The following is a 115,343-nucleotide window of genomic DNA, read 5'->3' as shown; positions in this document are numbered from 1 at the left end:
TGCACGAATAAAAATGCGTTCGCTGTCATATTCTGGTGCTTCATCTGTAAAATCTGCTGTAATTTCAACATGGTCAAAACCTATCGTACGCAACCAAGTCATATACTGGTCAATAGAGAAGGTGCGTTGAATATGCTCTTCGTCAAAACGCTCATATAATTCACTCGCGATATCCCGAACATAAAAAGTCATTTGATGGATAACGGAATGCTCGTAATCTGCAGGTTCTGTATGCCATACATAGCTAATATCTCCATCATCATACGTAAACGGTCCATCTAAAAAGATCTCATTCATTTTAAATAAGGAGTGGACGTCAAAAAATAGCTGTCCCCCGTCTCGCAGAGCATGATAGATACGTTCTAATGTCGTATAGACAGCTTGCTCCTCTATCACATAATTAAGGGAGTCTATAGTAATTGTAACAACGTCCAATGCCTCAAAGCCGTCTAATTCATCCATAGACATACAATATAAAGGTGCATGATATCCTGCAGCAGTAAAACGTTCTGTAGCAATGGATAACATCTCTTCTGATAAATCTATACCGCTGACCTTATAGCCAGCCTGTGCAAATAACAAGCTAAGCACACCCGTTCCACAACCAATATCTAACAATGCTGGATATTGACTACTTGGTGCATGTTGTACAACCCAATCTACATAAAGATTATAAGGAATATCCTTTTGTAGCTCATCATAGACATGGGCAAAGCGTTCGTAACTACTCACTTAGGCCTCAGGCATGTCTAATTGTGGTGCATCGCCCCATAGACGCTCTAAATTATAATAAGCACGCTCATCCTTATGGAAAACATGTGCCACTACATCACCTAAGTCTACAAGTACCCAACGAGCTGCATCGAAGCCCTCGATACGGCGGATTTCATAGCCCTCTTTTTCCGCTATGTCCTGCAATTCACGCGCAATAGCTTGCACTTGGCGATCTGAGTTACCGTGAGCAATGATAAAATAATCCGCTAAAAGGGAAATTCCTTGCATATTTAAAACGACAATATCCTCACCATGTTTGTCGTCGATTGCTTTGTACGCTGCTTGTAATAAAGTTGAAGTCATCCTTCACTATCCTCTCTGTTCATCATATCGTTATAACATTCTATTGATAAAGGAAAAATTGGCTGCTTTGTGTCTATTAAAAATGCCAATGTATGGCGGACACAAGCACTCATGGCCTTATCCAAATTTTTTTGAGCTTTTTTGCGCAGACGATCGACACCTTCAAATCGGCGATTCGGTTCAATCATATCTGCTACAAAAATGATTTTTTCTAAACGACTCATACTAGCGCGTCCTGTTGTATGGAAACGAATCGCATTTAGTATCTCTTGATCAGTGATGCCAAACTCGCTTTCTGCTATATATGCACCAACCGGACCGTGTAGTAATTCACTGCCCCAGCCAATTAGTTTTGGATCTAATTTTTTTTCACGAACGATGTCCTCCATCCATTCAATGTCGGCATATTTAGCAATATCATGGAGGATTGCTGCTGTTTCAGCTTTTTTCGCATCCTCCCCATATTTTTGTGCTAAAGAAATTGCCGTTTCCATTACACCGATTGTATGGACATACCGTTTTTCAGGCATTCTTGGCTTAATCGCCGCTAAATACTGTTCGCGTTCCATATAGACCTTCCTTCCGTATGAACGTCTCTACCGCTTCTGGTAGCAAAAATGTCACCGTTCCTCCAGTAGCAAGGCGTTCACGAATCAGTGTGGACGATAAATCGATTTGAGGCACTTCCACCATACATACAGGGTAATCTGTCGTAGCCGTTGTTCCTGGACGCTTTACTCCAACAAATTGCACAAGTTTCACTAAATCATCGATACAATGCCATGTATGGAGCGAATCAATCATATCTCCTCCGATGATAAAGTGGAATTTCACATTTGGTTCTCTTCTACACAATGCTGAAAGTGTCTCATAGGAATAGGATACGCCACCCTTCTCAACCTCATACGACTCTACAGAAAAATGTGAAAATGGACGAATAGCCAGCTTCACCATTTCAAGTCGTTCAGCATTACTTGCATCGAAACGAGCATGCTTATGTGGTGGTATTGCATTAGGCATAAAACGAATTTCATCTAATTCTAGCGCATGAAAAACTTCATTTGCCATCATTAAATGCCCTATATGCGGAGGATTAAATGTTCCTCCCAGTAAACCGACCCTTTTCATCGTTTCACCTTATTTCGTTGCTTTTGGTAATACAATCTTTTTATGATTGCGTGATTCTTTATATAAAACAACTGTAAGACCGATTAATTGGACAAGCTCTGCATGTGCGCCTGTTGCAAGTGCTTCAGCAACTTCATGTTTATCTTCTTCACAGTTATCTAAAATACGTACTTTAATTAGTTCACGTACTTCTAATGCCTCACGAATTTGCTTTGTCATTTCGTCATTAACGCCGCCTTTTCCTACTTGGAAAATAGGTGTTAAATGATGTGCTTCCGCACGTAAAAAACGTTTCTGTTTACCTGTTAACATAAAAATTAGTTTCCTCCTAATTGTGCCTTAAGCTGCACAATCATTGAATTTGTATTTGGATACTTTCCTATCCAGTGCTCAAAAGCGATGGCTCCTTGATGTACAAACATCCCTAGACCTGTAACAATCGTTGCTCCCCTTTTTTCTGCTGCTTGTAAAAAAGGCGTCATTAATGGATTATACACAATATCTGCAACAATTGCTCCTTTCGAAAGCAAATCTAAAGAAAATGGCATGGAAAAATTGCCCGTGGCAAGGCCAGCCGATGTCATTTGCACAATAATGCTGAAATCAGCTAAAGTCTCTTCTGCTTCTTTTAATGAAATCGCACGACCTATTCCCATTTCATCAATAATAGCTTGAGCATTAGCCACTGTACGATTGGCAATGGACAAATGGCTATAGCCTTGCTGCTGCATAGCAAAAGCAATACCACGAGCAGCGCCTCCAGCACCAACAAGTAACACAGGCTTGTCTTTATGCGACGTACCAACGGCTTCTTCAAGTGAGCGAACAAAACCGATACCATCTGTATTATAGCCTTTCAGCTTTCCTTCCATTGTTCGTACGACTGTATTCACTGCACCCATTTTTTGGGCCAGCTCATCTAGCTCATCTAAATAGGGTATGATGGCTGTTTTATGGGGAATTGTAACGTTCCAACCACTTGCTCCTAATGTTTTCAAACCAGCCACTGCTGACTCTAATTGATCAGAAGGGACATGTAAAGGAATATATGTCGCATCTATCGACATGTCCTCGAACCAAGCATTATGCATGGCTGGTGATTTTGAGTGTTCAATTGGATCACCCATCACTGCAAACCACTTCTTCATTTTCTAGCCCTCTCTCTACTTTATCCTTCGATTTATATAAGGGAAGGACGAATTGAAACTTGTACACCTTTTGGTGCATAAGCTGCCACTACTACATTGGCATGTTGAACTGTAATCCAGCCCAGCCCAGAGAAAACAACATCTGTTTTGGCTTCTTTAATAGAAAACTCATGACGAACTAATGGCGGTAGTTGATCGATGAAATCTGCAGTTGGTGGTGCCAGAAGTTCTCCTTTATGTTCTGCGTACAACGTATCTGCCTTCTCTAGCTTTGTTCGATGAATTGGTAAATCGTTGGCTACATGAATTGTAAAGGCAGAGCGATCTCCCTGAATGAAATCAAATCGAGCTAAAGCCCCAATAAATAAAGTTTGTCCAGCATTTTGCTGATAAACTTTTGGTTTAATTTCTTTTTTCGGCATAATATATTTTAATTCACTGGAATCAATATGATGAGCCATTTGATGATGATTAATAATACCAGGTGTATCATATAATGCACTACCATCATCTAATGGAATTTCAATCATGTCTAATGTTGTGCCAGGGAAATGAGAAGTTGTAATGACTTCACCTTCACCTGTTGCCTGTTTAATAATACGATTAATGAACGTAGATTTCCCAACATTTGTACAACCAACAACATAAACATTTTGCCCTTTTCTGTACGCGTCGATAGCTTCCATTGCTTCAGCCATCCCCTTGCCTTTATGAGCACTTACTAACAGGACATCGACAGGCTGAAGTCCAAGAGCCTTTGCTTCTCGTTTAAGCCAGTTGATTACTTTTTTAGGTTTTACCGATTTTGGTAATAAATCTGCTTTATTGGCAATCAACAGGACTGGGTTATTTCCTACAAAGCGGTGAAGCCCCGGTAACCAGCTCCCATTGAAGTCAAAAATATCAACAATTTTTACGATTAAGCCTTGCTGTGTACCAAGACCATTTAAAATACGTAAAAAGTCATCATCTGTTAATGACACTGGTTGAATTTCATTGTAATTTTTCAAACGGAAGCAACGTTGGCAAATGACCACATCCTTCTCTAAAGATGATGGGGGTGCATACCCAACTGCTGTTTTATCTTCTGTTTGAATTGTTGTACCACAGCCAATACAATTTGGCATTTCAATCATTCTTGTTCCTCCCAAGTTATAATTCCTTTTCGTTTCAAATCATTAAACACGCGACGTTCAATGAAACGATTCAATTTTGTTACAAGCCCATCCGATTGGGCAACAGGTTTAACTAACACTGTATGCAGACCTAAGCGATTGGCACCCATCACATCTGTAAGCAGTTGATCTCCTACCATCACTACTTCATTTGGACGCAAACCTAGCTGAATTAGCGCATTATAAAAAGCATTTCGAAGTGGCTTTCTTGCCTTGTGAATATATGGGATACCTAATGGCTCAGCAAAATGTTTTACACGTGCCTCATTGTTATTCGACGCAATAATAACACGAATTCCTGATTCTTTCATAATGCGTAACCATATGATTAGCTCTTCAGTGGCATCTGGACGATCCCATTCAACCAGCGTATTATCCAAATCTGTAATGATTCCTCTAATACCTAATTCTTGTAACTTCTCTGGTGTAATTTCAAAAATATTCGTCACAAATTCGTTTGGTAATAAAAAATTATACAAAATAGCGACCCCTAATCTTAACGTATTATTCGACCATTATAGCATATTTGCAAAGGCTTCACCCATTCTAATTGGGCTTCCTTTAACAACATTATCCGTAAATTCAATCGCATCCTTTTCAAACAGCATCACAACGGTAGAACCAAATGAGAAATAACCAACTTCTTGCCCTTTACGCCATTTCGTTGTTGTATTAGTAAGCACAATTGAATTAACAAAGGTTGCGCCCACTTTTATAAATGCTACATGTTGCTTATTGTCTACTTTCAATTCCGTCACTAAACGATAATTATGAGAAATTGGTTTTTTACCGTATGTAAGACCAAGCTGATTCACAGGATAAGATTTCTGACCAAGTGTATATTGTCGTAATACTTCTCCATCAATTGGACTATGGATACGATGATAATCTGCAGGACTTAAATAAAATACGATATAATGTCCATCCGCATATTGTGCTGCTCGTTCTGTATTGCCGAGTAAATCCTGTAATGCATAGGGTTTACCCTTTACAAGAAATGTCATATCCCACTCAATGCGTCCAAAAGATTCCACTTTAGCATCTACTGGACTGGTAAAAATGGCTGGATCTTTTTCAATTGGCCGAGCATCTTCTAGCAGTTCTCTTGTAAAAAAATCATGTAAACATGAAAATTGTTGTTGTTTTTTTGAAACTTCTTCAAGGTTAATATCGTATAACTTCATGTAGCTTGGAATTATACGTTTACTCCACTTCGCTTTTGCAATTGTCTGCAAAAGATGGGAAGATTGCTTACCATTCGTTAGTTCTATCAAGCGTTGATATAGTTTTTCTTTCATTCAGTAAAACCCCTATCCATTAATTTAGACTGTCAATTTTTTCGCATTCGAAGTATAATGGTACAATATCTTAAGTGCAAAGGAGTGATCCCCCTTGTTTTTTTATCACAAGTTGGTGGATACCACGGTTAAGAAAATGAAATCGCACGCAGCTAACTTCATCACAATTAGTAATATGTCCTTTGGAGGCGCGGCTATTATGGCCACTTTACATGAATACTATAGCTATAGTGTCTTGTTTATCTTTATTGCAGCTCTTCTTGATCGCTACGATGGTAAGGTAGCGAGAGCGCTCGGACAAGTGTCAGAGCTAGGTAAACAATTAGATTCTATGAGTGATATTATATCATTTGGCGTGGCGCCTGCATTACTAATGTATGAAGTTGTTCTAGTTGATTTTGGTTTTGCCGGCATGATGATGGCCGTATTATTTATCGTCTGTGGTGCGATGCGTTTAGCTCGCTTCAATATTAGTGAAGCGAATGGTTATTTCACAGGTTTACCTATTACAGCTGCAGGTACGTTCTTAACTTTAACGTATTTCGCGGCCAATACGTTCCATCCGGCATTTTATCTTTTCCTTTTTCCCATTTTAGCTTTACTAATGATTAGTACATTTACGTTAAAAAAAGTGTAACAGCGCATTTGCTGTTGCACTTTTTTCATTTCCCACAGCTTTTAAACATATACTGTCGAAAAATGGGGAAAGGATGAAATCATTCAATGAGCGGAATTTTCACATCAATGTTGCAGTTATGGCTTGAGATCCCTGCGTTGCTTGGCTACTTAAAGGGGCAAACATTCCATAAACCCTTTTCAAAAGAAGAGGAAGCTGCTTGTATTGAACGATTTTTAGGTGGCGATGAGCAAGCGCGTCTTGATCTGATCGAACGTAATATGAGGCTTGTCGCGCACGTCGTTAAAAAATTCCATCCAAAACATGAACAACTCGATGATTACATTTCCATAGGAACAATCGGTCTAATGAAAGCAGTAGAGAGCTATACCCCTGACAAAAAAACACGACTCGCCACATATGCAGCTCGTTGTATTGAAAATGAAATTTTAATGCATCTACGGACACAAAAAAAGGTTCAGAAAGACGTTTCTTTGTTTGAGCCTATCGGGACTGATAAAGACGGAAATGCACTGCAAATTCGTGATTTACTTCAATGTGATGAAGAAAGTGCAACAGAGAAGTTGGAGCATAAAGAGCATGTAGCACAGTTATATCATTATTTGCATATGCTTGATGAACGCGAACTTGAAATTGTAACACTGCGATATGGCTTAAATCAACAGGATGCACTTACACAAAAGGAAATTGCTGCTCGATTAAATATTTCACGAAGCTATGTATCTCGCATTGAAAAACGAGCACTTATTAAACTCTACCAACTGTACAAACGAGACCAAAAGTCGGTTGAATAATTTATTGTAAAATGGACAATAGAAAAATTCAATGCTTCTTTGGCGGAAGATGTGCCTATTTCATGGCATAGAAAAAAGCCCCTTGCGACATGACTATGTCGCAAAGGAGCTTTTCCGTCATACATACTATTAATGTGCTGATTCTGATAGTTCTGCTGAAATCAGTGTGCCGATTAAAGTTGTTAAAATGACTACACCCGCTGTTAGAAATAACATCGTGAATGCCTCCCATTCTATTATGAAGAGATTGATTAGTCTAAAGTGTAGCATTTGTCCTTTATTCTAACTGTGATTTTTCTCACAGAAAAATCAGCACATTTTGACCATTTTGTGTAGTTTATAGTGAGGCAATGGCTTTTAATACTACTTGTGTCGAATGCTTTGCAGCAACTGGTAAAAACTCATCAAAGCTAATATTCGATTCTTTCCCAGCAATGTCTGATAGCGCACGAATGACAACAAAAGGTGTCGCAAATTGATAACACACTTGTGCAACCGCTGCTGCTTCCATTTCTACAGCCTTCATTTGAGGGAAATGACGACGAACAGCTTCTACGCGTTCAGGATCATTCATAAAAGCATCCCCAGAGCAAATTAATCCAATACCATACTGATGCTCTCCAACCGCCTTAACAGCCTCTTCAGCTACTTTCATCAATTGTTCATCTGATTTATAGGCTGCCGGCATACCAGCCATTTGTCCGATTTCATAGCCGAAAATAGTGACATCTACATCATGATGACGAACTTCATCGGAAATGACTACAGCGCCAACATCAAGAGCTTCATCATACCCACCTGCAGATCCTGTATTAATGACAACATCTGGCTTAAACTCATGTAAAAGTATTGTCGTAGACATGGCAGCATTCACCTTACCAATACCACTTTTTAATAACACGACTTCCTTACCCTCATAGGTTCCTGTTGTATATTCACTACCTGCGATGGTTGTACTTTGTGTATCGTTTAATGCTGCTCTTAGTAGCTCTACTTCCTCTTCCATTGCGCCAATTACTGCAATTTTCATGAACTGTTACTTCCCTTCTTTATCAACTCTATTAAAAATAATCAAAAGAGTGATTTTCGTCAATAGGCGCCTTCTAATGTGTTCAGTTGCTCTAGCTTCACAGGCAACCAGCCTTCATTGTCAACCCATTCCATGCTGACACGGTACATTTGAGATTTATCTTTACTTGAAACCGTTGCAATGGCTGAATTAGGACCACCATTATTTTGCATACGCCAGATGATCATATTGCTTTGGTCGATACCTGTCACAGTAGAAACTGTTGCTACTTTTTCAGCCCAGTCTACAGACGTATCGTCATATGAAGACACATGCTGGCCTGTTTGTGTTGTAGGTGTTGGCTGCCAGTTTTTATTCGTGATGACCTTGTCTACAATAGGATTATCTGAAGTCGATTCCTCAGGTGTCCCTTGCTCCTCTTGTGATGTCTCAGATTCCGCTTCTTCCTCTTCCTGTGAAGGTTTTTCTTCGTCGACAGCAAGATCTTTATCCTCTTCATTCGCAGGCTCTTTGTCCACTTCTTTTTCTTTATCACCGCTCTTTTCCTCTTGAGCTGGCTCATCTTTTACTGCTTGATCTGCATCATCTTGCCATTTAAACACATAGGTTGCTGTGATAATAATAAGTACGACCACAACGCCAATTAAAACATTCAATAGTTTATCTAGCTTTTTATTACGAGATGGCTGCAAATGACGACTACTTCGAGTTTGTCGTTCACTCATAATGTCTCCCCCTCTCTAGCAAATATTCTATCAAGTTCGACAGCACTTGCAAATAATTATACTCACTAAATTACTAGGAAGCCTGATAATCAAATAATGGTAAAAGCAGTTAGCCTTTCTTGGAAAGAATGGCCAACTGCTTGTACATGTTAACATTATTTAATAGAAATAATTTTCACTTTCATTTCGCCACCAGGTGTTTGAACAACTACTTCTTCGCCTTCTGCGCGGCCTAGTAGACCTTTAGCAATTGGTGATTCATTTGAGATACGGAATTCCATAGGATCTGCCTCTGCTGAACCAACAATTGTATAAGATTCTTCTTCTGTCGAAGGTTTACCATTAATAATTTCTACAAATGTAACCGTTTTCCCAAGTGATACTACACTGTTATCTGTCTCATCCTCAGAAATAATGACTGCGTTACGAATCATTGATTTTAATGTAGAAATACGACCTTCTAAAAAGGCTTGTTCTTCTTTTGCTGAATCATACTCAGCGTTTTCAGAAAGATCTCCAAAATCACGTGCTATTTTAATACGTTCAACGATTTCTTTACGTGTTTCAGTTTCTAATTTTACTAATTCTTCTTCTAATTTACGTTTCCCCTCAGCTGTCATAGGGTACTGTTTTTCATTTGCCAAAGTCCTTCACTCCTTGTTTCTTCAATATAAAAACATAAAACTCGACTAAATGCTTGGAAATTGCACTTAATCGAATTTTATTATTTTTAAACGTTTTCAAATTACGCTTTGACCTAATAGTATGCATACCTTTTTAAAATATGCATGAAAATATTGTCAATACCACTCTATCTTATTACAATACGTTGTCGGTTTCAAGAATAGTTTTAATTTTCGTGACCATTAAATCAATTGCTACCTCATTATCCCCACCTTCTGGAATAATGATATCAGCATAACGTTTTGTTGGTTCAATAAATAAATTATGCATAGGTCGAACCGCCGATAGATACTGCTCAATTACTGAATCTGTTGTACGTCCACGCTCTTTAATATCACGCATGATACGACGAATAATTCGTAAATCCGAGTCTGTATCCACAAATAACTTAATATCCATTAAATCACGTAAATCAGCATCCTCTAGCACTAGAATACCTTCTAGTATAATAACATCCACTGGCTCAACATGAATGACTTCTTGTGCTCTCGTATGCTGCACGTAATCGTAAACAGGTTTTTCAATTGGTTGACGCACTAAAAGTTTTTTTATGTGCTCAATTAATAAATCGTTATCAAAAGCTAACGGATGGTCATAGTTAGTTCCTAGGCGCTCTTCAAATGTTAAATGACTCTGATCTTTATAATAAAAGTCTTGTTCAATGACAACAACTGAATGATCGCGAAAAACATCATAAATAGCACGTGTCACACTCGTTTTCCCTGAGCATGAACCACCAGCGATTCCGATGACAACTGGACGCTTTACTGCCATTAGTTATTCTCCTTTCGCATCATGTTATGCGGCTTTAATGGTGTCTCACATTTAAATTTAACAATTTGTAATGGATGACGGGCTGCATCTAGGCTATTGCCATCCTCATCCCATATTTCTCCCATTGTCATTCGGAAGTTCTCGATTTCAGGTCCAAAGAACTCCACTTCATCACCTGGTTTAAAATAATTACGTTGCTGCATTGTGACAATTTTTGTCTCTGGATCATGATCTAAGATCAAACCAGCAAATTCATACGTTGTTTTACGACCATGCAAACCAAACATTTGCTCTTCGAAGCCAGGTGCATCATGGAAGAATGCTTCAGCTGTATCACGATTTGCACATTTATCTAGCTCTTCAAGCCATTCTCGTTTAATTTTAAAGTTATCTGGATCAGCACAATAGGCATCAATTACTCTACGATAAACTGAAACAACTGTCGCTACATAGTGAATGGACTTCATACGACCTTCAACTTTTAAAGAGTCGATGCCAAGCTCAATCATATGAGGAATTGCTTCGATTAATTTTAAATCTTTTGGACTCATAGCAAATGGTGCATGATTATCATCGAAAAGTGCTTTTTCTTCACCATCTTCTAATTCGTATAAATCATAGTCCCAACGACATGATTGGCAGCAACCACCACGGTTGGAATCACGCGCAGTCATATGATTGGACAGAACACAGCGACCAGAATAGGCAATACACATTGCACCATGAACAAAGGCCTCGATTTCAATATCAACCTTTTCCTTCATTAGCTTCATTTCTTCGCCGCCTACCTCACGTGCTAAAACGACACGATGTAAGCCTTCTTCTTTCCAGTACTGTACTGCCTTCCAGTTAGATAGCGATTGCTGTGTTGAAAGGTGAATTTCAAGCTTAGGTGCTGCTGTACGGCATGTTTCGATAATCAGCGGATCCGCTACGATAATACCTGTTACGCCTGCTGATTCAATATCCTTTAGGTAACGCTCTAAGCCATCCATATTTTCATTGTGGGCAAAAATGTTTGTTGTCACATAAATTTTTGCGCCGTATTTATTGGCAAACTCCACACCCTCACGCATTTCCTCAATCGAGAAGTTATCTGCATTGGAACGAAGACCAAACTCTCGTCCACCGATAAATACTGCATCTGCTCCATAATGAACAGCGACTTTTAATTTTTCTAAGCTACCTGCTGGGGCAAGTAGCTCTGGTTTTTTAGTAATGACACGTTTACCGTCGACAATCTCACGGATTTTGTCATTTTGTTCTAACGCTAATGCCATGTTATTGCCCCCTCCTAGTAAACTGTTTCCTTGAAGATAAAGCCTGTATCTAATGGTCTAATGGCTGGTTGAATATCTTCAATTTTTGCTAATAAAGTATCTTTTATCTCTTCATACGCTTCTTCGGATTCATCAAAATACGCATCAATAGCTTGACGATAGGCTTCTGTTACCGTTACGACATAGTCAGCCGTTTGTAGAACACCTTCAATTTTCAGAGCATCAATGCCACCTTCAAATAATTCGCCCAGCTCATCAATAATACACATATCATTTGGACTGAAAATATGTGTTCCATTCACATCTTCGTAAATTGGATATTTATTATTTCGCTCATCATCATGTAGGAACATATTGCGATTTTCTTGACGATTTTCAATAGCCATTACTTTATCTTGGTATAAAAAATAATGACCAAGTAAAGGACGTTTAGATTGGAACATACAAGTCATACCATGTACTTGTACCTCAATTTCCACCTCGGCATTTTCTTTAATTTCTAATACTTCATCAAGAGAAAGCTCACGTGCTAACACGGCACGAGTTGCACCACGTTTTCCCCAATAGTTCGCTGTAAACCAGTTTGTAGCAGTTGTCTCTGGGTTCCAATGTAATGGAATTGTAACGCCCTGCTCACGACGAATAATTAATACCGCTGGATCCCCGTAAATTAAACGATCCACTCCGATACGTTGCATTTCTTTTAAATAGTCAGCAAGTGCGTCTAGTTTCTCATTATGGAATAGTGCATTGACCGCAACATAAACCTTTTTACCTGCTGCGTGAATAAGCTTCGTTGCTTCTTCCACTTCAGCAACAGAGAACTCCCCTGCTAGACGTAGACCAAATTGTTGTTCACCAATGACAAAAGCATCTGCTCCAGCTTCTAATAGTGCTTTTATATGTTCTACTGATTGTGGTGTCACAAGCAATTCCGGTTTTTTCATAGTAGTCACCTCTTCAAGCATAGTAATAAACCGTCACCGACTGGTAAAAAAGCACTTGTATAATCCGGGTGCTTCATGATCCAATCTGTGAAGTTTTTTAAATTGCGAATCATTGTCCGCTTACGACGTGGAACATCCTTCAAATCTAAATCAGACAACCCATGCATGTACATATTATCGATATACAAAACTCCACCTGATTTTACTAAAGGGGCATATTTTTCAAAAAAGCGTTGGTATTGTCCCTTTGCGGCATCGATAAAAACAGCATCGAATGTCGTGTGAATGGCCTCATCGTCCACCTCTAAAGCATCACCTTCAATGACCGTAATTCGTTGTGATACGGTTGAACGTTCAATATAGGCTTTCGCCCTTGTTACACGCTCTACATCACGTTCAATTGTAACAATATGGACGTCAGGCAAAGCCTCCGCCATTCGAATAGCAGAATAACCAATTGCCGTGCCAATCTCTAAAATTTTTGACGGATTTTGAATACGTAACAGTTGATTTAATGCATCAATCCCTGCTAGTTGCATTATCGGTACATGATTCTCCTCCGCATATGCTTCCATTTCTAAAAGCAATTCATTACGTGGCTGTATAAATGATTGTATATATGCATCTGATAATTCCATTGTTTCACCCTCATTTAAAAAGCAACAAGCATTTTGCTGTTGTCTGTACTTCATCATTTATCAACAAAAAGAAAAAGACCAAACGTGATGTCTTGGTACTTTGCCATACAAAAATGAGCAATTGTTTAGATATGCAAACAATTGCCACCACGCATATTTGTCCCGCATAAATGAACGGATTGATCAAAAATCACACTTTATAATAGCATGAAAATAGAAGGAAAGCTATTTTTCTTTCCTTCTATCCATCTGTTTGCTATATGCTTTTTAAGCTTTACATAAGCTTACTCTTCTTTTTGTAAATATTTTGCTATTTTCTGTAAATGTTCATCATATGTTTTCGAGAAGTGGTTGACACCCTCTTTATCTGCTAAGAAATAGAAATAATCTGTTTGACTTGGGTTCAAGGTAGCCTCAATCGAAGTCTTACCAGCACCAGCTATTGGTCCAGGTGGTAGGCCTTTATTTTTGTAAGTATTATAGGCATTATCGACTTCTAAGTCCTCAAATAGAACACGATCTTTATGATCTCCAAGTGCATATAAAACAGTTGGGTCTGTTTGTAAAGGCATTCCTTCGTTAATACGATTATAGAAGACGCTTGCTATTGTCTCTCGATCTGTTTGAGCAGTAGCTTCCTCCTCCAATAATGAAGCAAACGTTAATAGTTGATGAACTGACATTTGTTTTTCTGCTAAAACATCATGATAGTTCTTAACCACATTATTTGTGGCTGCTATCATCTCTTCTACGATTGATTGTAAAGATGGTTTTTCTTCAAAGTAAGAATAGGTCGCTGGGTATAAATAGCCCTCTAAGTCATAGCGAATGTTATCTGCTAACACAGCATCTGTTACAAGCTCAGGATAGTTTGCCATCATTTGTTGCACAAATTCTTCACTTGTCACAAGATCCATAAATTCTTTTTGTGTGTATGGTGTTTTCTTTTCAATTACCTTACCAATTTGCTCAAGTGTTAAGCCTTCCGGAACAGTCATCGTAAAGACTGGCTTACGATATACTTTCCCTGTTTTCAAGCTTTCAATGAGTTCATCAAATGTCATTGCCTGTGTTAAATCATAATTTCCTGCCTGGAATTGAGATTCATTTTTAAATTTAGCATAGTATTTAAAAACACGTGCATCTTTAATGACACCTTTTTTCTCTAGTAATGTAGAAATGGAGGTTAAACTCGAACCTATTGGTACTTCTACTGCTATTGTTTTTGTTGCATTAGGATCAAGTGGTTTTAATGCACCCTTTACATAGTTGTACCCAAATAATCCAACTACACCTATTATAAGCACGAAAACAACGGCAATAATTGCAACGATTTTTCTCACAACTTTTACCTCAGATTTTCTTTCTTGCATTTTTGAAAACATTTCTTGTTTTTTAGAACCGTTATCCACGGGTTTCCCCCCTATCACTAAACATTATCATACTAGAAATCAACTTTCACGACAAACAGAAATCGACAATTCAGGAGAAATTACATATGTAAAAAATCTGCCAACAATCATTGTTAGCAGATTTTTGAGCTTAAAGAAATCGTTCAAACTATAAAGTATTTAATACTTCCTCAACAAATTCCCACTCTTCATCCGTCTCAATCGGCAACAATTCTTCAATTTGTCCATCGTTTCCAGCAATATATTGTGCAGCAAATATATCTCGTTCGTCAATAGGTTCATCCGTCGCTTGAACATATAAAACATACGATTTGCCAAATTGCTCAGATGAAAACGTATGAATAACCTCACAAACATGATCTGTCCCGTCTTCCTCTGTCACCGTAATAAGTTGTGGTTCATCTTCCTCAAACTCATCAAGAAGTGTTAACACCACTTCATTAATCATTTCCCACTCCGCATCTGTTTCAACAGGTTGTAAATTTATCATCTCACCACTATTGTCATCATAATCAAATGTCATCGCTGAAAGATCACCTGGGATTTCTTGACCACTCTCATCTAAAATTGAAAATAACACATAGGACTTGTCTTCTGCATCAAATGTAAAGACCACATGGCAGCGTTGTTCCTTCCCATCTTTTCCGATTATCATAAATTCTTGCGTTTCTTCATTCATTCGATTTCCTCCTTTTATGACAGTTTATTGTCATGTTATTGAGTATTTTTTGTTTTCTTAATTAAGCTAGTTACTTTTTAAATGCTTTCATCCTATATCTAGGTAGGATTGGACACCTTTTGAGCAGTTTCACTCTGCTTGCAAGCGGGGCCTGCCTATGTTTGAGCGCTTTCTACTCACTTCCGAGCGGCTACCACCTGTTTATGAGCGCTTACCATTCACTTCCGAGCGGCTTCAGCCTGTTTATGAGCACTTACCCTTCACTTCCGAGAGGCTTCAGCCTGTTTATGAGCGCTTTCTACTCACTTCCGAGCGGCTACCACCTGTTTATGAGCGCTTACCATTCACTTCCGAGCGGCTTCAGCCTGTTTATGAGCACTTACCCTTCACTTCCGAGAGGCTTCAGCCTGTTTATGAGCGCTTTCTACTCACTTGCGAGCGGCTACAACTAGTTTATGAGCGCTTACCATTCACTTCCGAGCGGCTACAACTAGTTTATGAGCGCTTACCCTTCACTTCCGAGCGGCTTCAGCCTGTTTATGAGCACTTACCCTTCACTTCCGAGCGGCTACAACTAGTTTATGAGCGCTTTCTACTCACTTGCGAGCGGCTCCTACCTGTTTATGAGCACTTTCTCCTCACTTGCGAGCGGCTACAACTAGTTTATGAGCGCTTACCATTCACTTCCGAGCGGCTACCACCTGTTTATGACCGCTTTCTACTCATTTGCGAGCGAGTCCTGCCAATACATGAGCGCTTATCCTCTATTCTTAAGCGAACCCTGCCAGTTTATAAGCAATCTCATTTATCATTAACAACCTTTCTACTCTCTAAACACAATCGGATTCACATATTTAAGGTTTTCCGCACCCCTATAAAATAGACCCCAATAAAAAAGGAACAAGGACTGCAAGTTGCGATCCTTGTTCCAAGCTTTAAGTAAGAAGATTAGTCTTCGTATTCATCCTCTAAAGCGTTTAAAACGTCCTCTACCATATCCCACTCTGCTTCAGTTTCAATTGGTGTTAATTCACCATCTTCACCATTTTCAGAAGGTACGAATGAAGATACGAAAATTTCAACTGAACCATCTTCATCTTCTTCTGCGCCTACCATTGAGTAAAATACGTATGATTTCCCAAACTCTGGAGATTCATGAACGTGAATCACTTCACAAAGCTGCTCATTTCCGTTCTCGTCAATCACTGTAATGTGTTGAACGTGTAATTCTTCTTCATGGTTATGCTCTTGTGCCATGTATTGTCACCTCATCAATTAATTTTTGCTATCTAAGTAGCCTTGTAAAATCATCACTGCTGCCATTTTATCAATGACCTGCTTACGCTTTTTGCGACTCACGTCCGCCTCGATTAACATACGTTCAGCAGCCATCGTTGTTAGACGTTCATCCCATAATTTGACCGGTAGTGAGAAATGTTCTTCTAATAGCTTTTTATAGTTCTCAGAAGCCTCCCCGCGCGGTCCAACCGTATTATTCATGTTTTTCGGAAAACCTACAACAAATTCTGTTATAGTGTATTCCTTTACTAGCTCGGCGATACGTTCAATGCCGAACTCACCATTCGCTTCATCAATTTTTACGGTTTCAATACCTTGGGCGGTCCAACCGAGTGCATCACTTACAGCAACGCCTACGGTTTTTGACCCAACGTCTAATCCCATAATTCTCATTTCTAGTCCTCGTTATTCTTTTTGATATAAAATTTAACAAGCTCTTCTAGAATTTCGTCACGCTCAAGCTTGCGAATTAAATTACGAGCATCCTGATGGCGAGGAATATACGCCGGATCACCAGAAAGTAAGTAACCAACAATCTGATTGATAGGATTATATCCCTTTTCCTCTAATGAAGAATGTACTTTCAACATTACCTGCTTGACTTCCTGTTCCATTGATTCTTCTGGAAAATTAAATTTCATCGTTTGATCAAATGAACTCATGACCAGCACCTCGCTTTCAGAAATAAGGAGATGTGCAAACAAGCTCATCTCCAATTTCTCTTTATTATAACATGTTTTGGTGAATTAATTAAATGGATTTAACATAATCATACACAGAAAGTAGTGCTTCATCAAGTTTTGAAGCATCTTTTGCACCTGCCATCGCCATATCTGGACGACCGCCACCTTTACCACCACATGCTTCTGCGACCATTTTCACAATATTCCCCGCATGGTAATTGCCACCAACTAATTCTTTGGAAACACCTGCACATAGCATTACTTTTTCGCCATCAACAGCCCCTAGTACGATAACTGCTTTTGGCATTTTCGCTTTCAGGTCATCCATCATTTGACGCAGTTGATTGTTATCCTTCGCTTCTACTTTTGTAGATAGAACCGTCACATCTCCAATTGTCTGTGCTGCATCAACAATAGCTCCTGCTTGAGCATTAGCGATTTTTTGCGATAAAGCTTCATTTTCACGTTGTAATTCTTTATAGTCAGCTTGTAATGCCTGAACTTTCGTTACGATATCTTTAGGGTTTGCTTTTAATAATGCAGCTGCTTCATTTAATAGAGCCTCTTCTTCTTTAACCGCTTCATAAGCAACTTTACCTGTAACAGCTTCAATACGGCGAGTCCCTGCACCAATACCACCTTCTGAAACAATTTTGAAGAAGCCGATTTCAGAAGAACGTTTTACATGAATACCACCACATAGCTCAATAGAATAATCTCCGATTGAAACTACACGAACAACATCACCATATTTTTCACCGAACAATGCCATTGCACCCATTGCTTTCGCTTCATCTATAGCTTTTTCTTCAATAATGACCTCTATATCATCCCACACTTTTTCATTTACAATACGTTCGATTTGTTGTAACTCTTCTTTTGTAACTTGACCAAAGTGTGAGAAGTCAAAACGTAAACGGTCAGGACCTACATAAGAACCAGCTTGGTTAACATGGTCGCCTAACACATCTTTTAATGCACGTTGCATAATATGTGTTGCTGTATGGTTTTTAATAATTAAATTACGGTCATCACGATTTACTACTGCTTGCACTGCATCTTCTACATGCATTTCACCAGATTCAACTACTACAGTATGAAGCGGTTGCCCATTTGGTGCTTTTTGAACATCTTTAACTACAGCAGTAAAGCTATCATTTGAAATTGTACCGCTGTCGGCAATTTGACCGCCCATTTCAGCATAGAAAGGTGTTTTTGCTAAAATGACTAATGCTTCTTGACCTTCTGAAGCTACTTTGGAAACTTGGCCATTGACGATCATTGCAGCAATTTCAGTATTAGCTGTTAACGTATCATAGCCAACAAATTCACTTGCAACTGTTAAGTTTGCTAATACCTCATTTTGTACTTGCATGGAATCAACATCTTGACGTGCTGCACGAGCGCGCTCACGTTGCTCTTCCATCGCCGCCTCGAAGCCATCATGATCTACTTTCATGCCTACTTCCTCTGCGTATTCCTCTGTTAATTCGATAGGGAAGCCATAAGTATCATATAAACGGAAAGCATCTGCACCTGGAATATAATCATGGCCTGCTGCTTTTTGTGATTCAACTACTTCATTAAAGATAGCAAGACCTCCATCTAATGTTTCATGGAAACGAAGTTCTTCATTTTTAATAACGCGTTGAATAAATTCACATTTTTCCGTTACCTCTGGATAGAAGTCTTCCATAATTTTACCCACAGTTGGCACTAATTCAAACATAAATGGTTTTTCAATACCAATTTGTTTTGCATAACGAACAGCACGACGTAATAAGCGACGAAGTACATAGCCACGGCCTTCGTTTGAAGGAAGTGCTCCATCACCAATTGCGAATGCTACTGTACGAATATGGTCTGCAATCACTTTAAATGGTGTATTAATATCTTCCTCTGAGCCGAAAATTTCATTTAAGTCTACTTCGGACGGACGTTTATATTGACGGTTAGCAAATTCCTCGATTTTTTCAATAATTGGCATAAATAAATCTGTATCAAAGTTCGTTGGTACATTTTGAACAACGGATACAATACGCTCTAAGCCCATACCTGTATCAATATTTTGTTTTGGTAGTGGCGTGTAAGTGCCATCAGGATTATGGTTAAATTGAGAAAACACAAGGTTCCAAATTTCAAGATAACGTTCATTCTCCCCACCTGGGTACATCTCAGGGTCATTTTCATCTGAGCCGTATTCTACGCCACGATCATAAAAAATCTCTGAGTTCGGACCAGATGGACCTTCTCCGATATCCCAGAAGTTCCCTTCTAAACGAATTAAACGTTCTTCTGGAATACCAATTTCTTGATGCCACACATCATAAGCTTCTTGATCTTCAGGGTGAATTGTAATCGATAATAATTCTGGATCAAAGCCCATCCACTTCTTATCTGTTAAAAACTCCCATGCATAATGAATAGCCTCTTTTTTGAAGTAGTCACCAATAGAGAAGTTTCCAAGCATTTCAAAGAACGTATGGTGACGAGCCGTTTTCCCAACATTCTCAATATCATTTGTACGTATTGATTTTTGTGCGTTTGTAATACGTGGATTATCAGGAATGACACGACCATCAAAATACGGTTTAAGTGTCGCAACACCAGAGTTAATCCAAAGTAATGATGGATCATTTATTGGCACAAGAGGTGCTGATGGCTCATGATGATGCCCCTTTTCTTTAAAAAATTCCAAATACATTCGGCGAATATCTACTGCTTTCATTGGATAAATTCCTCCTATTTTTTATATTGTAAAATCACGATATGAATCCTGCAATCTACATGAATTACACCTTTAAGGTTCTACCGAAGAAAATAAAAAAAGCCCTCATCCCCAAAAAAGGGACGAGGACTTGTCATTTGTCTCGCGGTACCACCCTAGTTGTAAGTAAACGCTCTTACTTACCTCTTTAGCACTTGTAACGTCAGTGAACGGCAGGGATTAGCTGCACTCTGGAGTAGCTTTCGGCATTTGCTGTTGTGAGGATTTTTTCAGCCTAGAAATCCCTTTCTTTTCACACACAAATACGTACTGTCTCCATCATCGTTTTTACTTTTTCTATCGAAAATTATAAAAAAAAATTATTGTGCTGTCAATTAGTACTAGTATAACAAACGATAGCTATGCAATCATTTTTTTGAAATAGACCCACATGCCCCATGTAAATAACACTAAGAAGGCACTGATCGTAATTGTTGTAATCGGCGAGTCTTGATAAGGTAAAGGTACATTCATACCAAAAAAGCTAGTAATCACAGAAAGTGGTAACATAATTGTCGAGATCACCGTTAATAAGTTTAGTTTTTCAATAGATTTCCCACTAATAATTGAAAAATACGTATCTAGCGTACTGTTGACTAAATCACGATAGGTCTCCGTAGAATCAACAAGACGTTCTAAATGGTCATTTAAATCTTTATAGAATGGAATATTATCTTCTTGAATGTCAAATTTCCATTGACCATTCATAGTTGAAAAAATTCTTCTTTGCGGCATAATAGCTTGGCGAATTAAAATAATGTTCCGCTTCAGCGCAAGAAATTCCTCGGTAACGACTTTTGGTTGATAATCATAAATTTCTTCTTCCAGTTCATCAATGCGTGCTCGGATGCGCTCTAATACCGGAAAATACTCATCTGTAATTCCATCAATAATCGTATGCAGTAAAAAATCAGTGCCTTTTTCCATATACGTTGAACTATTGAAGCAAACCTTTTCCATATGACCAAGCCATTGTAATTTCTGTTTATGAACAGTGACTACATAATTTGGCCCCATAAAAATATTTAACTCAACAGTTGTAATTTCATTGTTACTTTTTTCATTGTAGATAGGCGCATGGAAAACAAAAAATTTATAATCACCATAGTTATCCATTTTAGGACGTGATCCTTCATGTAAGCAATCTTCCACTGCTAGTGGATGAAAGCCAAAGACATCTGCTATATTATTTAATTCATTATATTGATAAGCATATAAATCCACCCATAATAAATCTCCGTTAGGAATAGGAAGTTGTATATCAAGCATATTGAAATCATGTTGCACTGTCTTACTATTGCTTTCATAATAGTGAATTTTAATCATTATACTTCACCTCGTGTTTTGTTATGAGAAAGTAACAAAAGGTAATCAAACTTACCTTTTGTCTGCGTCGGTGATCAGAAATTGACGACTTTTTAATTGTTGCTGTTTACCTAAATAGTACTTATTCGGCTCAGGACTACTATCCATTTCTCATCACCTTCCTTTCATAACAAAAACACGCCTTCTACGAATGAAGGCGTGTTGAATACACATATCAAAAAATAGCAATAAAAAACATTGCATGCTTGTTACCTTCAAACGTTGAGTTTTAGCACTATGCGGCATAGGATTATGTCCAGCTACGTTAAAAAACACCTTATTTCGATGATTTCTGTTGACCCATTGGCGTCTCTCGACATTTTTGGGTAGTAGCGTATCTCCAGCATAGGAGCCTCACCTAACGAAGGGAGTTTATTCTTTTATTCCTACAAATCATAGCGGATACAATCACAACTGTCAAACAATTAATCAATCACTCTTCAAGAAATCTTCCACTCTCTGAACGAAATGCTCCCGATGATAAGACTGATAGAGCAGGCTAGTTAAACGTACAGGGTCACCAAAGAAAAAGCGTTCATAAAGTGTTTGTCTTGTGCCAAAACTACTCATCGTTAAATCCCAAGCCAAACGGAACTTTTTTACTCGCTCTTCGCCTGTATCTCGGATTGATTGTAAGTAGTGATCAAGATCACCGTCATCTGTTGCAAATGCTTTTGCACTTGGTATAGACATTAAACCGCTTGCCCCAAGTAGCTGGACAATATCTGTGAAGGTTGGATACACTTTCGGGAAAATTTGAATCGCGACCTGTAGCGTGGATAGGTCAGGTCGTATAAAGCCAAACAAATCTCTCTGTGCCTCTATTTCTGATTTTAATTGTAATGCTTTCATCGTTTCTAAAGCCACAATGACATCCACCACTTTTTGATGTACATGTTGGTATTCTCCAATATTAATTGTATCCACAATTGATTGTATGACCCCTAGGATAAACTCCGTCTTGGCAATTTGACGAGACAGTACTTGATGCAAGCCATAGGCCTGGAATCCACTCACATTCATAAATTGATTAGCAACGTCGACATTTTCATAGTAAAAAACACGATCCCATGGGACAACTACATCATCAAATACAACGATCGCATCCATTTCTTCAAAACGAGCACTCAAAGGGTGATCAAAAGTAGAATGTCCGCCTACAAAAGATTGTCGACATAAAAACTTTAAGCCCTTCGTATTACTCGGTATAGAAAAGCCGAAACCTTTTCCTTCATCATAGCCATTTGTAGATAAAACGAGCAATTCATCTGTTATACCACCCTGTGTTGCTAATAATCTTGCCCCTTTAATGACTAAACCTTCACTTGTCTTCTCGGTAATTTTTGCCGCAATCGTAATATCTTCATTTTCATGGTAGTAGCGCTGACGATTCACTTGTGGTTCGATAAAGGTATGTGTCATCGTTATATCATTTTCACGAGCATACTCATAAAACTTTAGTAAATGCTCAGGAAAACAGTTTGGTTTATCTTTTAAAAAATCTGATGCAGAAGCTAGGGCCATTAACGTCGTATTCATATAATCAGGACTTCTTCCTAAAAAACCGTTAGATGCTAAGGCCCATTCCCTTGCAGCTTGGCGTCTTTTCACAAGATCTTCTGGGGTCAAAACCTGAAGAAATGACATGCCGACTCTCTCTTTACTAGTTGGCGATTCGTATGTCATTTTTTCAAGAAGTGCCCTTTGATGTTGTATATCAAAAAGTTTCGCTTGACTTTGCATAACCCCTTTAAAGGCAGGATGTTCTGACACCTTTCCTGTCACAACTTCTCCATCAATCGAAATATACGTTTTCAAAGCATCAATGCGCTCAATATACTGCTGCCCTGTCATTATTGCCATACTGTCACCCCTATACATTTCCTATGTTTTTGTACTTATCTAGTATATGAAATGTCCAAAAATTAGGTGACGACACAGCTAAGTAGAAAAAACCCGATTAGATACTGTCAGTCTAATCGGGTACATGTTCTTATTGATCGAGGTAACTACTTTAGTCATCCAAAAAATCATACGGAGAGATATCCTCCATACCAATCATCGGATGAATATAAGGTGCTGTTTCTGCCGTTAGCTTTTGTTCATTGGATAGCTCTTTACTCTCTTCTTCTTCCACTGAGACTGCCTCGACTTCAATAATCTCATCATTCAGATCCATTGGGTTGAGTCTAGCTCGTAAGGAAGTGAATCGCTGTAGATCGTCCGTACGCTGTAAGCCATCTGCCAGCACATCAGGTTCGCCACAAAGTATCAAGAAATTTTTTGCACGTGTAATGCCTGTGTATAAAAGGTTACGACGCAACATTTTTGAATATCCTCTGACAACAGGCATAATAACGGTTTGAAACTCAGAGCCTTGTGATTTATGGATTGAACAACAATAGGCTAATGTCAATTGATTTAAATCACTACGTTGATAGGTTACTTCAATACCATCGAAGGAAACGACTAGTAAATCTTGCTTTTCTATTGTTTCCTTCGCCTTAATAATACTTATGACTTCCCCCATATCACCATTAAAAACATTACTTTCAGGTTGATTGACTAGCTGCAGGACTTTATCCTTTATCCGATAGGTGACATCACCGAAGACAAGCTCTTTTCGAGTACCCGTATCATTTGGATTGATGAGCTCTTGTATCATTTTGTTTAAATTATCAATGCCAGCAGGTCCTTTATACATGGGGGCTAGCACTTGAATATTACGAATTTCTTGACCTTTTGCCACCGCACTTTTTACAACTTGCGTAACGACATTCGCAACCTGATCAGCTGAAGCCTTAATAAATGAACGATCTGATGTTTTGGCTGTAAGATCATTGGGAATGGTTCCTTTTTTTATTTGATGGGCAAGTTCAATAATCGTAGAACCTTCAGCTTGCCGGTAGACATCAGTTAATTCAACCGTCGGCAATTGCTTGGATGCTAATAAATCCTTTAACACCTGTCCTGGACCTACGGGTGGAAGCTGATCCTGGTCACCAACAAAGACAACCTGAACATCTTCATGTAATGCTTTTAATAACTGATGAGCAAGCCATGTATCCACCATGGACATTTCGTCCACAATAATCAGCTTGCCAGTCACCTCACGCTCTGTCTCTTCTTCTTTTTCTTGCCCTGTAAAGCCAAGTAGTCGATGAATAGTCATTGCAGGAAGTTCAGTCGATTCAGCTAATCGTTTAGCAGCACGTCCAGTTGGTGCACAAAGAATGATTGGAAAAGGCTCCTCTTTTTGCGCATATTCTTTTGGGTTTAATGATAAGCCATGCAGCTTTGCATATACTTCAACGACTCCACGGACAACAGTCGTTTTCCCAGTCCCAGGGCCGCCCGTTAAAATCATGACCGCTGAATTTAAGGCTTGCTCAATAGCATTGGCCTGTGTTTCGGCATAGGTAACATTAAGTAACTCCTCTGTTTCACCAATAGCTTTACGAATTTCATCTTTACTAAAATGCTCCGCCTTATTATTTCGTTCAATGAGCGAAACAATTTTCGATGCAATGCCTACCTCAGAAAAATAAAGTGATGGTAAATATAACCGAGTTTCTTCACCACAAATTTTTCCCTCTTCACGCAGTTCGATACACGCTTTAGAAATGTCTTCAAATGGGATCTCCTGTCGTTGGCTTTGTTCAAGCATATCCTTAACGAGGGGCAAAACATGTTCAGCATCAAGATATACATGTCCATCCGATAATGCAGCCGTATTTAAAACATGGAAAATCGCTGCTTTGACACGATCAGGATGTTTGCCAGTAATGCCTAATTTCGCACCTAATTCGTCAGCTCGAAAGAAACCAACCCCCTCAACATCTTCAATCAAACGGTATGGATTTTCTGTTAATAATTCAATTGTTTCAGTTCGATAGGTTTGATAAATTTTCATCCCGAGCTGTGGTCCAAAGCCCCACTCATTTAACTGAATCATCACTCGTTCTAAGCCTAAGTTTTGCTCAATGGTGCGATGAATCACTTCTTTTTTTTCAGTAGATAGCCGTGGTACAGCATCGAGCGCGCTAGGATCTTCCAAAATAACACGGAGTGCATTAGCTCCTAATTTTTCAACAATCGTTTCAGCCGTTTTTTTCCCAATTCCTACGAATAAATCACTGGATAAGTAATGTATAATGCCTTGTTCGGTTGCAGGTACCTCTTTTGTAAAAGTCTCAATTTGAAATTGAGCTCCATATTTAGGATGTTGCTTTAGAATCCCTGTAAAACGATATTGCTCATCCATTTGTAGCGGTGGAAAATAACCAACAATGATAATCTCTTTATCTTCATATTGTAAGTTTGTCTCTTGAATTTTCACACGTACAATCGAATACATATTTTGTGCATTATGAAAAATGGAGACGATTGGACGTCCGAGTATAAAAAATTTATTGAGCTCGAATAAATCTAAATGATCTGTCATGTTCGGATCGTCCTTTCTTAATTGTTTTCAATCTTTTTATTTTACCATAGCCTAGGAAAAATATCGTAGAGAAAAATGTTTTCCTCTCTTTATTTTTACATTATTTTGACAAATGACAATTCTCCGCCTTTTACTATCGTTCCATGCTATGATGAATATGAATTAGTAGCACGGAAGGATTGTGAAGTCATTGGAATTTAGACCTTGCATCGATTTACATGAAGGCAAAGTAAAACAAATTGTCGGGAGCACTCTAGGGTATACGGATCAAGCCGTCGTAGAAAATTATATTTCTAATCATGATGCTAGCTACTTTGCTCAACTGTTTGCAAAAGATCAGTTAACGGGTGGTCACGTCATCATGCTTGGTTCAGGAAATGAAGAAGCCGCTTTAGCTGCTTTAGCTGCCTACCCCCAAGGCTTACAAATTGGCGGTGGCATTACAGCTGAAAATGCACAAAAATTTATAGATGCAGGGGCTTCACATGTCATTGTCACATCCTATATTTTTCATGATGGTCAGCTAGATTTAGTACGTTTAAAACATTTAAACCAATTAATTGGTAAAGAACGTCTCGTCATTGACCTCAGTTGTAAGATGCGTGATGGAAAGTGGTTTGTCGTAACAGATAAATGGACCAGATTTAGTCATTTCGAAGTCAATGCAACGTCCATAGCCTATATTGAGCAGTTTTGTGATGAACTTTTAATTCACGCTGTTGATGTGGAAGGGAAAAAAGGCGGAATGCAAGAAAGTTTGGTACAGGATTTAGCTGCTTGGACTTCCATCCCAACCACTTACGCTGGCGGTGTTCGTTCAGTTGAAGACTTAGAAAAATTTAACCTATTAGCCAACGGAAAACTGCATGTGACCATCGGAAGTGCCCTCTCTCTTTTTGGCGGAGATTTACCATATACAGATGTAGTGAAATATTGTAAAAAGGACGGGATTTTGTGAAGCTAATTTATAAGGATTTTGTTTTCCCTTTTCAAGAAACGAATTTAGAACGTATCATTGACGGAAAATATTTCAAGGTTAATAAAAAAGACGATTCTCTTGCGATTCACGTACAACTGGATAACGAGCAAATGTTACTAGAGTTTTCAAAATCATTAAAGGCTACATGTGGCTTCTTACGTGATCAAGAAACCGAACCTTATATTGGAACCTATATAGATTTACAAGTTTTTGTAGATGAGTTTAATAAGCGTTATAACTTAAATGCTGAAATTATTAGTTAAAATAAAGGGGCAACTCATTCCCCTTTGTTTAATCCCCACTTCTCATCCTATTAATCCATTCTTGTCTTTCTGAAACCTTTTATTTGTAATGGGAGTTCTATATTGTATAGCATATAAGCGTATTGGAGTATCATCGCCTACTACATTAAAAGCTACATAAACGAACCATCGCACAAATAATAAGTATTTTACTAAGAGAAAGGATTTATGAGGTATGAAAACCGAATTTGAAGTAAACTCTTTAAAGTCATTTCAAACTGAACTCACACGCTTCTTTTTAGCCTATAAATTTGCCCTACAAGAAGTGGAGACGAAAATTAATATCTTACAAGAAGAATTTAAGTTAATACACGAATATAATCCAATTGAGCATATATCGACACGTGTAAAAACACCAAAAAGTATTTTAGCGAAGATGATGAAAAAAGAGCTTCCTCCTTCAATGGAAGCCGTTCGTGAAAACATCCGTGATATAGCAGGGGCTCGGATCACCTGTTCTTTTGTAGAGGATATTTACAAGGTAAGCGCCATGTTACAGGCGCAGCATGACATAGAGGTTGTAGAGGTAAAAGATTATATTGCCCATCCAAAAGAAAATGGTTACCAAAGCTTACATCTCATTATTAAAATCCCGATCTTTATGTCAGACCATATGGAAAAGGTTTATACAGAAATCCAAATTCGTACAATAGCAATGGATTTCTGGGCAAGCTTGGAACATAAAATTTATTATAAATATAACAAAGAAGTACCCGAGCATATACGAATTGAATTAAAAGAAGCCGCCCTACAAGCAGCTGAGTTAGATCGAAAAATGGAACGGTTAAATAAAGAAATCAATATTTTAAAAGAAAATGAGACTGAGCCTTCATTGTTAGATAGTACCCCTATCTCTCATTTAGCTAACTATTTAGCAGAATTTCCTAGCAAAAATAAAGAATAAGATGATAAAAATCCACTTGGTGTTCTGCGAGAAAAATAAATCATGTTCCTTCCCGCAGAAGGTCAAGTGGATTTTCCAATTAAACTATGCTTTGGACTTTGTTGCTACAAAGAAAGAGAAAATCAGGGTACAAACTGCAAAAATAAGGGTAGCTATATATACATAGCTTACACCATTTGCAATAGTTTCCTTTAAAAAGCTAATTTCTTCTAGACTAAAGCCACCTTTTGCAAATTCCCCATTTAATTGAATTTCACCTTTGCCCAATGAAGCCATTTTTTCACTCGTTGCAAGGTTAAAAATCATCCCAAATAGAGCTGCGCCCATTGCTTGACTAAATGTATTGGTAAATGAGTTCAAACCTATAGATATACCAAGTTGCTTTGGATTGGCAACCTTTTGGATTGAAATCATTAACATCGGCATAATAAAGCCCATACCCAATCCAATTAAGGAAGAACCAAAATAGGCACTGAAATCACTGGAGCCTTCAGATAATCTTGCAAGCAATAGTGTACCTATAACAAGCAAAATCGTTCCCATTTGAATAATGCGCTTATTCGTTAAACGTCCAATTAAATAACCAGCCAAAATGGAATTCACCGTCCAGAAAACTGACATCGGTGTTAATATTAAGCCTGCTTGTGTTGCATTTTTTCCAAGAACACTTTGTGCAAATATCGGTATATAAACTGTTACACCAATGACAATAGACATTGCGCTTAATGTTAAGGCATTAATGACCATGAGTCGACCATTTTTAAACAGTGTTAATGGAATAATGGGTTCTTCAGCTCGTAGCTCTACCCAAATAAAAACACCTAAGAATATAGCTGCGATTCCATACATAAGAATTGATTGACTTGATAACCAAGCCTGCGTTTTGCTGTTTTCAATTATGACAAATAACAACGCCACCATACCAATAGTAAATAACATAGCACCGAGGTAATCAATTTTACGCTTTACGGCCTCAAGCTGTTCCTTATAATGTTTAGCTATTAAATAAATAGAAGCTAAGCCGAATGGGATGTTAATGAAAAAGATAAAATGCCATGACACTTGGTCAACGATAAAGCCACCAAATAAAGGACCAACCACGCCAGACACGCCCCATACCATACTTAAATAGCTTTGTCCTTTGGCACGTTCTTTCTCAGATTTAAACAGCTCTCCAACCATCGTTAATGTGATTGGTAAAATGGAACCTGCACCAATCCCTTGGATCGCACGAAACACAATTAATTGCTCCATCGATTGTGCTAAGCCACATAGCATGGAACCCGTTAAAAAAATAATGATTCCGATAATAATCATCCGTTTGCGACCAAATAAATCGGCTAGCTTTCCAAAGATAATGGCGGCAATTGCAGAAGCCAGTAAATAAGCGGAATATATCCAGCTTATTAAGTCAACTCCTAATAAATCAGCGGTAATACTTGGAATGGCTGTACTAACAATGGTACCTTCAATGGCAGCAAGTGCTGTTACAAGTAATAGTGCAGTAAATACTTTATTCATTTTGTCACCTTTTCCTTTCCTGCATGACATACATTACCAAGTTTGAACTGAAAAGAAAAGAGGAAGGGATTATTTTTATGTAATAGATTGACGGTAACACCACCGATTGAGATAAAATACAAAAGCAGCAAGTTGTCAATTCGGCTCTTGCTGCTTAGCATGTATTAGTTAAATCGTTGTGCAATCATATCGTAAATATAACGTGCTTGATCATATTCAGGCTCTAATGTAAATGCTTGTTTCAAATGATACATCGCATCTTCTGTTTGTTCTGTGGACACGGCATACAGTACACCTAAATTATAGTGTGCATCTGCATTATTCCAATCCTGCTCAATTAAAAGATCCAGTTCCTTCTTCCCTTCCTCAAACATTTCTAACGCACATAGCACAATGGCATAGGCTAATCGAATCTGTGTATCTTCGGGAGCAAGCTCCACGGCACGTTGTAAATAAGGCAATGCCAATTTTGAATTTTCCATGCGTTCAAAACATTTGCCCATCATATAATAGACATCCGCGCCTTCAATATGATGCTTTAATGCTTGCTCATAAAGCTTCACTGCTTCATTATAGCGTTCTGCATTGTAATATAGATTGGCTAAACCATAATAAGCTGTAGCCGCTGTTTCATCCACAGTAATGGCCTTCTGAAAGAAACGCTCAGCACGTTCTGTATCTTCGAGCACCGCTAATAGATTCCCAAAATTCACATATCCAATAGCATTTTCTGGCTCTGCTTCAATTGCTTTTGTAAATAATTGTGCAGCATCCTCATAACGTTTTTCTTGAAATGCTTGAATGCCTTGTTCATTAAAATTCATTCGTTCTTCACCTCTTATGTAGCGAAAGACTGCTTCTATGAAGCCAAGAGGCAGTAAAAGCAGTCTTAACGCAAACTATCCAACATATGTTAGTTTTTCATTACCTTTAAAGACTTCGTCAATTGTTCCGCCACCCATACATTCTTCTCCATCATAAAGAACAACTGCTTGTCCAGGAGTGATAGCACGAACAGGCTCAGCAAAAATAATATGAGCACGGCCATCTGGTAAAACTTCAACTTCTACTGGAGTATCAGTTTGACGGTAACGGAATTTTGCTGTACATGAAAATTTCCCAGGCAATTTTTTTGTCGAAGTATAATTCATTTTCACAGCAGTTAAAGATGTAGAGTATGAATACTCGTTGTCAAATCCTTGTCCTACAAGTAGAACATTTCGCTCTAAATCTTTTCCTAATACAAACCATGGCTCACCATCTCCACCAATACCAAGACCATGTCGTTGACCAAGTGTATAGTACATTAAACCATCATGCTGTCCCATCACAACGCCATCCATCGTTTCCATTTTGCCAGGTTGAGCTGGTAAATATTGACTTAAAAATTCTTTGAAATTACGTTCTCCGATAAAGCAAATGCCCGTTGAATCTTTTTTCTTTGCAGTTGCTAATCCTGCTTCTTCTGCAATTTTACGCACTTCTTTTTTCTCAATATCACCAATAGGGAACATGACGTGAGATAATTGCTCCTGTGATAGTTGGTTTAAAAAGTATGTTTGATCCTTATTGTCATCAACACCGCGTAACATTTTGACTTCCCCGTCATCACTGCGGTCAATACGTGCATAGTGACCTGTTGCTAAGTAATCAGCGCCAAGGTTCATGGCATGCTCTAAAAATGCTTTAAATTTAATCTCTTTATTACACATTACATCAGGGTTCGGAGTACGTCCTGCTTTATATTCTTCTAAAAAGTATGTGAAAACTTTATCCCAGTATTGTTTTTCGAAATTAACGGCATAATATGGGATACCTATTTGATTACATACTTTTATTACATCATCATAATCTTCTGTTGCTGTACAAACACCGTTTTCGTCCGTATCATCCCAGTTTTTCATAAAGATCCCGATTACTTCATACCCTTGTTGTTTTAACAAGTATGCAGCTACCGAGGAATCAACCCCACCAGACATGCCGACAACAACGCGAATTTGTGAGGGGTCACGTGTTTCTTTCATTGTGTTCACCTTTTCTTTTATCTATTTACAGTTCGTTCTTCAAAATTTGTAGAACATAACATTCGTTTCGCAAATTATTTTTTAGCTAGTTTTTTCACAATTTGTGCCGTCTTCTCAGCTGCACTTCGAATATCATTTTCCGTTAAATCCTGACCAAAGCTAAATCGAATGGAGTTTCTTAATTCCTCTGAACCTTGTCCAAACATAGCGACTAACACATGTGATGGATCAATTGATCCAGCAGTACATGCCGATCCACTCGATACACAAATTCCTGCTATATCAAGATTTACTAAAAATGATTCTACTTCCATGCCATCAAAACTGATATTTAGAATATGCGGTAATGACTGCTCCTCATTGCCATTCACATGGAACGCTAACTTTTCCTGTGAAAAAACATCAAGCATAATTTGCTTAAAGTGATTGTATAGTGAACGCTTTTCTTCACGCAACTCATTTGCAACTTGTACAGCTTTTGCAAAACCAATAATAGCTGGTATATTTTCAGTACCTGCGCGACGTTTTTTCTCTTGTGCGCCTCCTAAAGCATAACTCGCTAACGGTGTGCCCGTCTTTTGGTAAAGGAATCCAATTCCTTTAGGACCATTGATTTTATGAGCGGATACACTTAATAAATCAACTTGTAATTGGTCTACATCTATCGCCTCTAAGCCATAAGCCTGTACAGCATCTGTATGGAATGTAGCCTGATGATTACGCAATAGCTCACCAATTTCCGCAATAGGCTGAATCGTACCTACCTCATTATTACCATACATAATCGTTACTAAAATGGTATCTTCACGGAGTGCTTTTTGGACATCCTCCACCGCTACACGTCCCATTTGGTCTACTGGTAAATAGGTCACGTCGAAGCCTTCCCGTTCAAGTTTTTCACAAGTATGTAACACCGCATGATGCTCAACTTGAGTTGTAATAATGTGTTTTCCTTCATTCGCACGGGCATAGACAGTCCCAAAGATAGCCGTATTATCAGCTTCCGTACCACCACTTGTTAAAATAATCTCCCCCGCCTGAGCACCAATGGAATTGGCTAATACCTCACGAGCATCGTCCAAATATTTTCGTGCTTCTCGACCTGCTCCATGAATACTTGATGCGTTGCCAAATACTTGCTGCATAGCAGTTGTCATCGCTTCTATGACTTGGCCGTTCATCGGAGATGTGGCTGCATGATCGAGATAGATATATGAATTCATGTTTAAAAAACTCCTTTTTGATAAAAAGCGCTGGAACCCACATTGATTATCATTCGCTTGTCAAAAGCATTCAGCTTGAAGTCCATTACTTCAACCAACATATGATAAGAATGGGGGAGCAGCGCTTTAGCCTAAACATTTTAAATATAGAACATATAGCCTTCTGCTACATTTTCTTCTGTATATTGTGCTAAATCTTCAATTGTTGTTGTGTCTAATACATTTTTTACCGCATCACGAATACGAAGCCATAGCTCTCGTTGTGGTGCTTCCTCATTTTCGATACCCTCTACAGGTTGAATCGGCCCTTCTAGTACACTAATAACATGGGCAGCTGAAATTTCGCTAGGTGGATTCGCTAGCATATAACCACCATAAGCACCACGTACACTTTTTACTAAGCCTGAATTACGAAGCGGGGACACTAATTGCTCTAAATATGCTTCAGAAAGCTCTTTTTCCGCAGCAATTTTACGCAATGGAATAGGTCCTTCCCCATAATGCTTTGCTAATTCAATCATAATCGTAAGCCCATAACGGCCCTTTGTTGAAATTTTCATTTTATCACCCTCAATTAGTCTAGTCAAAAATACTACCAACAGTATATCATAATCTCCTCTTGAAGAACTCGGAAATACACCTAGAAGGATATGATATACTAATAAATGCGATTCATACTCGTTCAAAAATGACCATCAGCGCTTTATTTTAACGTAAAAACATGGTCGAAGCAAAACATGACAACGACTGAAAGGGGGAATTATTATGCACAATGAACCACTCGCTTTTCGAATGCGTCCTTTAACCCTTGATGAGATTGTTGGTCATCAGGATTTCATTGGTCCCAACACAGCCCTTTATAAAATGATTCAAAACGAACATGTACCTTCGATGTTGCTATACGGAGAGCCCGGCATTGGTAAAACATCTATCGCGAATGCTATTGCAGGAAGCTCAAAGCTCCCTTTCTTTGCACTGAATGCAACTCGTGCTGGTAAAAAAGATGTGGAAGATATTGTACAAGAAGCTAGAATTTCCGGAAAAGTACTCCTTTTTTTAGATGAGATTCATCGTTTCAATAAATTACAGCAGGATACTTTATTACCACATGTTGAAAACGGCTCCATTGTATTGATTGGTGCTACAACGGAAAATCCTTACCATGATGTGAATCCAGCTATCCGTTCACGTTGTGGGGAGATTTATCAACTAAAACGGCTAACAAAAGATCATTTAATTGAGCTTATAAAAAAAGCTCTAGCGGATGAAAAACGAGGCCTTGGTAAATATCATTTTGCATTAACTGATGCTCAAATCGAACAAATTGCTGGAGCAGCTAATGGAGATGCACGAAAGGCATTGACTTTACTTGAATCTATTTACTATGCAAGCGATGAGGTGGATGGGCAAGCCATTGCAGCTGACCACATCATTGAGCACCTCATTAGCCGCATTGGTGTTTATGGCGATAAAAAAGGTTCTCATTTTTATAATTTACTATCTGCCTTGCAAAAATCTGTACGAGGTAGTGACACAAATGCCGCTTTATATTATTTAGCGCATTTATTAGAAAAAGGTGATTTAGTAGCTGTCTGCAGACGACTCCTTGTTATGGCCTACGAAGACATAGGTTTAGCCAATCCTGAAGTCGGCCCTCATATGTTGGCAGCAGTCCAAGCAGCAGAACGACTCGGATTACCAGAAGCGCGAATACCACTTGCAAGTGCTGTTATTGAAATGTGTTTATCATCCAAATCCAATTCCGCTATTGCTGCAATTGATGCTGCCATAACGGCCATTCATGAAGGGAGAACAGGTGATATTCCACACCATTTACGCGATGCTCATTATGAAGGTGCGAAAGATTTAGGGCATGTCGGCTACCAATACCCACATAACACGCCGATTGGCACTTTTGGCGGTTGGGTGGATCAGCAATATTTACCCGATGAGCTTGTAGGAACAGAATTTTATAAACCGGTGATTGCTGGTGAAGAAAAACGAATGGCAGGCATTTACGAAAAGCTCAAATCATTTCATCAATAAAAGCACAAAAGCAAAGTCACAATTGCTAGTGACTTTGCTTTTTTTATAATGAAGACTACACTGGCAATCATCCTGTAAAGCTCGGGTTATTAGTTGTGTAACGTTCCTTGTAAAATTGTTTTAAAGGTTCAGCTATATGGCGAAGCGATGGCAAAATGGATTCTTCTCCATCTTCTTCATTTGCCTTACTATGCAAAAAAACAATTAAATTATACGATTGATATAATAAACTTGCGAACTCTTGATTGTTTTCTCTTACTTCAAAGCGAATGGCTTTTACAGCCACTGCTTCTGCAATTTTTTGTTCCCTTGTTTCAAAAAATTCCTCATCAAGTACTTCATCATCTGACACTCGGTATAATAGTTTTAATGAACCATATACTTCTTGATTGTTACTAAAACGATCCTTTAACCACTGCAAGACAAATTGTAAAAGAATAACGGCATAAATAAGGGAAAGACATTCATCATCTCGTGACTTTTTAGCTAAACGTTGAAAGTATTCTGCTTGTGTAACTAACTCAAAAAGAATTAAACGGATTGGAAATAGCATGGCATGACCGCTATTGACGTATAATTTATCTCGATCCCTGTACAGCGCCAACCAAATATCTCTGACTAATGAAATCGATTTTCTTGTAGAAAGAGCTAATTGACATTGAATCAACTCATGCTCAATCGTTGAGTGGATAAGTCGTTGAAATAGATGCTCATCTTCCTCGCTGATTAGTAATAGTGGTTTTTCCAAATTCGCCAGATCTATTTCTATTCCGTTTACTATCATTGCCTAGCCCCCTTCCAATAAGTTTGAACAACATCAAATAGAGTGAGCATATGTACTACCAATTTTTTAACTAATTCGACAAAAATTCATAAATACCTTTTAAAAAAACATGTCTTTTTTATGCTTGTATAAAAAAAGAATCTACAAGACTTAATAAGCAAGTAAATCGATTATCTTCTACAACGTACACTGTAGAAAAAGCTAGAATTAATTGAATAAGTTATGTAGATTCTTGTCTAATATGCTATTTTCTGAAAATAGATGGTCTAGTCTTGTCTATGCTGATAGTTCTTGATCAACAAATAATTTAAACTGTTTTAGACAGCTCTTCACATCACCTTTTTGGGACAACACTTCATCGCGTATTATTGTCGTTTTTTCTTCATCCTCTAGCACTTCCGCTAAAAGGGCCAAGATATCTGTTAATAATTGTTCATTCTCTTCCTGTTCGATACTTGGTAAAGAATAGGCAGCTATTGATAATAAACGCTCCACTTTTTCAGGTGTTTTTTGTAAAGCATTTGAGGAATAATAAGTCGATGCAGCTAAAAAGTAACATAATTTTGCACAGCAATCGATAAATAAATGCCAATACGTATTCGCACTTGGTAATTCTCCAGCACGCTGATCAATATACGCCTTATAATATGTTGTTACTTGTGTATATAAAGGATTTAATTCTCTCATGGCTTTCGGATAATTGTTGGAGGTATCCAAATAGTCAAATACAATGGCATTCATTTTCTCTTGAAGTTTAACAATATCTAAATGATCACGAATTACTTGAATTTCCATTTTCCCACTCTCCCATATGTCATTTGTTGTTTTCACATTTTGCTATTCATTGAGTAGCAATGAGCAACCCAAACAAACTGATCGATTATCTTATGGATGATTCAAATTATAGCAATAAACCATATGAAGAAGTGTAGACATGAAAAAAATAAGACAATTTCGTGAATTAATAGCATTTTATGTACATAAGAGGAACTATTTTGGTAAAATTATACCCTTTGTACATATTCATCAAATAACCATTGTTCCTGTGCTTGATCAACAATTTCGAGAATACTACCCTGCATATATTTTTTAATGCGCTTTTTTGGTGTATAAAAATAAGCATTATTCCTAATTAACCACTCACTTAATGTTAAATCACCCTCTACATATTGATCTGTTAATATTTTCTTATGGCGCAGAACATCCGCCATTTTATAAAAACCATCTGATAATTCATAAGCCGATACATCGAAATTAAAAATGGGGCTGACAACCTGTCCAACGTCAAAAATATGGATGGTTTGCTTTTCTTCATCTATAGCTAACTCTACTGTGCTAATTTCATCGAAAAGATTTAAACCTCTATATTCCATTTGATAAATTTTTTCCATCTGTTTACGCCTCCTTTTTAGAACGGTCTAATTGTAACACAGAAAAAGTAGCTACCTCTAAAAATTGAAGGTAGCTACTTCTACAAAAATAATCCATGATATTGTTTGTTGCAATGTATGGCTTTAACCTTGTACACGAGTAATTTTAACATCTTTTAAGATGGTATTGACCACCCAACTAGCAGCAATTAAACCTGCAACTGACGGCACAAAAGCATTGGACGATGGCGGCATCTTTGCTTTGCGGATCGCCGCATCTGGCTTCCCAACATGTTCTACAACATCTGGTCGAACGACAATCGGGCTCTCATCCGAAAATACAACGGTTACCCCTTTATGAATTCCGTCTTTTCGTAGCTTTGTACGTATGATTTTAGCTAGAGGGTCTGTGTGTGTTTTTGATATATCAGCAATTTGGAAGCGAGTAGGATCCATTTTATTTGCTGCACCCATACTTGATATAATAGGAATATTACGCTTTAAACATTCCTTCATTAAATGAATTTTATACATAACTGTATCACTTGCATCGATTACATAATCAATGTTTTGTGCAAAAAATTCCTCATATGTTTCTTCCGTGTAAAACATATGCATATCAATCACTTCACATGCTGGATTAATATCTGCTATGCGCTCTTTCATTACAGCTGATTTAGATTTGCCCACAGTAGATAGATATGCTACTAATTGTCTGTTGACATTTGTAATATCTACATTATCTTTATCAACTAAAATGATGCGGCCGATCCCACTGCGTGCACATGCCTCAGCAGCGAATGATCCCACACCACCCACACCAAGAATGGCAACCGTTGTATTTTTTAATTTTTCGAGACCCTCTGTTCCTATTGCGAGCTCGTTACGTGAAAATTGATGTAACATCCTGACACTCTCCATCTATGAAATTTTATTAGTAAACCTAGTTATATACTAAGATAAAAACACAACCTATCTTACATTTTATCATGTTATTCATCAAGTGAAAATTATAAAGAAAAAAATAGTTGCCTACTTATAGTCATACTATAAAGAGCAATTGAATCACTTCAACTACTCTTTGATTACTATATATAATTTTTTTGAAATACTTCAACAAAAGACATATGAGGCTGAACGTCTAGCTGTTGAAATGCTGCTATTACTGCCCCACCAATTGGCGGTAAAGCTGGTGTCTTAAAGCTAAAAGGTAATGCTTCCTCTAGTGCCATAGCTTGAAGTCTTGAAACAAAATGAGCTTCATTGGTAAACACCCCACCTACTAAGACGACTGGTACTTCGTCTTGCTCCCACTGCATATCCAAATAGCAAGCCCTAATCGCCTTATAATAGTTTTGACAAGCATTTTCTATTATTTGCTTAGCTACAAGATCCCCATTGTCAGCTGCTTCAAAAATATACACACTCAATGGGGCGACGACCGTACGTGGATGTTCCTCGCCATAAATATGGGCTATTAATTGTGGCACAGTTTTTACAGAAAAATGATGCAGCACAGCTTCGGTTAAGAGTGTAGCTGTTGCTCTTCCATCATAACTTTGAAATACGGCTTTTAGCAGCTGAACACCTAAATCATAGCCGCTACCTTCATCATCAAAAAGATAGCCCCAGCCACCTACTCGATGAAAGCGTTGGTGACAATCGTACCCCATCGTAATGGCCCCTGTTCCAGCAATTTGAACAATCCCTGCTTTGCCAAGTGTACCTGCATAAAGAGCAATTAATGCATCATTATCCACCCTAATTGTTGCGGCTTTGGAAACATAGTGTCGTAAAACAGCTTCAACCATGCCTCCTGCTTGTAGCTCCTGAACTCCTGCCATACCAGCAAAACAGCTAGCAACTTCTGCAAGTGCTTGTGGATTTTGCTGCTGTAAATTTTGCATGATTGTATGCAAAATTGCCTCAAAAGAGGTTCTATCCATCGCTGTTGGATTACTTCTTGTCGTCACCACTTGAGCATAAATATTCCCCTTTTCATCACAAATAACTGCTGACGTTTTCGTTCCACCACCATCAATTGCTAATACATACATAACAATGTTTCCCCCCATAAAGAAAAAGAGATTGATAACTCAATCCCTTCCTCTCCATTCTTTACTTTGTAAACCCAAATGATGCCCATGGTTGAATATATGGTAATAAAAATCGCTCTTCCTCGACAATGCTAGCAACGACATTGCTGGAACCAGCATTTGGAATGTCCTTCAGAACAATTTGGAGCTCACCTTTATAACGAACATCAAGATTATTATCAATCGTAACATCACCTAGTTTAAGTGGACGTGTATCATGGATAGGAAAATCCTCATTTTTATATTTAACTCGAGATTGAGTACTCCGAATGACATAATCAGAAACATCACCACGATTAAAATGAGGCTCCTGAAAAAGAATGGTCTCCTCTAAACTACTAGTATCTGAGGACTGGCTCACCTTTAATTCAAGCTTATAGCGATTTAATTGACCTAATGCTCGTATTTCTTCCTCTGAAGCATACATATTGCCGATAATACAATCATCAATTAGCCCCGTGTGCCATAAATCTTTTGCCTGTACAGTAACTGGTAGTTGACGGTGCTCCTCTAGTGTTGGTAAACCATGTTCCGTTTGCTCCCAAGGTCCAAATTTACCATGCTGTGAGGAAATCATCGCTGCCGTTCTTATATTGTGTTCCTTAAAGCATTGTGATGTTTGTAAAAAATGCTGACGAGATAAACCAGTAAAGCGTCTTGGATAAAAATTATGACAGCCAATAATATTCTCTTTATTTGCTTGGTAAGATAACACATTATCGACATACTTCGTACCATTACTAATATTTAATTCTATCTTCAGATTACTTGCGTCAAATGACATCAGCGCTTCTTCCTGACCTGAAAATCCCATGTCTAAACGTATAGCTGCCAAAGAAAAATGTTCTTTTAAATAGCCAATATCCTTATAGGTATAGCCTAAATCATCAAAAACGGCTGGTGCAATATCAGCTGAAATGTCAAAACCTAACTGTTGAGCAAATTGGTTAATTTGCTGTAATTTCTGGCGTTCTTCCTTCTGCTTTAATGACATCAGACATGTAAAAATACGGTCAAAGCCATTGTCATGGGCAAGCTGAACATAGCGCTTCATTTCGTCAAGTGTAGTATGCTGCGGATAGAGCGAAATTCCTAATCTTCTCACTTTAAACCCTCCATTAGTTCACGCTTAAACTTCTACTTTTTGCCCTTCTGCTTGGACAACAGCTTGTTGTTCATTTTGTGCTGCTAAAGCAGCTTTTTGCTCATTCTGCCTTGCCATACGGTTTGCCATCGATAAGAACGGTAAATATATACAAATGGCAACGACAATTAACACTATACTTAGTACTGCTCCCCACACAGATTGCGTTACCAAGAAACCATTAATGATAGGAGGTGTCGTCCATGGCACAGCAATTGTTGCTGCTGGTACAAAGCCCCATTTAGTGGCAAAGAACGCAATAGTCACATTTACCATTGGTGTTAAAATAAATGGAACAATTAAGACAGGATTTAATACGATAGGTAATCCAAATAGTAGTGGCTCGTTTATATTAAATAAGCCTGGAGCCGCTGATAACTTGCCCACGGTATTATATTGCTTATTTTTACGAGCAATAATGAATATTGCGATAATTAATGCGATTGTTGTTCCGGAACCACCCATATTAACAAAGGCATCAAAGAATGGTTTGTTAATAATATAAGGTGCCACTTCTCCGGCAGAAATAGCTGCTACGTTAGCATCAATTGCTTGTAGGTTAATCGATTGCATAAATGGCTCGATAATATTCGCCCCATGAATACCAAATGACCATAAAAACGTAGGAATAAACGCTAAAATAAGACCAGCTACCCATGTATTTGTTAAGCCCATAAACGGCTCCTGAATGGAAGAATAAAACGTTCCAATAATATCTGGTACATTAAATCCAGCGGAAATGATTGTGCGAACTAATGCAAATAAGCCAATTGTTAGAATTGCCGGAAGTAATGCTGCAAATGATTTAGATACAGCTGACGGCACACCAGCAGGCATTTTAATTAAAAGCCTTGGATTTCCAGATAAACGGGAGAACAGTTCTGCTGAAATTAAAGCCGTGATGAGGGCAACGAATATTCCTCCCGTTCCAGTCGTCAAGCCTGTTAATCCACCTTCACCAAACGTACCAAATGTCATATAGCTAGCAAGCCCTATTACTCCACCAGATAATGCATCTTTGTCATAGCTTTTCGTCAAATGATAGGCAACACAAAAGGCTAGTAATAGTGAAATAATTCCAAATGTAGCTCCCCAAATATTGCCGCCAAACTGTGTCCATGTCTCATGCTTCCAAATGGCATCGAGTGCATTTTGATAAAATTTGATAGGCAAATTGTTAATAAGTACAGCCAGAGATCCCACAATCGTTAAAGGCATAATCGTAATAAATCCATCACGAATGGCAACTAAATGACGCTGATTTCCAACCCTTGCAGCAACCGGTACAAATTTCTCTTCTAAAAAACGGAACATCCCCATACACTCCCTTTGCTTTTTATTGTTACATCAAAATTTGATGTTACTCCCCTTTGATTCGTTCATATAGCTCAATCATTTCCTGTGCTAAATCACGAAATGTAATAGCATTCATTAAATGATCTTGTGCATGAATTAATAACATAGAAACCTCTACTTTTTCTCCCCTTGCTTCTTGAGACAGTAACCCCGTTTGAGCGTGATGTGCATCAATTAGAGATTCATTCGCTAATTTGATTTTCTCCTTCGCCGCCTCAATTTCCCCTTTTTTTGCTAGCTGAATAGCTTCCATACACTCACTTTTCGTATTACCACTATGCACAATAAGACCCATAATCGATTCTATTAATGCTGCTTCTCCCATTTCCCGTTGTCCTCTCTTTCATCCTATTAATTGCAGGGCTTGCTTCAAGACATTCTCCCCATTCATCATGCCGTAATCCGCCATATTAATAACATCAATAGGAAAACCCATATCCTTGTATTTTGATTCAAACGTGCCCTTCAAGTAGCGTACCTGAGGGCCTAGTAAAAGCACATCCGCCTTTTTCGCAGCTAATACTTTTTCAACCTCTCCTTCTGCAATAGCATAAATATCAGCTTCAATATTTTTCTCCTGTGCGGCTTTTTGCATCTTCGATACTAATAAGCTAGTACTCATGCCTGCTACACACACTAACATGATGTTTTTCATTCGAAACACTCCTTTAATGTTTTTATTTTGTAATCGCTTACTTATGTTGAGAATAGCACCTATTGGTATATACCACAATACAATTTTTACATTAAATATATGTTAAGCTAATAAATTACAAAATTGGGCTATTGCAGTTGTATAGCATAATTAACGATTCTTTTTAACTGGTATAGTCCAGAAAAAAGTTCAAAAAATTTTTATATTTCCATCAAATTTAATGCCTAAAAATACTCATAAAAAGCAGGTTTTTCTGAAGGTAACGCCCTTTGCCAATGATCAATTATCTTTTTCTCTATAGGCTGATTAGCATAGATAACTGCTTCTTTTACAGAAAGATAGCCCACCATCATTGCAGAAAAAAGATTAATTGGTAGTGTTAACATATGCATGGTATCGGTTGAATTTGTCTCAATTATTGAGACATGACCATTTTTATTTATTTGATAGACATGCTCATTCCAATGACAAAAAGAATCTTCAATACGAATAGTCAAAATGTCATTAATCTCTCCCCATGGATACTGCTGCATGAATGCATAAACGTCCACCACCCTAATCATGACATCCTGAACGACTTCCTTTTTGAATTGTGGCTCTTTGAAATAAAAGCCAAATGGATAATGATTGCTAGTAACTCCTGTAATGTTACTAACACTTGCTGCGTGCGACGAAATATAACGCCATATTGCTTGTTCCGCTAAATGATTGGCTACAATAAAATCTTGAACTTCAAATGTCTCCTGCCTTATTGCATAACGAATATACCCCTCTAGATGCCCATCTAGAAAATAAGCTGCAAAATGACTATCAGGGCTCCTTCTCTCAATTCGCTTCCACCAAGCATCATCACGTACCATGCCACCATGTTGTACGATTGCCATTGCATTATGAAATTCCTTAATACCCTGAAAAAGATCGGGATCTAACCATTCAAAGCTCATCCTTTTAACGACATCTAGTTGTTTACCTAAATCTGGAAAATTCGTTTGTGGAATCGTATAATGAAGCTTCTCAAAAAATAGTTCCCACCCAAAATATCGATAGAATGACACGGAATAAGGTGCTAAAACAGAAATCGTCTGCCCATTGTTCCGCATTTTTTGCAGTGCTTCCGTCATGAGCCTTTTCACAATTCCCTGTTGCCGATACTCTGGATATATAGCGACAAATCCTATCCCCCCCATTTTGTACTGGACGCCATGCACCGTCATGTTTAATGGTAATATTAGAAGCTGCCCAACGACTTTTTTATCATCATAAGCCCCTAGTGTTGTGCTATGCTCAATCCAATAGTGAAAATCGTCTCGACGAGCCTTTGTATATTTATTTGGAAAACAATAATCCCTCAATTGATGTATTTGCCAATAATCGTTAGGTGAGACAATGTTAATGTTCATACTTAACCACCTCTGTTTAATGAATATTCTGATAAATATTGATAAATAAATGCTTTTTCCAAGGGCTCTTTTGCAGTGGTATAACAACAACCACTGCAAAATCCCTTAACACTCTTCTCCAAAATTCCCTTAACATCTTTGTTATTCCTAGTGACGAACCGCACTTAACCCATTATCAACGTAAATTTCCTTTTGCTATTGCTCATGTAAAATCTATACGATGCTGGTATTTTGCAATCATTGTTTCATTATGTGACCAATCTGAATCCACATTATTACTAACAAAAATAGGTAATTCAGTTGAGTTCTTTGCTATCTCCTCAATGATTTCGCTAAATAACGCATTTAATAGTAGTGAACCAATAACAGTAGATGCTGGCGCATATTGCATTTCATGTTTATGCAAAACGCCATCACCAATAGGTATATGTGTGTTGATGATGAAATCTACCACTTCTTCTAGTCTTTGCCCGCTATGATGACGTGTAGGCTGCTCTTTATAGAAGAGCGATTGTAGGGATAGAACAAAAACACCTCTAGCCTTTGCTAATAAAGCGGCGTCAATAGGTGCTGAATTTCTCCCGGAAGTCGAAATCACAATGCACACGTCATTTTCACGAAAATCAAACTGTTCCTTATGTTGTTCAATAATAGTCGGGTCCTTCTCATTACTTGAGGAAGCTAAAGCCCCCGCATGTAATGCTAACGGTTCAATAAAAATGGGACGCACAGGAACTAAACCACCTGCTCGGTAAAATGCCTCCTGAGCTAATAACTGCGAATGTCCACAACCAAAAAGTTGGATAATGCCACCTCGCTGAAGGCGCTGCACAATGATACGAGCAGCTTCATTAATCCGTACAGCTTCCTGCTCTTTTACAACTTGGATTAGCTTTTCGATTTCAGAAAAATATGCATGCATATGATCACCTTTTAATTTCACTTATAAATTTGTAGCGATCCGCTCGATAAGTACTACGTACAAGCTCAAACGGCTTACCATCCGATAAATAACTTGTTCGTTTAATAATTAAAACTGGTGCTGTTTGATTAATCTGCAAAAACTTACTATCTTCTTTTGATACAATGGCTGCCTCCATTTGCTGAACAGCATTTCCAATTTTTTGATGGAATTTTGCTTCAATTAAGGCATAAAGCGAGCCCATAATTTGCTTTTCATCCAATTCAGGATATATTTTCACAGGGATATACGTTCTTTCAATCGCCATTGGCTGAGAATCCGCATTTCTAATCCGAACTACAAAGAATACCTCTTCTCCTGACTCAATCATTAAGTCTCTGGCGATATCCATCGGCGGTACGATTTTCTCAAATCGTAAAACTTTACTGCTCGGTTCCATGCCTCGTGCGCGCATATCCTCAGTAAAACTCGTTAATCCCTTTAATGGTTGCTCTAATTTTGGATTGGCAACATAAGTACCTCTCCCTTTTTCTCGATAAAGAAGACCACTATTTACTAGATTGGTAATGGATTGACGTACAGTCATTCTACTAACGTCAAATTGCGCGGAAAGCTCTCGTTCTGAAGGAATTGTTTCACCAATTTTGTATTCTTCTAAATAAATTCGTTGTTTAATAATCTCTTCTATTTGTATATAAATAGGAATATGGGAATTTTTCTCTAACAAATCTTGCACCTTCCTTATGCCTCATTTATGATATTCCAAATACAACTTTACCTGACAAATCGTTTTTTGCCCATGCAAATGTTGAGTAAGCAATACACAATTCACATGAAAACCATCCTTAGCTTTCTTGGTAAGTCGTAATTTTTTAACATTGGCTTACACTATTTTTTGTATTGACTACTTTGTCATGGCATCTCTATTTCTACTGTCTACTCCATCATTAATTGAATGCCTTTTTATGCATCGTTTGCTAATGGAGACTTTTTTGCTTCCAACTCATGTTCATCATATTACTAGCCAATTACGAAGATAATGTTTGCCTGAGCATTTTTTCTGTAAGGCTAACTTTGCCATTGATGAAGGTATAGTTGTCTATACCAATTATATGCTGATTAACCAAAAATAAAAAGTAATTCTTTCATATTTTCTAAATTTTCCTATTTTTCAATAGCTATGTCCCTTTTTCAACATAAAAAAAGGAGCTATACTCAAGCTCCTTTTAATCCTATGTATAGGACGAATCCCAATTGTGCCGTAATGCCAAGAAACATTCGTTTTGAACCCGCAATTTGCAGGGGGGTGCCCGCTTTGCAGCTTTAAACGTCCCGCTCCGCTAGGGGCATGTTTGCGACTACAAAATGAAGGCTCCCGATTCGATAATGTTCGGTCAAAACTGTGAAGTAGAGTTAGCAGTTAGACAAACACATCAGGATTCGTATTACAGATATCATACCACCACTTTTCTGATAATTCAAACGATTTTCTCTAACAATCTATAATTTCATAAGAAAACGCAAAAAATACCTAGGTTCCCAACAATATTTGCTAGGAAACCTAGGTATTCTGTATTATTGTTTATTTTCTAAATGGTTTAATTGCTAAACTTAATTCGCTTAGTTGCTCTGGTGATACTTCACTTGGTGCTTCTGTCATTAAGCAGCTAGCACTTGCTGTTTTCGGGAATGCAATCGTATCCCGTAAATTGTTACGTCCCGCTAATAACATAACAAAGCGATCAAGACCAAAGGCAAGACCAGCATGTGGTGGTACACCATATTCAAATGCTTCTAATAAGAAACCAAATTGCGCCTGAGCCTCTTCTTCTGTAAAGCCAAGTAATTCAAACATTTTTTCTTGTAGATCACGTTCATAAATACGTAATGAACCACCACCAAGTTCGTAGCCATTTAATACAATATCATATGCTTGAGCACGAACTGCTGAAGGATCTGTGTCCATTAACGGGATATCTTCATCAAACGGACGTGTGAATGGATGGTGTGCTGCATAGTAACGTCCATCTTCCTCAGAGTATTCAAATAATGGCCAGTCAGTAATCCATAGGAAGGCAAATTGAGATTCGTCAATTAAATTTAGATCCTGCCCTAATTTTGTGCGAAGTGCCCCTAAAGATGCGGCTACTACAGCTGCTGTATCTGCTACGAATACTAGAATATCGCCCACTTCTGCACCCATACGTTCTATTAATGCAGCTGCTAATGCTTCATCAAAGAACTTCGCGATTGGACCATTTAAGCCTTCTTCTGTAACCTTTAACCAAGCAAGACCTTTTGCCCCATAGATACCAACAAACTTTGTTAATTCATCCATGTCTTTACGTGAATATTTGTCGGCTGCCCCTTTAATATTGATACTTTTTACTTGCTTCCCTTGTGCCACTGTATCTGCAAACACTTTAAAATTACAACCTTCAAAAACATCATTTAATGCTACTAATTCTAAGCCAAAACGAACATCTGGTTTATCTGAACCATAACGATCCATTGCTTCTTGGTATTTCATGCGTTGGAATGGTGCAGGGATATCAAGCCCTTTCACTTCTTTCATTACGGCTTGGATTAAACGCTCATTCATTTCTAATACTTCTTCTTGTGTTAAGAAACTTGTTTCAATGTCTACCTGTGTAAACTCTGGTTGACGGTCAGCACGTAAATCTTCATCACGGAAACAACGTGCAATTTGGAAATACTTTTCAAAGCCAGCAACCATTAATAACTGTTTAAATAACTGTGGTGATTGTGGTAAAGCATAAAATTCACCTTCATGTACACGTGATGGCACTAAATAATCACGAGCACCTTCTGGCGTTGACTTTGTTAAAATTGGTGTTTCAACTTCTAAGAAGCCTTCATTTTGTAGGAAGTTACGAATTGTACGTGTAACATCAGAGCGCATTTTAAAGGTATCGAACATCACTGGACGACGTAAGTCCAAATAGCGATATTTTAAACGTAGATCTTCTGACACGTCTGTACGATCTTCAATTTGGAATGGCGTTGTTTTGGCCGTATTAATGACAACCAATTTTGTAGCTTCTACTTCAATTTTACCGTTCGGCACATTTGGATTGATTTGGTCCTCTGTACGAAGGATAACCGTTCCTTCCACTTCAATTACATATTCACTACGCACTTTATCCGCTAAAGCATGTGCTTCTGCAACGTCTGGACTAAAAACAACCTGAGTAATACCTGTACGGTCACGTAAATCAATAAAGATTAAACCACCAAGGTCGCGACGACGCTGTACCCAACCTTTTAATACGACTTTTTCGCCTTGTAACGCTTCTGAAAGCTCGTTACTAGCATGTGTTCTTGTAGCCATTGTTAAATTCCTCCAAAAATATCTTCTTTTTATGTAGCATTTAACGAGAAATGCCATGTCTTTTAGGATTGTTGAGATAAATAGTTCACTAATTCTGAAAATGCAACCTTATGCTGCTCACCAGATTCCATATGCTTCACTGCTGCTGCTTGCTCTTCCAGCTCCGTTTCACCAAGGACAATCGTAAACTTCGCCCCTAGGCGGTCCGCTGATTTCATTTGTGCCTTCATTTTTCGATCTAAATAATCCATTTCTGTGGCAAGGCCTTTTGCGCGGAACGTACTAGTTAACTCTACAGCCTTTTGTTTCGCCTCATCGCCCATTGCAATAATATAAACATCTAGTCCAGAAGCCGTATCTAATTCCACACCTTCTGCCTCAAGCGCTAATAATAAGCGTTCAATACTTAGTGCGAATCCAATACCTGGCACATCTGGCCCTCCAATTTCTTGTACGAGACCATTGTAGCGTCCACCACCACAAAGTGTTGTAATAGCACCAAAGCCAGAAGCAGTCGACATAATTTCGAATGTCGTATGATTGTAATAATCAAGTCCACGCACAAGATTTGGATCAACTTCATACGTAATGCCCAATGTATCCAAATACGCTTTCACTTGAGCAAAATAGGCAGCTGATTCCTTAGTTAGGAAATCTGTCAATGCTGGAGCCGTTTGCATTAATGGATGCTCGCGATCTACCTTGCAATCTAAGATTCGCAATGGATTTTTTTGTAAACGATTTTGACAATCGGAGCAAAACTCCTCTATATGTGGCTCAAAATGTTGTAATAATGCTGTACGATGCGTATCACGAGTTTCTTTGTCACCAAGTGAATTGATGACCAATTTCAAATCCTTTAAGCCCGCTGATTCATAAACATCCATCGCAAGAGCGATAACTTCTGCATCAATGGCAGGATCTGCTGAACCGATTGCCTCTACACCGAATTGCACGAATTGACGGTAGCGACCGGCTTGTTGGCGCTCATAGCGGAACATAGGTCCTAAATAAGAAAGTTTAACAGGTTGGTCTGGGGCACCAAACATTTTATGTTCTACATACGCACGGACAACTCCAGCTGTATTTTCAGGACGCAATGTTAACGAACGCCCCCCGCGATCTTCAAATGTATACATTTCCTTTTGCACAACATCCGTTGTTTCACCAACACCACGTGCAAATAAATCTGTCTGTTCGAAAATCGGTGTACGAATTTCGTTATAGCGATACACACGGCAAATATCACGAATAATCGCTTCAACCTTTTGCCATTTTTCAGATTGACCTGGCAAAATATCTTGTGTTCCTCGTGGCACTTTAAAACTCATGTAATTTCCCTCCTATATTGATTGCTTATGATTGAGCAGCTGTCATTCCACTTGGAGCGGCTTCGAGCTTTCTTTGAGCACTTTCCTCTCCACTTGGAGCAGCTTCGGTCCTTCTTTGAGCGCTTTCCTCTCCATTTGGAGCGGCTTCGGTCCTTCTTTGAGCGCTTTCCTCTCCATTTGGAGCGGCTTCCACCCTTGATTAAGCACTCCGCTCACCAGTTGGAGCTATTTTTCTTGCTGTTCAGTGAAGCATCTTCCACATAGCGCAGAATTCACCCCATTTTCAGCGGGGTCGATTGCTTTTTAGACAACAAAAAAGCCCTCGTCTCCTTGCCATTGCAAGGGACGAGAGCTGTATAAGCTTCCGCGGTTCCACCCTAGTTGACACAAAATATAAATCTGTGTCCTCCTCATAATCGGATAACGGCCGATTCCGTTTTTTCCTAGTAGGCATTGCTGCTTTTCAGAAAAAAGCCTCTCAAGTGTTATTCGCATCATACATATTTGTAGGAAAGATTGCAGCCTAAGTCTTCCCCTCTCTTTTCCAATAGAGGTACACGCTACTTGCTTGGTCATAAGCGATTAATCATTTTTCGATTACCCTTTATGTTAGTCACTAGCCAAGCCAATGTCAACTATTTTTATATTTTTCATCAAACAGCAATGAAAATGACAAATTCCATTACCTTTTTACCACGAATTTTTATACAAAAGCATGGTAAAATAGCACAAGGAATAGGAGGAATCTGATGAGGACAAAAATTTTACATAGTATAATGATCTTCATACTAATGGTAACTATTGCGATGCCAAATAAGAACTTTGTTCAAAAAGCTTCCGCTGACACTAGTGATCTAAAAGTCGCTGGAACAATTCTTCATTTACGTGAGGGTCCTGGTTTGTCTTATCCTATCATTACGACATTAGAAGAAGGTGATCCTTTATCCTCAATTGGTCGTGAAGGTGATTGGATTCAAGTAAAAACAGGTAACTACGAAGGATGGGTTGCCTCTTGGCTGACAGCTCCTACAAATGCTAAACAAGCCTTAGATAAAACTGTCATCGCACAAGTTGACCGTTTAAATATTCGAACAGAGCCAGATATCTCATCAGCAGTGCTTGGGCAACTTTCGACGGGCAACCAAGCAAACCTCATTGAAGAAAATAGTGAATGGGCCAAAATTGATTGGAATGGACAAACTGGATGGGTTTCAAAGGATTATGTCACGATAAACGATAATCCTAAAAAAGAAACAGAACCAAAAGAAGATGCAGTAGAAGTAACTACTACTACAACACCAGTAAACAAGGATACTACTTTTACAATCTTAGTGGACGTTCTAAATGTCCGTAAAAAACCTGATTTAAATACTAAAAAAGTTGGTACTGTGACAAAAGGGCAAGCCTTTAAAGTAATGGCTCAAGAGCATAATTGGGTACAAATACAGTACAATGATAAAAAAACAGGATGGGTCTATAGTTTTTACGGTACATTCTCTAATAAAGTGAAGAGTACTTCCAAAACTTCCTCTTCTAAAGAGTTGGAGTCTGTTACGATTATTTATAATGGGACAAACCTACGAACAGATGCGTCAACAGATGCTGAAGTTGTTGAACGTGTCGATGCTGGCATTAATTACCCGATTGTCGGCGTGAAGAATGATTTTTATGAAATACAATTAGATGATGAAAAAACGGCATTTGTCGCGAACTGGGTAGTAACAACAAGTTCAAATAAAGCAACAATACCTCAAAAGGATAAAGAAGAACCTCGTAAAAAAGGAACTTTAAATGGACTGACGATTGTTGTGGATGCAGGACATGGTGGGAATGATCATGGAACAACAGGGCAGCGTGGTACAGAGGAAAAAGGCATTACTTTGAAAACAGCTACTCTACTTGCTTCTAAATTAAGTGCTGCTGGTGCAAATGTGGTCATGACGAGGGAATCAGATGAATATGTAGCTCTACGTAAGCGTGTATCAATTGCCCATCAATATGAGGCAGATGCCTTTATTAGTCTTCATTATGATGCAACAGACGACAGCTCTATTAACGGCTTCACATCCTATTATATGAATAGTAATCAAAAAGGACTTGCTGAAGCGATCCATGATGGCCTTTCAGGTAAATTAGAATTGAGAGATCGTGGGACACAGCAAGGTAACTATTTAGTACTTCGAGAAAATCGTCAAAAGGCTGTACTTATTGAGTTAGGCTTCTTGAGTAATTCAAGCGAGGAGCGAGTCATCACGACAGCAAAGTTCCGTGAGCAGGCAACTCTCGGTATTTATCAAGGTATACTCAACTATTTTAATAAGCAAGAGGAATAAACAAAAAGCTGTGGAAAGAATAATCTTCCACAGCTTTTTTCACGTTTTAAGTGATCCCTATTGCTACTGCAGCAATCAATGCAAGACATGCAATCACTGCCCAACCAAGTATCATCTTCCAAATAAATTTGATCCACTTTTCATATGGGATACCTGCTACAGCTAAATACGCCATTAGCGCAGATGAAGTAGGAATGATAGAATTTGTTAAGGAATCCCCATATTGAAAGGCTAACACAGCCACTTGACGTTCCAATCCTAATAAATCAGTAATTGGAATCATAATTGGCATTGTTGCTGCTGCCTGTCCACTACCTGATGAAATAAATAAATTCAAAAGTGCTTGGATAAATAACATGCCAATTGCGCTAATAGCATGTGGTAAATGGCCAATGGTTTCTGATGCTGCATAAACAATCGTATCAATAATTTTTCCTTGCTCTAACACAACCGTGATTGCACGGGCAAAGCCTACAATTAAGGCACCGAACGTTACAGCTTTTGCCCCATCAATAAAGGAATCAAAAATAGTCGCAGGTTTTAAACCGCCAATTAGCCCCGCAATTAACCCCATAATTAAAAAGGATGCTGTTAATTGTGTTAGGAACCAGCCCCAATTAAAGACACCATAAATATTAAAGCCAATTCCGCAAGCCATCACAATAAATACAAATTTATGCTTACCTGTTAATGTAGGAATGTCAATTTCGGATACAGTAGATTTAGCCTTTTGCTCAATGTCATAAATAACACTTGCTTGTGGATTCTTTTTTACTTTGAAAGCATAGCGAGACACATAAAATATGGCAAAACCTAGAACAAAAATATAGACAACTGCACGGAAACCTATTCCAGAAAATAGCGGTACATCTGCTAATGATTGCGCAACACCTACTGTAAAGGGATTAAGCATACCTCCAAAAAATCCACTAGCTGCACCAAGAGTAATCATAGCTGTCCCTGTTACAGCATCAAAGCCCATTGCACGAGCAATCGCTACACCAATCGGTACGAAAATAATTGTTTCTTCTGCCATCCCCATTGTAAAACCGCCAACAGAGAACAAGATCATCGATAATGGAATGAGTAATTTTTCTCTTCCCTCTAGCGCTTTTACACCTTTATAGACACCAGCTTCAATGGCACCTGTTGAACGGATAATGCCAAAAACACCGCTGACTAAGAAAATGTAGAAAATAATTTGAGCTCCTTTTTCAAGCCCCATTGGAATCGCTGTAAACATTTCGAAAAATGAAACTGGATCACTCTCAATATGATGATAGCTTCCATCTACAACGAGCATTCGCCCTTCCTCATCCTCTACACGGTCAAACTCACCCGCCGGAATAATATAGCTTGCAATACCTGCTAAAAAAATAATAGCAAAAATAATGGTATATGTATGAGGTACTTTGAGCCAACTTCTCTTTTTAACATTCTGTTCATTTTCCATAAATTCACTCTCCTTTTCATAGATTTAGACATCGGAACAATGTTGTCGTTATATGTCGTTAATTGAGAATAAATATACATGAGTTCAAATTTATTGTAAAGTATTAATTTTCTATTATTTCAGAATGTCCAATAGTTTGTTGCCTTATAAAGCTTTCGCGGACGGCCTTGATGATAAGGTTGCTCCTCTCCTACTAACTTAAAGTAATCATGCTCGATTAATCGATTAATAATGCGTTCAGCAGATCGACGTGACAGATTCATATATTGCGCTAATTCCGTAGCTGAAAATGGGCGATTATTAGTAACTGTGATAAATTGCTTCATAACATTTAAATTTTTAGCACTCATTTTCACCTTTTCAGCCATCTCTAAAATGGCTTTATGATGGCTACTTAATGCAATTTGATTATTATGTTCAAATAATTGTTCATGTAACTTATTCTCTGCATCTACTAAACAAATGACGGTCGATGCATCTCTCCATTTGGGCGTGAAAAATAAAGCTTGGGAAGAATGAGTTTCTGCTTCATGTAATGAATATCCATAGCCAATGCCAATCGTAAAAGTGGTTTTAAATTGTCGTTCACACTGTTCAATTAATGATCTTAAATAAGCAGGATCAAGTTGTTCAATTACCCCTCTAGTAGAAATGATTAAATAAGGCTCCTGTTGGGCTTGCGTGATTCTTGCCTGAAAACGCTTGCAAATATTTTCTAACGACTTTACAAATAGTTGTTGTTCATCCATCAACTTTTGTTTACTACAAATAGAAACGACAGCTATTTGCGACGAAGTCAACATTGTATGCTGATAAGCTTCAAGCGCTGAATTAATTGTCATTATGAATGTTTGTTTGCTTTCAACCATGTACTTCGAAGGTATACCTAATCTTTGTAACTCAACAAAAACTGCGTGTAAACTAGTAAGCGCTAAAGTGGTTTTCCCTGCTTTATATAATTCCTTATGAAAGTGAATAAAATCATTCACATTGAGCTTTGTGATTTTTTCTGGTTGATCATAAACCCATTCGTAATCTTTTACATAGACGTCAGTAGATGGAATACCGGCTTCCATCATTACCTGATGAAGACTATTCTGCTTAGGTACATCGATCGATAGCTGGGATAAATCCACCTTTTCATGATGTTGTAAGGATAATAACGATAGTGCTAGTGTCAATTCATCAAAAGGGATAAACACTGCTTGGATGTGCGATGCTTTTATTTTTTCATAGCAGTAATAATAGGGAATCGATCCAGCAAATAGTAATATATCCGAACAAGATGCAGCTTCATCAAAAAGATTTACACATTGATCTGGTGAAGTATAGGGAAAATGAATAAATTGTACTTGTGGAAACAACGTGAAATGTTCTTTTATATTATTCCAGAAAAATAATGAACCTAGAATCCCTATTGTTTTCAAAATGCTCAGCTCCTTTAATACGCACAATATTCTGATAATTTTAATCATTATACCGTAAATATATAAAAAAAGAACCTTCTATCAACTATTATGTGAGAAGGTTCATACATACTTATTTTCTTGTAGCTTCCAGCGTTACCCATACAATCTCCTCCATTGGAATGAAGTAAGGCGTACGACTAATCTCTAGGATTAAATGGTCAGGTAGTATGGATAATAAAATACCTTGCTGAATATTTTTTTCTGTTTGCACGACAACTGCCTGACCAATCATCATTTTAAAAGTTTCGTATAAATATGGATTGGATATACTCCCCATCTGTGCCATGTGTAGACACCCCTTCCTATAAAACTAACCATACTCTTTAGTATATGAAGGAATTATAGGAAATGTACCATTATTTTGATTCTAGAAGTATTGTGACCGGACCATCATTAATTAGTGCAACATCCATCATCGCACCAAAAACACCTGTTTCCACATGTAAGCCATGCTCTCGCAGTGCTTGATTAAAAGCTTCCCACAGCGGTTCGGCTACTTCTGGTCTAGCTGCACTTGTGAAACTTGGTCGATTCCCTTTTTTGGCATCCCCATATAACGTAAATTGTGAGACGGACAAAATAGCGCCTCCATGCTTTAAAATGGAATGGTTCATTTTACCATCAGTATCTTCCCAAAGGCGTAAATTGGCTATTTTTTTCGCTAAATAAAGGACATCCTCCTGTGAATCTTCATGTGTAATACCCACTAGAAGAACGTAGCCACTATCAATTGCTCCTGTGACAGCTCCGTCTACTGTTACAGAGGCAGCTTTACTGCGCTGTAATACTACTTTCATGCATTAAAACCCCAATTCTATGTTGTTGCTTACCATTAATTAATGACACGTTGCACCGAATAAATATCAGGTGTTTGTTTAATTCGTTCCACAACTTTATGCAAATGAGAAATATTTGAGATCGAAATAGTTAAATGAATTGTCGCCATCTTATCGCGATCAGCACGACCACTGACTGCTAAAATATTCGTTTTTGTTTCACTAACAATTTGCATGATCTCATTTAAAATACCTGGTCTATCGAAAGCTGATACTTCGATATCGACTGGATATTCTTTTTTCTCTGGAATGACACCATGCTCCCATTCCACCTCAATTAAGCGCTCCTGCTCATCCTCGATTTGAATATTTGGACAGTCCGCACGGTGCACAGACACACCTCTCCCCTTTGTGATAAAGCCTACAATTTCATCTCCAGGAACAGGTGTACAACAACGTGAAAGTCGAATAAGCATATTATCAATGCCCTTTACAATGACACCAGATTCCGTACGTTTTTGCGGAATTGGATTTTTCATTTTTTGTTCGATTTTCTCTAAAGCTTCTTCCTGCTCACGCTCTTTACGGCGTTTTTCCGCTAAACGATTGACTACTTGCTGTGCTGTTATACCGTTTACACCAACTGCCGCATACAAGTCTTCTTCGTTCGTATAATTAAATTTATCACACACTCGTTTGAGGTTTTCTGATGACATTGTTTCCTTTAAATCGAAATCCTGTGCACGGATTTCTTTTTCGATCATCTCTTTACCTTTGATAATATTCTCTTCACGTAGATGTCGTTTAAAGAATTGCTTAATCTTATTTTTCGCCTGGGAGGATTGCGCTATCTTTAACCAATCGCGGCTCGGGCCAAAGGATTGCTTAGAAGTTAAAATTTCAATTATATCTCCCGTTTTTAGTGGTGTATCAAGAGGTACCATTTTCCCATTAATTTTGGCTCCAATCGTACGATTTCCGACTTCAGAATGGACACGATACGCGAAATCGATCGGCACAGAGCCAGCTGGCAATTCAATGACATCGCCCTCAGGTGTAAAGACGTACACCATATCGGAAAATAAATCAAACTTTAAGGATTCCATAAACTCTTCTGCGTTGGAAGATTCATTTTGGAATTCTAAAATTTCACGGAACCATGTTAGCTTTTGGTCGACATTTTGCTTTTGATGGTCGACCTTTTTGCCTTCTTTATACGCCCAGTGTGCAGCAATCCCATACTCTGCAATCTTGTGCATTTCCTTTGTGCGAATCTGCACCTCTAGTGGATCACCATAGGGTCCAATAACAGTTGTATGCAAAGATTGATACAGGTTTTGTTTTGGCATGGCAATATAATCTTTAAAACGGCCTGGCATCGGTTTCCATAATGTATGCACAATACCTAAGACGGCATAGCAATCTTTAATACTATCTACAAGTACACGAATGGCTAGCAAATCATAAATTTCATTAAATTGTTTCTTTTGTAGCACCATTTTTCGATAAATACTATATATGTGCTTTGGACGACCATAGACATCTGCTTCGATTTCTACCTCATTCAGCTGGGACTTCATCTCAGCCATGACATTCTCTAAATAAGCCTCACGTTCATCACGCTTTTTCTTCATCAAACTGACAATACGATAATATTGCTGTGGGTTTAAATAGCGAAGTGCTGTATCTTCAAGCTCCCATTTGACTGTTGAAATTCCTAGGCGATGTGCAAGTGGTGCAAAGATCTCTAATGTCTCTTTGGAAATACGTCGTTGCTTTTCAGCAGGTAAATGCTTAAGTGTACGCATATTATGAAGACGGTCTGCTAGCTTGATTAAGATGACACGGATATCCTGTGCCATCGCTACAAACATTTTACGATGATTCTCTGCTTGCTGCGCCTCTTTAGATAAATATTTAATTTTCCCCAGTTTAGTAACACCATCAACTAGCACTGCTACTTCCTCGCCAAATTCCCGTACCAAATCATCCCGCGTAAAATCTGTATCTTCGACAACATCATGCAAAAAACCTGCCGCTACAGTTTCCGGGTCCATTTGTAATTCAGCTAAAATACCTGCTACTTGTACTGGGTGAATAATATACGGTTCACCAGAGCTACGGAATTGCTCAATATGAGCATCCCTTGCTAATTCATATGCTTTTTTCACGAATGCGACATTTTCATCATTCATGTAGGATTTGACTAACTCAAAAACGTCCTCAGGAGTCAAAATTTGCTCTTTCGCCATAACATGTCCACCTTGCTCGTCAAATTTTTCAGATTAGATATAAACTTAATTGTATAAAATATTATGGTCTATTGTAAAGAGACTGTATCATTTAGTTTAGTTAATCTCGTGAACAGCTTGAAAAATGGAAAAAATAATCTCTTTTTTAATAAAAAAGACCCTTGTGACGATATGCGCCACAAAGGGTCCTTGTTTCGACAAGAGGATTAGTGTAATTGGTTGTAAGCTACAGCAATTTTCGCGCCTACTACTGCATTGTTTTTCACTAATGCAATGTTGGCATCAAGACTTTTACCTTCTGTCAATTCTTTCACTTTACCTAGTAAGAATGGTGTAACGTTTTTACCTTGAATACCATTTTCTTCAGCTTCTACTAAAGCTTTTTCAATAATGTTAGTAATAAATGTATGCTCTAATGCTTCAGCTTCAGGAATTGGATTTGCAATAACAGCGCCGCCTTTTAATCCTAATTGCCATTTCGCAGATAGCATTGCAGCAATTTCTTCTGGCGTATCCAATTGGAAGTTTACATCAAAGCCACTTTGACGTGTATAGAATGCTGGCAGTTCATCTGTTCCGTAACCTACAACAGGCACACCTTTTGTTTCAAGGTATTCTAGTGTAAGACCGATATCTAAAATAGATTTTGCTCCTGCACAGATAACAGCAACATTTGTTTGTGCTAATTCCTCTAAGTCTGCAGAGATATCCATTGTTGTTTCAGCACCACGGTGAACACCGCCAATACCTCCAGTAACAAAGATTTCAATGCCTGCAAGCTCTGCACAGATCATCGTAGCTGCAACTGTAGTAGCACCTAATTTTTTCGTTGCAAGTAGGTAACCTAAATCACGGCGAGATGCTTTTGCAACACCTTGTGCATTCCCGAACATTTCAAGTTCTTCATCAGATAGACCAATTTTAATTTTTCCATCAATTAACGCAATTGTTGCAGGTACTGCTCCGTTATCACGAATAATTTGCTCTACCTCACGCGCAGTTTGCACGTTTTGTGGGTATGGCATACCGTGTGAAATAATTGTTGATTCTAATGCAACGATTGGTAGACCTTTTGCTTGTCCTGCTTTTACTTCTTCTGATAATACGATGAATTCTTTCATGTTGTTATTCCTCCATTTCACTTGTTAACAAATCTACGGATAATTCTGGTCTTACTGTATAGGGAGATGCCAAAGTATTTTTAGCATTTGTTAAGCCAGCATCAATACTTGTCGCAAAGGATTGTCCTGTCAACCAGCTATGTATGACTGCGCTGACAAAGGCATCTCCTGCTCCTGTAACATCTTCAATTTTTTCTATCACTTTGGCAGCAAAATGACTTGGAGCAATGGTAGTAGATGCTGCATATACACCCTTGCTGCCTGCTGTAATAATGACATGTTCGGCACCTAGCTGCAGGAGCTGTTGTAAAGCTTTTTCATAATGGGTAGCGTTTTCAATTTTATGTCCAACAATTGTTTCCGCTTCATCCGTGTTACAAATAAACCATGTTACTCCTTGTAATGTTTCAGGTAGTCGATTCATTTTCGGTGAAGATACCGGCACAATGACAAGTGGGATATTACGAGCAACGGCTACTTGTTGGATATAGGCTACTGTTTCTTTTGGACAATTTAAATCCAGAATAAAGCAGCCTGCGTTGACTAACATTGTTTCATGCTTTTTCAATAAGCTAGGTAATAGTAGATCATACACTTCCATATTGGCTACAGCTAATGCTAGCTCCCCTTGCTCATCCATAATGGCTGTATAAGAACCCGTTGAAGCCTCTGCTAGCTGCTCCACATAACGTAGGTTCATAAAGGATTCCGAAGCTTCTTGGATGACTTGCCAATCCGCATCTTTCCCAGCCGTTGTCAGCAATGTCACTTGATGGTTTAATCTGCCTAAATTTTCAGCAATGTTTCTACCAACACCACCAACACTAAAAGAAGAGCTAGCAGGGTTAGATGTCCCAAATTGAACATTGCCTTTCACGTGGAATTTTCGGTCTAAATTGGCTCCCCCGATGCAAATAATTTCATTTTCTTCGGGTAAAATATATGCACGACCTACAATTTTTCCTTGCTTTGTTAAACTAGACACTAAATTAGCAAGCACTGGACGTGAAAGATTCATTGCATCTGCCATCTCTTGCTGAGACATAAACGGATTTTGGCGAATTAAAGCAAGCACCGCCTGTTCTCTTTCATTCATAGCATCACCTTTTATTATATTTGTTTACATTATAAACTTTTGTTTGGTTCATGTCAAAGGATTTTAAAAAAAGTTGAACCCGTTATTTGAGGTTCAACTTTTTTCTTTTATTATACATGCTGTGGTGTTTGTTTTTTGACAATGATTACGAACAGGCTAGCCATGGCACAGAATATACCCGCAAGGAAAAAAGCCCATGTATAGGAATTAAAAAATTGATAGATCAATCCACCACCATATGCAGCAACAGCAGCTCCTGCTTGATGTGAGGCAAATATCCATCCGTAAATAATACTACTTTTTTGCATACCAAAAATTTGTCGTGTAATACTGATCGTTGGTGGTACTGTGGCAATCCAATCGAGTCCATAAAAGATAGTGAATATCGTCAGTAAAATAACAGAACCTTGTGATAATGCATAAGGGAGTAATAATAAAGAAGCTCCCCGTAACAAGTAATACCAAAATAACAGCCAACGATTATCGAAGCGATCTGATAGCCAGCCTGAGGCAGTCGTCCCTAGTAAGTTAAACACACCCATAAATGATAAGAGTGATGCAGCGGTGACTAAAGGAACGCCAAAACTAATACAATACGAAACAAAATGAGTCCCGATCAAGCCGCTCGTTGAAAGTCCACATATAAAGAAGCTTCCTGCTAATAGCCAAAAGGCTTTAATCTTAACCGCCTCTAGTAAACCGTTAAACGCAATATGAATCGGATTTTTCTTCTGCTGCACTGTCTGTTCTTCAATAAACTCCTCTTGTCCATATGGGTTTAGCCCCACATCCTGAGGCTTATTTTTAATAAAAATAGCAATCAAGGTGAACATCAACGTACTTAGAAGAAGAATTAACCCCATTGCCCAGCGCCAAGAATAATGTTCAATGATCATGGCTAGCACTGGTAGTAGAATTAATTGTCCTGTAGCTGTACTAGCCGTTAATATACCAATTGCTAACCCCCTGCGTTTGACAAACCAATGATTAGCTACATAGGGACTAAGGACCGTTAAAAAAAGGCTTGCACCAAGGCCGATGATGCCACCCCAAATCACAATTAACTGCCATGATTGATTCATCAAAAATGTCAAAGTGATCCCTACAATTAACGTAGCCATCGCGCTTAGCATCATTTTCTTTAAGCCAATAACTTCAAGCAATGCCGCCATAAATGGCCCTGATATACCATATAAAAATAGACTTATGGCGAAGGCTAGGGCAATAGTTGACCGCTCCCATTGAAATTCCTTTTCAAGAGGATTTATAAAAACGCCAGAGGATGACAATGTAATACCTGCCACAATAATCGAGAAAAATGTGACAACTAAAATAAACCAGCTATAATGAACACGCTTCATCCAAACACCTACTTTTCATATGAGTGGCACTAAAAACATGTATATACATGTTTTATGGTAGTAAAAAAAATAACATTCTCTAATGGGATAGGTGAAAAAGGCTTTCCATTCTATGCTACTTACTTGCCGCTTCAGCCCGCTAGTTGGAAAGCTAAAGAAAACCCTTGTGAACTAGCGTTAGACATAAGGTACATCGTAGGCTCCCTGAAAAGGACGCAGCCCCCTTGCCATAGGTTCTTTTTCATGTCCTACCAATTATATGTATATACATGTACAATGATAATAACTGCCGCTCATATAGCTGTCAAGAAGTAATTTCCACCTCTAAGGTGTATACTTACAATTAGTAGAATCCCTTAAAAGGAGTACTGACCATGAAGAACCAACTAAAAAACATTGATTATACGCAAATATGTGTTTGTGCGAACCTTCGAAAAAAAACGAGGGCTGTCACGCAATTATATGATAAGCTGCTACAGCCTACTGGATTAAAGGTAACACAATATTCAATGCTTGCACACATTGACCTTCAGCAAGCTGTCTCGATTAGCCGTCTAGGTGAAATTTTACAACTCGATCAAACTACGGTGACACGTAACATAAATCTCTTAAAGCAACATGGCTATGTGGAATTAAAGCGAGACACAAACGATGCCCGTACGAAACAGATTACACTTACTGAAAAAGGGTTAGAAAAGTTGCATGAAGCTGCTCCCATTTGGCAAGCAATTCAAGATAGAATTATTGAGGATATCGGGATTGAAAAATATGCAGATTTCTACGATACGTTGCGAACAATGCAAAAAATCATCCAATCCTATGAGGAAGAATAAAAAAAAGCGCCCTTTGTTTTTAGGGCGCTTTCTTCTTGCTCTTAGTATTGAATAAGTGTTTTAATATTTAAATCGCCAAGTTTAGCACGACCATTTAATTCTAAAAGTTCGATTAAAAATGCACAACCTACTACCTGACCACCTAATTGTTCTACTAAGCGAACTGTTGCTTCCACAGTACCACCAGTTGCTAGTAAGTCATCACAGATTAAAACTTTTTGACCCGGCTTAATCGCATCATGATGCATTGTTAATGTATCTTTGCCATATTCAAGACCATAGTCAGCACTAATGACCTCACGCGGTAATTTACCAGGTTTACGAACAGGGGCAAAGCCGATTTCAAGTGCATAGGCAACTGGGCAACCGATAATAAAACCACGAGCCTCAGGACCTACTACAATTTCAGCTCCTACTTCTTTGGCGTATTCTACAATTTGATCTGTTGCATATTTGTATGCAGCTCCATTGTCCATAATTGTCGTAATATCTCTGAAGATAATGCCCTCTTTCGGCCAGTTTTCAACCGTAGTGACGTATTGCTTTAAATCCATGTTATTGCTCCTCCTACGAAACATTTTTCGTCTAGTCATGTATTCGTTCATCAAACCATTGTTTTAATTCTATATAAGGAGCGTAGACAAGCTTTTGCTCCATTTCAATCTGTTCTGAACGTTGTTTGTAAGACGGTGCCTCTGTTAGTGCCTGTTTTGGGGCATTCACGTTGACAGTCGTCAGTCCACTCTCCATTTTAACAAAACCAAGCTCAAAAAACACCTGTGTCATAAATTTTAATGCATCTAATGGCCATCCTGTATGCTTCGCTAAATCAGCTATGTGCATATCAAGCGGAAATGCTGGTCGATTTTTCAGGAATTTATAAAACCAAGCAAATTGCTCTCGTGTAGGTAAACCACTGAAATATTGTGAATCTGGCATATAAAAGTGCGCATAAATTCGTGAAGGCTTCGTTTTCTGTAATACTTCTTCTAATCTTTGAACATTTTGTGGCAAATCTAAAAGCACAATATAATCACTTTGATCAACATTTGAAAGTGTAGGGTCCACTACTGTAATAGGTACACCAATCAATGACTGATAATAGGTCATCGTTTCAGGACGAAAGGCTATAAACATCGCCTCATCCTTCGGCACTGTATTAAGCCAACGAGCTGTTTGACGGATTCCACGGATATCAAATAGCTGCCATTCTGTTGTTTGGACATCTTCAATCATAAATTGAGCTTTTTTTCGCCCTTGCCATTCGTTAATTTGTAAATCACCTATAAAGGAAACTTTGATGCCATACGTTAGCTCATCATGTAAATGACCTTTATTAAAACCGACACTATCTAATTTGTCATAGCCATTCGTTAATTCCATTTTAATATGATTTTCTGCTGCACCAATTTTACGCATGGATGAAATTTCTACATCCTCCAGTACATAAATAGGCTTTGGAAAATCAGTTCCAAATGGGCCAAGTGCTGAAATTTCTTCGATAGCATCTGCTGAAATTTCATCAATACTTAGTGGTATATCAATATGGACAATAGGGGTTAAGTGCTCCTCTGTTAAACAGGCCCTTGCTTGAGCATCTAAACGTCTACGTAGTTCATCAACATGCTCTAACGATAAGGTCATTCCTGCTGCCATGGGATGTCCACCAAAGTGAGGCAAAATATCCCGATTTTTTGCTAGTTCGTTATATAAATGGAAGCCTTCAATGCTTCGGGCGGAACCTTTAGCTATCCCTTTATCAGGATCGAGTGAAAGGACAATGGTTGGACGGTAATATAACTCCACAAGACGAGAAGCAACGATGCCCACAACCCCTGCATTCCAGCCTTCCCCTGCCACAACAAGAACTAAGGAATTGCCAATCGTTTCATCGGCTTCGATAAGGGCGATAGCTTCATCTGTAATGCTTTTCACAATATCTTTTCGTTCTGTATTGCAAGCATTTAACTGTCTTGCCAGTGCAGCTGCCTTGGCATTGTCCTCAGCCATTAATAACTCGACTCCTGGAGCTGCTTCTCCGAGTCGACCAACAGCATTTAATCGAGGGCCAAAATAAAAGCCAATCGTTTCTTCAGAAATTTTTGCCTGCTCTGTACTCGCTATGTCACACATTGCTTGTACCCACGGACTAAGGGAGCGACGCATTTCCTGAATACCCCGTTTGACCAGATAGCGATTTTCATCTACTAGCGGCACTAAATCTGCTACAGTGCCAATCGCAACAAATTCAATTAAGTGGATGGGTAGCTCTCCATATAGAGCATGTGCTAGCTTAAAGGCTACACCTACTCCAGCTAACTCTCCAAACGGATAATGCCCTTCTGGTAATCGCGGGTGAAGAATAATATCTGCTGGCGGTAGCTCCTCCCCAGGTTCATGGTGATCAGTCACAATAACATCCATGCCAAGCTCTTTCGCTACTCGGATAGGTTCAATTCCTGAGATCCCATTATCCACTGTAATGATTAATTGTACCCCTTCTTCATAGGCTTCTCGAAATAGAGCCTCATGTGGTCCATACCCATGGATAAAACGATTTGGGATTTTAAAAGATACATCGGCACCGAGATCCAATAACACATTTAGCATGACAGTCGTGCTTGTCACACCATCCGCATCGTAATCGCCATAGACTAATATTTTCTCACCATTTTCTAGTGCTTGCTCAATTCGCGCCACCGCTTCAGCCATGCCATGCATGAGAAATGGATCATGAATATTTGCTTCGGTCATATTTAATAAGCTTTCTGCGTCAGCGGTTGTTTCACAGCCACGTGCTGCTAAAATTTTTGCTGCAATCGCAGAAAGTTGTAAGTCATTTTGTAATGTTTGGACAAGTGTGGCATCTGGACGCTCCACCTGCCATCTTTTTTTCGATAGGATCATCTTCTCACTTCCTTACGAAAGCTATTATACCGAAATTCGATTGGTTACGCACTATCCATTAGATTGATAGTTTTACCATCCATTTGAGATGTAGATCCATCACTTTTCCTTAACTATGCTTCAAATTAAATATTCACTCCCAAGCAAAAAGCCTACTCTTTTAAAGAGTAGACTTCGCTAGTATACCTTTAGAAGCAGCTATTAATGCTTCCACTGTTGCTATATCTCCTTCATGCAGGGCCGTTACAATGGCGCTCCCGACAATAACCCCATCCCCTAATGCCCCCATCTTTTTGACGTGCTCAGGTGTCGAAATACCAAAGCCCGCCAGTACTGGGATTGGACTTGCCTGACGTAGACCTGCAAAATGATGTTCTAAATTATTAGCAAAATGAGACCTTGCTCCCGTAATACCATTAACGGTTACTGCATAAACAAAGCCCTGACTAGCAGCTGCAATACGGGCAATTCGATCTGGAGGGCTAGTTAAAGAAACGAGTTGAATCACATCAATACGATGAGGGTTTAATGTTTCACGTAGCAGTGCACTTTCTTCTAATGGGACATCTGGTACAATTAACCCTTTTACTCCTGCTGCTACACAGTCTTTGGCAAAGGTCTCTAAGCCATAAGCTAACACTGGATTGAAATAAGTCATGACCACTAGAGGCACCGTTATCTCCTCTCTAAATGAAGCGAGCGTTTGCAACACTTTCCTTAATGTCACACCAGCTGCCAGTGCGCGTTCTCCTGCACGCTCAATCGCCGGTCCATCCGCTACAGGATCTGTAAAGGGAATACCTACTTCGATCGCTGTCACACCGAGCTGTTGAAAAGTTAAAATCGTCGGCTTGATTGTTTCTAGCCCCCCATCACCTGCCATCATATAGGGGATAAAAGCTTTATTTCCTGTAGCCTTTGCTTGTTCAATTGCTTGTTTTAGTGTCGTCATTTAGCATCCCCTCCTAGTACCGCTCGAACTGTGTGAACATCTTTATCTCCACGACCAGATAAGCATACAACTATAATAGAATCCTTCGGCATTGTCTTAGCAAGCTTTGCTGTATAAGCAATGGCGTGGGAACTTTCAAGTGCAGGAAGAATGCCCTCTGTTCGACTTAACAATTGCAAGCCCTCTAGTGCTTCATCATCTGTAATGGAGTCAAATTGAGCTCGGCCAATATCATGTAAATAACAATGTTCGGGCCCTTTCCCTGGATAATCCAATCCGGCTGAAATAGAATGTGCTTCTTGAACAAAGCCATTTTCATCCTGTAATAAATACATATAAGCACCATGTAACACCCCTAGCTGTCCACCGGCAATGGCCGCTGCATGCTTTCCAGTATCAAGACCACTCCCTGCCGCCTCAACACCATATAAGGCTACTGATTCATCATCAACGAATGGATGAAACATACCTATAGCATTACTGCCACCGCCAATACAAGCAACTACTGCATCTGGTAAACGTCCCTCTTTTTGCAAAATTTGCTTTCTCGTTTCAACGCCGATTACACGCTGGAAATCCCGAACAATTTTAGGAAATGGATGAGGGCCTAATGCAGAACCTAAAATATAATGCGTATCCTCAACATTTGTCACCCAATAGCGCAATGCTGCATTCACCGCATCCTTTAAAGTTTTAGAACCACTTTCCACCGACTCGACCTTCGTGCCAAGAAGCTCCATGCGAAACACATTTAGCTGTTGGCGTTTGATATCCTCTGCCCCCATAAAAACAACACATTCTAGATTTAGTAAGGCACAAGCAGTAGCAGTTGCCACCCCATGCTGTCCTGCACCTGTTTCGGCAACAATTTTCTTTTTACCCATACGTTTAGCAAGTAGCGCTTGCCCTATGGCATTGTTTATTTTATGAGCCCCTGTATGGTTTAAATCTTCACGCTTTAAATAGACCTTTGCGCCACCTAGCTCCTTCGTTAAATTTTCAGCATAATAGAGAGGGGTTTCTCGTCCAACATACTCCTGTAAATAATAGGTAAGCTCCTCTGTAAACGTTGCATCTTTTAATGCATCATCATAGGCGGTTTCTAATTCTACTAATGCGGTCATTAAAGTTTCTGGCACAAACTGACCACCAAATCGGCCGAAACGTCCTTCCTTTGTCGGTACACTATTTGCAATTGAAATCCCCATTAGATGATCCCCCTCTTTACTGTCTTTAAAAATTCCTGTATTTTTGCAGAATTCTTCATTCCATCTGTTTCCACACCACTCGAAACATCCACCATAAAAGGGGCTACCGTTGTGATGGCCTCTTCAATATTGTCCACGTTGAGACCACCAGCTAATAGTAATTTTTCTCGTGGGATACCTACCTCCTCCAGTAGGCTCCAGTCAAAAGTATGGCCACTGCCACCTTTAAAATCTGTCCCAGGTGCATCGAATAAATAATAATCTACCTGATAATCAGCTGCAGCTTGAATATCCTCTTTGCCTCGTACCGACAATGCCTTAATAGCTGGATAACCTTGTTCTTGAATAAATGCGGGCGTTTCTTCTCCATGATATTGCACATAGTCTAATGGCACACGTTCTACCGCTTCCTTTAGTTCAGCTGCAGACGGATTGACAAAGACACCAATTTTTAATACCCCTTGAGGTACTTCGTTCGCTAAAAGCTGAGCTTGCTCAATAGTTACGCGACGTTTGCTCGGTGCGAAAACAAAACCAATGGCATCTGCACCAGCCTGAATAGCTGTTATGACATGTTCTTGTTTTTGCAATCCACAGATTTTAACTTTTGTCATACAGAAGCCCCTCCTTTCGTACTTGAAAACATTGTAGTGCCTGCCCAGCATCTCCACTGCGCATTAATGCCTCCCCTACAAGAATTCCACTAGCCCCCATGGCTACAACTTGTTGTGCATCTTCCTGTGACCAAATACCGCTTTCACTTATTAATACACGGTTTTCATTAAATGGAAAAGCGTCAGCAATTTCTTGTGTACGTTGTAAACTGACCTCAAACGTGCGTAAATCTCGATTATTAACACCAATCAACTTTGCATCTACTGCAAGTGCACGGTCGAGCTCCTCTCTATCGTGCACTTCCACTAAAACCTCTAAGCCTAACCCCGTTGCGTAGCTATATAAATCTCGTAAGGATTCGTCTGTCAAAGCAGCTACAATTAATAAAATAATGGATGCTCCTGCTGCCTTCGCAAATCGAATCTGCACCCTATCAATCATGAAATCCTTACATAGTAGAGGGATATTCACAACACTAGCAACCGCTGCTAAATCGTCAAAAGAGCCTTTGAAAAATTCTTTATCGGTTAAGACAGAAATGGCTGCTGCTCCTGCTTGTGCATAGATTTGTCCTTGGGCAACTGGATTTGCCCCTTCTGCAATTAGCCCCTTGGAAGGAGAAGCACGTTTCATTTCAGCAATGACTTGTAACGTATTCGCCTGTCGTAGCGAATCAAATAACGATGGACGTGTCTTTTCTGTATAACTTGCTAGAGGATCAGGTTGCTCTAATAAAGCATCTACTTCTATCCTCTTTTGCTGTAGAATTTTGTTAAGTATATTCATAAACTTACCTCCACTTTTTTTATTTGCTCGCTAAAGGTAACTACCGCTTCCAATTTTTGAAGTGCTCGCCCACTAAAAATACTTTCCTTTGCCATGTCTACCCCTTCTTTAATCGTTTCTGCTTGACCATAGCCAAATAAGCCAATACCTGTATTGAATAACACAGTATCTAAATAGGCACTCTGCTCCCCAGCTAATAGTTTTCTCATGAGTACAGCATTTTCATCTGCATTGCCACCTCTGATTGCCTCTAACGGTGCAAATGGGAGACCAACATCTTCTGCTGTTAAGGAAAAAGGAATTAAATCCCCTTTATCTACTAAAACTAGCGTATTTTGACCCGCTAACGAAGCTTCATCTAAGCCTTGTGGTCCTGATACGACAATGGCTCGTTCACGCCCAAGCATTTGTAAAACAGAAGCATATTCCATTACAAAATTAGGTCGGTTAATTCCCGTGAACTGTGTTGACAATGGGACTGGATTTGTTAAAGGTCCAACAAGATTAAAGATTGTTGGTTTCCCTATTGAACGGCGAACCTCCCCAATCCGCTTTAATTTTGGATGAACATTTGGCGCATAGAGAAAGGCGATTCCTTCTTTCTCCAATAACTCAATAGTTTGCGGAATAGAAATAGCTGTATGAATACCTAATGCCTCCAATACATCGGAACTGCCCGAGGAAGATGATATTTTGCGGTTTCCATGCTTGGCTATTTTGACGCCTGCTCCAGCTAGTACAAAAGCGGAAGCTGTACTGATATTAAAAGTATGAAGTCCATCACCGCCAGTACCGCAATTATCCATATAGCCACTAGCTTGTATGGCTACCTCACGTGCAAAAGACCGCATAATTGTTGCTAATGCTGCTACCTCATGCGCCGTTTCTCCCTTTACTGATAAAGCTGTTAAAAAGCATGCCATTTGGTCTTTAGGTGTCTGATCATCAAATAACCATTGTGCCGCCTTCAGCATTTCCTCATACATTAAGTGTTCGCCTTGCAACACTTTTTGTTGTAATTGTTCCATTAATCTTGCCCTCCATTGTTCGTCAGTAACTGTAAAAATGCCTCTTGTTCCTCTTTCACTCGATCTAATACTTTCTGCACGTCTGTATATTTCGTCACGGTGATGGTCGTTTGCATATTCATGGATTCATGATCAACTACAATGGACTGTCCTGTTAAGGCAAAATCTAAATGTCCATTAAATCCAATAAAGCCTAGAGCTCCACCAAAATTGGACCTTCTTTTAATAGATCGTGCCATCTGTTCATTTGGAAATCCCACAGTTGAAAATGTTGGCAATGTTGCAGCTAATACGTCAAGCGCATGAAGCATAGGTAAAAGCTGCCCCTCCACTGTTGATGTCATATGCAATGCCTGTTTCGATTCCTCAATACGCATGGCATCAATAATTTGAACAGAGTCTCTGAAGCAAACAGACTGTAAATCTTGTTGAACTGTACGAACAAGAAGCGCATGTGATTTTCTAATGGCCGAATGATCGTATAATTTGCGCTCATTTTCTAGGTCTTCACTTTTTGTCTCCCCTCGTGGATATGTCCCCTCCATAGGTGTTGCAATTACTTTATCTCCTTTGACACGTATCAGACTTTCAGGGGAAGTTCCTAATACAACATAATCATCGAATTCTATATAATACATATAGGCTGCTGGCTTCATTTTACGTAGCTGTCGGTATAAGGTAAACGCATGCCCCTGAAAGTTTGCTACATATTGCTTGGGCAGTACAACCCGTGAGATATTATTAGTTAAACTTTCTTGTATTGTCTGTAAATCTTTTGCGAATTGTACATAGGACATCCTATCGAGTCCATGATACCGAGAAGTTGCTTCATCACTTACATGTCCGTTTAACAATTGTTGTGCCAATTCTTCCAAACTAGGTTGTTGTTTTTCCGCATCAATATTTGTATGAATTAATGTCACTTCATCGGTTAGATGATCAAACACAATAATTGTTTCATACACATGAAAATGGGCCTCAAGCATTTCTACTTGATTGTCGTTGAACACCTTTGTTCCACTATGACCTATAAAACCAACAGCCCCTCCAGAGAATGGAAATTGTGTCGTATTGGTAATGCGTGGCATTAGTCGTTTAAGTAGGACAAAGAGATTTCCTTTATGCACATATGTTTTTCCAGTTTCATGGGAAATCTCCTGAATTTCTTGGCCCATTCCTTTATAAGTCTTTCTTGGATTCGCTCCAATAAATGAAAATCTTCCTGCTCCCTCATGCTGGGAGGAGCTCTCCAGCAAAAATTTATGTGTACCCTGTAACCGTCTAAAAATCAAAATAGGTGTTAAAGAATCGCCATTAATGGTTTTCATTTTTGTCCTAGAACTCATTGTTTGCATAGCTATTAAACTCCTTTTAAAGATTCTTATTCTTTTTCACTGTTTAGTCGAATGCTGAATCAAATAAAAAAGCCCTCTGCAAAAAGGATTAATCCTAATTGCAGAGGACGATCATGACCGCGTTGCCACCTCATATTAGAGCATTTGCTCTCACCTTTGTGCTTTCCGCTCTGTTTTACATATGGAAAAGCACCCCTATAACGTGGGGAATCACGTTCGCTGTTTATTAGCGACTCTCATAAGTCCATTCACATAAGCTGTAAATCAGTTTACACCAACCACTGACTCTCTACATTACAGGACTTATGTTACTACTCTTATTCAACAATTTCTCAGCTATTCTCATCTAAACTCAGCTCATCTGTTCTTAGGCTGACCTCGCTCCCGAAGCCTTCTACCTGATCCGAACAAAAAGTTAGCCTTAATTCTATGCCAAAGCAATATAATTGTCAATAAATTCTGAAGAAAAAGTGGTGATACATGCTTTTTGAGTAGACCTTTATAGTGGGTATATTCTCCTTTTAAATACCCTTTAATAGGGAAGTTGATTTCCTACTATTGAATATTTTCTTAGTATTGACCATGTAAATATATCAAGTTATAGTAATTTCAGAACATTATTTTTTCCATATAATTAAAGAAAGTAGGAACGTATATGACCGTTCGCAAAAAACTAAATCTAGGCTTTATTTCTTTAACATGTTTACTTTTCATTTCAAGCATCCTATCATTTCTTCAATTTAAAACAACACAAAATGATTTAGAGGAAGTCTTGAATCATCGTATTGTTCAAATTCAATTAACCGAGAAAATACAGCAAGAACTTGCATCTCAAGGATTGTTTTTACGGTCTTATATTTTAAATAATAAGGATGAAACTGCTAAAGCCAACTTAGAGCGCTATGAAAAGCTATTACCTGAAACCGTAAAAGAACTATCTACCATTGTTCGCTCTGATTATACGAAAAACATTATGCAGCAAATCACAGAATTGCAAAATGAATTATTAGCAAATTCAGCAAAAGCACAGCAAGCGTTTAATAACGGTAAAACGAATTTGGCACTTACATACATAAATGTCGATGTTACAAAATACAATAAGGAAATTTTTAAGCTAACGAAAGACTTATTAGAATATCATGATCAACAGCTTCAAAAGGTTGATCGTGATGTTAATCAAACCGTTTCTAGCGCAATAATTATTGCCATTAGCCTCCTCATTGCTAGTGTAGTAATCGGTTTATATTTTATGTACTTTATTAAAAATAGCATTGTTATGCCACTTCGGAAGGTCATAGGTGCAGCAGATACATTAGCGCAAGGAGATTTAACGATTGCTGAGCTTAACCATCAAGCAAAGGATGAGATTGGCACACTAGCAAATGCAGTCAATTCATTAAAACAAAATCTCGCTGGATTGATGACAAACATTCAAGATAGTGCATCCCATCTATCAGCTGTCTCTGAAGAGCTTTCAGCTAGTACAGAGGAAGTGACGGCAACATCGGATGATATTGCCCAAAGAATTCAAGAAAACGCAACACATATTAATTCATCTGCTAGTGCTTCACAGGAAAGTGCGGTGGCTATGGATGAAACGGCCGCTGGTGTCCAACGCATTGCGGAAGCAACGCAAAGCCTCCATCAAAATGCAGAAAGTATGACGAAACTTGCCCATACAGGTGGAGCAACTATTTCAACAGCGAAAGACCAAATGGATAGGATTTCAGAGGCTACTACAGAGATTGCTCAATTAACTCAAAAATTAAGTAAGCAATCTGAAGAAATCGGTCAAATTACAACAGTCATCACAGCCATATCAGAACAAACCAATTTACTAGCACTCAATGCTGCTATTGAAGCTGCAAGAGCTGGTGAGCATGGTAAAGGGTTTGCAGTGGTAGCTGATGAAGTGCGTAAACTGGCTGAGGAATCGAATCAATCTGCCAATCAAATCGTTGCTATTACAAAAGAAATTCTGACAGATACACGCAATGTTGCAGCTGCGGTTGATAACGGCTTAGCATCTGTAAAGGATGGCGTAGTTAAAATTCATGAGGCTGGAGATGCATTTTACTCTATTACTTCAGCCGTTGCAGCCTTTACCGAGCAAATTGAAGAAATTTCTGCTACATCAGAAGAAATTTCAGCAAGTGCCGAGCAGGTCTCGGCGTCTGTCACGGAAATAGCCAATGTCTCGAATCTGTCAGCAAGCAATTCACAATTGATTGCAGAATCTGTAGACGAGCAGGTTGCAACAATGCAGCAAGTAAATGCTGTTGCGGAGGAATTAAGCCAAAATGCGCAACAGCTCCAAGAATTACTTCAACAATTTAAATTATAAACCCAATTTAACTATACACTCTTAAAATTTGGAGGCATGAGTCATTAAAATATAGTACTCATGCCACTTACCTAGATTATTATCAATACATATATCTGCATGGACATTTTTCTAAAAATTTTAATTTAGTGATACCAATCACTCTGTGATTTAAACATACTAGCATATTCCCCTTTTAGCGCCATTAACTCATTATGATTACCTTGTTCTATAAGTCTCCCATTATCTAAAACTATTATTCGATCTACCTCTTTACAAATTCCTAATCTATGTGTAATGAATATAGAAGTTTTATCTTTTGTAGATTTAATAAATTTACTTAAAATGTCTGATTCTGCAATTGGATCTAAGGCAGCGGTTGGTTCATCTAAGATTATAATTTCAGACTCTTTAAACAATGCTCTTGTTAAACCAATCTTTTGCCATTGCCCTCCAGATAACTCTTGGCCACCTGAGAAGGCAGTTCCAAGTTCAGTTTCATAACCGTGAATTAATTTTTCTATTAATGAATTAATATCCGTTTCCTTAACTACTCTATTGATTTTCTCATCATTATCAATATTTTCAATATCACTGATGCAAATATTTTTTCTAATAGATAACTGGTATCGGACAAAATCTTGAAAAATAGCACTTATTTTCTTCCTTAAATACAAAGGGTTAATCTGATTAATATGTACACCATCATAAAGTATTTTACCTTCTGTAGTTTTATAAAGACCTATTATACAATTTATTAAAGTACTTTTTCCTGCTCCATTCTTACCTACAATTGCAATTTTTTCTCCACATTTTATCTTAAATGAAATATTATCTAAAGTTTTTCTATCACTATGTGGATACTGGAATGATAAATTTTCCACTTTTATTTCTTTCTTGAAAATTAGGGGATTATTTAAGTAAGCATTTAATTTTTCTTCCTCTTGATTAATAAAATCATAATAATCATTAATATAAATAGCCCCTTCAAAAATACTAGAAATTCCTTGAGCAACTTCACCAATCATTGATAATGAGAATGTAATACCTTGCGAAAATATAAAATAATCTCCCATAGTTAATCGGCCTTTACTAGAAATATATAATATACTACTTATAAAAATCAGATTAGAAATGTCCTTTACACTAAATACCCCTAAATTAGATTTAACAGCTCTTTTTTCTAAATTAAATTGTTCTGTATTGTTTTTCCATATAAGTTTTTCCCACAATGCACTCAAATAATTATCATGTTTCGATAATCTCAATTCTTTTGCAGCATGTTTACCAATGAGAAGATTATATAAATAACTTATTCTTCTTTGTGTAGGTGTTTGTTCATATGCCTGGTTATATTTTTGTTGTCCAATTCTAATATTAACCCAGAGTGGTAGGAATATTAGCAATGTTATACTTACAGGTAATATCCAATGTAAACTGTAAAGCATAACAAGATACCCTGTCAAAGTGATTAAATTTTTTAATATTTCTAGAATAGCAGCTAGAATACTTGTAGCTCTCACTCCCGCAGCTGATGCTCGTTCAACTTTATTATAAGATTCATGATCATCAAAAAAAACAAGCGGCAAATTATTTGCTTTTTGAATTATTATTTTTTGAAGAGAAAAATCAATTTTTTGATTCATTTTAATTTCAATTAATTTGTGAACTGATTCAGCTGACCAAGTTAATATAGATATTAGAGTCTGAATAATTAACAACAAAATACCTTTTGTTATCGAACCTTTATTTTGAATAATATCGACAACTAAATTTACTACTTCTTTCATAATAGCTAAATTTAGAAGCGGAGTAAAAGCTAACAAAATATAAAAAACAATATTAATTACAAATAAAACAGGAGTTGTTTTATAAATAAATTTAATTATTTCAATTAAATTTTTAAAAGTATTATTATTCTCATTCTTCATATAAATATTTGCCTTTTTGTTTTATTAATAGTGTTTCATCAACTATGACCCAACTCGGATATTCATTAATATTAAAGTATTTACCTATAAAACCTTTTTCATCTAATATTATTTTTATATTCGAATTAATTTTTTTAGAAATACTATTTTTTTGCCATTCGGGTCCTTTATAAAACAAAAAAATTTCATAGTTTTCAGACATTCCAGTTATGTCATTAATAATTTTTAAATTATCTTTATTATTGAATGATATAAATAAACAAATTTTTTGTTTATTTACTAGATTTTTTTCTTCAATTAGTTTTTGTAAATAAAAACTATCTTTAAGATTCTTTAACCTTTTACTCAATATAGTAATATAAACTAAAATTATCATTAAAAAGATATAAACAAATAAAATACAATATAAAAGCAATTTTTTTCACCTATTCCTTTAATTTAATTGAAATATATTAAATATTTTAAAGATATTAAAGCTAAGGCAGATGTAATTAGGATACATGTGATTTCAACTAAACTAGAAGAAAAATTATCATAGCTTGTAATAAAGTAACCAATAATACTAATACAAATTAAAATTACATTTCTTAATATTGCCATTTTTCTATTTGTTAAACCCCTTTGAATACCGAAACAATTACATGCAATTTCTTGTTTTTTTAATATTGATTTAATAAATAATAATGTAAATATAAGAAATAATAAAGAAGATATGATAAAAGCAGAAGCAGAAAAAAAATTAAGTGATATTGAAAATGCTAATATTAATTCAAGGCTAATTACCACTATGGAAATTGATTTTACTGATATATATTTAGGTGAATATAATGTTTTAATTGCAATGATAAATTCATTATATGAAAAAAATTTAGAAAAAGCCGACGAAAACAAAACAAAGGATATGATAATAGATGGAATAATCAAAAAAAAGTGCATTGGTTTCCTCCGATTAAATTCTATTTATGTATTATACAATTCTTACAGTTAAAGGATATTTTGCTACTTTTTCTTGGTTAAGATAAAGTTCGAATGTTATATTACCAGATTTTAACAATACTAATTGGACTTTCATATCTAAATCTACACCTGGAATTTGATCGCTGTCACGATAATTTCTCACAGCAAAAGTTGGAGAATTATTAAGAATGTTGTTTTCAGTATCTTTTACTAATAACGCCAAATCAGTGGTTTCGATTGAAGAAATTTCACTTAATTTTATAAACACTTCAACATTCACAACAGAGGGGAAAACATCCACATTTACATAATTTAACACTTTATCTATACTATGGCTTTTGTCAAAATTCACTTTATTACAAACGATTAATTGTGCTTCCAAAATGTACATCTCCCTATTCTAATTTAAGTTATAAATAAATAGTTATGTTAAGCTTAACATAGCAATAAAATCCTTTTGATTATAAATTACTCCTTTTTGCTTTACTTCATTTTTATTTGTTATTATACAAAATGGTTGTTTTACAACTTTAAAATATTTCTCCATCTCATCTTCAGTTAAATGAACTATAGGGAATTTCCAATTAAAATATTTTTTCATTTCAATATTATCTTCATTATCTCCTGTAGAAAATAAAATCAATTTATGCTTTTTACTTACATTCTTAATTTTTTCTACCTCAGGTAATAAATCAATACAATACAAACAATAATTAGAGACAAAAATAAGAATGTAACATTCATCTTTTATTAAATCCACTTTCTTTCCATCCGAATGAAAAAAATATAATTCAGGTAATTCATCACCTATATTTAGACCAGTTTTATGAGAAGGTATACTCTTCATAGTTTTTAACTCTCTTTCTAATCTTTTTTTTCAGCATTGTGTACATATAATAAAGGCCAAGCTATTGCCTCAAGAATATCGAGACTATTAAAAATACCACTTGCAATAATTTGCCCTTTAGGATTAATTACTAGAACTGATGGGATTAAACCATTACTGTTTAATTGATTACTAATTAATTTCATTGAACAAGAATAAATATCTATATTTATTTTTACTCCCTGTTCAAGAATGCTTTCTATTGATCCCTGTAATAACATAAGATAATTAAACTTTTTATATTTATTAATAAATTCTTCTATTACAGAAAAATTACAAGCATCACAATTAGTCCCTGCCAAAAATACAAAATGACCACATGGACTATATGAAATTTCAGAAGTATCAATCGTATTCCCTTCTATATCAAGTATTAATTCATTTGGAAAAAAATTACCTATATTATTTGTCGAAAAAGTTTTTAAAAATTTTCTATGATCATTCATGTTTTAGCTCCTTAAAAATGAAAATCTTCTTATTCCATTAATAATGCATCACTTTAATTTTAAAAAAGTAAAGGTAAACAAAAGAGTTTACCTTTACTTTCTTTAATTAGCCACAGCAACCAATTTTAGTTTCATTACAGGTTACTAATTTCTTCACATCACTCCATCCCCATTCTTTACACCAAGTGTAATCTTTTTCTACTTTTTTCTGGCGACCAGAATCTCCATTACATCCAAATGTAGTGCAGGCCACCTGTCTCGAGTTACTTTCAAAGCTAGTTAAAAAAGGACATGAACATGCCATAACAAAAACCTCCTATTTATGTCTTGTATTTACAAATAAATACAATTTAATATTAACATATTATTTAACTTTTTACATAGATTTACATAAATTGAGTATTTAATTGTAAAAAAGTAGAATTTTTATGCCTAAATGACATTTTTTTGTAAATTATGTAAAAGTTTTACCTTACTAAATATTAATTTCATAAAGTAATTAGTTTACATAATAATAGAATCGTAGGCGAATAAAATTGAACTACAACTGATTATTTACTAATTAAGTGGACAGTATTTGGAAAAAACAATAAAGAGCAGCAACTTAAGATGAATAAAAACAATCGGGATGTAACGAAAAAGTAGAAGTTATTCATAGTCTCGTAAATAACTCCTATTCTCAAGCTTGTGGTCTTTACCACTAAGTTTGTTCATTCATGCGCACAAAAAAACAGGGAAAGAAATATTTCTTTCCCTGCCTCACATTAATACTAATATTATACAGTAGGTTCGTCTGTACCCCATTGTTTTTTCTCTTTTTTGTGTAGCTGTCCATCTGATTTTTTCATTTCACGAATTTTTAATGAATACCAAATTTGAGCTGCAATACAGATTGATGAATACATACCTGTAATTAAACCGATTAATAACGCGATAGAGAAGTTTTGAATAGATGGTGCGCCAAAAATTAATAGAGACACAACGACGATAATAACTGTTAACACAGTATTAACAGAACGTCCCATTGTTTGACGGAGCGATTTATTCACAATATTCGCCAATACTTCACGGTCAGTAATTGTGTCATATTGATCTAAGTTTTCACGCATACGGTCAAAGGTAACGATCGTATCATTAATGGAGTAACCAACAATCGTTAACACAGCCGCAATGAACGTTATATCCACTTCTAAACGCATGAAACTAAATACCGCTACAATAAGGAATACGTCATGCAGTAGTGACACAATTGCGCCAACACCCATGCGCCATTCAAAGCGAATTGCCACATAAATAATGATCCCTAGTGCTGCGAGTGATAATGCCTTAATGGCATTTTTAACGAGTTCCTTACCAACTGTAGGTGATACGGTACTTACAGCCGGTTCATGACCATATTTTTTGCCAGCTTCTTTTTTGAACTTTATAATATCTGCTTGTGATAGATCATCTTTATAGCGAATAACTGCTATATTACTTTTCTCACCTGAAAGTATGATATCTTCTGATGAGAAGTTGATGCTATCTAGATACTTGGATACTTCTTCTTTTGTTAAGGTTTGGTCAGATTCAATTTGAACACGTGTACCACTTGAGAAATCGATACCTAGGTTTAGACGGAAAATACCAAGAACGACTAGACCTGCCACTAGAATGGCTAATGAGAAAGTATAAAATTTCTTACGGTTGTGAACAAAATCAAAACGATCAAATTTCGTTGATAAATCCAATGCACCAATATTTTCATCCAGGCTATGCTGTTTGGACTTTGCAATACCAAACCATGCTGGACTGTTGAAATAGCCACTGTTAACAAGTAGACCTAAAAGGACACGTGAACCCCATACTGCTGTTAAGAAGCTCAACAAGATACTAATGATTAATGTTGTCGCAAAGCCTTTTACAGAGCTTGTCCCAAATTGGAATAATACTGCTGCAGCTAATAAAGTTGTCAACTGCGCATCGACAATGGCCGATAAAGATTGTTTAGAACCAAGCTGGAAGGCTTGTTTTACGGAATAACCAACACGTAGTTCTTCCCGAATCCGTTCTGCCGCTAAAATATTAGCGTCTACTGCCATCCCGATTCCAAGGACAATGGCTGCAATACCTGGCAGTGTTAATACCGCATTAATCCAGTCGAATACTACCAATACTAGGAATGTGAAAATAGCTAGAGTGATGATGGAAATAAAACCTGGTAAACGATAGTAGAATAACATGAACAAGAAGATTACTACTACGCCAACAATGCCTGCAAAAATAGTACTTTTCAGTGCTTCATCACCGAATTGTGCACCTACAGATGTTGAGTAAATTTCATCAAGCTTTACAGGTAATGCCCCTGCATTTAAAATATCCGCTAAATTTTTTGTTTCTTCAACAGAGAAGTTACCGCTAATCATAACGTCTGTTGTATTTAATGTTTGACTAACTGTTGCAGCCGATGCATAGCGAGGCTTCGCTTTTTGTGACTCGGCTTTATAGGAGTCAACACCCTCTTCAAAGTCTAACCATACAACCAATAAGTTTTGGCCTGCAGGTTTCGCTGCAATTTTACTTGTGATATCAGCAAATTTTTTCGCATCTTTCAAAGTTAAAGATACAATTGGACGATTTTGTTGGTCAAAGGAGTCTTTAGCACCGTTTGCCTTTAAATCGTCACCATCTAATAATAAATTATCATCCACATCACGGAATGTTAAATTCGCAGACGTAGACAATAACTTACGTGCAGATTCTTGATCCTCTACACCTGCTAATTGAACCCGGATACGGTTTTTGTCCTCAACCTGAATGCTCGGTTCACTAACCCCCATAGTATTTACACGTTCTCCAAGTGCAGTTGATGTAGCTGTAACAATTTCCGGTGTAATTTTTTGTCCTTCTTTTAATTCATTCACCTCATAAAGCACTTCAAACCCGCCCTGTAAATCAAGACCAAGCTTAATGTCCTTTAAGACGCCGTTTACAGTCGTACTAATACCTGCTGCCAATAGCACGATAATCAGTAGGAATGCAACTATACGACTTTTTAGTTTCATCAATAAATCCTCCTCGAATTGGTGTAAGGTCTGTCCTTACACGCCAAACAAGTAACTTGCAAACCTTTTGAAACGTTTAATCCTCCTTTTCATCTAGAATTGTGTTACCTGTGCTTCAAAAAGGTTGCATACTTATTTCAATCGTTCATAACGCGCAAGTTTTTCTTTGTATTATTAGGTACTAGCCTCCAAGCTTAAGTAAAGCTAAAAAAGACTTATGTAAGTAAGAACTTATTCAAAATAAAAAAAGCGCAACACACTTATTATGAAACAGGTTGCGCTTGGTGTCAATTCAACACATTAAGGATTCTATGAATTATTGTAAAATTTGACACATCATTGATTACGTTTTGACTGGACCAAGCAGTAATTGCAATTCTTCATTATTGACTTCTTCAAACCAATTATTACTTTGTAAAAACTCTACTTGATTAAATGAGACGATATCAGATGGTGATACCGCAAAAATAGTAGAAATAACTTCATGTAACCGTAGCTGTTCAACCTTCTTTTTACGCCATTTTTTTTCAACACAGTAACGCCAAAGTTCTTCCGCTGTAATGGCATCATATTGATAATACTTAAACTCTGCTATCTTACTATCAATTGCCGGACGAATTTTTTCAAATAGCTGCTCATACTGCATACTCATTTTGAATCATCTCCAATCAAAGTCGTAACGTAAGACATGCTTGCATACAAATAGTGTAAATGAATTTTTGCGGCTTGAGAAGGGACGGATGGCATGAGTTCTTTTGTACGGGGTACATTATTTTTAATGTTTGTCATTTTTTTATCTAAACTTTTTGGCTTCTTTTATAGAATGCAATTTATGCGTATTGCTGGTGAAGAGGCAGTCGGCATTTATATGACCGTCTATCCTGCATTTATTTTCTTCATCTCACTCATTCAACTTGGACTACCTATTGCAGTTGCTAAAATCGTAGCAGAATTACTAGCAAAAAATAAACGTGAAAGCATATTTGGTGTCATGCGTACTGCCATTCTTTGGTCATTTATTGGCATGATTGTATTTATGCCACTCGTTGCACTCACAATACCATATATTTCGACGACGCTATTACATAATGAACAGACAACATTTACGCTATGGATTGCTCTCTTTGCAGTACCTGTATCAGTTGGATCTGGTTTATTACGTGCTTATTTACAAGGTGTAGCTAAAATTACCCCAACAGCTTGGGCACAAATGATTGAGCAAGTTGTTCGTATTAGCTTTATTACACTAATGCTTCCTTATGTGGCCAACTTTAATAATGCTGCTGTGACAGCTGCGGCAGCAATGGGGATTACTCTTCTTGCGGAAGTTGTAGCCTTCCTTTATTTATGGCTGCATTATATCGTCTCCAAAAAGAGATTATTAACACGTAAAACTAAAATCGAAGGGTATCCTGCGTCTCCAATGCTTCGGATAGCGCTACCCTCCGCAGGCAGTAAGCTGTTTGGATCGTTCACTTGGTTTTTGGAACCGATTATCTTTTTAAAAGCTTTAACTGTGGCCGGCCTAACAGCATCGGCAGCCACAATTCTTTACGGTGTCATCTCAGGTGTTTTGGTGCCATTACTGCTATTCCCTGCGTTTGTGTCAACAGCATTATCGATTGTCCTCATTCCTGCTGTTAGTGATGCTGTTGCTCGTCAACATATACCACTACTACAGGAACGAATTTCGGTCTCACTAAGATTATCTTCCTTAGTAGGCTGCTTTGCAGCTACGTATTTCTTTGTCCATGGTGATGAATTGGCTATGAAGCTCTTCCATTTAGAAGAAAATCGTGGGTACGTAAAAATTTTAGCACCTATTTTTTATTTTTATTATATTCAAAGCCCACTGCATTCCATTTTGCAGGCGATTGGAGAAGCTCGAGCGGCTATGATGAACTCCATCTATGGTGGACTGGGTAAACTATTTGTAATGTTTGTACTTGCCTCACAACCTGGTATACAGGAAAAAGGCGCCGTTGTAGCAATTGGCTTTGGTGTTTTATTAACATCCTTCTTGCACATCGCAACTGTTAGACAAAGAAAAAATTTACGTGCTGGCTTTAGGATGTTCATCGTACCATATAGTTGCTTTATTGCCGTATGCGTAGCACAGTATTTCCTTATCCCAATATTGTCCTTACCATTTATTTTGAGTAGCTGTGTTACATTATTTTTACTTTTTACTTTTTTATTAGTGAGCAACCAGCTACGGATAACAGATTTCCGCTACATCCGAAAATTAGCAAAAAAAGTTTAAGTTTCTTTTAATTGGATGTGCAACTTATTGTCTTCCCAAATACAAAAAAATACAGTTTCACTATCTGTAATATTATTTTTTGCTAGCTCACCCATTAACCATTCCACATCTTTGTGCATAGTGAATAAATGTCTTTCCTGAATATCACCGTCAATTATCAGTGGATACACGAATGATTTTTCATCTTTTTTGTAGACGGAAAGATTGCCTGAAGGCTCTAAATACGCAAATGCAACATCTGTCACAGAGGCAATTCCATTTTCTCGTAATTGCTGACATAAATCATCTAAATTATAGCGGTGTTTTCGCATTTCACTCTCTAAAATAACACCGTCCTTTATTAATAAAGCTGGATCACCATCGACTAAGTCACGAATTCTCTTGAACTTTAACGATAAAAAGGCACTTAATATTTGAATAAAAAGCAAGATGATAATAGGTAGAATGGCATTAAAAAGAGGATTTTTATAATCATCTAGCGCAAAAGCAGCCACCTCTGCAATTAAAACAAAGACAACCAAATCAATGACTGATAATTCTCCTACTTCTCGTTTGCCCATCAATCGAAAAACAATGATGATAAACACATATAAAAAACAAGTTCTAAAAATAATATGGAAATACTCTTCCATAGAAACACCCCCATACTATCAAGGTGACCTTACTCATTGTTTTTTATACAGGTTTATAGTCCGATGTCACTGAAAAAAGTGATTTGCAACGAATAGTCCTTAAAAGAAGGTAAACAATATAAAGAGCCAAATACTTAAAACAAACAAGGTGAGAACATGACAAGGAAAATAATTGTTGTCGTTTTTGTTTATATAGTTCTGTTCACTTATCCTTTTCCCATCCATGGATACCAAGAACAGAAAATACCCGTTCTTATGTACCACCATTTAGCGGAGAATATAAACAACAATACAGTTATTTCACCCAATAATTTTGAAAATCAAATAAAAGCACTTAAAGCAGAGGGTTATCATGCTATTTCAGTGCAAGAATTGTACGATTACTTCAATAATCACATAAAACTACCTGAAAAGCCTATATTGATTACATTCGATGATGGCTATCTCAGCAATTACGAAAAAGCCTATCCTATTTTGAAAAAGTATGACATGCATGCAGAAATCTTTGTGATTGCAAGCCAGATTGTTCATACAAAGAATGACTACCCAAAGGAAATTGCCAAGATGAATTGGGATCAATTAAATGAAATGCAAGATTATATAACCATTCAAAGCCATACATGGGACTCTCATTATAAATTAACTTCAAAAAATGGAAGAGTATATGGGGCAATTTACGGTCCAAGCTATATAAATGGACAACTAGAAAGTCAGCAATAATTCGAAGAAAGAGTTCGTCATGATTTACTTTACTCAAGACAAATAATTAAAGAAAAATTAGGCTATGAGCCTATCGCTATTAGCTATCCGTACGGTAATCAATCTCCAGCTACCATTCAAATAGTAAAGGAGGCTGGTTTTAAAATGGGCTTTGTGATTCAAAATAAAAGTGTCAGAATGGGAGATGATTTATTTACGCTAAGTAGAATAACTGTAAATGGACATGATACAGGTCCTGAGTTAATTCATAAATTAACTATGCAATAAAATAATACGAAGAAAGCAGGAAGGTTCGGCGTCCCTTCTGCTTTCCAATTATAAGAAAAGGCTTACAACATAGCTATTGCCTATTGTAAGCCTTTTTCTTTAATTACTTATTGTCATTGATTTTCATTGACAACTCGTCCAATTGCCTGACGGTCAAATTTCACACGTACATTGTCAGCAATTTTTAATGTCACTGCAGTGTCCTCAATTGCATCGATGACACCATGTAGACCACCAATTGTAATGACTTTATCTCCACGTTGCAAACTATTTTGCATATTTTGAGTTTGCTGCTGTCTTTTTTTAGCTGGACGGATTAAGATAAACCACATTGCAACGAACATTAATAATATTGGTGCTAATCCTATTAATTGATCCATACTACATCTTGCCCCCTTTCTAAATCTCACTTTTTTAGTATAGACTATTCCACCTGCAAAAAGCGATGGACATGCCCAAAAATTTTCTCAATTACTAATATTTTTTCTATGATTGACAATATTTTGCTAGAAATATTCACTTTTTACAAAGTTTTGAATAACTTTTCCTAACTATAGCTCTTAGTTGACGTTATTACGCCAAAGCGAATTACTTAAAAGTTTTTCGCATTTGGGCCATTAAAGCCATATTTTTCAAAGAATTCCTCACGGAAATCACCAAGACGGTCTTGACGAATTGCCTCACGTACTTGTTCCATCAATTTTAATAGGAAATGTAAATTATGATAAGTTGTTAAACGAATTCCAAACGTTTCTTCTGTGCGAATAAGGTGGCGAATGTAGGCACGAGAATAATTTTTACATGTATAGCAATCACAGTTTGGATCTATTGGGCCAAAGTCACGTGCATATTTGGCATTTTTCACTACTAGACGTCCCTCAGAGGTCATTAGTGTACCATTACGTGCAATACGTGTTGGCAGTACACAGTCAAACATATCAATTCCACGAATAGCTCCATCAATTAAAGAGTCTGGTGAGCCAACCCCCATTAAATAACGTGGTTTATTTTCAGGCATCATTGGTGTTGTGAATTCTAAAACTCTGTTCATCACATCTTTCGGCTCACCAACAGATAAACCACCAATTGCGTAACCTGGGAAGTCTAATTCTACTAAGGCTTCTGCCGAACGGCGGCGTAAATCCTCGTACTCCCCGCCTTGAATGATACCAAATAAACCTTGGTCTTCTGGACGCTTATGTGCTTCTTTACAGCGTTTTGCCCAACGAGTTGTACGATCGACTGATTGCAACATGTATTCATGTGTTGCAGGATATGGTGGACATTCATCGAAAGCCATCATAATGTCAGAGCCTAAATCATTTTGAATTTCCATTGCTTTTTCTGGACTTAAAAATAATTTATCTCCATTTAGATGGTTACGGAAATGAACGCCTTCCTCTTCAATTTTACGGAATTGGCTTAGTGAGAACACTTGGAAACCACCTGAATCCGTTAGAATTGGACGATCCCAGTTCATAAATTTATGAAGTCCCCCTGCTTCCTTGACAATATCATTACCTGGTCGTAGCCATAAATGGTACGTATTGGACAAAATGATCCCTGCATTCATTTCTTTTAATTCTTCTGGGGACATTGTTTTAACTGTTGCTTGTGTCCCTACAGGCATAAATGCTGGTGTTTCAAAGGAGCCATGTGGTGTATGCACGATACCAAGACGAGCTCCTGTTTGTTTACAAGTATGAAGTAATTCATATCGAATTGCTGGTTGTGTCATAAAATAAAAAATCCTCTCTTATCTGAAGTAAAAACAGTACTTCGATTTAATCCCCGATTATTTTTTCGGACGTATAAACATCGCATCCCCAAAACTGAAGAAGCGATATTTTTCCTCTACAGCTTGTTGATAGGCGCTTAAAATGGTTTCGCGTGTGGCTAGTGTACTAACAAGCATGACAAGCGTTGATTTTGGTAAATGGAAATTGGTAATTAACCCATCTACCACCGTGAAGTTGTAGCCCGGATAAATGAAAATTGATGTCCAACCCTGTTCAGCCCGCACTTCGCCATCGTATTTAGAGCCAATCGTTTCTAATGTTCGTGTAGAGGTTGTCCCAACAGCTATTACCTTACCACCGTTACGCTTTACACGATTAATTGTGTCTGCTGCTTGTTCGGTAACACTATAAAATTCAGCATGCATTTCATGGTTTTCAATTGAATCTACACTCACTGGACGGAAAGTACCAAGTCCTACATGTAATGTGATAAAGACTACTTCTACACCTTTAGCTTTCACTTGCTCTAATAATTGCTCTGTCCAATGCAGTCCTGCTGTAGGCGCTGCAGCTGAGCCACGTTCTTTGGCATAAACTGTTTGGTAACGATCCTTGTCCCCTAGTTTTTCACGAATATATGGAGGCAACGGCATCTCACCAAGCTGTTCTAATATTTCATAAAAGATTCCATCGTAATGAAATTCAAATGTACGTCCGCCATGTTCAAGCTCACCCGTACAAGTCGCTGACAATAAACCATCTCCAAATGTGATAGTTGTCCCTACCTTTACACGCTTCGCTGGTTTTACAAGTGTTTCCCACTCATCTGTACCAGCTAATTGTTTCAATAGCAATACTTCTATATGTGCACCTGTTTCTTCTTTGACGCCCATTAAGCGAGCAGGTAAGACTCTTGTATCATTTAATACAAGACAGTCTCCTGCATGTAGCTCATCTAAAATATGAGCAAAATGGTGGTGCTCTACTTTATTGGAACCAGGTGTTACGACCATTAATCGACTTGCTGTACGATCGGCTAATGGTGTTTGGGCAATGAGCTCCTCTGGTAATTCAAAATCAAAATCTTCTACACGCATGAAAAAAACTTCCTTCTATTATGTTTGTTGGGGATATTCATATCCAAAATGTTCGTAAGCTAAATGTGTGGCTACTCTTCCACGTGGTGTACGCTGAATTAGGCCAATTTGCATCAAATAGGGCTCATATACATCCTCTATCGTAACCCTTTCCTCACCAATTGATGCAGCAAGTGTATCTAAGCCCACTGGACCTCCTCGGAAGCGCTCAATCATGTTCGTGACAAGTTTATGATCAATATGATCAAGACCCCTAGGATCGACTTGTAACAGTTCTAGCGCTTGCTGTGCAAGTCCCTCCGTTATCATACCATCTCCAAGCACTTGTGCATAATCTCGCACTCGTTTCAATAGACGATTGGCTATTCGGGGGGTTCCACGTGAACGCCTCGCCATTTCCATTGCCGCTACTTGCTCAATTTCCACTTCAAATAAATGAGCACTGCGCACCACAATTTCTGCAAGAGAACGATCATCGTAATATTCTAATCGTAGTAAAACTCCAAAACGGTCTCTTAGAGGGGCAGATAAGGCGCCAGCTCTTGTTGTAGCACCTACAAGGGTAAAGGGAGGTAAATCAAGTCGAACTGAACGTGCTTCTGGACCTTTCCCAACCACAATATCTAAACAGAAGTCCTCCATTGCTGGATATAACACTTCTTCAATGGCACGGGGGAGTCGATGAATTTCATCAATAAATAAAACGTCCCCAGGCTCTAGTGAACTTAAAATAGCTGCTAAATCTCCTGGACGCTCAATCGCTGGTCCACTTGTCATACGGACATTGACATTCATCTCATTCGCGATAACAGCAGCTAATGTCGTTTTCCCGAGTCCTGGAGGCCCATATAACAGCACATGATCTAAACTTTCTTGGCGAAGCTTTGCTGCTTCAATGAATATTTGTAAATTTTCCTTTACTTTATGCTGCCCAATATACTGTGCTAGTCTTTGTGGGCGTAAAGATAATTCAAATTGCTCATCATAGCTTCCTGCCTCACTTGCCATCATACGTTCAGACATGTACCTTCCCTCCTTTTCTTATTTTAATTTTAACAGTAGTTGCAGTGCTTGTTTCATAAAGGCATCTGTCGTCTCAAGCTTGTCATTATCCTCAAGCTGTGGTCGAATTTTTTCGAGCTCCTTTTCAGAATAACCAAGTGCCATTAAGGCAAGTATGGCTTCTTCTAGTTCATGTTTATAAGGATTGACACCAAATAACGGTAGCTCATCTTCTGTACTAGGTAACTCTATTGTATCTAATAGAGAGCCTAGCTTACCTTTTAAATCTAGTATCATTTGACGAGCTGTTTTCTTCCCTACTCCAGGGAACTTTACTAAAAACGCCTCGTCTTCCCGTTCAATCGCACTAATAACCTGTTGCGGGTTGCCTGTAGCTAGAATAGCTAGAGCCCCCTTTGGTCCTATACCAGATACTAAAATTAGCTTTCTAAACAGTTCTCGTTGATCTAGATTAGGGAAACCATATAAAACCTGTGCATCTTCTCGAACATGCAAATGAACGTATATCTGTTGTTCAAGAGCAGATGCTCGAAACGCAAACGGGTTAGGGGTATTAAGTTGCCAGCCAATACCCTGTTGTTCAAGTACAATATATTCTGGTGTAATACGAGTAATTTGTCCTTTTAAATAATCATACATCCATAATCCCTCACAATCATCGTCTTCGATTATAGCATATAGCGAACGAATGCTCGACAAAAAGTAGTATGAAAAGCGTTGCTCTCAGACAAAAATGACCGCCAAATGACGGTCATTTCTTGACAAATCTATCAATATCGTACCACAGTTTTGGCCAATAGGTGAGGGCTCGTTTTGTAAATGGCACTAAATAATCTAAAAATACTAGCTGTTGCTCTAATGGTAAATCCACTGCAAAAAGCCATTCACGTAATAATTCATTCGGATATTTCAAACGATGGAGCTTTCTTTTATCCAATCGCTTCAGCTCCGGTAATTCAGCAAAAACCTTTGCAAGGTCATAATCGACAGCTGGTAATACCCGATGCAACCATAAAATATATTCATCATCCGCTTCTCCAAGATGTGCTAAATCAAAATCAATTAAACGCAATTGTCCATCAGAGCACCATAAAAAATTATGATGGACAACATCCCCATGTAAGAGTGTGATGTCTTTTTCTGGTACATCCTCTAGTGCAATCAATTGTAGCGATTTATCGCTGTAGTGCAAAATTTGATCTATTTCTTCTTTTGTTAGAAATGCTCGAAACTCATTTCTTCTACTTTTAAAACGCATATGACGCATTTGCCACTTTAAAAGTTGTGAGTAGGTATGCAAGCCTGGCACTCGCTGCCAAGCAATTTTTTTATGTGTATCATGTAAAGCAATTAATAATTTAAGAGATTCCTTACGATCCTTTTTATGTGCAAAGTTAGCGCCATGACTTCCCTCTTGCCAAACTTGCACAATTAATTGCTCATCATCGCTTTGGACTATTGGTAAAATGAGAGAAGGCTCCAATCTTCCTAACTGGCGATGAATAGCTCTCACCTTCTCCGCAATTTCCACTTGCTTTGCTCGTTTAACAAAATAATTATTCGATTGATACTTATATTTCCAAATATTTGGCTTTACCTCTTCTACTATATACGCTTTTTCACCATCGATAAGGCGTCATCCCGCCTGGGAAATAGTGCGGTGACATCCATGGTCCTGCTCCTGATGGGCACGGCGGTTGACATTGGCAAGGATCCATTTGCCAATTAGGCATCATCATTGGTTGGTTATGACAACCACAGTCTGGCATTGGCATTGGTTTTGTACCACAGCCACAAGATTGACCCATATTCATGTCTGGCATTGGCATTGGCATCGGCATTGGTTGGCTACCACAACCACAAGATTGGCCTATATTCATATCAGGCATCCCCATATTCATATTAGGCATCATATCAAATTGTGGTTTCATTTGCTCATTATGAGTAGGGAAAAACGGTGACGTAGATTCTAAAAAGTCTTCCATCCCCCCAACCTTATGATCTGGCATATCATAGGACATCGGTGGCTGTGGCATCGCATAATGCTCTACCTGTGGCTGCATCTGCATTGGCCACCACATTTGATGATGATAAATCGGCTGGTGACAACTTGAGCAATGTGGTACAACAGGCATTTGTGGCATGATATGCATTGGTGGCTGTGGTGCTGGTTGTGGCACGGGCATTGGCTTTGGTTTTGCTACTGGTGGTGGTGGTGGTGTAGGTGCTGGCGGCGGTGGTGGCTGTATTTGTACTGGTGGCGGAGTAACAGTTTGTTCTACTTGTGGCATTACCACTTGTTGGTGCCAATTCATTTCCACAGGCTGCGGTACCCACATCGGTTGTTGGGGCATCTGCATTGGCATTGGCATTGGTATAGGTATTGGAATCATTTGTGGTTCTGGCATTGGCATAGGAGCTGGTGGTGGTGGTACAATCGGCGGTGGCGGTGGCATCGGTCGTTGTACCTCCTTTTTAGGGCTTTCCTTTGTCGGTGTCTCCTTATGCACTTGTGTTTCCTTTTTCGGCATTTCTTTATGTGAATCTCTATGCGGCTCTTTGTTTATTTTTTCAGGCAATATAATCTCCATGCCTGGAACAATATAGTCTGGGTTGGCAAGATGGACATTGAGCCGCTTCAAATCTTCAAACGAAATGCCGTACTCTTTCGCAATCTTCCACAATGTGTCTCCCTTTTGAACAATATGAATACGCAATTTTTTCCTCCCTTCCTCTCTACGTATCATATGTTCAATGTTTCATTTGGATACAAAAATTTCAGCAAGTAAGAAATGCTTCATGGTACACTTAATCATAAGGAATGCGGATTCCTTTACTATGAGCAGAGGTGAACTCTTATGAAAAAAATGTTAGGCGAAGAACGCCGACTGCAACTATTAACACAATTAAAAAAAAGTAAAACTCCTATAACTGGGACAGACTTGGCTAAGTTTGCTAATGTTTCTAGACAAGTGATCGTCAATGATATGACTTTATTAAAGGCAAGAAATGAGCCCATTATTGCAACGAGTCAGGGCTACCTTTATATGCATCAGGAACATTTACAGCAAACTGTTGAACGCACTCTCCCTTGTTTGCATACCTCTGATCAAACAGAAGATGAATTAATGACGATTGTTGATTGTGGTGGTACAGTGAAAAATGTCATTGTCGAGCACCCAATATACGGAGAACTCATAGCATCGATTATGGTATCTAACCGTCATGAAGTGAAACAATTTATAGAACGTGTTAACGAAACACAGGCAAATTATTTATCAGCTCTCACAGGCGGCATTCATTTGCATGTTATTACTGCACCTTCTGTTGAGGTATTAACTTTGATTGAACAAGCTCTAGAAAAAAAGGGATACTTAGTGCAAGATCAATAAATAAAAAAGCACCGTCTGGGATATCATGTCAAACGGTGCTTTGTGTTTTATTGTAGGTATAGTCTTCTCTCCGCGGGTACCCCTATCATATTAGGAGAGGAATCTTTGTCGTTGAGAAGGTGTTGGCAAAAGACATTCACTTTTCTGACCGAATAAACGATAGCGATATTTGGCAAATAGGCGGTATAGCGCATTGCGTATAAATGGTGGCACGAGGATGAAAAGATACAAGCAAGGCCACAGCCTATCTAATTTCTTACATATTTTTAGAGCAGCTGTTGATTCAAAAAAAACTTGCCCATGTTCAATAAGAATCACACTATCTATATTCTTTGAAATATTGAACTGCGCTAGTAGGTTTTGGCCAAAATCACTTTGAAGTGAGGCAAATTGAAAATAGCCAGCTTGATCACGCTTAATAATAAATTGAACCGTGCTATCACAAAAATTACAGACACCATCAAATAAAATGATCCCACCCATCACATTTCCTCCTTATCGTTACTCTGCATCGTCTGAAGTTAAATAAGTAAAGTAGGTACCCAGTGACTTGACCTTACAGCCTAGGGCAGCAAGCTCTTCCATTGCCCCACGCATCATCGGTTCTTTTTCATCTGCTAATACATCAATCATGAAGAAATAATCGCCTAAACCTGTTTTAAGTGGACGTGATTCAATTTTACTTAAATTCAGTTGACGCCAGGCAAAAACAGAAAGCACCTGATGTAACGCCCCTGAACGATCAGTCGGCAATGTTATCATAAATGTCGTTTTTGCTTGCCCCTCTGATAGCTCTTGTGGCAAGCGTTTATTTTGTTTAGACAATACAAAGAAGCGTGTATGGTTAAAATGGAAATCATGGATATTCGACTCCACTATTTCAAGGCCATACTTTTCCGCTGCCGCCGCATTACCGACTGCCGCTATACATTCTTCTGGGTTTTCAGATACATATTTTGCTGCAGCTGCAGTTGAAGTAGTTTGATGTAATGGTACATGACTGAAACGATAAAATAAATATTTATGACATTGTGCAAGCGCATGAGGATGGGAATAGACACCCTCGATCGATTGCCAATGATCCTTCTGCTCTTTATTGACCATTAAATGTTGCTGGATTTTAAGGAGTAATTCACCAGTCACATACAGTGTTGCCTCATGGAATAAGTAATCTAATGTTAACGTTACAGAACCTTCTAAGGCATTTTCTAAAGGTACGACAGCTAAATCAACCTTTCCCTCTGCGACAGCCTCAATACATTCTGGAATCGTTGCGCATGGTATAAGCCACTCATTTGGAAAAGTAGCCTTTGTTGCTAAGTATGTAAATGATGCTTCTGGTCCTAAATAGGCAATTCGATTTTCCCATTGTTGCTTTGTCATTGCAAATACCTCCTTTATGGCACAATAAGGAGCAGTCCCTCCTGTGCAATCACTGTTGGGACAGCTCCTTATTTGAGCTTTGTTATCGTATTTTTACCTATGGCTTATTCAATACGATAATTGTCATTTTTATCAAAAATTAAAGACTTTGAACACTACTATACTTATAATGCACCAGAACTAATCACTTCTGCTGATTCAACAAAATCTAAGCGTTTTAATTGCTGGATGAGATCATCAAGGTCACAGGTCATGCTCGTTACATCCAATGATAATGTAACATTAGCACGCCCCTGAATAGGGATTGTTTGATGAATTGTCAATACATTACAATGTGTAATGGTCACCGTTTCTAAAAGCTTGGCAAGTGTTCCTTTTCTATCTTGAAGCTGTAAAAAGACTGTTAAAATGCGTTCCTGCACAATTGAATGAAAAGGAAAAACCGCATCACGATATTTGTAAAACGCACTTCGCGATAAATCCACCTGCTTTACCGCATCCCAAATGGAGGATACTGAACCACTTGATAGTAGGTGTTTCGCCTCCAAAGTTTTTTGCATTGCATCCGTTAAAACATCCTCACGAACTAAATAATATCGCTGATTCGCAACATTCTTCATACGCTTCCCCCTAAAACTCATGTCTTAATCGACAAATTCAAATTCAAACTCTTGTAGGCGTACTGTATCGCCATCTTGTGCTCCACGTTCTCGAAGAGCCTCGTCCACACCCATTGCACGCAATTGTCGAGCAAAACGACGAATTCCATCTTCACGGCTAAAGTCTGTCATTTTAAATAAACGTTCAATCGCATAACCACTAATAATAAAGGTACCATCATCATCACGAGTAATTTCGAAATCTTCGCCTTTTGCTTCATGCTTGTACATGACAGTTGCCTCTGATTGCTCCTCTAAGTCATCATATAGAGGGAATTCAGGCGTTACTTCTAATAAATCCGCAATGGCAAATAGAAGCTCTTTTAACCCTTGACGTGAAATAGCAGAAATCGGGAAGATTTGTACTTCCTCTCCGACCTTTTGGCGGAATTCCGCTAAGTTTTCTTCTGCATCTGGCATATCCATTTTATTGGCAACAATAATTTGTGGACGCTCTGTTAAACGAAGATTATATTGTTTCAGTTCTTCATTGATTGTTAAATAATCCTCATACGGATCGCGGCCTTCCATTCCTGACATATCAATGACATGAACAATAACCCGTGTACGCTCAATATGTCTTAAAAATTGATGGCCTAATCCTACCCCTTCGTGTGCTCCTTCGATTAGCCCCGGTAAATCTGCCATCGCAAAGCTTCGGTGATCATCTGTTTCAATCATCCCTAAATTCGGTACAATGGTTGTAAAATGATAAGCACCAATTTTTGGTTTAGCTGCAGAAACAACAGATAAAAGCGTTGATTTACCAACACTTGGGAAACCTACTAACCCTACATCTGCTAAAACTTTTAACTCTAATATAACATTTAATTCTTGTCCTGGCTCACCTTTTTCAGAAAGTTCTGGCGCTGGGTTAGCAGGTGTGGCAAATCTTGAATTCCCACGGCCACCGCGTCCTGCTTTTGCAATAATAGCTCTTTGTTGGTGCTCGACTAAATCGGCAATGACAGCGTTCGTTTCCTCATTGATAACCACTGTTCCTGGTGGCACTTTAATAATTAAATCATCAGCATTTTTACCATGCATGCCTTTACTCATCCCATGTTCACCACGAGGAGCCTTAAAATGGCGTTTGTAACGGAAGTCCATTAATGTACGGAGACCTTCGTCTACTTCAAATACTACATTACCACCATGTCCACCATCGCCACCTGCTGGACCACCATTGGGTACATATTTTTCACGACGAAAGGCTACCATACCGTCTCCGCCGTCGCCACCTTTAACATAAATTTTTACGTGATCGACAAACATTTAGTTCACTCCCTATTTGCACTCAAGACATATTGCCAGCGCGTATTTGACTGCTCAATTGTTTGAATGTCGAATTGTTTCAAACCTTTTTCGGTGAATGCATCAGCACTCCATAACCCATTTAGCGTGAATGTCACGGCAAATGTATGATCGTCAACACGTACATCAAGCGTTAGGATCTGCTCTGTAAACGGATCTAATGTATCATAAACATGCAAAACTGTTTTGTTTAAATAATCTACAACTTCCTGATCAATATCATTGGTCACAGGCTTTTTTATCTCACCGCTTAGCTTCCATGCTAATGATGGATAACGCCATCCTGCTGTTTGTAGCCATTCTATTGTTTGTGGTAATTGTAGTCGATTGAGGATAGAAAACACTCTTAGTTGTTCTGAATAATGCTGAATAAGTTCCTTTGTTTCATCAATTCTACCTAAATCTAAATTCATGCGAATCAGTTGCAGTTGATTCACATAATCATGATTTGCAAAACGTAATACTTCACTAATGGTTAGTGATTGATTGTTCATCCCATTCACTCCAATAAAGTTATCCTTACTAGTATAACAAGTTTTGCTGTAATTTTCCCTAATTCTTTATTCAATTATGCCTTAGCATAATATGTTTCGATTGAGAAGTTAACGTGATAAACTACATTCTTCTCATCACCTATAGAAGAGGGAGACTTCTGTACCTGTTACTATGCTTTCATAAAAACATGTACTAAAAGTCATTGAAATTTAGCCAAAAAAAGGACTGCAATAAATGCAGTCCTCCGCTTTATGTTATCTTATAAAAGATTAAGCTTCTTGTGTTGCTGGGTATACAGATACTTGTTTGCGATCGCGACCTAAACGTTCGAATTTCACAACGCCGTCAACTTTAGCAAATAGTGTATCGTCACCACCACGACCTACGTTTGTACCTGGGTAAATTTTTGTACCGCGTTGACGGTAAAGAATTGAACCACCAGTTACGAATTGGCCATCAGCACGTTTAGCACCAAGTCGTTTAGACTCAGAGTCACGTCCGTTTTTAGTAGAACCAACCCCTTTTTTCGATGCGAAAAGTTGAAGGTCTAATGCTAATAATAATTTCATCGAGTTCCACCTCCTACTTGGTTGTAGTTGATTTGGATGTATTGTCCGTAATTTTGCACCATAGAATACACTTGGGCAGTCATTACTTGAACAATTAACTGTAGTTTTGCATCTATTTCAGGCTCTAAATCTAATGGTAAATCTACCTTCAGATAGCCTCCACCTTCAGCTGCTTGTTCGATTTCTGGTTGAATCTGTAATAATGCATAAATAGCATTGACTGTACCAATGGCAATAGTCGACGCTCCTGCACATACTAAATCTTTGCCAGATTCATCGTAACCAGCATGTCCTGAAAATTCGAATGCTGACACATGTCTATTTTCATCGTGATGAATCGTAACTTGTATCATTCGCTACACCTCACAATTAAGCGTTGATTGCTTCAACAACTAATTTTGTGTAAGGTTGACGGTGACCTTGTTTACGACGGTAGTTCTTTTTAGCTTTCATTTTGAAAACAACGATTTTTTTCGCACGGCCTTCTTTCACAACTTTAGCTGTTACAGTAGCGCCTTCTACGAATGGAGCGCCAACTTTAACGTTTTCGCCACCTACGAATAAAACTTTATCAAAAGTTACAACCTCGTCAGCTTCTACGCCTAATTTTTCAACATAGATTTCTTGACCAGCTTCTACTTTGATTTGTTTACCACCAGTTTCAATAATTGCGTACATTTTACTGCACCTCCTCTTAGACTCAGACTCGCCTGTTTAATAAAGGTGATCCTATCAGATACTTAAACCTTTCCAGAGCGGTTGTAGTAGCACGGGTGCTACAAACAATAACATTAAAATATTACCACATGATTTATTTTAAGTCAATCTATTCATAACATATTTTTCAAAGGCTATTCGATATTTTCGATAATGCCATTCTTTCCATGCTTGAAGCCAAATAAATAAAATGATAATTGCTAAAAAAATAGATTGTGGCAAAAAAAGCAACGTGATGAATAAAAGTATAGTCGAAACGATGAAGGATAGCCAATAATAACTTTCCACCAACTGAGCTCTTGGGTGATGTAAAAAGAGCCAGGCTAAAAATATTCTCCCTCCATCTAACGGTATGATAGGAACAATATTTACAGCCAATAACACTAGTTGCACGCTTATAAGTCTAGTAGCAAGTAGTTCAGGCATAAAAAAAGCGAGGCCAATCCCAATAATGGTAGCGATTGGTCCTCCTAATGCAATCCATAGGAGTGACGACGCTTGCACAACCGCTGGATTTTCAAATTGAATTTCTCCCCCATATGGTGTAATGACGCATGATTTCACCTTGACACCGCACAATAATGCTGCAATTAAGTGCCCTGCCTCGTGCCATAACAATGAAAATAATATAATGGCGTAATAAGCTAATTGCCCACTCAAAATCATGACAAACACAAGAGGGATGCACAGAAGATGTAATTTAATCTTCATTGGTCTCCGTCATTTCGAGCCATTGTACAATTTGCTCTAAATCGTAATGGGTATCTCCCTTTTCAATGGAAAGATAAAGTTGACCCGCTTCTTTCATGCCAATTAAATCATTTGCTTGAATAGATGTATAAGGTAGTTGTGCTAAACTATCTAGCATCCCATAAGATACTGTTGTACCATCTTCGTAACTAATGGTCATGGTCTTACCTGTATACTTTGTATGTCCAGTAAAAACAACTAAGCCTGTCTGACCAGCATAGACTGGCAAACCTACATCATACTGCAATAAATAGCCTTCTTTAAAAACTTGGGCGTTGGCAAATGTTAAAAGATCTGCTTGCCCTACATCACTAGATACCATGATCGTCTCTTTTTCTTTTTCGAACCAGCTTTGCCCGAGCTCACTTAAATACGTTAAATCAGCAGAGGTTGTCACAAGCTTCCGAACAGGTGTATCCACTACACCCTGATCCTCTAAACGAATTACAAGCATAATTGCTGCCACAAGTAATATCGTGACGAACCATTTCCATTTTTTAAACAAGCTCTCATCCTTTTTTCCACACTATATGAGATTGCATGTCCAAACATGCACAAGAAAAAACCTTCTCGTACAATTGCACGAAAAGGTTTTAATTTATTTTGAAAATAGCGCTTTAAGTTTAGAAAACATTCCTCTTTGCTCGTCTTGAATAGCCATCAAAGGCACCGATTCACCTAAAATACGACGAGCGATATTTCGATAGCCTAATGATGCTTTATTGGATGGGTCCATGACGATTGGCTCCCCTTTATTTGAAGAAGAAATTACTCCTTCACTATCTACAATAATACCTAATAAATCAATAGATAGATGGGTTGTAATTTCATTGACATCCAATGTGTCACCGCTCTTCATCATATGTTGTCGTATACGGTTAATGATTAGTTTAGGTGCTGTAATTTCCTCTTGCTCAAGTAAACCGATAATTCGATCCGCATCACGAACAGCAGAAATCTCAGGTGTTGTGACAACAATCGCATGATCTGCACCAGCAACGGCATTACGATAGCCTTGTTCGATACCAGCAGGACAGTCAATTAACACATAATCATAATCTCTTTTCAATTCCTCTACTAAGCTCTTCATTTGCTCTGGGGTAACAGCATTTTTATCTGTTGTTTGAGCAGCAGGTAATAAAAATAGTTTTTCATCTACGCGCTTATCCTTAATTAATGCTTGGTGAATTTTGCAGCGTCCTTCCACCACATCAACTAGGTCATAAATAATACGATTTTCTAGGCCTAAAATTACATCTAAATTACGCAGGCCAATATCTGTATCGACTAAACATACTTTTTTACCTTGTAGAGCCAATGCAGTCCCAAGGTTAGCCGTTGTCGTTGTTTTACCGACACCGCCTTTACCTGAAGTTATGACGATCGCTTCTCCCACACTAGCTTCCTCCCTTAGACACATTTAACAATGGTCGAATATTTTTTAAGGCATGAATTTGATCGTACGTAATCCGTCCATCGTAGCCAATAAAAGCACAAGTCATTTCTGCTTGATTCATCGCTTTTACATGTTCATCTGACATTGCCTGAGCTTGATCGGCAATCATGATATGTGTGGCTTCGAATCGAGATGCCGCAATGATGGCTTCTTTATTACCATGCACGCCTGCATGTGCAATCCCTTTCAATTTACCTAGGACATATACATTACCACCAGCCTCTACACGACCATTTGGATTTACATTTCCAACGATGATAATGTCTCCTGACGAACGCAGAATTTGTCCTGATCTGACCACGCCAATATATGTATCTTGTTGACTTTCAATCATTTTCTGGTTGCTTTCATGGACAGTCAGTACTTCACTTTGCACCTTTGATACAATAAGTTGCTCTGTTTCTTCGACAATTTTGATCAATTCATTAATTTGGTCATCAGTACAGTATCGATAGCCTAAGTATAATTGTACATCTACTTTACCATCGATACCGCCTTCTAAAACTTTTTTCTTTAATTCTTCCACTAACTCGCCATACGCACATTGGTCGTCTAGGCGTAGTACAAAACCGTCCTTCGTTCCCTTCATATTAACTAACTGTTTTTTCATGAATGCCTCACCTCACGTTGTTCTTTATTAAGAAACTTCACGTGCTCTCTGTAAGACACGCGCATTAATTAGATATTTGAAGGCCCAACCAAGAATCATTAAAAATAAAGCATTGGCAATGATTGTTGGCAATAGTCGTGAACGTAAGAAATCCGCTAAAGGTATTGCTGTAAAATCGATTAAGAAGAAGAATTGATAGAGTATAAATTCTAAAATTGCTACTAGAACAACTGAAATTGTCGTTGTCACAACTAAGTGCTGATGTATAACTTTCACGATAGACCCTGCTAAAAAACAAATAAGTGGATAAAGTACTGAATATAATCCAATAATATCAATGTAAAAGACATCATACAAGACACCAAAAAAAAGTCCATACATTACCGCACGTTGACGGCTGTAATAGATGGATATAAAAATTAAATATAAGATTAAAAAACGCGGTATCAGATAATAGACTTCCCCTTTAATTTCAATTGGGGAAAGCATGGCAAACTCTGGTTCTACTAAGAACAGTAAAACCGCCACAGAGGGAATGAGAAATCGAACCATCACTCCGCCTCCTCTTTATTCGCCTCTGGCGGATTCGATAAATCCTTATTTGTTGCATTGCCATCTGAGCCATCAATAGCTGTTGACGTACGCTTTGCAATCACGACATGCTCTAAAATTGAAAACTCAGCAGATGGTTTGACATAAGCCATTTTCGTTAAGCCATGATCATCTGTACTAACTTCTGTAATTTCTCCAATCGGGACACCTTTAGGGAAAATTCCACCAAGCCCTGAAGAAACTACTTGCTCGCCTTCCTTAACCTTCATGCTAGAATCGATTCGCTTCATAATGAGTTCATTACGTTCTTCATCAAAGCCCTCGATTAAACCGTATGCTTCTTTTTCTCCTAACACCATCGCAGATACACGATAGTTTGGATTATTTGTATATAAAAGCTCTACCTCAGATGTGAAAGGTGTTACTAGTGTAATCTTACCAACTAGTCCTTTCGCCGTCATAACTGCCATATTCTTTTGAACTCCATGAGAAGACCCTTTATCTAAAATAATTTTCTCTTCCCATTGGTCAGGATTTCTAGCAATCACTGTTGCATGAATTGGATTAAATGCTTTTAAGCTCTCAGTTTTACCCAATAGCTCTCGAAGCTTGCTATTCTCTGATTTTAAATCCGTAGCCTCAGCTTGTACAACTGCAAAATCTTCTAAGCGTGCTTTTAAACGTTTATTTTCTTCGTACGTGTTTAAGAGGGAGTCAATATTATTAAAAATGCCATTAATATAATTTGCCGGCTTCGCAACAATTGATTGTGCGACGCCGACAGTATCTTTAATAATTTGCTCTGGTAAAGTTGCATTCGTCCGATCACGTAATGAGAAGCTAATCAATGCCACAAGAAATACCATGCCTACGAGCAGCAAAATTACTTTCTTATTGAAAAAAAAGTGTGGCATTGCCTAAACCCCCTTACCCTTTAACTTGTTGTTGACGAATTAAGTCGATATGATCTAAAGCCTTACCTGTACCGATTGCTACACAGTCTAACGGATCTTCCGCGATAAATACTGGCATGTTTGTTTCTTGGCTAATCACTTTGTCCAAGTTAGTTAATAGCGCACCACCACCAGTTAAAACAATTCCGCGTTCCATAACGTCAGCAGACAATTCAGGAGGAGTTTGTTCTAATGTTTTTCGAACACCATCAATAATAGATGCAACAGCTTCACGTAATGATTCAGAAATTTCCTGTGAAGAAATTTCAATTGTTTTCGGTAAACCAGTTAACAGGTCACGTCCTCTAATTTCCATTTTTTCCTCTGAACCTTCTGCTAAGGCAGTACCAATTTCCATTTTCACAGCTTCTGCTGTACGTTCACCAATTGTTAAATTATACGTTTTACGAATATATGAGATGATAGATTGGTCCATAGCATCCCCACCAACACGTACAGATTCACTTGTTACAATACCACCTAATGAAATAACTGCAACTTCTGTTGTACCACCACCGATGTCAACAACCATTGACCCAGTAGGATCCCATACAGGTAGATTAGAACCGATCGCTGCTGCAAATGGCTCTTCGATTGTGAAAGCCTCTTTTGCGCCGGCTTGTCGAGCAGCATCAATAACCGCACGTTGTTCAACTGATGTAATACCGTACGGCACACAAATCATAACATTTGGTTTTTTCCAGTTACCGCCGGAGTTTTTACATGCTTCTTTTAAATAATACTCAATCATTGCTGTTGTAATATCGAAATCAGCAATAACACCATCTTTCATTGGGCGAATTGCTACGATTGAGCCAGGTGTACGACCAATCATATTTTTCGCATCATTACCAACGGCAACGATATCTCCTGTTTTTGTATTTTTTGCTACCACTGAAGGTTCACGTAAAACGATTCCCTTTCCTTTAATAAACACTAATGTATTCGCTGTGCCGAGGTCAATCCCGACATCTTTACTTCCTAGTCCAAACAAATTGTGTACTCCCTTTCTATATAAGCCATACTTTCGTTGACATCCATTATCTTTGACGACAATGTATAGGAAAATTGAATTGTGTAGTGTATCTACACAATTGACTCCTCTCAAAATCCATAACATCCGTCAAATTGTTTATCTTCATCAGCCGGTGATTCACACCACGAAAAAACTACACACTCATTCACCTCACCACCAATTTTCGATGGGAGTCCTTCCTGAATAAAGATAAAATTCATACCTTTCATTATAACGGAATAACGCAAGAATTTGTAGTGCCACATACTCCATCTCACAGAAAAGATACTATTTTAATTCCCTCTTAAACTAAAAATAGTACGTATAGATTAGCATATAATTTTTATTCTCATAAAACAATGTGTATCAGGCTACCAATTTTTGTGAAGATAATAGAGTTTCTATGAATACATTAACGATTTGTAAGGAAAAAGGTTCGCCAATATACCACAAAAAAATACAAAAATTTTATGACTACCTATCATTGACACTTTGATGTTATTATTGCACAGATTTTTTAGCTGACTTACATGATGTAATCAATAGGTATTGCTAGCCCCTCCTACCGAAAGCAAAAAACTCTGCACAATACATGCAGAGTTAAAAATATCCTTTTTCCTTCAAACTAATAAATTGATGATCACCAATAATAACATGATCGATTAATTCAATGCCGATAATATAACCAGCTTCAACGATACGCTTCGTAACTTCAATATCCTCCGTACTTGGCGTTGGAACTCCACTAGGGTGATTATGGGCACAAATAATTGAAGCAGCAGATCTCTTGACAGCTTCACGAAAAATTTCCCTAGGATGTACGATGGAGGCATTTAAACTGCCAATAAAAATCGTTTGTTTATGAATAATTTGATTCTTGATATTTAAAAACAGAACTACTAACTTCACATAAACCCAAACTTTTAAATTATATGATTTCCTTCTATATTAATAGACCACCCATTACGGAGTGGTCTTTTTCTTAATTATTTACTTATTTTTTTTAATAAGTCTCCTACTTTAGGATATAAAAAAGGTTTAGGTATTTCCTCAGTACTCGAACCAGATGCTGCCAAGGGGTTTAAAACCCTAGAAAAAGAATTTGGAGAGCTTCTATGTGTAATTTTTTCTGTTTCAATTGTTTCTAATGTAGCTACTTTCTCTTGTACATGAATAACTTTACCTCTACCTTTAACTAGTTCTAGTTGACCGAGGTTTTCAAAAGTATCTGGATCATATAATGTATCTCCTAGTTCAAATACAAGGTAAACATCCCCTAATTTGACATCATCGTCACTGCCTTTATTCATAACTAATCTTAGATCTTTATCCAAAATCATCACAACTTTTGGCGTACTCATTATTAATTTCCTCCTAATATTTCGCTAAGAATTTGCTGTTCTATATAAGGCTTTACAATTACTTTCTTCCACTCGTGTTGATTACCCGCAATAAGTTGTTGAATGAAATTCGCCTCTATGTTATTCCAGTAAATAACTGTAACTTGAATTAATCCGTTGTTCTGTATATTAGTAACAAGCCCATTCCCTAAAAAATATTCAGTACCATCTGATTCTTTTTTAAAAAAAGACACATATATATTGTAACTAAAAATAGTAGATTTATTAACAATAATAATTTGTGTATCACCTTCGCTTCTTATATTTACAATTGAAGGATGAACATCATTATTTTTCATTTCCCTTTTATAATTATCCCATACTATAGAGATAGCATATGATAAAAGAATGATAATTAGGAATAAAAAACTGATAATCATTACACAAATAGCAAGTGGTATTTTTATATCTGGTTTCCAAATCCAAATAAACAAGGGAACCACTCCTGAAAACGTTAAAGAATAGACAAAACTGTTCTTTAGTTTTTTACTACTTTCAAATAGTATTTCTCTTTTTTTTAGATTCATAAGTTCCTCTTCTGCTCAATTTAAAAAGTAAAAATTGAGGTTAATTTGTTTTATAACCAATTATAATTTATAATAACTAATTTGTTAATAGAGGAAAAATTAAGCATAATTTTATCCTTATGCTATATTACTATATTGCATCACCTATGGTACGTAATATTTGTAAGAATAAAGGTGACATCTGAATTAATACATAGCCTAATCCAGCATTCATAATTGTATTCCAAGCACGCTCACTATTCCCTAACATAAAGAAGAAACAACCACCTACCATAATGACGCTGGCTATTGGAAAACTAATAGCTACAAGAATCTGCACAAGTGGATCTAATGCAGTTGCTAATATCTCTAATGACTTTTCAGCAATGATTCCTGTTGGTTGAGCAATTGTACTTACAGGTATTGTGGAAGGCATTTGTGCTACGACTGGTTCCATTACTTGTTGTGGAGCAGATACAGGCATAACTGTGGAGGAATGAGCGTCATTGAATTTGTTAAACATAAATAGCCCTGTGCCTACTGCAACTGTGGATGGTATAGCTGCAGCTAATGCTACATGCCTTAATGTGGCATACTTTTCATCCCCTTCAAATCGATCACTGTAATCCGTGTATTCATTAGCAGGTACAACCTCTGTTTTAATACGTTTTTTAAACATCTATATTCCCCCTCTTATTTCTTCAAATGTATATACCTTAACCTTTAGCCCTCCACAGGATGCTTCTAACTGTTGCCTACGCAATTCTGTTGTGGTTAGCCATACTAGCGTTGGGTAATAGCCCATCTGTTTTACCAGGCTATCCATAAGCAATTTATAGCACTTAATCTTCTCGCGATTTTCCTTCATCGTTTGAAGGTTATCAACTTCTAAAAAATGTTGAAAGCCATTCCTTGAAAACATACCGTCCACAATGATTGAAGTGGTACCATCCGATATTTTGACTTCATTCTTCCAGTCACGCGGACTTTTATAGAACAACCAAAATTCATTACGCATAATGGTATGTTGTACATGGCCGCCTTTCTTGCGTACCTTGTCACAATCAACATAAATACGACCTAAATTGTTGAGGTAATAAATTGTTTCGTAACCATTCCGAATGGAGGATAGATAACTAGATAAATTGTGGAGGACCCTATTTGTATTACGTTTCTTTCCAAGATTAAAATATCGGCTAAGTTGATCACGCGTCATGAAATCAAACTTCTTCAAAAGTAACAGTATCTGTTCGTCTCTCGATGATAGTTGTTTCTTCAACGCGCTCCCCTTTCTTATCGATTATGTGAGGTTGAATAGTATCGTAGATAATTTGTGGTGTGATCAGTGGAGTTTGAAGTATTTCTCTTTTATCTGCTGTTTGGTATATGGCACGACCTTTAATCATTGGTAATGCCTCTGCTCCCTCTGCATCCAGTACAACCCTTGAAGCAACGCCTGATTGCACTCTAAAGCACAGTTTTGCATCGGCATTTTGCTTTACTTGTCTTGGTATAACGTCACCTACTGGATATTGAGTGGCTACAACTAGCCTAAAGCCTAGACCTGCTCCTAGCCTTGCTATTTGACTCATTATTGTTTGGCATTCTAGTTTTAACCGTTTCTCTTCCTTAGTTACTGCCTCTGCTGCATTAAGCTCCCCTACTTCATCTATGACTACAAAGTAACGTTCTTTAATGCCTGCTTGCTGTACATTCTTCTTGCCTAATCGCTTTAATTCACGTTGAATATCACGCATCTTGTCATATACCATCTGTAGAGTGTGGAGGGCCTCATATGGCTCATATGCAATGGAAATCGTCTGTTTAATATTTTCATAGTCGCACAGCTCCACTCCGCCTTTTAAATCGATTAAATAAAGGTTTGTGTGCTCTGGTTCAGCTTGAATAAGACTACAAATAGTTGAATTGATGAAATTACTTTTGCCGTATCGTGTAGCACCACCAAGAACGACATGCGGCACCATTTCAAAATCGTGATACTTAAATTCGTTACGTGCTCTAGTGACACCTACAGGCACTCTCCAACCTTTACCTGGTGTGAATGGTACTTCCTTAGATAATGGCTTATCATACACTCGCACAATTAATAAACCATCGTAGGATAGTTCAATTTCCTTTTGCTCTGTAAGTTTTGTCTTCCACAGTTCTTGCAGTTGAAGAAGAAGGTCTTTATGGAAATCCAGTTGTCGTAAATCATTGAATAAAATTTTCTTTCTACGATTATTCAGACCATCTTCAAACACTTGCAGTTTCGATTCATAATCAGCAAATGAGCGACCAAGAGGAATCCTGTACTTGTATTCCCATCCCCATTCAAACTTTTTCTTCTTAACAAGCTGCGTAGTTAATGTATCTTTACCGTCACGAACATTTAAACCAGACAATGAAATTATGCGCTGGATCTTCCCCGAATCATTTGACGATAACCCCTTATGTTTTTGAAATGCCTTTAACGCAATTCCACCCATCAATCCAGTTGTTAATATTTCAAACAGCACACTTTCACCCTTTCGTATTTCATCTGCGTCACGGTTCTCTTACGTAGTAAGAGTTGCTTGTATCAGGCATTCTTAAAAACAGTACCAATCATTGATACAACAGCAATTCATCTATGCCCACTTCAATACCCGGGTGGCATTCAATCAGGCACACCATCGGGTATACAAATGGGCATAAAAATCACCGAACAATATACCCAACTTTGCGAGGTTCTTTTACTTTCTTATCAACAGATTTATTAACATTTGTAGATTCCTTTTTGAATTGCATTTCTTCATATTGGTCCAATAAATCAAAAATCGTTAATTGACCTTGTTGCTGCATGTATTCAAAATGAGTCATTTATTATCTCCCCTTTACCACAACAACCAGTTATCGATTGTTGGTCTTGTATTTGATTGTGGATGACTATCACGCTCTGTTAACCAATTGTAGAAAGGCACAGGACGTTCTTTAACAGGAGTTTCTTCTATAGATAATGATTTATATGGCTTAACTTTTGAACGCTCAATAGCCTTGTTAAATGCACCTACAAATACAGCTCTTAATGTACTTGCTACAGTTAATGTACCGTTCGTAATATCTCGGATAATGTTAGCTAAAACATCCTTAGCGTTCACGAAATCACGTACTTCGTTCATTTTTGTAGCTAAGATACATTTGTGAAGTTGGTCTTTCAATTCATCTGCTAAAGGCAGCGAGTGCATGAAATCGTAAAGCATCACTTGGTACTCGTTCATGTACTCCTTTTTCTTTTCAGCTTGCAAAGCTAATTCATTGCCAAGACTCATAATATTATTTGCTTGTTTAGAACTAAAAAGATAAAAAGAACTAGATGGTTGGTTTTCAGATTGTGGAGGGCAAACCGCGTCATTACTAGCTTCATCGACTGTCTCTCGTTGGGACACGATCGATGGGACATAAGGTAAAATGCGATAAATACTAGCCCCTTTAATGCCGTTTAACTTAGTGCTTGGTACTTTTTCAATGATGCCTAACTCTGCTAATTTCTTCATTGATCGATAAACTGTTTTTGTACTGATTTCCAATGAAGTAGCAATTGTAGAAGCTTTTAAGTGGCATACTCCTGTATGTTCCAAGCTGTGTGAGGCAAGTTTAAATACGATTGCTCGTTCTGATTCTGTTAAGTCGTAGTAATGAACCGCCATGTGGTCCTCCACACTCTTATCCATATCTGCTACTGAATCGAATGTTATGTATTGTGCTAGGTATTCGAATGCCATTTGTATTTCACCTCTTTTCCATACTAAAATAATTAAATTTCATTATTTATTGATTTGAGTATAAATTATTAAATTTAATAATTCAAGTATTTAATAAAAATTATTTATTAAATTTACGGATTTGTGTATAATGAGATTTAAGGAGAATATAATTAAAGAGGTGAAATCATGGAACTTAAAGTTAAATTAAAAGAAGTGTTAAATGAACGAGGAATGTCACAAGTGGAATTAGCAGAAAAGACAGGATTAACACGTACAGTAATCAGCGAACTTGCAACTAATAGAAGAACCTCAATTAATCGTGAACATATCACGAAAGTTCTACAAGCACTTGAAATTACAGATATGAATGAAATGTTTGAGATTAAATAACAGATAACTAAATAAAGGTTGTCTGTTTTTTTGTATACTTTCTTTGTGTTATTTCCTAAAATGGTAATATCAAGGGAGGTTTTATTTATGAAGAAATTATTTTACATTGGAGCATTATCAGCGTTTTTACTTGCTGCTTGTGGTGAGGAAGAGGCTACACCTAAAGAGGAAAAGCCTGTTGCAGAAGAAAAACAACAGGATGAGAAAGCAAATAACGATGTTCCCGAATACAAAATCGAAGAAGATGATTTCGGTAAAGGAATGTGGAAAGTAACATTATCTACACCATCAACTGACGAAAAAGAATTGAAAGCATTGGTTGAAGAAACAAAAAACCTAGCTGCGGAAAAGTATGAAGATGTTAGTTCAATTTGGGTTAATATTAAAACAGAAGGTAGTGTTGCAAATACATACGCTGCAACAGCAAAAGTAGCGCTTGACGAAAAAGGTAAAGCTACTACTGGGTTAGATGAACTTGGTGTATTTGAATTCAACTATAATATTGGAGAAACACATGAAACAACTGCTGCAGATTTACCTCAATCAAATGCTGATTACACAGCAGATGATATTCTAAAAGCATTTCAAGATGCTGGTTTAAGTACAACTGAACCGCGAGACAATAGCCAAAATTGCGTTAAACTTGAATGTACTAAATTAATTACTACTGAAGATGTTAGTATTTATGAATGGCCAAGTGTTGAAAAAGCACAAGAAGTTAGTGCTAAGAAATTTGGAGATGCTCAAGTAGGCACGATTATTATAAGAATGAATAATAAAGAACTTGATATACAAAAATACATTGATGCAATTAACACTGTTGTAAATAAATGATTAATGACCACTCTTTTGAGTGGTTTTATTTTTGAATAAAAAAACAGGCCTCAATTGAGTACCTGTTCTAAGTGGCTGGTTAATAATTTTTCCACTTGTGTTTTAAGTGCCATGTTAGCATAAGTAAACACTTGATCGTTTCCGGCTGTGGCGACAATCAAATCACTAAAATATTCATTGGTCTTTTCCCATCGTACTATTCTTATTTTATCTTTTGCCAATAGCCTTTTAGAGTTATAACACTCTTGTGAAATGCTTTCTAAAAGCTTATCAAGTATTGGTAAGTAAACTTTGCTTAATTTAAGGTTCTCAATCACTTTGTAGTCTCGCTGTAATGACTGTACTGCCATATCATAAACCACATATTTATGAAGTAGCCGTCTTTGCTCAAAACTAATCATACAACCTCACGCTCTTTTTTAAAGACAGGAACAACTGCAAGAACATTGTTAATTATAAAGGTACGCTTTGAATTTCTTGTAAAACAAAATGCTTGAAATGAATCGCCAACAATTTTAATAACTTTTACTCGTCTTTTTGTGACAGACCCATTTTTAGATACATACATCATGTTTATCAATTGATTACGTTGCATAGCTTTTATCAGTTGTTCTCTCATCACAGTTCCTCCTAAACGTGAATTATTTCTCTTTGTTATTTTATACAAGAACATTTGTTTGTATTCATCATAGAACAGATGTTTGTGTTTTGACAAGATAAAATTTATGGAAATAAAAAAGCCCATTACCAATTAAGGTAACGGGCTATTGTTATTAAACGCTACGTTGAGCAATGATAATTTCTAATCCTTTAAAATCGCCATCAGTCAATGTGCCAGCATCAAATTTTTCAAGATGTGATTTATCAATAAGCTTTTTGTCTACTGCTTGTTTAAGGTAGTCACGTACAGCTGCTTTAAGTGTTTCATTAGTAAATCGCATTGTATCATCATCCTTTGCAATATTATTTGGAGGTACCGGTTGCAAATTTGCTTTAACCATTTGTAAAAAACTACTCCAAGGAATAGGTGCACTTGTGGAACGCATCTTACTAGGACAATTTTTCCCACTGTAATAGTTGTGCTGTACAACATCATTGATTGTTAGGTTTTCATCCTTTAGAATTTTTGCAACTAGTGCTGCTGTATTTTGTACAGTCCTTATATAATCGCCATCAGTATTCACACACATCTCAATATGAATTGCTTCGTTGTTCCCCTTTGTACTACCTGCTGCCCAACATTGATAGTCATGTGTAAATGATTGGATCGCTTCTTTGTCATCCACAATCCAGTGCCAACTTGCTTGGCGACTGTTACCATTGACTTGAAGTTTTGCGTGATTGTCTGCTCCACTACCTTTTTTGGTATTGTCAGTTTCATGGATACATACTTTTCTACGAGTGTTATTTCGGCCACCAGTTACTTTAATAGCAACGGCTACTGACACTAAATATTGTCTGATATGCACCATCATTTATCACCCTTTGGCTTGTCATACTTTAAAGCTCTTTCACTATCATTCATACCTGGTGTTGTTGGATCGTGTACGATTCCGATTAATGCGAGAATAGTCAGTACTGTCTCTACTACGTTCGTTACTTGCGCACTAACAAGTGTAATGTCTGCGCCCCATATTGAAGCGATTTGTTGCGCTAGGACGATAATAAGCGCCCATAGCGATAATAGAAACGTTTTATTTTTAAAGCGTACTTTCCAGTTGATTTTCATATTACATCAGTCCTCCTTTAATAATAAAAGCCAAGATTGCACTTACAAGACCGCCAATAAGCAGTCTTAATATCCAAGTTGTATTATCCTTAATTCCGCCTATATCCTCGCGGATTTCCTTAATATTTGATTCAGCAACAGCAAGCCGTGTTTTCACATCGGTCATGTCATTTTCTAATTTTCCAACTCGTTGCTCCATGTGAATCACCTCATAAATAAAAATGGCACTGCTCGGCACAGTGCATTGCTTTGATCTTGTTGTATAATAAAAGCCCTCCACAGATGATTGTGGAAGGCTTAAAAATTATCTTGTGGTGCTAAAGCAGCTATTTCTCTTTCAGCAATTTCTAATTCTACATAAGGTTGAAGCTTTTCGGGTTTTACATCAGCTATAGTACGCACACCGCCCATAACTGATGTTGCATAGGCTTTCACAAGACGTTTTTCTACAATTGTTAAACCTTCTAAATGTGCTTCACTCATTGTATAACCTCCATTTCTGTAAGCATCGTAATCACTTTTATTTCTAATTCAGCATCAGCAATTTCTGATGGAGAGGGTTTTAATGATTCTAGTAATTGCTGTTCTTCACGTTCTGCTTTTTCTTCTTCCAATTCGCCTTCAATCCATTCTTCACCTGTCCATTTAGGTTTATATAAGTTATTTGGAAAATCTATAGTAATGAATCCTTGTTTATTTTCATCCATAATATTTCCGTGTTCATCAATTTCAGCAACATATATTTCTTTCAAATAGCCTTGCTCATCTATCTCATAGGTTTGTTTTCTCATTTTTTCATCTCCTATTCTATTGCGTTGGGAATGAAATATATCCTTGAACTAAAGTATCTCCTGGTGCCATTAAAGCTATATCTCCATTTGGTGTAACCCACACAAGACAAGCTTTGAAAACAGTACTTGCAGAGTTACTAGTGTTGACAGCGAAACTAATATACGGATTCGGTCTGTAACCTACCGGTAATGTCAAAACAACTGTACCAGTTGCTATATTTCCTCCAGATGCATTGAAATATAAATGAACAATACCAAATTCATCTTTAAAGTATCGACTAGCAGAAACATTCCAATTGTTTTTGCCTGTGGGAGTAAGTAAAGCTTCTTGCTGTTTATTGGCTTTTAAATCATTTAACGTTTTAACTGAATTTGCTGAAGCAGCGTAATGCTTTGAAGTAGAAGTTAAGCTGTCCGTTAGACCGAAACCATCACCCTGTAAGATAAAAAACGCACCGTTGTAGACTAAAGTATAGATTGCATTTGCTTTGAACAACCCTGCCTGAATAAGACCATCAGCCGCATAAGTGATGTACTTGAAAGGCATATCGTTTACGATTATCTTTACACCTTGAAGGTTAGTCATATTTGGCTGCACTCTGATAGCTAAACCATTAGTAAGCTCTGTAACATCCTCTAGCGTAACATTATAGTACTCTCCATCTGTAGAGGTAGCTGGTACAAGTATTGTCCCTGCACCTTTACTAACTGCACTTGCTACGCCTGTAACTGGGTCTACAGTGATCGTTGTACCGTCAGGTTTAATGTGACCTAGCTCTTCTGTAGTCGCAATTTCTTTTGAATGTGTTTCTAATTCAGTACTACTAGCAGCTCCAATATCTGAAGGAGACAATATTATTTCACCTTCAGCGTTTGGCTCTTTGCCGTTTACCTTCGATACTGCGCCCTCTCCACTTGCACCTTTAGCAGCTGTCATATGCCAATAATCGTTAGCTATTTGCGGGTAATTAGGCGGTGGATTCCCCTTAGTAGGTGTGACGTTTATATAAATGTAAGAGCTACCTTCATACAAAACACTATTATTTTTTGCATAGATTGTTTCCATATCAAAAGTGCCTTTTGTTTGGAAATTATCAATCATACTTTGGATATCATTAACTGCATTCAAAGCTGATTGTGCTGCATTATTTGCATCATCAGTAGCGTTTTGAGCATTTGTTATGATTGTTTCAATATTAGCCAAAGCTGATTCTAATTCTTCTAATACCAGTGTGCTTTGACTTAACAACTGATTTAATTGATCTATTAACTCTTGTACATTTACATCACCTGTTAGTAGATTAATTTGTCCTTGTAAATTAGATAAATAATTTTCAATTATGGTCCAGTTGTTGTTTAATTTCTCACGTTCAGAACGTGACCAATTAGATGCTATAGGCTTTAAAATCACCATTTTCTCACCCCTATTTGTATAAAAATCTGAAATCAAAAACGACACTATCTACAGTGCCGCCTTCCACAGTTATTTGATTGTCTCCTGGTGCTAAAGTTAAAAGTTTGTGATTGGTGTGTTTAAATGCACTTAGACTATTTTTCAAAGTCCTTATTCCCGATAGCTTTAAGGTATCTGTGGAGGACAAAGGATTGTTAAATCTGTAGACATCACCAGTAGTATTGTTTTTGATTTGTACATAGCTGCCGAATGTGCCTTTCAATGTAATTTCTAATGTTGATTGTTTTGGATCAATCTTTTGATTACCTATATTCTTCACAACAAAATTGTTTGAATTGAATGTGTAATTGTAATGTGTATCATAATCAATCCCTGAACCAAATCCCCATATATCAGCATCCCACTCACCGTGATTTTGTAAATCTAAAGAGGTGCCAACAGATTCAGCAAATAAATCATCCATTCTAAATGAAATATCGAAGCTGTTCATATGTTGATTCGGCTCCATCTCCAACTGCTGCGCTAAACGTACTTTATATCGCTTCCAGTGCTCTCTTTTGAATATGATGTAAAAAGGTTCATCCCTAGCAAAAAGTGCGTTTAATTCATCTCGTAGAAGGTAATAACCGTATATGTCTTGGACAATATACAAAAGCGTAGCCGTTATAACTCTTTGTTGGTATTGAGAGCCTACGACTAAACTTCCTCTGCCCTCCACACTTTCAGTGGTATGATTAATATCTAAGGATGGAATATGGTGAAATAATCGTTTTAGGTTATAGTCCTGTATGTCTTTTTTGGTGCCATCTAATAATTGAATAATCATGAAAACACCTCTTTTTTAGCAATTTTAATCTTACGTAATTCATTAGCTGTTTTTTGACGTTTTCGAAGATCCTCTTTCTTATTATTTTCAGTAATCACAATCGACTTTAATGACCTTTCTTTCTTGCGTTCAGTATCTAATAACTGCTTTATTTCCAATGTATCCACATAAAAGACTTCTATATTACCATCACTAGTTTTGCGAAGCATTTTGTACAATGTCTTCTACCTCGCTTTCATGAGACAATTCTAAACGAACGTCCTCATATCCTTTACGTTTTGCTTTGATTTCATAGGCAAATGGAATGTCATCACCCTTTATTACAAAGTAATTAGGAGTCATTTCATCCACATAAATTAAGCCTTTCCCATATGGTGTGAGAAAGACTTCATAATCAATATTTGTATTAACTGTTTCTTTAAATAGTGATTCAATATTGATAGTACATTGACCTTCCACAACTTTACCTCTACCAAGATCACCGAAGTAGTATTCAGCCGTTTCATAAGCACTGACATTTACATCACCAATACTTGTTGGCACCTTAGCATTCTTACTACCACTAACTGAAAAGTCACCAATGATTTCTGCACCTCCATTTATTGCCCATATTTCAAGAGGCGCACTATTACTCGAAATCATATTTCTATTATCATAGGAATGTAACCGTAAATCTGGACTACCTGTTTTGACTGTGAGTCCTGCATAATCTGTCCAAGATGCGGTGTCTATTATAATGCTTGAATTACCGTTAACAGCTTCAAATTTTGAACCACCCATGTAAATACGTGGTAATGAAGGGTTGTTATTTGTTTGAATAATAAAACCTGTAAGTATTCCAGCTATAAGCTTTTGTACGTCAATACTATTTGTTGTAATTTTGCCTCCATCAATCGTTGTGGACCCTTCGCTATTAATCCCACGAATAAGACCTGTGACATCAATGTTGTTGGCCTTTAATTGACCAATGGCCCCAGCACTTAAAACAAATCCATCGGCTGTTATGGCTTCACGGAAACTAGCTCCGCCATTGTCACTGATACCTATGCCTTTCGAATTTATCAACACTAACCTATTTGGGTTAGATGGATCACGAGCAATAATCCCATTATCGAAGATTAATTCAGTCATTGCAGATGTTAAAGCTTCTGTAGCTCTTAATACAGCATCGTCTAAAACGTTATAGGGTAATTTCTGTTCACCATTTAAAATAGCGTCCACATTATCCTTTGTTTTTTGGAAACCTGCTATTTCACTAACAAAATTTTTCTGGAAGTTCCCGAATGTGTACTCAGCTGGTTTTGATGATTCAGGGTAGTCAACGATTTCAAGTACCCTTGCAATACTATCTATATTTAATGGATCATGGATAACAAATAATCTATCCCCCTCATTAAATTGTTCTGTTAGTACGCCCATCTTCTTCATCTCTAAAGAATCAACTTTAAAGCTGAACTGTGGTTCTTCTATTATTTCGGATTTAATACGCTCAAGTAATTCACTATGGACGGTATATCGTTCGTCAAAGACCGGCTTTGCATCACGTATTCCATAAATAGCAGCATTAGGTGAAATG

The 115,343-nt window shown here is 37.7% G+C and carries 126 protein-coding genes, 1 other RNA gene, 2 pseudogenes, 1 riboswitch and 4 other annotated features (2 of these 134 cut by a window edge); of the genes and pseudogenes, 15 read left to right on the top strand and 114 right to left on the bottom strand.

Translation table 11 applies throughout. The features are described 5' to 3' along the window. The 9 genes in view from ABC382_RS23360 to ABC382_RS23320 are tightly spaced (at most 36 nt apart) and all read right to left on the bottom strand, a layout consistent with a single transcriptional unit that may run on beyond the window. On the bottom strand, window positions 1–732 hold the 5' portion of the coding sequence (locus ABC382_RS23360) for a class I SAM-dependent DNA methyltransferase (protein WP_274793848.1). Its footprint begins 9 nt before the window's first position; the window shows 732 of its 741 coding nt (coding positions 1–732); it begins with the start codon at window positions 730–732; the stop codon falls past the left edge of the window. Continuing rightward, complete coding sequence (rsfS, locus tag ABC382_RS23355) at window positions 733–1,077, bottom strand: ribosome silencing factor (RefSeq protein WP_274793849.1); 345 nt, start codon at window positions 1,075–1,077, stop codon at window positions 733–735. Then, window positions 1,074–1,646: a bis(5'-nucleosyl)-tetraphosphatase (symmetrical) YqeK gene (gene yqeK / locus ABC382_RS23350; RefSeq protein ID WP_274793850.1), complete on the bottom strand. Its 573-nt coding sequence runs from the start codon at window positions 1,644–1,646 to the stop codon at window positions 1,074–1,076. Before yqeK ends, rsfS begins: the two co-directional genes overlap by 4 nt. Then, window positions 1,615–2,205 (bottom strand): nicotinate-nucleotide adenylyltransferase, encoded by a 591-nt coding sequence (locus ABC382_RS23345; RefSeq protein WP_274793851.1) that lies wholly within the window; start codon window positions 2,203–2,205, stop codon window positions 1,615–1,617. Before ABC382_RS23345 ends, yqeK begins: the two co-directional genes overlap by 32 nt. 9 nt (window positions 2,206–2,214) lie before the next feature. Then, window positions 2,215–2,517: a ribosome assembly RNA-binding protein YhbY gene (yhbY, locus tag ABC382_RS23340; RefSeq protein WP_205444536.1), complete on the bottom strand. Its 303-nt coding sequence runs from the start codon at window positions 2,515–2,517 to the stop codon at window positions 2,215–2,217. Window positions 2,518–2,522: 5 nt separating this feature from the next. Then, window positions 2,523–3,353, bottom strand: a complete 831-nt coding sequence (aroE, locus tag ABC382_RS23335) for a shikimate dehydrogenase (protein WP_274793852.1) — start codon at window positions 3,351–3,353, stop codon at window positions 2,523–2,525. A 32-nt stretch (window positions 3,354–3,385) separates the two neighbouring features. Continuing rightward, window positions 3,386–4,489 (bottom strand): ribosome biogenesis GTPase YqeH, encoded by a 1,104-nt coding sequence (gene yqeH / locus ABC382_RS23330; RefSeq protein WP_274793853.1) that lies wholly within the window; start codon window positions 4,487–4,489, stop codon window positions 3,386–3,388. Next, entirely contained in the window at window positions 4,486–5,007 is a 522-nt protein-coding gene (locus ABC382_RS23325) for a YqeG family HAD IIIA-type phosphatase (RefSeq protein WP_312506724.1), read from the bottom strand. Before ABC382_RS23325 ends, yqeH begins: the two co-directional genes overlap by 4 nt. 36 nt (window positions 5,008–5,043) lie before the next feature. After that, window positions 5,044–5,826 carry a phosphatidylserine decarboxylase gene (locus ABC382_RS23320; protein ID WP_274793855.1) on the bottom strand — a complete coding sequence of 261 codons (783 nt, stop codon included), beginning with the start codon at window positions 5,824–5,826 and terminating at the stop codon, window positions 5,044–5,046. Between the two features lie 136 nt (window positions 5,827–5,962). On the opposite strand from ABC382_RS23320, the gene pssA reads away from it, so the two are divergent. Together pssA and sigK are read left to right on the top strand one after the other, a co-directional pair. Beyond that, complete coding sequence (pssA, locus tag ABC382_RS23315; protein ID WP_274797356.1) at window positions 5,963–6,463, top strand: CDP-diacylglycerol--serine O-phosphatidyltransferase; 501 nt, start codon at window positions 5,963–5,965, stop codon at window positions 6,461–6,463. Between the two features lie 86 nt (window positions 6,464–6,549). Next, on the top strand, window positions 6,550–7,257 hold the full coding sequence (gene sigK, locus ABC382_RS23310; protein WP_274793856.1) for an RNA polymerase sporulation sigma factor SigK: 708 nt from the start codon (window positions 6,550–6,552) through the stop codon (window positions 7,255–7,257). 129 nt (window positions 7,258–7,386) lie between these two features. Here sigK and ABC382_RS23305 read toward each other — a convergent pair whose 3' ends face one another. From ABC382_RS23305 to recD2, 17 genes are all read right to left on the bottom strand, one after another. After that, window positions 7,387–7,527: a 5'-methylthioadenosine nucleosidase gene (locus ABC382_RS23305; RefSeq protein WP_274793857.1), complete on the bottom strand. Its 141-nt coding sequence runs from the start codon at window positions 7,525–7,527 to the stop codon at window positions 7,387–7,389. 67 nt (window positions 7,528–7,594) lie between these two features. Beyond that, window positions 7,595–8,287 (bottom strand): 5'-methylthioadenosine/S-adenosylhomocysteine nucleosidase, encoded by a 693-nt coding sequence (mtnN, locus tag ABC382_RS23300; RefSeq protein ID WP_322611606.1) that lies wholly within the window; start codon window positions 8,285–8,287, stop codon window positions 7,595–7,597. Window positions 8,288–8,346: 59 nt separating this feature from the next. Further along, entirely contained in the window at window positions 8,347–9,012 is a 666-nt protein-coding gene (locus ABC382_RS23295) for a YrrS family protein (protein WP_312506726.1), read from the bottom strand. Window positions 9,013–9,167: 155 nt separating this feature from the next. Then, window positions 9,168–9,656, bottom strand: a complete 489-nt coding sequence (gene greA / locus ABC382_RS23290; protein WP_274793860.1) for a transcription elongation factor GreA — start codon at window positions 9,654–9,656, stop codon at window positions 9,168–9,170. Between the two features lie 175 nt (window positions 9,657–9,831). Further along, on the bottom strand, window positions 9,832–10,470 hold the full coding sequence (udk, locus tag ABC382_RS23285) for a uridine kinase (protein WP_274793861.1): 639 nt from the start codon (window positions 10,468–10,470) through the stop codon (window positions 9,832–9,834). Then, entirely contained in the window at window positions 10,470–11,750 is a 1,281-nt protein-coding gene (locus tag ABC382_RS23280; RefSeq protein ID WP_274793862.1) for a peptidase U32 family protein, read from the bottom strand. The genes udk and ABC382_RS23280 overlap by 1 nt, the downstream gene beginning before the upstream one ends. Before the next feature lie 14 nt (window positions 11,751–11,764). Then, window positions 11,765–12,697 (bottom strand): peptidase U32 family protein, encoded by a 933-nt coding sequence (locus ABC382_RS23275; RefSeq protein ID WP_322611607.1) that lies wholly within the window; start codon window positions 12,695–12,697, stop codon window positions 11,765–11,767. 5 nt (window positions 12,698–12,702) lie between these two features. After that, window positions 12,703–13,335 (bottom strand): O-methyltransferase, encoded by a 633-nt coding sequence (locus ABC382_RS23270; RefSeq protein ID WP_274793864.1) that lies wholly within the window; start codon window positions 13,333–13,335, stop codon window positions 12,703–12,705. 284 nt (window positions 13,336–13,619) lie between these two features. Then, entirely contained in the window at window positions 13,620–14,747 is a 1,128-nt protein-coding gene (mltG, locus tag ABC382_RS23265) for an endolytic transglycosylase MltG (protein ID WP_322611608.1), read from the bottom strand. A 148-nt stretch (window positions 14,748–14,895) separates the two neighbouring features. After that, window positions 14,896–15,426: a DUF1292 domain-containing protein gene (locus ABC382_RS23260; RefSeq protein WP_274793866.1), complete on the bottom strand. Its 531-nt coding sequence runs from the start codon at window positions 15,424–15,426 to the stop codon at window positions 14,896–14,898. A gap of 948 nt (window positions 15,427–16,374) precedes the next feature. Then, window positions 16,375–16,683 carry a DUF1292 domain-containing protein gene (locus ABC382_RS23255; protein WP_274793867.1) on the bottom strand — a complete coding sequence of 103 codons (309 nt, stop codon included), beginning with the start codon at window positions 16,681–16,683 and terminating at the stop codon, window positions 16,375–16,377. 18 nt (window positions 16,684–16,701) lie between these two features. Then, window positions 16,702–17,118, bottom strand: coding sequence for a Holliday junction resolvase RuvX (gene ruvX / locus ABC382_RS23250; protein WP_274793868.1), 417 nt, complete (start codon window positions 17,116–17,118; stop codon window positions 16,702–16,704). A gap of 2 nt (window positions 17,119–17,120) precedes the next feature. After that, window positions 17,121–17,387, bottom strand: coding sequence for an IreB family regulatory phosphoprotein (locus ABC382_RS23245; RefSeq protein WP_004226839.1), 267 nt, complete (start codon window positions 17,385–17,387; stop codon window positions 17,121–17,123). Window positions 17,388–17,475: 88 nt separating this feature from the next. Next, complete coding sequence (gene alaS / locus ABC382_RS23240; protein WP_312506729.1) at window positions 17,476–20,136, bottom strand: alanine--tRNA ligase; 2,661 nt, start codon at window positions 20,134–20,136, stop codon at window positions 17,476–17,478. A gap of 115 nt (window positions 20,137–20,251) precedes the next feature. Then, window positions 20,252–20,467 (bottom strand) — a binding site (T-box leader). A gap of 68 nt (window positions 20,468–20,535) precedes the next feature. Further along, complete coding sequence (locus ABC382_RS23235; RefSeq protein ID WP_322611609.1) at window positions 20,536–21,501, bottom strand: magnesium transporter CorA family protein; 966 nt, start codon at window positions 21,499–21,501, stop codon at window positions 20,536–20,538. 246 nt (window positions 21,502–21,747) lie between these two features. Next, window positions 21,748–21,913: riboswitch (M-box (ykoK) riboswitch) on the bottom strand. Between the two features lie 56 nt (window positions 21,914–21,969). Then, window positions 21,970–23,403 (bottom strand): 4-hydroxyphenylacetate 3-monooxygenase, oxygenase component, encoded by a 1,434-nt coding sequence (gene hpaB, locus ABC382_RS23230; RefSeq protein ID WP_322611610.1) that lies wholly within the window; start codon window positions 23,401–23,403, stop codon window positions 21,970–21,972. Window positions 23,404–23,554: 151 nt separating this feature from the next. Next, window positions 23,555–25,984, bottom strand: coding sequence for an SF1B family DNA helicase RecD2 (gene recD2 / locus ABC382_RS23225; RefSeq protein WP_322611611.1), 2,430 nt, complete (start codon window positions 25,982–25,984; stop codon window positions 23,555–23,557). Between the two features lie 190 nt (window positions 25,985–26,174). Between recD2 and hisA the strand changes: the two genes are divergently transcribed. The 3 genes from hisA (at window position 26,175) to ABC382_RS23210 (ending at window position 28,169) form a co-directional block, all read left to right on the top strand. Next, window positions 26,175–26,942 (top strand): phosphoribosylformimino-5-aminoimidazole carboxamide ribotide isomerase, encoded by a 768-nt coding sequence (hisA, locus tag ABC382_RS23220; RefSeq protein ID WP_322611612.1) that lies wholly within the window; start codon window positions 26,175–26,177, stop codon window positions 26,940–26,942. Beyond that, on the top strand, window positions 26,939–27,226 hold the full coding sequence (locus tag ABC382_RS23215) for a hypothetical protein (protein WP_274793874.1): 288 nt from the start codon (window positions 26,939–26,941) through the stop codon (window positions 27,224–27,226). Before hisA ends, ABC382_RS23215 begins: the two co-directional genes overlap by 4 nt. A 214-nt stretch (window positions 27,227–27,440) precedes the next feature. Then, window positions 27,441–28,169 carry a GTP pyrophosphokinase gene (locus tag ABC382_RS23210; RefSeq protein WP_274793875.1) on the top strand — a complete coding sequence of 243 codons (729 nt, stop codon included), beginning with the start codon at window positions 27,441–27,443 and terminating at the stop codon, window positions 28,167–28,169. Between the two features lie 84 nt (window positions 28,170–28,253). Here ABC382_RS23210 and ABC382_RS23205 read toward each other — a convergent pair whose 3' ends face one another. The 5 genes from ABC382_RS23205 to cymR form a co-directional block, all read right to left on the bottom strand. Further along, window positions 28,254–29,690, bottom strand: coding sequence for a DHA2 family efflux MFS transporter permease subunit (locus tag ABC382_RS23205; RefSeq protein ID WP_312506733.1), 1,437 nt, complete (start codon window positions 29,688–29,690; stop codon window positions 28,254–28,256). 164 nt (window positions 29,691–29,854) lie between these two features. Further along, entirely contained in the window at window positions 29,855–30,514 is a 660-nt protein-coding gene (locus ABC382_RS23200) for a tetratricopeptide repeat protein (RefSeq protein ID WP_274793877.1), read from the bottom strand. A 75-nt stretch (window positions 30,515–30,589) separates the two neighbouring features. Beyond that, window positions 30,590–31,714, bottom strand: a complete 1,125-nt coding sequence (gene mnmA, locus ABC382_RS23195) for a tRNA 2-thiouridine(34) synthase MnmA (RefSeq protein WP_274793878.1) — start codon at window positions 31,712–31,714, stop codon at window positions 30,590–30,592. A gap of 74 nt (window positions 31,715–31,788) precedes the next feature. Continuing rightward, window positions 31,789–32,937, bottom strand: coding sequence for a cysteine desulfurase family protein (locus tag ABC382_RS23190; RefSeq protein WP_322611613.1), 1,149 nt, complete (start codon window positions 32,935–32,937; stop codon window positions 31,789–31,791). A gap of 140 nt (window positions 32,938–33,077) precedes the next feature. Then, window positions 33,078–33,497 carry a cysteine metabolism transcriptional regulator CymR gene (gene cymR / locus ABC382_RS23185; protein WP_008181126.1) on the bottom strand — a complete coding sequence of 140 codons (420 nt, stop codon included), beginning with the start codon at window positions 33,495–33,497 and terminating at the stop codon, window positions 33,078–33,080. A 205-nt stretch (window positions 33,498–33,702) separates the two neighbouring features. Between cymR and ABC382_RS23180 the strand changes: the two genes are divergently transcribed. Beyond that, window positions 33,703–34,983 (top strand): replication-associated recombination protein A, encoded by a 1,281-nt coding sequence (locus ABC382_RS23180; protein WP_322611614.1) that lies wholly within the window; start codon window positions 33,703–33,705, stop codon window positions 34,981–34,983. A gap of 67 nt (window positions 34,984–35,050) precedes the next feature. Here the strand turns inward: ABC382_RS23180 and ABC382_RS23175 are convergent, their stop codons facing one another. The 16 genes from ABC382_RS23175 to ABC382_RS23100 all read right to left on the bottom strand — a co-directional run bounded on the left by ABC382_RS23175 (window position 35,051) and on the right by ABC382_RS23100 (window position 49,586). Continuing rightward, complete coding sequence (locus tag ABC382_RS23175; protein ID WP_312506736.1) at window positions 35,051–35,767, bottom strand: hypothetical protein; 717 nt, start codon at window positions 35,765–35,767, stop codon at window positions 35,051–35,053. A 276-nt stretch (window positions 35,768–36,043) separates the two neighbouring features. Next, entirely contained in the window at window positions 36,044–36,562 is a 519-nt protein-coding gene (locus tag ABC382_RS23170) for a hypothetical protein (protein WP_312506737.1), read from the bottom strand. Window positions 36,563–36,771: 209 nt separating this feature from the next. Beyond that, window positions 36,772–37,158 (bottom strand): hypothetical protein, encoded by a 387-nt coding sequence (locus tag ABC382_RS23165; RefSeq protein WP_274793883.1) that lies wholly within the window; start codon window positions 37,156–37,158, stop codon window positions 36,772–36,774. 123 nt (window positions 37,159–37,281) lie between these two features. Continuing rightward, window positions 37,282–38,043: a tRNA threonylcarbamoyladenosine dehydratase gene (locus ABC382_RS23160; protein ID WP_312506738.1), complete on the bottom strand. Its 762-nt coding sequence runs from the start codon at window positions 38,041–38,043 to the stop codon at window positions 37,282–37,284. 182 nt (window positions 38,044–38,225) lie between these two features. Then, window positions 38,226–39,194, bottom strand: coding sequence for an N-acetylglucosamine kinase (locus ABC382_RS23155; RefSeq protein WP_322611615.1), 969 nt, complete (start codon window positions 39,192–39,194; stop codon window positions 38,226–38,228). A gap of 61 nt (window positions 39,195–39,255) precedes the next feature. Continuing rightward, window positions 39,256–40,338 carry a DUF871 domain-containing protein gene (locus tag ABC382_RS23150; RefSeq protein WP_312506740.1) on the bottom strand — a complete coding sequence of 361 codons (1,083 nt, stop codon included), beginning with the start codon at window positions 40,336–40,338 and terminating at the stop codon, window positions 39,256–39,258. Window positions 40,339–40,362: 24 nt separating this feature from the next. After that, the gene (locus ABC382_RS23145) at window positions 40,363–41,691 is read right to left on the bottom strand and encodes a PTS sugar transporter subunit IIC (protein WP_322611616.1); all 1,329 of its coding nucleotides are present in this window, start codon (window positions 41,689–41,691) and stop codon (window positions 40,363–40,365) included. A gap of 46 nt (window positions 41,692–41,737) precedes the next feature. Further along, window positions 41,738–42,058 (bottom strand): PTS sugar transporter subunit IIA, encoded by a 321-nt coding sequence (locus ABC382_RS23140; protein ID WP_322611617.1) that lies wholly within the window; start codon window positions 42,056–42,058, stop codon window positions 41,738–41,740. 18 nt (window positions 42,059–42,076) lie between these two features. Next, window positions 42,077–42,388, bottom strand: coding sequence for a PTS sugar transporter subunit IIB (locus tag ABC382_RS23135; protein WP_274793889.1), 312 nt, complete (start codon window positions 42,386–42,388; stop codon window positions 42,077–42,079). 224 nt (window positions 42,389–42,612) lie between these two features. Beyond that, on the bottom strand, window positions 42,613–43,788 hold the full coding sequence (locus ABC382_RS23130; RefSeq protein ID WP_322611618.1) for a GNAT family N-acetyltransferase: 1,176 nt from the start codon (window positions 43,786–43,788) through the stop codon (window positions 42,613–42,615). A gap of 202 nt (window positions 43,789–43,990) precedes the next feature. Beyond that, window positions 43,991–44,710 (bottom strand): SIS domain-containing protein, encoded by a 720-nt coding sequence (locus ABC382_RS23125; RefSeq protein WP_274793891.1) that lies wholly within the window; start codon window positions 44,708–44,710, stop codon window positions 43,991–43,993. A 4-nt stretch (window positions 44,711–44,714) separates the two neighbouring features. Beyond that, the gene (locus tag ABC382_RS23120; protein WP_274793892.1) at window positions 44,715–45,437 is read right to left on the bottom strand and encodes a GntR family transcriptional regulator; all 723 of its coding nucleotides are present in this window, start codon (window positions 45,435–45,437) and stop codon (window positions 44,715–44,717) included. A 516-nt stretch (window positions 45,438–45,953) separates the two neighbouring features. Further along, a non-coding RNA gene (ssrS, locus tag ABC382_RS23115) (6S RNA) lies at window positions 45,954–46,153 on the bottom strand. Between the two features lie 139 nt (window positions 46,154–46,292). Then, entirely contained in the window at window positions 46,293–48,062 is a 1,770-nt protein-coding gene (gene aspS / locus ABC382_RS23110; protein ID WP_274793893.1) for an aspartate--tRNA ligase, read from the bottom strand. A gap of 62 nt (window positions 48,063–48,124) precedes the next feature. After that, a complete protein-coding gene (gene hisS, locus ABC382_RS23105; RefSeq protein WP_322611619.1) occupies window positions 48,125–49,393 on the bottom strand; it encodes a histidine--tRNA ligase in 1,269 nt (422 codons plus the stop codon). 25 nt (window positions 49,394–49,418) lie between these two features. After that, window positions 49,419–49,586: a hypothetical protein gene (locus ABC382_RS23100; protein ID WP_312506744.1), complete on the bottom strand. Its 168-nt coding sequence runs from the start codon at window positions 49,584–49,586 to the stop codon at window positions 49,419–49,421. A 145-nt stretch (window positions 49,587–49,731) separates the two neighbouring features. After that, window positions 49,732–49,978, bottom strand: a binding site (T-box leader). A 164-nt stretch (window positions 49,979–50,142) separates the two neighbouring features. Between ABC382_RS23100 and ABC382_RS23095 the strand changes: the two genes are divergently transcribed. Next, the gene (locus ABC382_RS23095) at window positions 50,143–51,726 is read left to right on the top strand and encodes an N-acetylmuramoyl-L-alanine amidase family protein (protein ID WP_322611620.1); all 1,584 of its coding nucleotides are present in this window, start codon (window positions 50,143–50,145) and stop codon (window positions 51,724–51,726) included. A 46-nt stretch (window positions 51,727–51,772) separates the two neighbouring features. On the opposite strand, the gene ABC382_RS23090 is transcribed toward ABC382_RS23095, so the two are convergent. The 8 genes from ABC382_RS23090 to ABC382_RS23055 form a co-directional block, all read right to left on the bottom strand. Further along, window positions 51,773–53,179: a YfcC family protein gene (locus ABC382_RS23090; protein ID WP_274793897.1), complete on the bottom strand. Its 1,407-nt coding sequence runs from the start codon at window positions 53,177–53,179 to the stop codon at window positions 51,773–51,775. 119 nt (window positions 53,180–53,298) lie between these two features. Next, window positions 53,299–54,606, bottom strand: coding sequence for a MarR family transcriptional regulator (locus tag ABC382_RS23085; RefSeq protein ID WP_322611621.1), 1,308 nt, complete (start codon window positions 54,604–54,606; stop codon window positions 53,299–53,301). Window positions 54,607–54,718: 112 nt separating this feature from the next. Next, the gene (locus tag ABC382_RS23080) at window positions 54,719–54,934 is read right to left on the bottom strand and encodes a DUF2642 domain-containing protein (protein ID WP_274793899.1); all 216 of its coding nucleotides are present in this window, start codon (window positions 54,932–54,934) and stop codon (window positions 54,719–54,721) included. A gap of 70 nt (window positions 54,935–55,004) precedes the next feature. Continuing rightward, complete coding sequence (gene dtd, locus ABC382_RS23075) at window positions 55,005–55,445, bottom strand: D-aminoacyl-tRNA deacylase (protein ID WP_322611622.1); 441 nt, start codon at window positions 55,443–55,445, stop codon at window positions 55,005–55,007. Window positions 55,446–55,480: 35 nt separating this feature from the next. Further along, on the bottom strand, window positions 55,481–57,676 hold the full coding sequence (locus ABC382_RS23070) for a RelA/SpoT family protein (protein WP_274793902.1): 2,196 nt from the start codon (window positions 57,674–57,676) through the stop codon (window positions 55,481–55,483). A gap of 206 nt (window positions 57,677–57,882) precedes the next feature. Next, a complete protein-coding gene (locus ABC382_RS23065) occupies window positions 57,883–58,797 on the bottom strand; it encodes a pseudouridine-5'-phosphate glycosidase (protein ID WP_312506747.1) in 915 nt (304 codons plus the stop codon). A 4-nt stretch (window positions 58,798–58,801) separates the two neighbouring features. Further along, window positions 58,802–59,893: a carbohydrate kinase gene (locus ABC382_RS23060; protein WP_312506748.1), complete on the bottom strand. Its 1,092-nt coding sequence runs from the start codon at window positions 59,891–59,893 to the stop codon at window positions 58,802–58,804. Between the two features lie 110 nt (window positions 59,894–60,003). After that, complete coding sequence (locus ABC382_RS23055; protein ID WP_322611623.1) at window positions 60,004–61,254, bottom strand: MFS transporter; 1,251 nt, start codon at window positions 61,252–61,254, stop codon at window positions 60,004–60,006. A gap of 374 nt (window positions 61,255–61,628) precedes the next feature. Between ABC382_RS23055 and ABC382_RS23050 the strand changes: the two genes are divergently transcribed. Beyond that, complete coding sequence (locus ABC382_RS23050) at window positions 61,629–62,087, top strand: MarR family winged helix-turn-helix transcriptional regulator (RefSeq protein ID WP_274793906.1); 459 nt, start codon at window positions 61,629–61,631, stop codon at window positions 62,085–62,087. A gap of 41 nt (window positions 62,088–62,128) precedes the next feature. On the opposite strand, the gene ABC382_RS23045 is transcribed toward ABC382_RS23050, so the two are convergent. The 8 genes from ABC382_RS23045 to ABC382_RS23010 form a co-directional block, all read right to left on the bottom strand. Then, window positions 62,129–62,641: an adenine phosphoribosyltransferase gene (locus ABC382_RS23045; protein ID WP_274793907.1), complete on the bottom strand. Its 513-nt coding sequence runs from the start codon at window positions 62,639–62,641 to the stop codon at window positions 62,129–62,131. Window positions 62,642–62,672: 31 nt separating this feature from the next. Continuing rightward, window positions 62,673–64,994, bottom strand: a complete 2,322-nt coding sequence (recJ, locus tag ABC382_RS23040; protein ID WP_322611624.1) for a single-stranded-DNA-specific exonuclease RecJ — start codon at window positions 64,992–64,994, stop codon at window positions 62,673–62,675. A 160-nt stretch (window positions 64,995–65,154) separates the two neighbouring features. After that, window positions 65,155–65,946 carry a tryptophan synthase subunit alpha gene (gene trpA, locus ABC382_RS23035; RefSeq protein WP_322611625.1) on the bottom strand — a complete coding sequence of 264 codons (792 nt, stop codon included), beginning with the start codon at window positions 65,944–65,946 and terminating at the stop codon, window positions 65,155–65,157. After that, a complete protein-coding gene (gene trpB / locus ABC382_RS23030) occupies window positions 65,943–67,154 on the bottom strand; it encodes a tryptophan synthase subunit beta (protein ID WP_322611626.1) in 1,212 nt (403 codons plus the stop codon). Before trpB ends, trpA begins: the two co-directional genes overlap by 4 nt. Further along, window positions 67,154–67,768 (bottom strand): phosphoribosylanthranilate isomerase, encoded by a 615-nt coding sequence (locus ABC382_RS23025; protein WP_322611627.1) that lies wholly within the window; start codon window positions 67,766–67,768, stop codon window positions 67,154–67,156. The genes trpB and ABC382_RS23025 overlap by 1 nt, the downstream gene beginning before the upstream one ends. Further along, on the bottom strand, window positions 67,755–68,555 hold the full coding sequence (gene trpC, locus ABC382_RS23020; RefSeq protein WP_312506754.1) for an indole-3-glycerol phosphate synthase TrpC: 801 nt from the start codon (window positions 68,553–68,555) through the stop codon (window positions 67,755–67,757). The genes ABC382_RS23025 and trpC overlap by 14 nt, the downstream gene beginning before the upstream one ends. Continuing rightward, window positions 68,552–69,583 (bottom strand): anthranilate phosphoribosyltransferase, encoded by a 1,032-nt coding sequence (gene trpD / locus ABC382_RS23015; RefSeq protein ID WP_322611628.1) that lies wholly within the window; start codon window positions 69,581–69,583, stop codon window positions 68,552–68,554. The genes trpC and trpD overlap by 4 nt, the downstream gene beginning before the upstream one ends. After that, window positions 69,583–70,938 carry a chorismate-binding protein gene (locus ABC382_RS23010; RefSeq protein ID WP_322611629.1) on the bottom strand — a complete coding sequence of 452 codons (1,356 nt, stop codon included), beginning with the start codon at window positions 70,936–70,938 and terminating at the stop codon, window positions 69,583–69,585. Before ABC382_RS23010 ends, trpD begins: the two co-directional genes overlap by 1 nt. A gap of 100 nt (window positions 70,939–71,038) precedes the next feature. Then, window positions 71,039–71,272, bottom strand: a binding site (T-box leader). Window positions 71,273–71,593: 321 nt separating this feature from the next. Here ABC382_RS23010 and ABC382_RS23005 point away from each other — a divergent pair. After that, window positions 71,594–73,282 carry a methyl-accepting chemotaxis protein gene (locus ABC382_RS23005; protein WP_322611630.1) on the top strand — a complete coding sequence of 563 codons (1,689 nt, stop codon included), beginning with the start codon at window positions 71,594–71,596 and terminating at the stop codon, window positions 73,280–73,282. 125 nt (window positions 73,283–73,407) lie between these two features. Here ABC382_RS23005 and ABC382_RS23000 read toward each other — a convergent pair whose 3' ends face one another. The 9 genes from ABC382_RS23000 to ABC382_RS22960 all read right to left on the bottom strand — a co-directional run bounded on the left by ABC382_RS23000 (window position 73,408) and on the right by ABC382_RS22960 (window position 81,177). Beyond that, complete coding sequence (locus ABC382_RS23000) at window positions 73,408–75,192, bottom strand: ABC transporter ATP-binding protein (RefSeq protein WP_322611631.1); 1,785 nt, start codon at window positions 75,190–75,192, stop codon at window positions 73,408–73,410. Continuing rightward, window positions 75,182–75,607 (bottom strand): hypothetical protein, encoded by a 426-nt coding sequence (locus ABC382_RS22995; protein WP_322611632.1) that lies wholly within the window; start codon window positions 75,605–75,607, stop codon window positions 75,182–75,184. Before ABC382_RS22995 ends, ABC382_RS23000 begins: the two co-directional genes overlap by 11 nt. A gap of 23 nt (window positions 75,608–75,630) precedes the next feature. After that, window positions 75,631–76,128 (bottom strand): MauE/DoxX family redox-associated membrane protein, encoded by a 498-nt coding sequence (locus ABC382_RS22990; RefSeq protein WP_409264029.1) that lies wholly within the window; start codon window positions 76,126–76,128, stop codon window positions 75,631–75,633. Window positions 76,129–76,159: 31 nt separating this feature from the next. Continuing rightward, window positions 76,160–76,531: a hypothetical protein gene (locus tag ABC382_RS22985; protein WP_322611634.1), complete on the bottom strand. Its 372-nt coding sequence runs from the start codon at window positions 76,529–76,531 to the stop codon at window positions 76,160–76,162. Window positions 76,532–76,573: 42 nt separating this feature from the next. Then, a complete protein-coding gene (locus ABC382_RS22980; protein WP_322611635.1) occupies window positions 76,574–76,996 on the bottom strand; it encodes a TlpA family protein disulfide reductase in 423 nt (140 codons plus the stop codon). Between the two features lie 17 nt (window positions 76,997–77,013). After that, window positions 77,014–77,481, bottom strand: coding sequence for a hypothetical protein (locus ABC382_RS22975; RefSeq protein WP_322611636.1), 468 nt, complete (start codon window positions 77,479–77,481; stop codon window positions 77,014–77,016). 106 nt (window positions 77,482–77,587) lie between these two features. Further along, a complete protein-coding gene (locus ABC382_RS22970) occupies window positions 77,588–77,785 on the bottom strand; it encodes a hypothetical protein (protein WP_322611637.1) in 198 nt (65 codons plus the stop codon). 472 nt (window positions 77,786–78,257) lie between these two features. Next, the gene (secDF, locus tag ABC382_RS22965) at window positions 78,258–80,525 is read right to left on the bottom strand and encodes a protein translocase subunit SecDF (protein ID WP_322611638.1); all 2,268 of its coding nucleotides are present in this window, start codon (window positions 80,523–80,525) and stop codon (window positions 78,258–78,260) included. Window positions 80,526–80,868: 343 nt separating this feature from the next. Further along, entirely contained in the window at window positions 80,869–81,177 is a 309-nt protein-coding gene (locus ABC382_RS22960) for a post-transcriptional regulator (RefSeq protein WP_274793917.1), read from the bottom strand. 93 nt (window positions 81,178–81,270) lie between these two features. On the opposite strand from ABC382_RS22960, the gene ABC382_RS22955 reads away from it, so the two are divergent. Then, the gene (locus ABC382_RS22955; RefSeq protein ID WP_274793918.1) at window positions 81,271–82,788 is read left to right on the top strand and encodes a putative polysaccharide biosynthesis protein; all 1,518 of its coding nucleotides are present in this window, start codon (window positions 81,271–81,273) and stop codon (window positions 82,786–82,788) included. Here ABC382_RS22955 and ABC382_RS22950 read toward each other — a convergent pair. Beyond that, window positions 82,785–83,420 carry a DUF421 domain-containing protein gene (locus tag ABC382_RS22950; RefSeq protein WP_312506758.1) on the bottom strand — a complete coding sequence of 212 codons (636 nt, stop codon included), beginning with the start codon at window positions 83,418–83,420 and terminating at the stop codon, window positions 82,785–82,787. The genes ABC382_RS22955 and ABC382_RS22950 overlap by 4 nt on opposite strands. Window positions 83,421–83,576: 156 nt before the next feature. On the opposite strand from ABC382_RS22950, the pseudogene ABC382_RS22945 reads away from it, so the two are divergent. Beyond that, a pseudogene (locus ABC382_RS22945) lies at window positions 83,577–84,275 on the top strand (polysaccharide deacetylase family protein); the annotation flags it as partial. Window positions 84,276–84,284: 9 nt separating this feature from the next. Then, on the top strand, window positions 84,285–84,407 hold the full coding sequence (locus ABC382_RS22940) for a hypothetical protein (protein WP_412927263.1): 123 nt from the start codon (window positions 84,285–84,287) through the stop codon (window positions 84,405–84,407). 113 nt (window positions 84,408–84,520) lie between these two features. On the opposite strand, the gene yajC is transcribed toward ABC382_RS22940, so the two are convergent. The 7 genes from yajC to ABC382_RS22905 all read right to left on the bottom strand — a co-directional run bounded on the left by yajC (window position 84,521) and on the right by ABC382_RS22905 (window position 90,983). Further along, window positions 84,521–84,787, bottom strand: coding sequence for a preprotein translocase subunit YajC (gene yajC, locus ABC382_RS22935; RefSeq protein ID WP_274793921.1), 267 nt, complete (start codon window positions 84,785–84,787; stop codon window positions 84,521–84,523). 212 nt (window positions 84,788–84,999) lie between these two features. After that, window positions 85,000–86,145 carry a tRNA guanosine(34) transglycosylase Tgt gene (tgt, locus tag ABC382_RS22930; RefSeq protein WP_274793922.1) on the bottom strand — a complete coding sequence of 382 codons (1,146 nt, stop codon included), beginning with the start codon at window positions 86,143–86,145 and terminating at the stop codon, window positions 85,000–85,002. Between the two features lie 57 nt (window positions 86,146–86,202). Beyond that, the gene (queA, locus tag ABC382_RS22925) at window positions 86,203–87,243 is read right to left on the bottom strand and encodes a tRNA preQ1(34) S-adenosylmethionine ribosyltransferase-isomerase QueA (protein ID WP_274793924.1); all 1,041 of its coding nucleotides are present in this window, start codon (window positions 87,241–87,243) and stop codon (window positions 86,203–86,205) included. A gap of 18 nt (window positions 87,244–87,261) precedes the next feature. After that, a complete protein-coding gene (gene ruvB / locus ABC382_RS22920) occupies window positions 87,262–88,266 on the bottom strand; it encodes a Holliday junction branch migration DNA helicase RuvB (protein WP_274793925.1) in 1,005 nt (334 codons plus the stop codon). 18 nt (window positions 88,267–88,284) lie between these two features. After that, entirely contained in the window at window positions 88,285–88,905 is a 621-nt protein-coding gene (gene ruvA / locus ABC382_RS22915) for a Holliday junction branch migration protein RuvA (protein WP_274793926.1), read from the bottom strand. A gap of 112 nt (window positions 88,906–89,017) precedes the next feature. Continuing rightward, window positions 89,018–89,851 carry an aminoglycoside phosphotransferase family protein gene (locus tag ABC382_RS22910; protein ID WP_274797357.1) on the bottom strand — a complete coding sequence of 278 codons (834 nt, stop codon included), beginning with the start codon at window positions 89,849–89,851 and terminating at the stop codon, window positions 89,018–89,020. Between the two features lie 34 nt (window positions 89,852–89,885). After that, window positions 89,886–90,983, bottom strand: coding sequence for a LysM peptidoglycan-binding domain-containing protein (locus ABC382_RS22905; protein ID WP_412927205.1), 1,098 nt, complete (start codon window positions 90,981–90,983; stop codon window positions 89,886–89,888). A 141-nt stretch (window positions 90,984–91,124) separates the two neighbouring features. Between ABC382_RS22905 and ABC382_RS22900 the strand changes: the two genes are divergently transcribed. Then, the gene (locus ABC382_RS22900) at window positions 91,125–91,658 is read left to right on the top strand and encodes a transcription repressor NadR (protein ID WP_274793928.1); all 534 of its coding nucleotides are present in this window, start codon (window positions 91,125–91,127) and stop codon (window positions 91,656–91,658) included. A 90-nt stretch (window positions 91,659–91,748) separates the two neighbouring features. On the opposite strand, the gene ABC382_RS22895 is transcribed toward ABC382_RS22900, so the two are convergent. The 23 genes and pseudogenes from ABC382_RS22895 to ABC382_RS22785 form a co-directional block, all read right to left on the bottom strand. After that, a complete protein-coding gene (locus ABC382_RS22895; protein WP_274793929.1) occupies window positions 91,749–92,141 on the bottom strand; it encodes a thiol-disulfide oxidoreductase DCC family protein in 393 nt (130 codons plus the stop codon). An 18-nt stretch (window positions 92,142–92,159) separates the two neighbouring features. Next, window positions 92,160–93,041, bottom strand: coding sequence for a prephenate dehydratase (pheA, locus tag ABC382_RS22890; RefSeq protein WP_412927204.1), 882 nt, complete (start codon window positions 93,039–93,041; stop codon window positions 92,160–92,162). A gap of 164 nt (window positions 93,042–93,205) precedes the next feature. Next, window positions 93,206–93,661, bottom strand: a complete 456-nt coding sequence (locus ABC382_RS22885; RefSeq protein ID WP_004226679.1) for an ACT domain-containing protein — start codon at window positions 93,659–93,661, stop codon at window positions 93,206–93,208. Window positions 93,662–93,685: 24 nt separating this feature from the next. Beyond that, entirely contained in the window at window positions 93,686–94,975 is a 1,290-nt protein-coding gene (gene obgE / locus ABC382_RS22880) for a GTPase ObgE (protein WP_274793931.1), read from the bottom strand. A 5-nt stretch (window positions 94,976–94,980) separates the two neighbouring features. Then, window positions 94,981–95,508 carry a Spo0B domain-containing protein gene (locus ABC382_RS22875; protein ID WP_274793932.1) on the bottom strand — a complete coding sequence of 176 codons (528 nt, stop codon included), beginning with the start codon at window positions 95,506–95,508 and terminating at the stop codon, window positions 94,981–94,983. A 270-nt stretch (window positions 95,509–95,778) separates the two neighbouring features. Continuing rightward, window positions 95,779–96,078 (bottom strand): 50S ribosomal protein L27, encoded by a 300-nt coding sequence (gene rpmA / locus ABC382_RS22870; RefSeq protein ID WP_024363181.1) that lies wholly within the window; start codon window positions 96,076–96,078, stop codon window positions 95,779–95,781. Then, window positions 96,075–96,431, bottom strand: coding sequence for a ribosomal-processing cysteine protease Prp (locus ABC382_RS22865; RefSeq protein ID WP_274793933.1), 357 nt, complete (start codon window positions 96,429–96,431; stop codon window positions 96,075–96,077). Before ABC382_RS22865 ends, rpmA begins: the two co-directional genes overlap by 4 nt. 16 nt (window positions 96,432–96,447) lie before the next feature. Further along, window positions 96,448–96,756 (bottom strand): 50S ribosomal protein L21, encoded by a 309-nt coding sequence (rplU, locus tag ABC382_RS22860; RefSeq protein ID WP_274793934.1) that lies wholly within the window; start codon window positions 96,754–96,756, stop codon window positions 96,448–96,450. Between the two features lie 14 nt (window positions 96,757–96,770). Then, window positions 96,771–96,849, bottom strand: a sequence feature (ribosomal protein L21 leader region). 45 nt (window positions 96,850–96,894) lie between these two features. After that, entirely contained in the window at window positions 96,895–97,506 is a 612-nt protein-coding gene (locus ABC382_RS22855; RefSeq protein ID WP_274793935.1) for a zinc metalloprotease, read from the bottom strand. Continuing rightward, a complete protein-coding gene (locus ABC382_RS22850) occupies window positions 97,496–98,050 on the bottom strand; it encodes a peptidoglycan DD-metalloendopeptidase family protein (protein WP_312506761.1) in 555 nt (184 codons plus the stop codon). The genes ABC382_RS22855 and ABC382_RS22850 overlap by 11 nt, the downstream gene beginning before the upstream one ends. A gap of 93 nt (window positions 98,051–98,143) precedes the next feature. Further along, entirely contained in the window at window positions 98,144–98,941 is a 798-nt protein-coding gene (gene minD, locus ABC382_RS22845; protein ID WP_274793937.1) for a septum site-determining protein MinD, read from the bottom strand. Window position 98,942: 1 nt separating this feature from the next. Further along, the gene (gene minC, locus ABC382_RS22840; RefSeq protein WP_274793938.1) at window positions 98,943–99,611 is read right to left on the bottom strand and encodes a septum site-determining protein MinC; all 669 of its coding nucleotides are present in this window, start codon (window positions 99,609–99,611) and stop codon (window positions 98,943–98,945) included. 27 nt (window positions 99,612–99,638) lie between these two features. Continuing rightward, a complete protein-coding gene (gene mreD, locus ABC382_RS22835) occupies window positions 99,639–100,163 on the bottom strand; it encodes a rod shape-determining protein MreD (protein WP_274793939.1) in 525 nt (174 codons plus the stop codon). Next, window positions 100,163–101,077 carry a rod shape-determining protein MreC gene (gene mreC / locus ABC382_RS22830; protein ID WP_274793940.1) on the bottom strand — a complete coding sequence of 305 codons (915 nt, stop codon included), beginning with the start codon at window positions 101,075–101,077 and terminating at the stop codon, window positions 100,163–100,165. The genes mreD and mreC overlap by 1 nt, the downstream gene beginning before the upstream one ends. Window positions 101,078–101,090: 13 nt before the next feature. Beyond that, window positions 101,091–102,110 (bottom strand): rod shape-determining protein, encoded by a 1,020-nt coding sequence (locus ABC382_RS22825; RefSeq protein ID WP_274793941.1) that lies wholly within the window; start codon window positions 102,108–102,110, stop codon window positions 101,091–101,093. Between the two features lie 621 nt (window positions 102,111–102,731). Then, window positions 102,732–103,031 (bottom strand): annotated as a pseudogene (radC, locus tag ABC382_RS22820) (RadC family protein); the annotation flags it as partial. 86 nt (window positions 103,032–103,117) lie between these two features. Continuing rightward, window positions 103,118–103,492 (bottom strand): hypothetical protein, encoded by a 375-nt coding sequence (locus ABC382_RS22815; protein ID WP_322606413.1) that lies wholly within the window; start codon window positions 103,490–103,492, stop codon window positions 103,118–103,120. A gap of 2 nt (window positions 103,493–103,494) precedes the next feature. After that, window positions 103,495–104,058: a hypothetical protein gene (locus ABC382_RS22810; RefSeq protein ID WP_412927203.1), complete on the bottom strand. Its 564-nt coding sequence runs from the start codon at window positions 104,056–104,058 to the stop codon at window positions 103,495–103,497. A 130-nt stretch (window positions 104,059–104,188) separates the two neighbouring features. After that, window positions 104,189–104,716 (bottom strand): hypothetical protein, encoded by a 528-nt coding sequence (locus ABC382_RS22805; protein ID WP_412927202.1) that lies wholly within the window; start codon window positions 104,714–104,716, stop codon window positions 104,189–104,191. Next, window positions 104,717–105,253 (bottom strand): replication-relaxation family protein, encoded by a 537-nt coding sequence (locus ABC382_RS22800; protein ID WP_412927201.1) that lies wholly within the window; start codon window positions 105,251–105,253, stop codon window positions 104,717–104,719. It abuts the gene before it with no gap. Window positions 105,254–105,257: 4 nt separating this feature from the next. After that, window positions 105,258–106,556, bottom strand: coding sequence for an FtsK/SpoIIIE domain-containing protein (locus tag ABC382_RS22795; protein ID WP_412927200.1), 1,299 nt, complete (start codon window positions 106,554–106,556; stop codon window positions 105,258–105,260). Window positions 106,557–106,737: 181 nt separating this feature from the next. Then, complete coding sequence (locus ABC382_RS22790; RefSeq protein WP_412927199.1) at window positions 106,738–106,899, bottom strand: hypothetical protein; 162 nt, start codon at window positions 106,897–106,899, stop codon at window positions 106,738–106,740. A 14-nt stretch (window positions 106,900–106,913) separates the two neighbouring features. After that, window positions 106,914–107,801, bottom strand: coding sequence for a helix-turn-helix domain-containing protein (locus ABC382_RS22785; protein ID WP_412927198.1), 888 nt, complete (start codon window positions 107,799–107,801; stop codon window positions 106,914–106,916). A gap of 168 nt (window positions 107,802–107,969) precedes the next feature. Here ABC382_RS22785 and ABC382_RS22780 point away from each other — a divergent pair, with 168 nt between their 5' ends. Further along, on the top strand, window positions 107,970–108,173 hold the full coding sequence (locus tag ABC382_RS22780) for a helix-turn-helix domain-containing protein (RefSeq protein WP_036127261.1): 204 nt from the start codon (window positions 107,970–107,972) through the stop codon (window positions 108,171–108,173). Between the two features lie 87 nt (window positions 108,174–108,260). Then, the gene (locus ABC382_RS22775; protein WP_412927197.1) at window positions 108,261–109,007 is read left to right on the top strand and encodes a hypothetical protein; all 747 of its coding nucleotides are present in this window, start codon (window positions 108,261–108,263) and stop codon (window positions 109,005–109,007) included. A 50-nt stretch (window positions 109,008–109,057) separates the two neighbouring features. Here the strand turns inward: ABC382_RS22775 and ABC382_RS22770 are convergent, their stop codons facing one another. The 11 genes from ABC382_RS22770 to ABC382_RS22720 form a co-directional block, all read right to left on the bottom strand. Beyond that, complete coding sequence (locus ABC382_RS22770) at window positions 109,058–109,357, bottom strand: YhjD family protein (protein WP_412927196.1); 300 nt, start codon at window positions 109,355–109,357, stop codon at window positions 109,058–109,060. Between the two features lie 47 nt (window positions 109,358–109,404). Further along, window positions 109,405–109,626, bottom strand: a complete 222-nt coding sequence (locus tag ABC382_RS22765; protein ID WP_412927195.1) for a transcriptional regulator — start codon at window positions 109,624–109,626, stop codon at window positions 109,405–109,407. A gap of 154 nt (window positions 109,627–109,780) precedes the next feature. Then, window positions 109,781–110,479, bottom strand: coding sequence for a peptidoglycan recognition protein family protein (locus ABC382_RS22760; RefSeq protein ID WP_412927194.1), 699 nt, complete (start codon window positions 110,477–110,479; stop codon window positions 109,781–109,783). Beyond that, the gene (locus ABC382_RS22755; RefSeq protein ID WP_412927193.1) at window positions 110,479–110,736 is read right to left on the bottom strand and encodes a phage holin; all 258 of its coding nucleotides are present in this window, start codon (window positions 110,734–110,736) and stop codon (window positions 110,479–110,481) included. The genes ABC382_RS22760 and ABC382_RS22755 overlap by 1 nt, the downstream gene beginning before the upstream one ends. A 1-nt stretch (window position 110,737) precedes the next feature. Continuing rightward, window positions 110,738–110,935 carry a hemolysin XhlA family protein gene (locus ABC382_RS22750; RefSeq protein WP_412927192.1) on the bottom strand — a complete coding sequence of 66 codons (198 nt, stop codon included), beginning with the start codon at window positions 110,933–110,935 and terminating at the stop codon, window positions 110,738–110,740. A gap of 98 nt (window positions 110,936–111,033) precedes the next feature. Continuing rightward, complete coding sequence (locus tag ABC382_RS22745; RefSeq protein WP_412927191.1) at window positions 111,034–111,219, bottom strand: hypothetical protein; 186 nt, start codon at window positions 111,217–111,219, stop codon at window positions 111,034–111,036. Then, the gene (locus ABC382_RS22740; protein ID WP_412927190.1) at window positions 111,216–111,527 is read right to left on the bottom strand and encodes a hypothetical protein; all 312 of its coding nucleotides are present in this window, start codon (window positions 111,525–111,527) and stop codon (window positions 111,216–111,218) included. The genes ABC382_RS22745 and ABC382_RS22740 overlap by 4 nt, the downstream gene beginning before the upstream one ends. Before the next feature lie 16 nt (window positions 111,528–111,543). After that, window positions 111,544–112,941 (bottom strand): hypothetical protein, encoded by a 1,398-nt coding sequence (locus ABC382_RS22735; protein WP_412927189.1) that lies wholly within the window; start codon window positions 112,939–112,941, stop codon window positions 111,544–111,546. A 10-nt stretch (window positions 112,942–112,951) separates the two neighbouring features. Beyond that, entirely contained in the window at window positions 112,952–113,767 is an 816-nt protein-coding gene (locus tag ABC382_RS22730) for a distal tail protein Dit (protein WP_412927188.1), read from the bottom strand. Continuing rightward, a complete protein-coding gene (locus tag ABC382_RS22725; protein WP_412927187.1) occupies window positions 113,764–113,976 on the bottom strand; it encodes a hypothetical protein in 213 nt (70 codons plus the stop codon). The genes ABC382_RS22730 and ABC382_RS22725 overlap by 4 nt, the downstream gene beginning before the upstream one ends. Beyond that, window positions 113,960–115,343, bottom strand: partial view of a phage tail protein gene (locus ABC382_RS22720; RefSeq protein WP_412927186.1) — the 3' portion only. It continues 647 nt past the right edge of the window; the window shows 1,384 of its 2,031 coding nt (coding positions 648–2,031); the start codon falls outside the window, past its right edge; its stop codon occupies window positions 113,960–113,962. Before ABC382_RS22720 ends, ABC382_RS22725 begins: the two co-directional genes overlap by 17 nt.

Source organism: Lysinibacillus phoenicis (genome assembly GCF_047238325.1).
GTDB lineage: Bacteria > Bacillota > Bacilli > Bacillales_A > Planococcaceae > Lysinibacillus > Lysinibacillus irui.
The sequence above is the reverse complement of the archived record's forward strand: the minus strand, read 5'-3'. Positions and strand labels throughout refer to the sequence as shown.

Excerpts from the sequence above, each read along its gene's own strand:
- rsfS (WP_274793849.1), bottom strand. The coding sequence starts at position 1,077 with ATGACTTCAACTTTATTACAAGCAGCGTACAAAGCAATCGACGACAAA.
- yqeK (WP_274793850.1), bottom strand. The coding sequence starts at position 1,646 with ATGGAACGCGAACAGTATTTAGCGGCGATTAAGCCAAGAATGCCTGAA.
- ABC382_RS23345 (WP_274793851.1), bottom strand. The coding sequence starts at position 2,205 with ATGAAAAGGGTCGGTTTACTGGGAGGAACATTTAATCCTCCGCATATA.
- yhbY (WP_205444536.1), bottom strand. The coding sequence starts at position 2,517 with ATGTTAACAGGTAAACAGAAACGTTTTTTACGTGCGGAAGCACATCAT.
- aroE (WP_274793852.1), bottom strand. The coding sequence starts at position 3,353 with ATGAAGAAGTGGTTTGCAGTGATGGGTGATCCAATTGAACACTCAAAA.
- yqeH (WP_274793853.1), bottom strand. The coding sequence starts at position 4,489 with ATGATTGAAATGCCAAATTGTATTGGCTGTGGTACAACAATTCAAACA.
- ABC382_RS23320 (WP_274793855.1), bottom strand. The coding sequence starts at position 5,826 with ATGAAAGAAAAACTATATCAACGCTTGATAGAACTAACGAATGGTAAG.
- pssA (WP_274797356.1), top strand. The coding sequence starts at position 5,963 with ATGAAATCGCACGCAGCTAACTTCATCACAATTAGTAATATGTCCTTT.
- sigK (WP_274793856.1), top strand. The coding sequence starts at position 6,550 with ATGAGCGGAATTTTCACATCAATGTTGCAGTTATGGCTTGAGATCCCT.
- ABC382_RS23305 (WP_274793857.1), bottom strand. The coding sequence starts at position 7,527 with ATGCTACACTTTAGACTAATCAATCTCTTCATAATAGAATGGGAGGCA.
- mtnN (WP_322611606.1), bottom strand. The coding sequence starts at position 8,287 with ATGAAAATTGCAGTAATTGGCGCAATGGAAGAGGAAGTAGAGCTACTA.
- ABC382_RS23295 (WP_312506726.1), bottom strand. The coding sequence starts at position 9,012 with ATGAGTGAACGACAAACTCGAAGTAGTCGTCATTTGCAGCCATCTCGT.
- udk (WP_274793861.1), bottom strand. The coding sequence starts at position 10,470 with ATGGCAGTAAAGCGTCCAGTTGTCATCGGAATCGCTGGTGGTTCATGC.
- ABC382_RS23280 (WP_274793862.1), bottom strand. The coding sequence starts at position 11,750 with ATGGCATTAGCGTTAGAACAAAATGACAAAATCCGTGAGATTGTCGAC.
- ABC382_RS23275 (WP_322611607.1), bottom strand. The coding sequence starts at position 12,697 with ATGAAAAAACCGGAATTGCTTGTGACACCACAATCAGTAGAACATATA.
- ABC382_RS23270 (WP_274793864.1), bottom strand. The coding sequence starts at position 13,335 with ATGGAATTATCAGATGCATATATACAATCATTTATACAGCCACGTAAT.
- ABC382_RS23260 (WP_274793866.1), bottom strand. The coding sequence starts at position 15,426 with ATGAATGAAGAAACGCAAGAATTTATGATAATCGGAAAAGATGGGAAG.
- ABC382_RS23255 (WP_274793867.1), bottom strand. The coding sequence starts at position 16,683 with ATGGCACAAGAGCATAACCATGAAGAAGAATTACACGTTCAACACATT.
- ruvX (WP_274793868.1), bottom strand. The coding sequence starts at position 17,118 with ATGAGAATTATGGGATTAGACGTTGGGTCAAAAACCGTAGGCGTTGCT.
- ABC382_RS23245 (WP_004226839.1), bottom strand. The coding sequence starts at position 17,387 with ATGAGTTCATTTGATCAAACGATGAAATTTAATTTTCCAGAAGAATCA.
- alaS (WP_312506729.1), bottom strand. The coding sequence starts at position 20,136 with ATGAAAGCAGTAGATATTCGCCGAATGTATTTGGAATTTTTTAAAGAA.
- ABC382_RS23235 (WP_322611609.1), bottom strand. The coding sequence starts at position 21,501 with ATGATTAAAATTCACTATTATGAAAGCAATAGTAAGACAGTGCAACAT.
- hpaB (WP_322611610.1), bottom strand. The coding sequence starts at position 23,403 with ATGGCAATAATGACAGGGCAGCAGTATATTGAGCGCATTGATGCTTTG.
- recD2 (WP_322611611.1), bottom strand. The coding sequence starts at position 25,984 with ATGACAGATCATTTAGATTTATTCGAGCTCAATAAATTTTTTATACTC.
- ABC382_RS23210 (WP_274793875.1), top strand. The coding sequence starts at position 27,441 with ATGAAAACCGAATTTGAAGTAAACTCTTTAAAGTCATTTCAAACTGAA.
- ABC382_RS23205 (WP_312506733.1), bottom strand. The coding sequence starts at position 29,690 with ATGAATAAAGTATTTACTGCACTATTACTTGTAACAGCACTTGCTGCC.
- ABC382_RS23200 (WP_274793877.1), bottom strand. The coding sequence starts at position 30,514 with ATGAATTTTAATGAACAAGGCATTCAAGCATTTCAAGAAAAACGTTAT.
- mnmA (WP_274793878.1), bottom strand. The coding sequence starts at position 31,714 with ATGAAAGAAACACGTGACCCCTCACAAATTCGCGTTGTTGTCGGCATG.
- ABC382_RS23190 (WP_322611613.1), bottom strand. The coding sequence starts at position 32,937 with ATGAATTCATATATCTATCTCGATCATGCAGCCACATCTCCGATGAAC.
- cymR (WP_008181126.1), bottom strand. The coding sequence starts at position 33,497 with ATGAAAATTTCAACAAAGGGCCGTTATGGGCTTACGATTATGATTGAA.
- ABC382_RS23180 (WP_322611614.1), top strand. The coding sequence starts at position 33,703 with ATGCACAATGAACCACTCGCTTTTCGAATGCGTCCTTTAACCCTTGAT.
- ABC382_RS23175 (WP_312506736.1), bottom strand. The coding sequence starts at position 35,767 with ATGATAGTAAACGGAATAGAAATAGATCTGGCGAATTTGGAAAAACCA.
- ABC382_RS23170 (WP_312506737.1), bottom strand. The coding sequence starts at position 36,562 with ATGGAAATTCAAGTAATTCGTGATCATTTAGATATTGTTAAACTTCAA.
- ABC382_RS23165 (WP_274793883.1), bottom strand. The coding sequence starts at position 37,158 with ATGGAAAAAATTTATCAAATGGAATATAGAGGTTTAAATCTTTTCGAT.
- ABC382_RS23160 (WP_312506738.1), bottom strand. The coding sequence starts at position 38,043 with ATGTTACATCAATTTTCACGTAACGAGCTCGCAATAGGAACAGAGGGT.
- ABC382_RS23155 (WP_322611615.1), bottom strand. The coding sequence starts at position 39,194 with ATGTATGTATTAGCAATTGATGGTGGTGGAACGAAAACGTCAGCAGTT.
- ABC382_RS23145 (WP_322611616.1), bottom strand. The coding sequence starts at position 41,691 with ATGTTCCGTTTTTTAGAAGAGAAATTTGTACCGGTTGCTGCAAGGGTT.
- ABC382_RS23140 (WP_322611617.1), bottom strand. The coding sequence starts at position 42,058 with ATGGGAGAAGCAGCATTAATAGAATCGATTATGGGTCTTATTGTGCAT.
- ABC382_RS23135 (WP_274793889.1), bottom strand. The coding sequence starts at position 42,388 with ATGAAAAACATCATGTTAGTGTGTGTAGCAGGCATGAGTACTAGCTTA.
- ABC382_RS23130 (WP_322611618.1), bottom strand. The coding sequence starts at position 43,788 with ATGAACATTAACATTGTCTCACCTAACGATTATTGGCAAATACATCAA.
- ABC382_RS23125 (WP_274793891.1), bottom strand. The coding sequence starts at position 44,710 with ATGCATGCATATTTTTCTGAAATCGAAAAGCTAATCCAAGTTGTAAAA.
- aspS (WP_274793893.1), bottom strand. The coding sequence starts at position 48,062 with ATGGCTACAAGAACACATGCTAGTAACGAGCTTTCAGAAGCGTTACAA.
- hisS (WP_322611619.1), bottom strand. The coding sequence starts at position 49,393 with ATGAGTTTTAAAGTGCCACGAGGAACACAAGATATTTTGCCAGGTCAA.
- ABC382_RS23095 (WP_322611620.1), top strand. The coding sequence starts at position 50,143 with ATGAGGACAAAAATTTTACATAGTATAATGATCTTCATACTAATGGTA.
- ABC382_RS23090 (WP_274793897.1), bottom strand. The coding sequence starts at position 53,179 with ATGGAAAATGAACAGAATGTTAAAAAGAGAAGTTGGCTCAAAGTACCT.
- ABC382_RS23080 (WP_274793899.1), bottom strand. The coding sequence starts at position 54,934 with ATGGCACAGATGGGGAGTATATCCAATCCATATTTATACGAAACTTTT.
- dtd (WP_322611622.1), bottom strand. The coding sequence starts at position 55,445 with ATGAAAGTAGTATTACAGCGCAGTAAAGCTGCCTCTGTAACAGTAGAC.
- ABC382_RS23070 (WP_274793902.1), bottom strand. The coding sequence starts at position 57,676 with ATGGCGAAAGAGCAAATTTTGACTCCTGAGGACGTTTTTGAGTTAGTC.
- ABC382_RS23065 (WP_312506747.1), bottom strand. The coding sequence starts at position 58,797 with ATGAAAGAATTCATCGTATTATCAGAAGAAGTAAAAGCAGGACAAGCA.
- ABC382_RS23060 (WP_312506748.1), bottom strand. The coding sequence starts at position 59,893 with ATGAATGAAAGAGAACAGGCGGTGCTTGCTTTAATTCGCCAAAATCCG.
- ABC382_RS23055 (WP_322611623.1), bottom strand. The coding sequence starts at position 61,254 with ATGAAGCGTGTTCATTATAGCTGGTTTATTTTAGTTGTCACATTTTTC.
- ABC382_RS23050 (WP_274793906.1), top strand. The coding sequence starts at position 61,629 with ATGAAGAACCAACTAAAAAACATTGATTATACGCAAATATGTGTTTGT.
- ABC382_RS23045 (WP_274793907.1), bottom strand. The coding sequence starts at position 62,641 with ATGGATTTAAAGCAATACGTCACTACGGTTGAAAACTGGCCGAAAGAG.
- recJ (WP_322611624.1), bottom strand. The coding sequence starts at position 64,994 with ATGATCCTATCGAAAAAAAGATGGCAGGTGGAGCGTCCAGATGCCACA.
- trpA (WP_322611625.1), bottom strand. The coding sequence starts at position 65,946 with ATGACGACACTAAAACAAGCAATTGAACAAGCAAAGGCTACAGGAAAT.
- trpB (WP_322611626.1), bottom strand. The coding sequence starts at position 67,154 with ATGGGGATTTCAATTGCAAATAGTGTACCGACAAAGGAAGGACGTTTC.
- ABC382_RS23025 (WP_322611627.1), bottom strand. The coding sequence starts at position 67,768 with ATGACAAAAGTTAAAATCTGTGGATTGCAAAAACAAGAACATGTCATA.
- trpC (WP_312506754.1), bottom strand. The coding sequence starts at position 68,555 with ATGAATATACTTAACAAAATTCTACAGCAAAAGAGGATAGAAGTAGAT.
- trpD (WP_322611628.1), bottom strand. The coding sequence starts at position 69,583 with ATGGAACAATTACAACAAAAAGTGTTGCAAGGCGAACACTTAATGTAT.
- ABC382_RS23010 (WP_322611629.1), bottom strand. The coding sequence starts at position 70,938 with ATGCAAACAATGAGTTCTAGGACAAAAATGAAAACCATTAATGGCGAT.
- ABC382_RS23005 (WP_322611630.1), top strand. The coding sequence starts at position 71,594 with ATGACCGTTCGCAAAAAACTAAATCTAGGCTTTATTTCTTTAACATGT.
- ABC382_RS23000 (WP_322611631.1), bottom strand. The coding sequence starts at position 75,192 with ATGAAGAATGAGAATAATAATACTTTTAAAAATTTAATTGAAATAATT.
- ABC382_RS22990 (WP_409264029.1), bottom strand. The coding sequence starts at position 76,128 with ATGCACTTTTTTTTGATTATTCCATCTATTATCATATCCTTTGTTTTG.
- ABC382_RS22980 (WP_322611635.1), bottom strand. The coding sequence starts at position 76,996 with ATGAAGAGTATACCTTCTCATAAAACTGGTCTAAATATAGGTGATGAA.
- ABC382_RS22975 (WP_322611636.1), bottom strand. The coding sequence starts at position 77,481 with ATGAATGATCATAGAAAATTTTTAAAAACTTTTTCGACAAATAATATA.
- ABC382_RS22970 (WP_322611637.1), bottom strand. The coding sequence starts at position 77,785 with ATGGCATGTTCATGTCCTTTTTTAACTAGCTTTGAAAGTAACTCGAGA.
- secDF (WP_322611638.1), bottom strand. The coding sequence starts at position 80,525 with ATGAAACTAAAAAGTCGTATAGTTGCATTCCTACTGATTATCGTGCTA.
- ABC382_RS22960 (WP_274793917.1), bottom strand. The coding sequence starts at position 81,177 with ATGAGTATGCAGTATGAGCAGCTATTTGAAAAAATTCGTCCGGCAATT.
- ABC382_RS22955 (WP_274793918.1), top strand. The coding sequence starts at position 81,271 with ATGAGTTCTTTTGTACGGGGTACATTATTTTTAATGTTTGTCATTTTT.
- ABC382_RS22950 (WP_312506758.1), bottom strand. The coding sequence starts at position 83,420 with ATGGAAGAGTATTTCCATATTATTTTTAGAACTTGTTTTTTATATGTG.
- ABC382_RS22940 (WP_412927263.1), top strand. The coding sequence starts at position 84,285 with ATGGGCTTTGTGATTCAAAATAAAAGTGTCAGAATGGGAGATGATTTA.
- yajC (WP_274793921.1), bottom strand. The coding sequence starts at position 84,787 with ATGGATCAATTAATAGGATTAGCACCAATATTATTAATGTTCGTTGCA.
- tgt (WP_274793922.1), bottom strand. The coding sequence starts at position 86,145 with ATGACACAACCAGCAATTCGATATGAATTACTTCATACTTGTAAACAA.
- queA (WP_274793924.1), bottom strand. The coding sequence starts at position 87,243 with ATGCGTGTAGAAGATTTTGATTTTGAATTACCAGAGGAGCTCATTGCC.
- ruvB (WP_274793925.1), bottom strand. The coding sequence starts at position 88,266 with ATGTCTGAACGTATGATGGCAAGTGAGGCAGGAAGCTATGATGAGCAA.
- ruvA (WP_274793926.1), bottom strand. The coding sequence starts at position 88,905 with ATGTATGATTATTTAAAAGGACAAATTACTCGTATTACACCAGAATAT.
- ABC382_RS22900 (WP_274793928.1), top strand. The coding sequence starts at position 91,125 with ATGAAAAAAATGTTAGGCGAAGAACGCCGACTGCAACTATTAACACAA.
- ABC382_RS22895 (WP_274793929.1), bottom strand. The coding sequence starts at position 92,141 with ATGGGTGGGATCATTTTATTTGATGGTGTCTGTAATTTTTGTGATAGC.
- pheA (WP_412927204.1), bottom strand. The coding sequence starts at position 93,041 with ATGACAAAGCAACAATGGGAAAATCGAATTGCCTATTTAGGACCAGAA.
- ABC382_RS22885 (WP_004226679.1), bottom strand. The coding sequence starts at position 93,661 with ATGAAGAATGTTGCGAATCAGCGATATTATTTAGTTCGTGAGGATGTT.
- obgE (WP_274793931.1), bottom strand. The coding sequence starts at position 94,975 with ATGTTTGTCGATCACGTAAAAATTTATGTTAAAGGTGGCGACGGCGGA.
- ABC382_RS22875 (WP_274793932.1), bottom strand. The coding sequence starts at position 95,508 with ATGAACAATCAATCACTAACCATTAGTGAAGTATTACGTTTTGCAAAT.
- rpmA (WP_024363181.1), bottom strand. The coding sequence starts at position 96,078 with ATGAAATTATTATTAGCATTAGACCTTCAACTTTTCGCATCGAAAAAA.
- ABC382_RS22865 (WP_274793933.1), bottom strand. The coding sequence starts at position 96,431 with ATGATACAAGTTACGATTCATCACGATGAAAATAGACATGTGTCAGCA.
- rplU (WP_274793934.1), bottom strand. The coding sequence starts at position 96,756 with ATGTACGCAATTATTGAAACTGGTGGTAAACAAATCAAAGTAGAAGCT.
- ABC382_RS22855 (WP_274793935.1), bottom strand. The coding sequence starts at position 97,506 with ATGAAGATTAAATTACATCTTCTGTGCATCCCTCTTGTGTTTGTCATG.
- minC (WP_274793938.1), bottom strand. The coding sequence starts at position 99,611 with ATGAAAAAACAGTTAGTTAATATGAAGGGAACGAAGGACGGTTTTGTA.
- mreD (WP_274793939.1), bottom strand. The coding sequence starts at position 100,163 with ATGGTTCGATTTCTCATTCCCTCTGTGGCGGTTTTACTGTTCTTAGTA.
- mreC (WP_274793940.1), bottom strand. The coding sequence starts at position 101,077 with ATGCCACACTTTTTTTTCAATAAGAAAGTAATTTTGCTGCTCGTAGGC.
- ABC382_RS22815 (WP_322606413.1), bottom strand. The coding sequence starts at position 103,492 with ATGAGTACGCCAAAAGTTGTGATGATTTTGGATAAAGATCTAAGATTA.
- ABC382_RS22810 (WP_412927203.1), bottom strand. The coding sequence starts at position 104,058 with ATGAATCTAAAAAAAAGAGAAATACTATTTGAAAGTAGTAAAAAACTA.
- ABC382_RS22805 (WP_412927202.1), bottom strand. The coding sequence starts at position 104,716 with ATGTTTAAAAAACGTATTAAAACAGAGGTTGTACCTGCTAATGAATAC.
- ABC382_RS22800 (WP_412927201.1), bottom strand. The coding sequence starts at position 105,253 with ATGACGCGTGATCAACTTAGCCGATATTTTAATCTTGGAAAGAAACGT.
- ABC382_RS22790 (WP_412927199.1), bottom strand. The coding sequence starts at position 106,899 with ATGACTCATTTTGAATACATGCAGCAACAAGGTCAATTAACGATTTTT.
- ABC382_RS22785 (WP_412927198.1), bottom strand. The coding sequence starts at position 107,801 with ATGGCATTCGAATACCTAGCACAATACATAACATTCGATTCAGTAGCA.
- ABC382_RS22780 (WP_036127261.1), top strand. The coding sequence starts at position 107,970 with ATGGAACTTAAAGTTAAATTAAAAGAAGTGTTAAATGAACGAGGAATG.
- ABC382_RS22775 (WP_412927197.1), top strand. The coding sequence starts at position 108,261 with ATGAAGAAATTATTTTACATTGGAGCATTATCAGCGTTTTTACTTGCT.
- ABC382_RS22770 (WP_412927196.1), bottom strand. The coding sequence starts at position 109,357 with ATGGCAGTACAGTCATTACAGCGAGACTACAAAGTGATTGAGAACCTT.
- ABC382_RS22765 (WP_412927195.1), bottom strand. The coding sequence starts at position 109,626 with ATGAGAGAACAACTGATAAAAGCTATGCAACGTAATCAATTGATAAAC.
- ABC382_RS22760 (WP_412927194.1), bottom strand. The coding sequence starts at position 110,479 with ATGGTGCATATCAGACAATATTTAGTGTCAGTAGCCGTTGCTATTAAA.
- ABC382_RS22755 (WP_412927193.1), bottom strand. The coding sequence starts at position 110,736 with ATGAAAATCAACTGGAAAGTACGCTTTAAAAATAAAACGTTTCTATTA.
- ABC382_RS22750 (WP_412927192.1), bottom strand. The coding sequence starts at position 110,935 with ATGGAGCAACGAGTTGGAAAATTAGAAAATGACATGACCGATGTGAAA.
- ABC382_RS22745 (WP_412927191.1), bottom strand. The coding sequence starts at position 111,219 with ATGAGTGAAGCACATTTAGAAGGTTTAACAATTGTAGAAAAACGTCTT.
- ABC382_RS22740 (WP_412927190.1), bottom strand. The coding sequence starts at position 111,527 with ATGAGAAAACAAACCTATGAGATAGATGAGCAAGGCTATTTGAAAGAA.
- ABC382_RS22735 (WP_412927189.1), bottom strand. The coding sequence starts at position 112,941 with ATGGTGATTTTAAAGCCTATAGCATCTAATTGGTCACGTTCTGAACGT.
- ABC382_RS22730 (WP_412927188.1), bottom strand. The coding sequence starts at position 113,767 with ATGATTATTCAATTATTAGATGGCACCAAAAAAGACATACAGGACTAT.
- ABC382_RS22725 (WP_412927187.1), bottom strand. The coding sequence starts at position 113,976 with ATGCTTCGCAAAACTAGTGATGGTAATATAGAAGTCTTTTATGTGGAT.